The 105,551-nt window shown below is 57.8% G+C and carries 142 protein-coding genes, 3 tRNA genes and 3 pseudogenes (2 of these 148 cut by a window edge); 56 read left to right on the top strand and 92 right to left on the bottom strand.

Going from position 1 to position 105,551, the window contains the following annotated elements:
* The 5 genes from ycaC to JJD74_RS14505 form a co-directional block, all read right to left on the bottom strand.
* Positions 1-490 carry the 5' portion of an isochorismate family cysteine hydrolase YcaC gene (ycaC, locus tag JJD74_RS14525; protein ID WP_200614936.1) on the bottom strand. It extends 134 nt beyond the left edge of the window, so the window shows 490 of its 624 coding nt (coding positions 1-490); its start codon is at positions 488-490; its stop codon lies off the left edge, out of view.
* 71 nt (positions 491-561) lie between these two features.
* Entirely contained in the window at positions 562-2,400 is a 1,839-nt protein-coding gene (locus tag JJD74_RS14520) for an amidohydrolase (RefSeq protein ID WP_200614935.1), read from the bottom strand.
* 31 nt (positions 2,401-2,431) lie between these two features.
* Positions 2,432-3,058 (bottom strand): antibiotic biosynthesis monooxygenase, encoded by a 627-nt coding sequence (locus tag JJD74_RS14515; protein WP_200614932.1) that lies wholly within the window; start codon positions 3,056-3,058, stop codon positions 2,432-2,434.
* Positions 3,051-3,467: a DoxX family protein gene (locus JJD74_RS14510; RefSeq protein WP_200614929.1), complete on the bottom strand. Its 417-nt coding sequence runs from the start codon at positions 3,465-3,467 to the stop codon at positions 3,051-3,053. Before JJD74_RS14510 ends, JJD74_RS14515 begins: the two co-directional genes overlap by 8 nt.
* A gap of 223 nt (positions 3,468-3,690) precedes the next feature.
* On the bottom strand, positions 3,691-4,614 hold the full coding sequence (locus tag JJD74_RS14505) for a LysR family transcriptional regulator (RefSeq protein WP_047300519.1): 924 nt from the start codon (positions 4,612-4,614) through the stop codon (positions 3,691-3,693).
* 212 nt (positions 4,615-4,826) lie between these two features.
* On the opposite strand from JJD74_RS14505, the gene JJD74_RS14500 reads away from it, so the two are divergent.
* Together JJD74_RS14500 and JJD74_RS14495 are read left to right on the top strand one after the other, a co-directional pair.
* A complete protein-coding gene (locus JJD74_RS14500) occupies positions 4,827-5,258 on the top strand; it encodes a helix-turn-helix domain-containing protein (RefSeq protein ID WP_042558722.1) in 432 nt (143 codons plus the stop codon).
* A gap of 134 nt (positions 5,259-5,392) precedes the next feature.
* Complete coding sequence (locus tag JJD74_RS14495) at positions 5,393-8,317, top strand: ATP-binding protein (protein ID WP_200614927.1); 2,925 nt, start codon at positions 5,393-5,395, stop codon at positions 8,315-8,317.
* Here the strand turns inward: JJD74_RS14495 and JJD74_RS14490 are convergent.
* Positions 8,282-9,751, bottom strand: a complete 1,470-nt coding sequence (locus JJD74_RS14490) for an ATP-binding protein (protein ID WP_200614924.1) — start codon at positions 9,749-9,751, stop codon at positions 8,282-8,284. The two genes, JJD74_RS14495 and JJD74_RS14490, sit on opposite strands and share 36 nt — an antisense overlap.
* A gap of 90 nt (positions 9,752-9,841) precedes the next feature.
* Positions 9,842-10,792, bottom strand: coding sequence for a GlxA family transcriptional regulator (locus tag JJD74_RS14485; RefSeq protein WP_200614922.1), 951 nt, complete (start codon positions 10,790-10,792; stop codon positions 9,842-9,844).
* A gap of 220 nt (positions 10,793-11,012) precedes the next feature.
* Here JJD74_RS14485 and JJD74_RS14480 point away from each other — a divergent pair, with 220 nt between their 5' ends.
* A complete protein-coding gene (locus JJD74_RS14480; RefSeq protein ID WP_200614919.1) occupies positions 11,013-11,735 on the top strand; it encodes a pirin family protein in 723 nt (240 codons plus the stop codon).
* A 46-nt stretch (positions 11,736-11,781) separates the two neighbouring features.
* On the opposite strand, the gene JJD74_RS14475 is transcribed toward JJD74_RS14480, so the two are convergent.
* Positions 11,782-12,300, bottom strand: a complete 519-nt coding sequence (locus JJD74_RS14475; protein WP_234451746.1) for a hypothetical protein — start codon at positions 12,298-12,300, stop codon at positions 11,782-11,784.
* 182 nt (positions 12,301-12,482) lie between these two features.
* Entirely contained in the window at positions 12,483-13,358 is an 876-nt protein-coding gene (locus JJD74_RS14470; protein WP_200614917.1) for a LysR family transcriptional regulator, read from the bottom strand.
* Positions 13,359-13,468: 110 nt separating this feature from the next.
* On the opposite strand from JJD74_RS14470, the pseudogene JJD74_RS14465 reads away from it, so the two are divergent.
* From JJD74_RS14465 to JJD74_RS14455, 3 genes and pseudogenes are all read left to right on the top strand, one after another.
* Positions 13,469-14,659, top strand: a pseudogene (locus JJD74_RS14465) (YbfB/YjiJ family MFS transporter).
* Between the two features lie 61 nt (positions 14,660-14,720).
* Positions 14,721-15,719: an NAD(P)H-quinone oxidoreductase gene (locus JJD74_RS14460; protein WP_047300511.1), complete on the top strand. Its 999-nt coding sequence runs from the start codon at positions 14,721-14,723 to the stop codon at positions 15,717-15,719.
* A gap of 112 nt (positions 15,720-15,831) precedes the next feature.
* Positions 15,832-16,776, top strand: coding sequence for an alpha/beta hydrolase (locus JJD74_RS14455; protein WP_200614915.1), 945 nt, complete (start codon positions 15,832-15,834; stop codon positions 16,774-16,776).
* Here JJD74_RS14455 and JJD74_RS14450 read toward each other — a convergent pair.
* From JJD74_RS14450 to JJD74_RS14440, 3 genes are all read right to left on the bottom strand, one after another.
* Positions 16,773-18,584 carry an ABC transporter ATP-binding protein gene (locus JJD74_RS14450; RefSeq protein WP_047300509.1) on the bottom strand — a complete coding sequence of 604 codons (1,812 nt, stop codon included), beginning with the start codon at positions 18,582-18,584 and terminating at the stop codon, positions 16,773-16,775. The genes JJD74_RS14455 and JJD74_RS14450 overlap by 4 nt on opposite strands.
* A 118-nt stretch (positions 18,585-18,702) precedes the next feature.
* Positions 18,703-19,155 carry an anti-virulence regulator CigR family protein gene (locus JJD74_RS14445; RefSeq protein ID WP_042558711.1) on the bottom strand — a complete coding sequence of 151 codons (453 nt, stop codon included), beginning with the start codon at positions 19,153-19,155 and terminating at the stop codon, positions 18,703-18,705.
* 79 nt (positions 19,156-19,234) lie between these two features.
* Positions 19,235-19,564 carry a hypothetical protein gene (locus JJD74_RS14440; protein WP_042558710.1) on the bottom strand — a complete coding sequence of 110 codons (330 nt, stop codon included), beginning with the start codon at positions 19,562-19,564 and terminating at the stop codon, positions 19,235-19,237.
* Positions 19,565-19,717: 153 nt separating this feature from the next.
* On the opposite strand from JJD74_RS14440, the gene JJD74_RS14435 reads away from it, so the two are divergent.
* The 4 genes from JJD74_RS14435 to JJD74_RS14420 all read left to right on the top strand — a co-directional run bounded on the left by JJD74_RS14435 (position 19,718) and on the right by JJD74_RS14420 (position 22,001).
* On the top strand, positions 19,718-19,996 hold the full coding sequence (locus JJD74_RS14435) for a hypothetical protein (protein ID WP_200614913.1): 279 nt from the start codon (positions 19,718-19,720) through the stop codon (positions 19,994-19,996).
* A gap of 202 nt (positions 19,997-20,198) precedes the next feature.
* Positions 20,199-20,744, top strand: a complete 546-nt coding sequence (locus tag JJD74_RS14430; protein WP_234451745.1) for an NADAR family protein — start codon at positions 20,199-20,201, stop codon at positions 20,742-20,744.
* 220 nt (positions 20,745-20,964) lie between these two features.
* Positions 20,965-21,399, top strand: coding sequence for a hypothetical protein (locus JJD74_RS14425; RefSeq protein ID WP_200614909.1), 435 nt, complete (start codon positions 20,965-20,967; stop codon positions 21,397-21,399).
* Positions 21,400-21,653: 254 nt separating this feature from the next.
* Positions 21,654-22,001 (top strand): hypothetical protein, encoded by a 348-nt coding sequence (locus JJD74_RS14420; RefSeq protein WP_200614907.1) that lies wholly within the window; start codon positions 21,654-21,656, stop codon positions 21,999-22,001.
* A 31-nt stretch (positions 22,002-22,032) separates the two neighbouring features.
* Here JJD74_RS14420 and JJD74_RS30815 read toward each other — a convergent pair.
* Both JJD74_RS30815 and JJD74_RS31465 read right to left on the bottom strand, forming a co-directional pair.
* Positions 22,033-22,155: pseudogene (locus JJD74_RS30815) on the bottom strand (phage holin family protein); the annotation flags it as partial.
* 356 nt (positions 22,156-22,511) lie between these two features.
* A pseudogene (locus JJD74_RS31465) lies at positions 22,512-22,619 on the bottom strand (putative metallopeptidase); the annotation flags it as partial.
* A 116-nt stretch (positions 22,620-22,735) separates the two neighbouring features.
* Between JJD74_RS31465 and JJD74_RS14415 the strand changes: the two are divergent.
* Both JJD74_RS14415 and JJD74_RS14410 read left to right on the top strand, forming a co-directional pair.
* Positions 22,736-23,023: a hypothetical protein gene (locus JJD74_RS14415; protein WP_200614905.1), complete on the top strand. Its 288-nt coding sequence runs from the start codon at positions 22,736-22,738 to the stop codon at positions 23,021-23,023.
* Positions 23,024-23,172: 149 nt separating this feature from the next.
* The gene (locus JJD74_RS14410; protein ID WP_200614904.1) at positions 23,173-23,574 is read left to right on the top strand and encodes a hypothetical protein; all 402 of its coding nucleotides are present in this window, start codon (positions 23,173-23,175) and stop codon (positions 23,572-23,574) included.
* Positions 23,575-23,647: 73 nt separating this feature from the next.
* Here the strand turns inward: JJD74_RS14410 and JJD74_RS30810 are convergent, their stop codons facing one another.
* The 4 genes from JJD74_RS30810 to JJD74_RS14395 all read right to left on the bottom strand — a co-directional run bounded on the left by JJD74_RS30810 (position 23,648) and on the right by JJD74_RS14395 (position 25,627).
* Positions 23,648-23,830: a hypothetical protein gene (locus tag JJD74_RS30810; RefSeq protein ID WP_325166991.1), complete on the bottom strand. Its 183-nt coding sequence runs from the start codon at positions 23,828-23,830 to the stop codon at positions 23,648-23,650.
* Positions 23,790-24,176, bottom strand: a complete 387-nt coding sequence (locus tag JJD74_RS14405) for a hypothetical protein (RefSeq protein WP_200614903.1) — start codon at positions 24,174-24,176, stop codon at positions 23,790-23,792. Before JJD74_RS14405 ends, JJD74_RS30810 begins: the two co-directional genes overlap by 41 nt.
* Positions 24,173-24,496, bottom strand: a complete 324-nt coding sequence (locus JJD74_RS14400; RefSeq protein WP_122597479.1) for a phage holin, lambda family — start codon at positions 24,494-24,496, stop codon at positions 24,173-24,175. Before JJD74_RS14400 ends, JJD74_RS14405 begins: the two co-directional genes overlap by 4 nt.
* A 579-nt stretch (positions 24,497-25,075) precedes the next feature.
* Positions 25,076-25,627 (bottom strand): hypothetical protein, encoded by a 552-nt coding sequence (locus tag JJD74_RS14395; RefSeq protein ID WP_325166993.1) that lies wholly within the window; start codon positions 25,625-25,627, stop codon positions 25,076-25,078.
* Between the two features lie 17 nt (positions 25,628-25,644).
* Here JJD74_RS14395 and JJD74_RS14390 point away from each other — a divergent pair, with 17 nt between their 5' ends.
* The 3 genes from JJD74_RS14390 to JJD74_RS14385 are packed head-to-tail and all read left to right on the top strand — an operon-like array spanning position 25,645 to position 27,141.
* Positions 25,645-25,860: a hypothetical protein gene (locus tag JJD74_RS14390; RefSeq protein ID WP_200614902.1), complete on the top strand. Its 216-nt coding sequence runs from the start codon at positions 25,645-25,647 to the stop codon at positions 25,858-25,860.
* Complete coding sequence (locus tag JJD74_RS31460; protein ID WP_442793284.1) at positions 25,799-26,029, top strand: hypothetical protein; 231 nt, start codon at positions 25,799-25,801, stop codon at positions 26,027-26,029. Before JJD74_RS14390 ends, JJD74_RS31460 begins: the two co-directional genes overlap by 62 nt.
* Positions 26,029-27,141: a tyrosine-type recombinase/integrase gene (locus tag JJD74_RS14385; RefSeq protein ID WP_200614972.1), complete on the top strand. Its 1,113-nt coding sequence runs from the start codon at positions 26,029-26,031 to the stop codon at positions 27,139-27,141. Before JJD74_RS31460 ends, JJD74_RS14385 begins: the two co-directional genes overlap by 1 nt.
* 89 nt (positions 27,142-27,230) lie before the next feature.
* Here the strand turns inward: JJD74_RS14385 and JJD74_RS14380 are convergent.
* Positions 27,231-27,299, bottom strand: a tRNA-Pro gene (locus JJD74_RS14380).
* A 217-nt stretch (positions 27,300-27,516) separates the two neighbouring features.
* Here JJD74_RS14380 and JJD74_RS14375 point away from each other — a divergent pair.
* A complete protein-coding gene (locus JJD74_RS14375) occupies positions 27,517-27,861 on the top strand; it encodes a hypothetical protein (protein ID WP_234451743.1) in 345 nt (114 codons plus the stop codon).
* 6 nt (positions 27,862-27,867) lie between these two features.
* On the opposite strand, the gene JJD74_RS14370 is transcribed toward JJD74_RS14375, so the two are convergent.
* The 16 genes from JJD74_RS14370 to JJD74_RS14295 form a co-directional block, all read right to left on the bottom strand.
* Positions 27,868-28,290 carry a cell wall hydrolase gene (locus tag JJD74_RS14370; RefSeq protein WP_200614899.1) on the bottom strand — a complete coding sequence of 141 codons (423 nt, stop codon included), beginning with the start codon at positions 28,288-28,290 and terminating at the stop codon, positions 27,868-27,870.
* Positions 28,291-28,347: 57 nt separating this feature from the next.
* A complete protein-coding gene (locus tag JJD74_RS14365; RefSeq protein WP_200614896.1) occupies positions 28,348-28,773 on the bottom strand; it encodes a hypothetical protein in 426 nt (141 codons plus the stop codon).
* Positions 28,774-28,778: 5 nt separating this feature from the next.
* Positions 28,779-29,972 carry a hypothetical protein gene (locus tag JJD74_RS30805; RefSeq protein ID WP_234451742.1) on the bottom strand — a complete coding sequence of 398 codons (1,194 nt, stop codon included), beginning with the start codon at positions 29,970-29,972 and terminating at the stop codon, positions 28,779-28,781.
* Positions 29,973-29,996: 24 nt separating this feature from the next.
* A complete protein-coding gene (locus tag JJD74_RS14355; protein ID WP_200614894.1) occupies positions 29,997-30,659 on the bottom strand; it encodes a hypothetical protein in 663 nt (220 codons plus the stop codon).
* Positions 30,656-31,012, bottom strand: coding sequence for a hypothetical protein (locus JJD74_RS14350; RefSeq protein ID WP_200614891.1), 357 nt, complete (start codon positions 31,010-31,012; stop codon positions 30,656-30,658). Before JJD74_RS14350 ends, JJD74_RS14355 begins: the two co-directional genes overlap by 4 nt.
* Before the next feature lie 3 nt (positions 31,013-31,015).
* Entirely contained in the window at positions 31,016-34,057 is a 3,042-nt protein-coding gene (locus JJD74_RS14345) for a phage tail tip fiber protein (RefSeq protein ID WP_200614889.1), read from the bottom strand.
* Complete coding sequence (locus JJD74_RS14340; RefSeq protein WP_042559958.1) at positions 34,054-34,452, bottom strand: DUF6950 family protein; 399 nt, start codon at positions 34,450-34,452, stop codon at positions 34,054-34,056. The genes JJD74_RS14345 and JJD74_RS14340 overlap by 4 nt, the downstream gene beginning before the upstream one ends.
* A 57-nt stretch (positions 34,453-34,509) precedes the next feature.
* Entirely contained in the window at positions 34,510-35,430 is a 921-nt protein-coding gene (locus JJD74_RS14335; protein WP_200614887.1) for a GIY-YIG nuclease family protein, read from the bottom strand.
* Positions 35,431-35,432: 2 nt separating this feature from the next.
* Entirely contained in the window at positions 35,433-36,035 is a 603-nt protein-coding gene (locus JJD74_RS14330; RefSeq protein WP_200614876.1) for a hypothetical protein, read from the bottom strand.
* The gene (locus JJD74_RS14325) at positions 36,035-36,619 is read right to left on the bottom strand and encodes a hypothetical protein (protein WP_200614874.1); all 585 of its coding nucleotides are present in this window, start codon (positions 36,617-36,619) and stop codon (positions 36,035-36,037) included. Before JJD74_RS14325 ends, JJD74_RS14330 begins: the two co-directional genes overlap by 1 nt.
* Positions 36,620-36,642: 23 nt before the next feature.
* Positions 36,643-36,942, bottom strand: a complete 300-nt coding sequence (locus tag JJD74_RS14320; RefSeq protein ID WP_200614871.1) for a hypothetical protein — start codon at positions 36,940-36,942, stop codon at positions 36,643-36,645.
* Entirely contained in the window at positions 36,939-40,886 is a 3,948-nt protein-coding gene (locus JJD74_RS14315; RefSeq protein WP_200614869.1) for a phage tail tape measure protein, read from the bottom strand. Before JJD74_RS14315 ends, JJD74_RS14320 begins: the two co-directional genes overlap by 4 nt.
* 57 nt (positions 40,887-40,943) lie before the next feature.
* Positions 40,944-41,339, bottom strand: a complete 396-nt coding sequence (locus JJD74_RS14310; RefSeq protein WP_200614859.1) for a hypothetical protein — start codon at positions 41,337-41,339, stop codon at positions 40,944-40,946.
* Positions 41,340-41,449: 110 nt separating this feature from the next.
* Entirely contained in the window at positions 41,450-41,962 is a 513-nt protein-coding gene (locus JJD74_RS14305; protein ID WP_108183175.1) for a KilA-N domain-containing protein, read from the bottom strand.
* Positions 41,959-42,876, bottom strand: a complete 918-nt coding sequence (locus tag JJD74_RS14300) for a Rha family transcriptional regulator (RefSeq protein ID WP_200614857.1) — start codon at positions 42,874-42,876, stop codon at positions 41,959-41,961. Before JJD74_RS14300 ends, JJD74_RS14305 begins: the two co-directional genes overlap by 4 nt.
* A 65-nt stretch (positions 42,877-42,941) precedes the next feature.
* Positions 42,942-43,115 (bottom strand): hypothetical protein, encoded by a 174-nt coding sequence (locus JJD74_RS14295; protein WP_170042746.1) that lies wholly within the window; start codon positions 43,113-43,115, stop codon positions 42,942-42,944.
* 122 nt (positions 43,116-43,237) lie between these two features.
* On the opposite strand from JJD74_RS14295, the gene JJD74_RS14290 reads away from it, so the two are divergent.
* Positions 43,238-43,621 (top strand): Arc family DNA-binding protein, encoded by a 384-nt coding sequence (locus JJD74_RS14290; protein WP_108183177.1) that lies wholly within the window; start codon positions 43,238-43,240, stop codon positions 43,619-43,621.
* 449 nt (positions 43,622-44,070) lie between these two features.
* On the opposite strand, the gene JJD74_RS14285 is transcribed toward JJD74_RS14290, so the two are convergent.
* From JJD74_RS14285 to JJD74_RS14125, 33 genes are all read right to left on the bottom strand, one after another.
* On the bottom strand, positions 44,071-44,283 hold the full coding sequence (locus JJD74_RS14285) for a hypothetical protein (protein WP_200614854.1): 213 nt from the start codon (positions 44,281-44,283) through the stop codon (positions 44,071-44,073).
* A gap of 47 nt (positions 44,284-44,330) precedes the next feature.
* Positions 44,331-44,846: a hypothetical protein gene (locus JJD74_RS14280; protein WP_200614852.1), complete on the bottom strand. Its 516-nt coding sequence runs from the start codon at positions 44,844-44,846 to the stop codon at positions 44,331-44,333.
* Between the two features lie 48 nt (positions 44,847-44,894).
* Positions 44,895-45,824 (bottom strand): phage tail tube protein, encoded by a 930-nt coding sequence (locus tag JJD74_RS14275; RefSeq protein ID WP_200614849.1) that lies wholly within the window; start codon positions 45,822-45,824, stop codon positions 44,895-44,897.
* Between the two features lie 69 nt (positions 45,825-45,893).
* Positions 45,894-46,577, bottom strand: a complete 684-nt coding sequence (locus tag JJD74_RS14270) for a phage tail tip fiber protein (protein ID WP_234451741.1) — start codon at positions 46,575-46,577, stop codon at positions 45,894-45,896.
* 18 nt (positions 46,578-46,595) lie between these two features.
* A complete protein-coding gene (locus tag JJD74_RS14265) occupies positions 46,596-46,991 on the bottom strand; it encodes a phage tail terminator-like protein (protein WP_200614846.1) in 396 nt (131 codons plus the stop codon).
* Positions 46,988-47,368 carry a hypothetical protein gene (locus tag JJD74_RS14260; protein ID WP_108183182.1) on the bottom strand — a complete coding sequence of 127 codons (381 nt, stop codon included), beginning with the start codon at positions 47,366-47,368 and terminating at the stop codon, positions 46,988-46,990. The genes JJD74_RS14265 and JJD74_RS14260 overlap by 4 nt, the downstream gene beginning before the upstream one ends.
* Before the next feature lie 2 nt (positions 47,369-47,370).
* A complete protein-coding gene (locus JJD74_RS14255; RefSeq protein ID WP_054898879.1) occupies positions 47,371-47,736 on the bottom strand; it encodes a hypothetical protein in 366 nt (121 codons plus the stop codon).
* Between the two features lie 2 nt (positions 47,737-47,738).
* On the bottom strand, positions 47,739-48,116 hold the full coding sequence (locus tag JJD74_RS14250; protein ID WP_200614844.1) for a hypothetical protein: 378 nt from the start codon (positions 48,114-48,116) through the stop codon (positions 47,739-47,741).
* 3 nt (positions 48,117-48,119) lie between these two features.
* Positions 48,120-48,386, bottom strand: a complete 267-nt coding sequence (locus tag JJD74_RS14245; protein WP_200614842.1) for a hypothetical protein — start codon at positions 48,384-48,386, stop codon at positions 48,120-48,122.
* A gap of 49 nt (positions 48,387-48,435) precedes the next feature.
* The gene (locus JJD74_RS14240; protein WP_200614840.1) at positions 48,436-49,404 is read right to left on the bottom strand and encodes a major capsid protein; all 969 of its coding nucleotides are present in this window, start codon (positions 49,402-49,404) and stop codon (positions 48,436-48,438) included.
* Between the two features lie 9 nt (positions 49,405-49,413).
* Positions 49,414-50,160 (bottom strand): DUF6651 domain-containing protein, encoded by a 747-nt coding sequence (locus JJD74_RS14235; protein WP_200614838.1) that lies wholly within the window; start codon positions 50,158-50,160, stop codon positions 49,414-49,416.
* Positions 50,161-50,264: 104 nt separating this feature from the next.
* Positions 50,265-50,528 (bottom strand): hypothetical protein, encoded by a 264-nt coding sequence (locus tag JJD74_RS14230; RefSeq protein ID WP_200614836.1) that lies wholly within the window; start codon positions 50,526-50,528, stop codon positions 50,265-50,267.
* Between the two features lie 43 nt (positions 50,529-50,571).
* Entirely contained in the window at positions 50,572-51,630 is a 1,059-nt protein-coding gene (locus JJD74_RS14225; protein WP_200614833.1) for a phage minor head protein, read from the bottom strand.
* Between the two features lie 3 nt (positions 51,631-51,633).
* The gene (locus JJD74_RS14220; RefSeq protein WP_200614831.1) at positions 51,634-53,010 is read right to left on the bottom strand and encodes a DUF4055 domain-containing protein; all 1,377 of its coding nucleotides are present in this window, start codon (positions 53,008-53,010) and stop codon (positions 51,634-51,636) included.
* A 2-nt stretch (positions 53,011-53,012) separates the two neighbouring features.
* Positions 53,013-54,287 (bottom strand): terminase large subunit domain-containing protein, encoded by a 1,275-nt coding sequence (locus JJD74_RS14215; protein WP_325166990.1) that lies wholly within the window; start codon positions 54,285-54,287, stop codon positions 53,013-53,015.
* Complete coding sequence (locus tag JJD74_RS14210; protein ID WP_200614829.1) at positions 54,241-54,762, bottom strand: HGGxSTG domain-containing protein; 522 nt, start codon at positions 54,760-54,762, stop codon at positions 54,241-54,243. Before JJD74_RS14210 ends, JJD74_RS14215 begins: the two co-directional genes overlap by 47 nt.
* A gap of 120 nt (positions 54,763-54,882) precedes the next feature.
* Positions 54,883-55,131, bottom strand: a complete 249-nt coding sequence (locus JJD74_RS14205) for a hypothetical protein (protein WP_200614827.1) — start codon at positions 55,129-55,131, stop codon at positions 54,883-54,885.
* A complete protein-coding gene (locus JJD74_RS14200; protein ID WP_200614825.1) occupies positions 55,128-55,319 on the bottom strand; it encodes a hypothetical protein in 192 nt (63 codons plus the stop codon). The genes JJD74_RS14205 and JJD74_RS14200 overlap by 4 nt, the downstream gene beginning before the upstream one ends.
* Positions 55,320-55,372: 53 nt before the next feature.
* Positions 55,373-55,555, bottom strand: a complete 183-nt coding sequence (locus JJD74_RS14195; RefSeq protein ID WP_234451754.1) for a hypothetical protein — start codon at positions 55,553-55,555, stop codon at positions 55,373-55,375.
* Positions 55,515-55,901 (bottom strand): hypothetical protein, encoded by a 387-nt coding sequence (locus tag JJD74_RS14190; RefSeq protein ID WP_200614823.1) that lies wholly within the window; start codon positions 55,899-55,901, stop codon positions 55,515-55,517. Before JJD74_RS14190 ends, JJD74_RS14195 begins: the two co-directional genes overlap by 41 nt.
* A complete protein-coding gene (locus JJD74_RS14185) occupies positions 55,898-56,212 on the bottom strand; it encodes a phage holin, lambda family (RefSeq protein ID WP_200614821.1) in 315 nt (104 codons plus the stop codon). Before JJD74_RS14185 ends, JJD74_RS14190 begins: the two co-directional genes overlap by 4 nt.
* Before the next feature lie 335 nt (positions 56,213-56,547).
* Positions 56,548-56,712: a hypothetical protein gene (locus JJD74_RS14180; RefSeq protein ID WP_155418732.1), complete on the bottom strand. Its 165-nt coding sequence runs from the start codon at positions 56,710-56,712 to the stop codon at positions 56,548-56,550.
* Between the two features lie 134 nt (positions 56,713-56,846).
* Entirely contained in the window at positions 56,847-57,524 is a 678-nt protein-coding gene (locus JJD74_RS14175; protein ID WP_200614819.1) for a hypothetical protein, read from the bottom strand.
* Entirely contained in the window at positions 57,521-58,174 is a 654-nt protein-coding gene (locus tag JJD74_RS14170) for a recombination protein NinG (protein WP_200614817.1), read from the bottom strand. Before JJD74_RS14170 ends, JJD74_RS14175 begins: the two co-directional genes overlap by 4 nt.
* Positions 58,165-58,752, bottom strand: a complete 588-nt coding sequence (locus JJD74_RS14165; protein ID WP_200614808.1) for a hypothetical protein — start codon at positions 58,750-58,752, stop codon at positions 58,165-58,167. Before JJD74_RS14165 ends, JJD74_RS14170 begins: the two co-directional genes overlap by 10 nt.
* On the bottom strand, positions 58,745-59,146 hold the full coding sequence (locus JJD74_RS14160; RefSeq protein ID WP_200614805.1) for a recombination protein NinB: 402 nt from the start codon (positions 59,144-59,146) through the stop codon (positions 58,745-58,747). The genes JJD74_RS14165 and JJD74_RS14160 overlap by 8 nt, the downstream gene beginning before the upstream one ends.
* Complete coding sequence (locus JJD74_RS14155) at positions 59,143-59,574, bottom strand: hypothetical protein (protein ID WP_200614797.1); 432 nt, start codon at positions 59,572-59,574, stop codon at positions 59,143-59,145. Before JJD74_RS14155 ends, JJD74_RS14160 begins: the two co-directional genes overlap by 4 nt.
* Positions 59,574-59,792, bottom strand: coding sequence for a hypothetical protein (locus JJD74_RS14150; protein ID WP_200614794.1), 219 nt, complete (start codon positions 59,790-59,792; stop codon positions 59,574-59,576). The genes JJD74_RS14155 and JJD74_RS14150 overlap by 1 nt, the downstream gene beginning before the upstream one ends.
* Positions 59,789-60,292: a hypothetical protein gene (locus JJD74_RS14145; RefSeq protein ID WP_200614792.1), complete on the bottom strand. Its 504-nt coding sequence runs from the start codon at positions 60,290-60,292 to the stop codon at positions 59,789-59,791. The genes JJD74_RS14150 and JJD74_RS14145 overlap by 4 nt, the downstream gene beginning before the upstream one ends.
* Positions 60,289-61,074, bottom strand: a complete 786-nt coding sequence (locus JJD74_RS14140; RefSeq protein WP_200614790.1) for a hypothetical protein — start codon at positions 61,072-61,074, stop codon at positions 60,289-60,291. Before JJD74_RS14140 ends, JJD74_RS14145 begins: the two co-directional genes overlap by 4 nt.
* Positions 61,061-62,047, bottom strand: a complete 987-nt coding sequence (locus JJD74_RS14135) for a phage replication protein (RefSeq protein ID WP_115148355.1) — start codon at positions 62,045-62,047, stop codon at positions 61,061-61,063. Before JJD74_RS14135 ends, JJD74_RS14140 begins: the two co-directional genes overlap by 14 nt.
* Positions 62,047-62,355: a CII family transcriptional regulator gene (locus tag JJD74_RS14130; RefSeq protein ID WP_115148356.1), complete on the bottom strand. Its 309-nt coding sequence runs from the start codon at positions 62,353-62,355 to the stop codon at positions 62,047-62,049. Before JJD74_RS14130 ends, JJD74_RS14135 begins: the two co-directional genes overlap by 1 nt.
* Before the next feature lie 2 nt (positions 62,356-62,357).
* Positions 62,358-62,591 carry a hypothetical protein gene (locus JJD74_RS14125; protein WP_115148357.1) on the bottom strand — a complete coding sequence of 78 codons (234 nt, stop codon included), beginning with the start codon at positions 62,589-62,591 and terminating at the stop codon, positions 62,358-62,360.
* 103 nt (positions 62,592-62,694) lie between these two features.
* On the opposite strand from JJD74_RS14125, the gene JJD74_RS14120 reads away from it, so the two are divergent.
* The 31 genes from JJD74_RS14120 (at position 62,695) to JJD74_RS13980 (ending at position 80,414) form a co-directional block, all read left to right on the top strand.
* Positions 62,695-63,429, top strand: coding sequence for a S24 family peptidase (locus JJD74_RS14120; RefSeq protein WP_181818554.1), 735 nt, complete (start codon positions 62,695-62,697; stop codon positions 63,427-63,429).
* 2 nt (positions 63,430-63,431) lie between these two features.
* Positions 63,432-63,671: a hypothetical protein gene (locus JJD74_RS14115; RefSeq protein ID WP_200614787.1), complete on the top strand. Its 240-nt coding sequence runs from the start codon at positions 63,432-63,434 to the stop codon at positions 63,669-63,671.
* 72 nt (positions 63,672-63,743) lie between these two features.
* A complete protein-coding gene (locus JJD74_RS14110; RefSeq protein ID WP_200614777.1) occupies positions 63,744-64,259 on the top strand; it encodes a hypothetical protein in 516 nt (171 codons plus the stop codon).
* The gene (locus JJD74_RS14105) at positions 64,256-65,020 is read left to right on the top strand and encodes a DUF1828 domain-containing protein (RefSeq protein ID WP_093100268.1); all 765 of its coding nucleotides are present in this window, start codon (positions 64,256-64,258) and stop codon (positions 65,018-65,020) included. Before JJD74_RS14110 ends, JJD74_RS14105 begins: the two co-directional genes overlap by 4 nt.
* Before the next feature lie 96 nt (positions 65,021-65,116).
* On the top strand, positions 65,117-65,443 hold the full coding sequence (locus JJD74_RS14100; RefSeq protein WP_200614775.1) for a DUF2388 domain-containing protein: 327 nt from the start codon (positions 65,117-65,119) through the stop codon (positions 65,441-65,443).
* A 96-nt stretch (positions 65,444-65,539) separates the two neighbouring features.
* On the top strand, positions 65,540-65,836 hold the full coding sequence (locus tag JJD74_RS31455; protein ID WP_115148362.1) for a superinfection immunity protein: 297 nt from the start codon (positions 65,540-65,542) through the stop codon (positions 65,834-65,836).
* A gap of 493 nt (positions 65,837-66,329) precedes the next feature.
* Positions 66,330-66,686: a hypothetical protein gene (locus tag JJD74_RS14090; protein WP_200614772.1), complete on the top strand. Its 357-nt coding sequence runs from the start codon at positions 66,330-66,332 to the stop codon at positions 66,684-66,686.
* A 545-nt stretch (positions 66,687-67,231) separates the two neighbouring features.
* The gene (locus JJD74_RS14085; RefSeq protein ID WP_200614769.1) at positions 67,232-67,873 is read left to right on the top strand and encodes an HNH endonuclease; all 642 of its coding nucleotides are present in this window, start codon (positions 67,232-67,234) and stop codon (positions 67,871-67,873) included.
* 99 nt (positions 67,874-67,972) lie between these two features.
* On the top strand, positions 67,973-68,401 hold the full coding sequence (locus JJD74_RS14080; RefSeq protein WP_200614758.1) for a hypothetical protein: 429 nt from the start codon (positions 67,973-67,975) through the stop codon (positions 68,399-68,401).
* Positions 68,398-68,613, top strand: coding sequence for a hypothetical protein (locus tag JJD74_RS14075; RefSeq protein ID WP_115148368.1), 216 nt, complete (start codon positions 68,398-68,400; stop codon positions 68,611-68,613). Before JJD74_RS14080 ends, JJD74_RS14075 begins: the two co-directional genes overlap by 4 nt.
* Positions 68,610-68,780 carry a hypothetical protein gene (locus tag JJD74_RS14070; protein ID WP_200614737.1) on the top strand — a complete coding sequence of 57 codons (171 nt, stop codon included), beginning with the start codon at positions 68,610-68,612 and terminating at the stop codon, positions 68,778-68,780. The genes JJD74_RS14075 and JJD74_RS14070 overlap by 4 nt, the downstream gene beginning before the upstream one ends.
* Positions 68,777-68,902 (top strand): hypothetical protein, encoded by a 126-nt coding sequence (locus JJD74_RS31125; protein ID WP_267910636.1) that lies wholly within the window; start codon positions 68,777-68,779, stop codon positions 68,900-68,902. Before JJD74_RS14070 ends, JJD74_RS31125 begins: the two co-directional genes overlap by 4 nt.
* A gap of 156 nt (positions 68,903-69,058) precedes the next feature.
* Positions 69,059-69,796, top strand: a complete 738-nt coding sequence (locus JJD74_RS14065) for a hypothetical protein (protein WP_200614736.1) — start codon at positions 69,059-69,061, stop codon at positions 69,794-69,796.
* Complete coding sequence (locus JJD74_RS14060) at positions 69,793-70,356, top strand: siphovirus Gp157 family protein (RefSeq protein WP_200614733.1); 564 nt, start codon at positions 69,793-69,795, stop codon at positions 70,354-70,356. The genes JJD74_RS14065 and JJD74_RS14060 overlap by 4 nt, the downstream gene beginning before the upstream one ends.
* A gap of 7 nt (positions 70,357-70,363) precedes the next feature.
* The gene (locus JJD74_RS14055) at positions 70,364-70,606 is read left to right on the top strand and encodes a hypothetical protein (RefSeq protein ID WP_200614730.1); all 243 of its coding nucleotides are present in this window, start codon (positions 70,364-70,366) and stop codon (positions 70,604-70,606) included.
* Positions 70,603-71,067, top strand: coding sequence for a hypothetical protein (locus tag JJD74_RS14050; RefSeq protein ID WP_200614728.1), 465 nt, complete (start codon positions 70,603-70,605; stop codon positions 71,065-71,067). Before JJD74_RS14055 ends, JJD74_RS14050 begins: the two co-directional genes overlap by 4 nt.
* 75 nt (positions 71,068-71,142) lie before the next feature.
* Positions 71,143-71,457 (top strand): hypothetical protein, encoded by a 315-nt coding sequence (locus JJD74_RS14045; RefSeq protein WP_200614725.1) that lies wholly within the window; start codon positions 71,143-71,145, stop codon positions 71,455-71,457.
* A 56-nt stretch (positions 71,458-71,513) separates the two neighbouring features.
* On the top strand, positions 71,514-71,990 hold the full coding sequence (locus JJD74_RS14040; protein WP_200614723.1) for a hypothetical protein: 477 nt from the start codon (positions 71,514-71,516) through the stop codon (positions 71,988-71,990).
* 118 nt (positions 71,991-72,108) lie between these two features.
* Complete coding sequence (locus JJD74_RS14035; RefSeq protein ID WP_200614721.1) at positions 72,109-72,702, top strand: DUF1566 domain-containing protein; 594 nt, start codon at positions 72,109-72,111, stop codon at positions 72,700-72,702.
* A 57-nt stretch (positions 72,703-72,759) separates the two neighbouring features.
* Entirely contained in the window at positions 72,760-73,113 is a 354-nt protein-coding gene (locus JJD74_RS14030) for a four helix bundle protein (RefSeq protein WP_108183214.1), read from the top strand.
* 374 nt (positions 73,114-73,487) lie between these two features.
* The gene (locus JJD74_RS14025; RefSeq protein ID WP_234451740.1) at positions 73,488-74,483 is read left to right on the top strand and encodes an RNA-directed DNA polymerase; all 996 of its coding nucleotides are present in this window, start codon (positions 73,488-73,490) and stop codon (positions 74,481-74,483) included.
* Positions 74,484-74,489: 6 nt separating this feature from the next.
* Positions 74,490-75,413 (top strand): DNA cytosine methyltransferase, encoded by a 924-nt coding sequence (locus tag JJD74_RS14020; RefSeq protein WP_200614718.1) that lies wholly within the window; start codon positions 74,490-74,492, stop codon positions 75,411-75,413.
* Between the two features lie 43 nt (positions 75,414-75,456).
* Entirely contained in the window at positions 75,457-76,032 is a 576-nt protein-coding gene (locus tag JJD74_RS14015; RefSeq protein WP_200614715.1) for a hypothetical protein, read from the top strand.
* Positions 76,033-76,046: 14 nt separating this feature from the next.
* A complete protein-coding gene (locus JJD74_RS14010) occupies positions 76,047-76,382 on the top strand; it encodes a hypothetical protein (RefSeq protein WP_200614713.1) in 336 nt (111 codons plus the stop codon).
* Positions 76,383-76,429: 47 nt separating this feature from the next.
* Positions 76,430-76,852, top strand: a complete 423-nt coding sequence (locus JJD74_RS14005) for a hypothetical protein (protein ID WP_200614711.1) — start codon at positions 76,430-76,432, stop codon at positions 76,850-76,852.
* On the top strand, positions 76,852-77,508 hold the full coding sequence (locus JJD74_RS14000) for a hypothetical protein (RefSeq protein ID WP_200614709.1): 657 nt from the start codon (positions 76,852-76,854) through the stop codon (positions 77,506-77,508). The genes JJD74_RS14005 and JJD74_RS14000 overlap by 1 nt, the downstream gene beginning before the upstream one ends.
* Positions 77,509-77,578: 70 nt before the next feature.
* Positions 77,579-77,926 (top strand): ead/Ea22-like family protein, encoded by a 348-nt coding sequence (locus tag JJD74_RS13995; RefSeq protein WP_200614707.1) that lies wholly within the window; start codon positions 77,579-77,581, stop codon positions 77,924-77,926.
* Between the two features lie 61 nt (positions 77,927-77,987).
* Positions 77,988-78,443: a hypothetical protein gene (locus tag JJD74_RS13990; protein WP_200614705.1), complete on the top strand. Its 456-nt coding sequence runs from the start codon at positions 77,988-77,990 to the stop codon at positions 78,441-78,443.
* A 54-nt stretch (positions 78,444-78,497) separates the two neighbouring features.
* On the top strand, positions 78,498-78,899 hold the full coding sequence (locus JJD74_RS13985; protein ID WP_200614703.1) for a hypothetical protein: 402 nt from the start codon (positions 78,498-78,500) through the stop codon (positions 78,897-78,899).
* Between the two features lie 46 nt (positions 78,900-78,945).
* Entirely contained in the window at positions 78,946-79,362 is a 417-nt protein-coding gene (locus tag JJD74_RS30800; RefSeq protein WP_234451752.1) for a hypothetical protein, read from the top strand.
* Positions 79,263-80,414 (top strand): tyrosine-type recombinase/integrase, encoded by a 1,152-nt coding sequence (locus JJD74_RS13980; RefSeq protein WP_234451751.1) that lies wholly within the window; start codon positions 79,263-79,265, stop codon positions 80,412-80,414. Before JJD74_RS30800 ends, JJD74_RS13980 begins: the two co-directional genes overlap by 100 nt.
* A gap of 81 nt (positions 80,415-80,495) precedes the next feature.
* Here the strand turns inward: JJD74_RS13980 and JJD74_RS13975 are convergent.
* From JJD74_RS13975 to thrS, 9 genes are all read right to left on the bottom strand, one after another.
* A tRNA-Pro gene (locus JJD74_RS13975) sits at positions 80,496-80,572 on the bottom strand.
* Positions 80,573-80,661: 89 nt separating this feature from the next.
* Positions 80,662-81,018, bottom strand: a complete 357-nt coding sequence (locus tag JJD74_RS13970; protein WP_003179985.1) for a MerR family transcriptional regulator — start codon at positions 81,016-81,018, stop codon at positions 80,662-80,664.
* Entirely contained in the window at positions 80,999-81,301 is a 303-nt protein-coding gene (ihfA, locus tag JJD74_RS13965; RefSeq protein WP_002553164.1) for an integration host factor subunit alpha, read from the bottom strand. The genes JJD74_RS13970 and ihfA overlap by 20 nt, the downstream gene beginning before the upstream one ends.
* Before the next feature lie 3 nt (positions 81,302-81,304).
* Positions 81,305-83,683, bottom strand: coding sequence for a phenylalanine--tRNA ligase subunit beta (gene pheT / locus JJD74_RS13960; protein ID WP_047300474.1), 2,379 nt, complete (start codon positions 83,681-83,683; stop codon positions 81,305-81,307).
* A 26-nt stretch (positions 83,684-83,709) separates the two neighbouring features.
* Positions 83,710-84,726, bottom strand: coding sequence for a phenylalanine--tRNA ligase subunit alpha (gene pheS / locus JJD74_RS13955; protein WP_200614695.1), 1,017 nt, complete (start codon positions 84,724-84,726; stop codon positions 83,710-83,712).
* A gap of 109 nt (positions 84,727-84,835) precedes the next feature.
* A complete protein-coding gene (gene rplT, locus JJD74_RS13950) occupies positions 84,836-85,192 on the bottom strand; it encodes a 50S ribosomal protein L20 (protein WP_042558693.1) in 357 nt (118 codons plus the stop codon).
* 28 nt (positions 85,193-85,220) lie between these two features.
* The gene (gene rpmI, locus JJD74_RS13945; RefSeq protein ID WP_002553160.1) at positions 85,221-85,415 is read right to left on the bottom strand and encodes a 50S ribosomal protein L35; all 195 of its coding nucleotides are present in this window, start codon (positions 85,413-85,415) and stop codon (positions 85,221-85,223) included.
* Between the two features lie 59 nt (positions 85,416-85,474).
* Positions 85,475-86,026, bottom strand: coding sequence for a translation initiation factor IF-3 (infC, locus tag JJD74_RS13940; protein ID WP_176469887.1), 552 nt, complete (start codon positions 86,024-86,026; stop codon positions 85,475-85,477).
* Positions 86,026-87,948 (bottom strand): threonine--tRNA ligase, encoded by a 1,923-nt coding sequence (gene thrS, locus JJD74_RS13935; protein ID WP_042558692.1) that lies wholly within the window; start codon positions 87,946-87,948, stop codon positions 86,026-86,028. Before thrS ends, infC begins: the two co-directional genes overlap by 1 nt.
* 370 nt (positions 87,949-88,318) lie before the next feature.
* Here thrS and JJD74_RS13930 point away from each other — a divergent pair, with 370 nt between their 5' ends.
* Both JJD74_RS13930 and JJD74_RS13925 read left to right on the top strand, forming a co-directional pair.
* Complete coding sequence (locus JJD74_RS13930) at positions 88,319-88,621, top strand: hypothetical protein (RefSeq protein ID WP_042558691.1); 303 nt, start codon at positions 88,319-88,321, stop codon at positions 88,619-88,621.
* A gap of 287 nt (positions 88,622-88,908) precedes the next feature.
* Positions 88,909-89,121: a cold-shock protein gene (locus tag JJD74_RS13925; protein ID WP_003179963.1), complete on the top strand. Its 213-nt coding sequence runs from the start codon at positions 88,909-88,911 to the stop codon at positions 89,119-89,121.
* Between the two features lie 72 nt (positions 89,122-89,193).
* Here JJD74_RS13925 and JJD74_RS13920 read toward each other — a convergent pair whose 3' ends face one another.
* Both JJD74_RS13920 and JJD74_RS13915 read right to left on the bottom strand, forming a co-directional pair.
* Complete coding sequence (locus JJD74_RS13920; RefSeq protein WP_042558690.1) at positions 89,194-89,511, bottom strand: I78 family peptidase inhibitor; 318 nt, start codon at positions 89,509-89,511, stop codon at positions 89,194-89,196.
* Positions 89,512-89,676: 165 nt separating this feature from the next.
* Positions 89,677-89,982: a hypothetical protein gene (locus JJD74_RS13915; RefSeq protein ID WP_042562020.1), complete on the bottom strand. Its 306-nt coding sequence runs from the start codon at positions 89,980-89,982 to the stop codon at positions 89,677-89,679.
* Between the two features lie 132 nt (positions 89,983-90,114).
* Here JJD74_RS13915 and JJD74_RS13910 point away from each other — a divergent pair, with 132 nt between their 5' ends.
* Positions 90,115-90,321 carry a hypothetical protein gene (locus tag JJD74_RS13910; protein WP_047300630.1) on the top strand — a complete coding sequence of 69 codons (207 nt, stop codon included), beginning with the start codon at positions 90,115-90,117 and terminating at the stop codon, positions 90,319-90,321.
* A 31-nt stretch (positions 90,322-90,352) separates the two neighbouring features.
* On the opposite strand, the gene JJD74_RS13905 is transcribed toward JJD74_RS13910, so the two are convergent.
* From JJD74_RS13905 to JJD74_RS13870, 8 genes are all read right to left on the bottom strand, one after another.
* The gene (locus tag JJD74_RS13905) at positions 90,353-91,381 is read right to left on the bottom strand and encodes a nucleoside hydrolase (RefSeq protein ID WP_047300470.1); all 1,029 of its coding nucleotides are present in this window, start codon (positions 91,379-91,381) and stop codon (positions 90,353-90,355) included.
* A 31-nt stretch (positions 91,382-91,412) separates the two neighbouring features.
* Complete coding sequence (rbsD, locus tag JJD74_RS13900; protein ID WP_042558687.1) at positions 91,413-91,817, bottom strand: D-ribose pyranase; 405 nt, start codon at positions 91,815-91,817, stop codon at positions 91,413-91,415.
* Positions 91,814-92,731, bottom strand: a complete 918-nt coding sequence (rbsK, locus tag JJD74_RS13895; RefSeq protein WP_200614693.1) for a ribokinase — start codon at positions 92,729-92,731, stop codon at positions 91,814-91,816. The genes rbsD and rbsK overlap by 4 nt, the downstream gene beginning before the upstream one ends.
* 24 nt (positions 92,732-92,755) lie before the next feature.
* The gene (locus tag JJD74_RS13890) at positions 92,756-93,775 is read right to left on the bottom strand and encodes a LacI family DNA-binding transcriptional regulator (protein WP_042558685.1); all 1,020 of its coding nucleotides are present in this window, start codon (positions 93,773-93,775) and stop codon (positions 92,756-92,758) included.
* A gap of 3 nt (positions 93,776-93,778) precedes the next feature.
* Entirely contained in the window at positions 93,779-94,756 is a 978-nt protein-coding gene (locus tag JJD74_RS13885) for an ABC transporter permease (RefSeq protein ID WP_200614690.1), read from the bottom strand.
* On the bottom strand, positions 94,753-96,306 hold the full coding sequence (locus tag JJD74_RS13880) for a sugar ABC transporter ATP-binding protein (protein WP_042558683.1): 1,554 nt from the start codon (positions 96,304-96,306) through the stop codon (positions 94,753-94,755). Before JJD74_RS13880 ends, JJD74_RS13885 begins: the two co-directional genes overlap by 4 nt.
* A gap of 55 nt (positions 96,307-96,361) precedes the next feature.
* Positions 96,362-97,318 (bottom strand): sugar ABC transporter substrate-binding protein, encoded by a 957-nt coding sequence (locus JJD74_RS13875; protein ID WP_042558682.1) that lies wholly within the window; start codon positions 97,316-97,318, stop codon positions 96,362-96,364.
* A 201-nt stretch (positions 97,319-97,519) separates the two neighbouring features.
* Complete coding sequence (locus JJD74_RS13870) at positions 97,520-97,972, bottom strand: hypothetical protein (RefSeq protein WP_200614688.1); 453 nt, start codon at positions 97,970-97,972, stop codon at positions 97,520-97,522.
* Positions 97,973-98,320: 348 nt separating this feature from the next.
* Between JJD74_RS13870 and JJD74_RS13865 the strand changes: the two genes are divergently transcribed.
* From JJD74_RS13865 to JJD74_RS13855, 3 genes are all read left to right on the top strand, one after another.
* Complete coding sequence (locus tag JJD74_RS13865; protein ID WP_042558680.1) at positions 98,321-99,409, top strand: asparaginase; 1,089 nt, start codon at positions 98,321-98,323, stop codon at positions 99,407-99,409.
* Between the two features lie 199 nt (positions 99,410-99,608).
* Positions 99,609-99,878 carry a DUF1654 domain-containing protein gene (locus JJD74_RS13860; RefSeq protein WP_090282667.1) on the top strand — a complete coding sequence of 90 codons (270 nt, stop codon included), beginning with the start codon at positions 99,609-99,611 and terminating at the stop codon, positions 99,876-99,878.
* A gap of 4 nt (positions 99,879-99,882) precedes the next feature.
* On the top strand, positions 99,883-100,572 hold the full coding sequence (locus JJD74_RS13855) for an endonuclease (RefSeq protein WP_042558679.1): 690 nt from the start codon (positions 99,883-99,885) through the stop codon (positions 100,570-100,572).
* A gap of 51 nt (positions 100,573-100,623) precedes the next feature.
* Here the strand turns inward: JJD74_RS13855 and JJD74_RS13850 are convergent, their stop codons facing one another.
* Positions 100,624-101,535: a siderophore-interacting protein gene (locus JJD74_RS13850; protein ID WP_200614686.1), complete on the bottom strand. Its 912-nt coding sequence runs from the start codon at positions 101,533-101,535 to the stop codon at positions 100,624-100,626.
* An 85-nt stretch (positions 101,536-101,620) separates the two neighbouring features.
* A complete protein-coding gene (locus tag JJD74_RS13845; RefSeq protein WP_200614684.1) occupies positions 101,621-101,989 on the bottom strand; it encodes an SPOR domain-containing protein in 369 nt (122 codons plus the stop codon).
* 250 nt (positions 101,990-102,239) lie between these two features.
* Here JJD74_RS13845 and csrA point away from each other — a divergent pair, with 250 nt between their 5' ends.
* The gene (gene csrA / locus JJD74_RS13840) at positions 102,240-102,434 is read left to right on the top strand and encodes a carbon storage regulator CsrA (protein WP_003179932.1); all 195 of its coding nucleotides are present in this window, start codon (positions 102,240-102,242) and stop codon (positions 102,432-102,434) included.
* Positions 102,435-102,656: 222 nt separating this feature from the next.
* Here the strand turns inward: csrA and JJD74_RS13835 are convergent, their stop codons facing one another.
* A complete protein-coding gene (locus JJD74_RS13835; protein ID WP_200614682.1) occupies positions 102,657-103,112 on the bottom strand; it encodes a DUF2214 family protein in 456 nt (151 codons plus the stop codon).
* 537 nt (positions 103,113-103,649) lie between these two features.
* Positions 103,650-103,726 (bottom strand) — tRNA-Val (locus tag JJD74_RS13830).
* 182 nt (positions 103,727-103,908) lie between these two features.
* Between JJD74_RS13830 and JJD74_RS13825 the strand changes: the two genes are divergently transcribed.
* A complete protein-coding gene (locus JJD74_RS13825) occupies positions 103,909-105,192 on the top strand; it encodes an NAD(P)/FAD-dependent oxidoreductase (protein WP_200614680.1) in 1,284 nt (427 codons plus the stop codon).
* Between the two features lie 82 nt (positions 105,193-105,274).
* Here JJD74_RS13825 and JJD74_RS13820 read toward each other — a convergent pair whose 3' ends face one another.
* A protein-coding gene (locus JJD74_RS13820) for an XdhC family protein (protein WP_047300463.1) crosses the window boundary here: on the bottom strand, positions 105,275-105,551 show its 3' portion. It continues 695 nt past the right edge of the window; the window shows 277 of its 972 coding nt (coding positions 696-972); its start codon lies off the right edge, out of view; its stop codon occupies positions 105,275-105,277.

The following is a 105,551-nucleotide window of genomic DNA, read 5'->3' as shown; positions in this document are numbered from 1 at the left end:
TCATCAGTTGCGCACCGGCCGCCGACATCCGCGCCCAAGCCGCTTGCTGCACGGTGGTGTTGAAGGTGCCGGAAGAGTCAGTTACCACGAACACTTCAAAACCTTCAGCAATCGCCGACAGCGTCGGGAATGCCACGCACACGTCAGTCACCACACCGGCAATGATCAATTGCTTACGACCCGTTGCCTTGATCGCCTTGACGAAGTCTTCGTTGTCCCAGGCATTGATCTGGCCTGGACGCTGAATGAACGGCGCGTCCGGGAATTGCTCCAGCAGTTCCGGCACGATCGGGCCGTTGGGACCGGCGTCGAAACTGGTGGTGAGGATGGTCGGCAGTTTGAAGAACTTGGCGATGTCGCCCAGCGCCAGCACGTTGTTCTTGAACTCGTTCGGTGAGAAATCCTGCACCAACGAGATCAGGCCGGTCTGATGATCGACCAACAACACAACCGCATCGTCTTTGTTCAAACGTGTGTAAGGAACGCTCATGGGAAACTCCTTGCTGGACCGATGGATGTTGCGTGAAGCGCCGACCGCGTGGCCGACGCATTTAAAAGAGATCAGAAGGCGAAACAGGAACAACCGAACGCGCCCCAGAACCCGGCGAAGTCACTGACCGGCGCATTCGACAAACGCGCTTTTTCATGGCTGTGCGAGTGCACGCCACATGGGCCGCTGCACTGGTGCACTTGCGCCTGCAACGGCGAATTCGGCCGCCAGTGGCCCGGGACTTTGACCACGGGCGACCAGTCCGGCAGCACCGGCACGCTGGCCGGCCCGAGGTCCTGGAAGTCGCCGGCGGCGTAGACAATCTTGCCGCCGACCACGGTCAGTACCGATTCGATCCACTTGATCGCTTCTTCCTCGCCATGGAAGAAGTCCGCGCTCAGCGCCGCCAGATCCGCCAGTTGGCCGACCTTGATCTGGCCTTTCTTGCCCTGCTCCGAGGAGAACCAGGCGCTGCCGTGGGTGAACAATTCCAGCGCGGTGGTGCGTGGCAGACCTTCTTCGTACAAGGCCAGACCACCGACGGTGCGACCGCTGACCATCCAGTACAGCGAGGTCCAAGGGTTGTAGCTGGAAACGCGCGTGGCATCGGTACCGGCGCCGACCGGCACACCTTCGGCGAGCATGCGCTTGATCGGCGGAGTCGCCTCGGCGGCTTGCTTGCCGTAACGGTCGACAAAGTATTCGCCCTGGAACGCCATGCGATCCTGAATCGCGATGCCGCCGCCCAACGCTTTCACCCGTTCGATGTTCTGCGGGGTGATGGTTTCCGCATGGTCGAAGAACCACGGCAAGCCGTTGAACGGAATGTCGCGATTGACCTTCTCGAATACGTCGAGCATTCGGCTGATCGATTCGTTATAAGTGGCGTGCAAACGGAATGGCCAGCGCTGTTCGACGAGGTGGCGCACCACCGGCTCCAATTCCTGCTCCATGGTCTGCGGCAGGTCCGGGCGTGGTTCGAGGAAGTCTTCGAAATCCGCCGCCGAGAACACCAGCATCTCGCCGGCGCCGTTGTGTCGCAGGAAGTCATCGCCCTGATGCAATTTCACGCTGCCGGTCCAGTTCTGGAAATCGGTCAGTTCTTCTTTCGGTTTTTGGGTGAACAGGTTGTAGGCGATGCGCACGGTCAACTGGTCATCCTTGGCCAGTTGTTCGATCACCTGATAATCGTCGGGGTAGTTCTGGAAACCGCCGCCGGCATCGATCGCACTGGTCAGGCCGAGGCGATTGAGTTCGCGCATGAACTGGCGGGTCGAATTGACCTGATATTCCAGCGGCAACTTCGGCCCCTTGGCCAGCGTCGAGTAAAGGATCATCGCGTTGGGCCGTGCGACCAGCATGCCAGTCGGATTGCCGTTGGCATCGCGGACGATCTCACCGCCCGGCGGGTTCGGCGTGTCGCGGGTGTAGCCGGCCACGCGCAATGCGGCGCGGTTGAGCAGCGCGCGGTCGTACAAATGCAGAATGAACACCGGGGTGTCCGGCGCGGCCTGGTTGATTTCTTCGAGGGTCGGCATGCGTTTTTCGGCGAACTGGAATTCGTTCCAGCCCCCCACCACACGCACCCATTGCGGGGTCGGTGTGCGGTCGGCTTGCTCCTTGAGCATGCGCAACGCATCGGCCAGCGATGGCACGCCTTCCCAGCGCAGTTCGAGGTTGTAGTTCAGACCGCCACGGATCAGGTGCAAGTGCGAGTCGTTGAGGCCGGGAATGACGCAGCGGCCGTGCAGGTCGACGACTTGCGTGCCCGGACCGCGCAGGGCCATGGCCTGGGTGTCGTTGCCGACGACCACGAAGCGGCCGTCCTTGATCGCCACCGCGCTGGCCAGCGGCTTAGTGCGGTCTACGGTATGAAATTGGCCATTGAACAGAATCAGATCGGCGCTCATCGCAGTTCCTTCGACAAAAAGTGAATGGGCTTCAGCGTGACGGGTGTTCTGTGGGATCGACGTGGGCATGGGCCTGACCGGCTTCCAGCCAGGGCGCGAACAAACGGGTCACGCGGGGCATGAATACGTACACCACCGACAGCACGATGGTCAGGGTGATCAGGAACGTGGCGACCACGTAGTTGGCAAGTAAGGGATGCAGCTTGAGCAGCGGCCCCCAGATCAGTGGCACCAGCAAAGTGTGCGGCAGAATCACCAACAGCGTGATCACCGCCTGCTTCCAGCGCGGCGGCGGCGAGGCGGCATCGGCCAGCGGGGCGAACCAGAATTCGTTGATCGGGGCGACTTCGGTCTGGTCGCCATCGGCCAGCATTGGTGTGGCTTCGTCGATCAGCGCCTGGCGCTGCGGCGACTCCAGCCACAGCTGCATTGCCTGGGTCGAAGAGAACCGCAAAACGCAGGTATACGCGTCGAGTCCCGCAAGCTTGCCGCGCACAACGTCCACGCCCAGGTGCCCTTGCCGCTGCCCCGCCACACGAACGATATTGCGCAGCCAGGCTTCATAGGGCTGTTCAAACCCGGCCTTGACCCGGTGCTTGACGATCAGCGTGACGGTCTCACCGGTCCCCGGTGCTGTTGAACTCAGGACTTCAGGCATGACGCAGCACTCCGGGCAGACGCGTATTGAGCGCCAGCCGTCCGGGGCCGGCGATGAATACAGTGGCAAAGAGGATTAACAGCAGCCAGCCGAACTGCCCTTCGGCCACAGTCCATTGCGGATGCACGAGCAGTAACGCCACCAGCAGCACAAATAGAATAGGCAAGCAGGCCAATCGCGCCAGCACTCCGGCGACGACCAGTAGCGGACAGAGGACTTCGGCGAAGATCGCCAGGATCAGGGTAAGGTGGGATCCAAGGTGGAAAGGGTCTTCGATCAGCTGCAATTGCGCCGTGTAGTCCAGAAGCTTGGGCATGCCGTGCACGCAAAGAAGAAACAACCCGCCACTGACCCGCAGGAACAGCAAACCGACGTCGCCCGACCGTTCATCGCATTGTGAAGCGTTCATGACCCGACCCTTGAAATGTCATTGGCCTGAATGATGCCGATGCCGGGCGCGAGGAAATTGGATGGGTGTGCTCAGTTAGTCGTTCGAGCCAAATCTCAAGTGCACTAAAGATCTCTGTGGGAGCGAGCCTGCTCGCGAAAGCGGTGCGTCAGTCGGTCAATATGCCGCTTGGCACACCGCTTTCGCGAGCAGGCTCGCTCCCACAGTTCTCACGGTCGTTTCGTCACACCGGAGGGATATCCAGCGCTGCCGACATAAACTGGCTGATCTGCGCTCTGAGCCATCTCTCGGCAGGATCGTTGTCATGCACACCGCTCCAGGCCATCGACAATTGCGCGGCATCAATCGGGAACGGCGGGTCTTCGGCGCGCAGGCCACAGCCTTCAACCAGCGCACACGCGGCGTAATCCGGCACGGTGGCGATCATTTCGGTGCCGGCGAGCAAGGCGCGCAAGCCACTGAACTGCGGCACGCCAAGAACTACGCGGCGCGAGCGGCCAAGCTTGGCCAGGTCGAGGTCGATGTTGCCGCTCAAGTCGCCCGAGAACGACACCATTGCGTGGGGACGCTCGCAGTATTCGTCGAGTGTCAGCGGCCCCGGGCGATCATCGCCGCGCAGGACTTTGCAGGGAATGTCGCGCAGTTTCTTGCGTTTGGCGTTGGCAGGCAGATCCGTGGTGTAGCTGACGCCGACGGAGATTTCCCCGGAGGCCAGCAATGCCGGCATCAGCAAGTAGTTGGCACGGCGCACCACCACGACAATACCCGGCGCCTCTTGCTGCAAATGGCGCAACAGCGGTGGAAACAGACCGAACTCGGCATCGTCCGACAGGCCGATACGAAACACATCGCAACTGCTCGCCGGTTCAAACTCCTTGGCGCGACTGACGGCCCCGGAAATGACGTCCATCGCCGGTTGCAACTCCTTGAGGATCGCCAGGGCGCGGGCGGTCGGTTCCATGCCGCGACCGTTGCGCAGTAGCAACGGATCATCGAACAGGTCACGCAGACGCCCGAGCGCTGCACTCACCGCCGGTTGGCCCATGAACAGTTTTTCGGCGACGCGGGTCAGGTTCTTTTCGAACATCAGCGCTTCGAAAATCACCAGCAGGTTCATGTCGACGCGACGCAGATCATTACGGTTCATCGGCTCGGTTTCCTTCTATGGCCAGCCACACGCACGTGCTACGCACTTTAGCCGATCAATGACGCTGTAAACGCCGTGCCAGCGCGAAATTAACAACGATTAACTCGTCAGTCACAGCAGCGCATTCAACAATGAATGCCTCTGCGCAGCGTTGTTTTTTTGATTGAGGGAGAGCGCTGACCGTGCCTTCCCCACCGACACGGACATTGGCCATGGCTCAATTACACCCCACCGTCGCCCTCGCCCCTGCCTGCGAACCGCGCAAAAGCGGGATCGGCGGACTCAGCCCGCAACGCGAACGACGCGTCAAACAACTCATCCTCGAACGCCTCGGCGAAAGCCTGGAAGTCACCGAACTGGCCCACGCCTGTTCACTGTCACGCAGCCACTTCTCCCGGGCATTCAAGTGCAGCACCGGGCTCTCGCCGCAAGACTGGATCCGCACCCAACGCATCGCCCGCGCCAAACTGCTGATCCAGCACACCGACCTGAGCCTTACGCAAATCAGCCTGGAATGCGGTTTCTGCGATCAGGCGCATTTCTGCCACATGTTCACCCGCAGCGAAGGCATCAACCCGTTCGCCTGGCGCTGCCAGATCATGGGTGAACCCAAAAGACAACGCTCACCCTGCGCCGTGTTTTGACCGTTGCTCCTGCGTCACCCGTTGCACTGATCGCAAAACCTGAGGATTATGCCCGGACACCCCAGAATAGACGGCCTGCGCTTGCGCCCAGCGCTGCTTCGCTCTGTCCGCCGCAGCATCCCAGGAGTGAGCTGTTGAGTCTTCCCCCGAATCAGGCCCTCGGTTTCGGTCCCTATCGGATTCATCCCGGGCAACGGCTGGTGCTTGAGGGCGATCAGCCGTTGCGACTGGGGCGGCGAGCGATGGACATTCTCCTGACTCTGCTGGGCCACGCCGGCGAGGTGGTGAGCAAGCAGCAATTGATGGCCGCAGTCTGGCCGGACAGCGTCGTCGAAGACATCAACCTGCGGGTGCACATGGCAGCGCTGCGCAAGGCTTTGGGCGACGGTCAGGCTGGCCAGCGCTATATCGTCACCGTGGCGCAACGCGGTTACAGTTTTGTTGCGCCGATCCTGCACGAGACTATCGAACAGCGACCGGCGGGCGATGCCGACGGTCGGCACAATCTGCCCCTGCGGCGCACGCGGATGATTGGCCGTCAGCCCCTGGTCGACCGGTTGATGACGCAGCTGCCACGCCGGCGCTGCATTACCCTGGTCGGCCCCGGCGGCATCGGTAAAACCACTGTGGCTTTGCGCGTGGCTGAACAGTTGATCGGGCATTATCGCGACGGCATTCGACTGGTGGATCTGGCGCCGCTCAACGACCCACAACTGATTTGCTCGCACCTGGCGGCCCTGCTCGAGCTGTCGCTGCTCGACGGCGATCCGCTGGTGTGTCTGGTCAATGGTTTGCGCCAGCGCCAGATGCTGCTGGTACTCGACAACTGCGAGCACCTGATCGACGCCGTTGCAGCGCTCAGTGAAAGCATTCTGCGCGGCGCGGCGCAGGTGCATATTCTTGCCACCAGTCGCGAAAGCCTGCGAGCGGAAGGCGAATTTGTGCAACGTCTGGAAACCCTCGACTACCCACCATTGCCTGTCGAACTGGACCGGGCCCAGGCGCTGGGTTTTTCCGCGTTGCAGCTGTTTGTCGAACGGGCGACCGAGGCGCAGGAAAGCTTTGAATTGAGCGATGCCCAGTTGCCGCAAGCCATCGAGATTTGCCACCGACTGGACGGTATTCCACTGGCGCTGGAACTGGCGGCGGCACAAGTCGCCGAACTGGGGCTGGACGGCTTACTGAGGCACTTGCAGGGCCGTTTGCCACCCTTGACGGCGGGTGACCAGAGTAACGTCGAGCGCCACCTGACGTTGCGTGCCACGCTGGACTGGAGTTTCAACCTGCTCGATCGCTGCGAGCAAACCTGCTTGCGTCGACTCGGTGTGTTTCGCGGCGGGTTTACCCTGGAGTCAGCGGCGGCCGTCATCGTCGGGCAGCAGATCGACCCCGCTGCGGTGTTCGCCTCGATCACGCAATTGGTGGCCAAATCCTTGCTCAGTGTCGAGGTGGGTGATGAAGAGGTGTTCTATCGCCTGCTCGATACGACACGCCGCTATGCCCTGGAAAAACTCGATGTCGCGGCTGAACTCGATGAGACTCGTCAGCGCCACGCCGAACGCTGCCTGGCCCTGATGCATCAGGCGCAATCGCACTGGGAAAACACCCCCACGGCGTTGTGGATCGAGCGCTATGCCCGAGGTCTGGAGGATTTGCGCGCAGCGCTGGAGTGGAGCCTGAACAGAGCCGGGCCGGATAATCTGGCCATTGAGCTGACCGCAGCCTCGGCGCCGTTGTGGCAGGAGCTTTCGCTACTCAAGGAGTACGGCGATTACGTGCGGCGGGCGTTGCGCCTGCTGGATGAAATTGGTGCCCCCTGCCCGCATCTGAAAATCGCCCTGAAACTGGCCTTGGGCAGTGCCTGTTATCACACCTGGGGCGCCACCCCGGAGACTATCGGCGCTTTTGTCGACGCCCGCCAACTGGCCCACACACACGCTGATATCTCCGGCCAACTGCGCGCAATCTCCGGGCATCTGGCGGTCAACCTCAGTTGTGGGCGCTACCGGATGGCGCTGGAGCAGAGCGAACAATTCGACCGCCTAGGCCCGCAGGGCGACCCGCTGCTATCGCTTAGCACGCACCGTTTGCGGGTGCTGGCCCTGCATTACGCCGGCGACCAGCCACAGGCGCGCATTCATGCCGAGCAAGTGCTCGAACGCATGGCGCACAGCGGTCATCTCAACCGCTTTACCCACGGTTTTGGCGTGCAATACGACCAGAGTGTCGCCTCACTGACCGTGCTCGCCCGGGTGCTGTGGCTGCAAGGATTTCCCGAGCAAGCGTGGCGCACGGCGCGACAGGCATTGGACATTGCCCTGCAGATCAATCACGGCACCTCGATTTGCTACACCCTGGCACTGGCCAGTTGCGTGATCGCCCATTACAACGGTGACAAGCAGAACGCCCGGGCACTGTTGCATCTGTTGCTTGAGCAATCGCAGAAGCATTCGGTGCTGTTGTTTTATCGCTGGGCGCTGCACTACGCACAGGTGATCGACGCTGAAACCACTATGCCCTTGCCGGCGGATGGCAGCGGGCTGGTGCGGGAAATCATGGTGACGCTGGATGAGCGCTTTGTTGATGATGATTTGCTGACGCGGGCGCTGGCTGGTGATGCGGGTTGGAGTACGGCGGAGATTCTGCGGGCTCGGGCGAATGCGTTAATGGTTGATGACGCAGGGCGTCCGAGCGGACGGCTTCGCGAGCAGGCTCGCTCCCACAATGGTTTCATGTTAAACGCAAATTCTGCGTCCCCCCCAAATCCCTGTGGGAGCGAGCCTGCTCACGAAGAGGCCAGCTCAGTCACCGCAAATGTTCAGGAAGCAGAAGCCATCCTGAAACAAGCCCTGTCCATCGCCCGCACCCAAGGTGCCTTGGCCTGGGAATTGCGCAGCGCCACCTCGCTCGCCCAGCTCTGGCAACGTCAATCCCGTCATCGCGAAGCGCTGGATCTGCTGACGCCGATCCATCAACGTTTCACCGAAGGCTATGCCACGCCGGACCTGCGAAAAGTGCGCCAGTTACTCGACGAGTTGCGCGATCCCGTGCTCGCCTGACGCATGACGCACACGACTGATAAAGCGCGCATGTCGACGCTCCAGTTCAATGCCTTCACCACTGCGCTCAAGTTGCTCACGGGCATAACGCCGGGTGGTATTGAGCATCCGGTATCTGCCCGCGCCAGCGCCCTGCTCCACCGCCAACAATGACGTATGCACCAACCGTTCGATGATCGCCGCCAGCTGCGACGCAGACAGCATTGGGCAAATGATCACGCCCTGAGCGGCCTCCAAAGTGAAGGCCAGTTTGAACACCGACAAGCGTTGCAGCACGCGCTGTTCCTGCTCGCTCAAGCGTTGATAACTCCAGTCGAGTGCGGCCTGCATGGATTGATGACGAGGCACCGCCGTGCGCCGGCCATGGTTGAGCAATTGCAGGCTGTTGGCCAACTGCGCGTGCAATCCGACCAACGCCAGTGCGTCGATCTGCGCAGCCGCCAGTTCGATCGCCAACGGCAGGCCATCGAGCTGACGACAGATCTCGCGTACGGTCGGCAGATCCTGTTCGCGCAAACTGAAATCATGCTGTCGAGCCCGGGCGCGGCTGACAAATAGCTGCACCGCCGGATAGCCCATGGCCTGCGCAACACAATCGACTGCCGAACTGTTAGGAAAAGTCAGCGGTAATAACGGTTGAACGGTTTCCAGGCTGGCCTGCAAGATCTCACGACTGGTCGCGAGAATCGTCAGTTGCGGCGCGGCGTCCAGCAGCGTCTCGACCATTGCCTTACAGGCCTCGCGCCGGTGTTCGCAATTGTCCAGCACCAGCAATGCATGACGCACGCACAGCGTGGCGAAATCGCAATCGAGGGTGCGTAACAGGTGTTCCAGCAAGGGGATTTCGACATCGATCTGCGCCAGATCGACCAACCACACGCCATCACGAAAATGTTGCAGCAGTAACTCCGCCACGCGTAGCGCCACGGTGGTCTTGCCGACACCGGCAGGCCCGGTGACAGTCATCAGTCGACACAGCGGCAGGCGCCGCACCATGCCGCCAATCAGTGCATCGCGGCCGGTGACCGGGGTCAGCCGCGCGGGCAAGTTGTGCTGCGGTGATTGCAGCCCTTCGAAGACTGCTTGCGGCACGCTGTCGTAATGCACCGGGGCGATAAAGCTGTACCCGCGCTGCGGCACAGTGACGATATAAAGCTGACCATCCTGACCATCGCCCAACGCCCGCCGCAGTGCAGCAATGTGCACGCGTAAGTTGATCTCTTCGACTACCGACGTTGGCCAGATCCGAGCAATCAATTGCTCCTTGCTGACCACCTGCCCCGCCCGCTCGACCAGCAACTGAAGAATGTCCAGCGCGCGACCGCCCATGCGCAATTGCCGATCCCCGTCGAGGATCAGCCGCTGGCGTAAATGAAACGCGTAAGGGCCGAAACGCAGCACCGCCGCCGTGTTCACATCGTTGAAATTGTCCATGCCAACTATCTTGGCAGCCTCAGATGACGGCACAACCGCCACACAGGGCGTCGCACGGACATCCGGGTGCCCTGGACGGACAGAACCGCTCTAGCTGAACTGTTCGCGGTACTGCGCAGGGGTCAGGCCGAGCTTTTCAGCGAATAGCGAACGCATGCGCCGCACGCTGCCGAAACCGCTTTTATAGGCCACGGTTTTCAGCGGCAGATCGCTGGTTTCGAGCAAATGACGTGCACAGTCGATGCGCGCACTTTGCAGAAACTCCATCGGCGTCATGTTGACGTCACGGGCGAACACCCTGGCGAAATGCCGCGCACTCATGTTCGCCAGCCTCGCCATGCGCTCGACGGTAAACGCCTCGTCGAGGTGTTCCAGCACATAGTGCTGCACCCGGGTGACGGGGGTTTCCTGCGGAGCCACAGCAGCCATCAACGGGCTGAACTGCGCTTGGCCGCCTTGCCGCTTCATCACCACCAGTAAAACTTTGGCCACGTCCTGAGCGATTTTCTTGCCATGATCCCGGGCGACCACGGCCAACGCCAGATCGATACCCGCAGTGACGCCGCCCGAGGTAATCAGATTGCGGTCTTCGACGTAAATCTGATCGGTCGTCACATTGGCTTTCGGGAATCCCTTGATCAGGCGTTCGGTGTAGTTCCAGTGCGTGGTCACGCGATAACCGTCGAGCAATCCGGCATGGCCCAGCACGAAAGCGCCGGTGCAGATCGAGCCAAAACGCTCGGCACGCTGCACGGCCCCGGGTAACCAGGCGAACAGCGTCGGGAATTTTTCGTTATAGGCCCCCGGGCCACCCGGCACCAGCAGCAAGTCATAGCGCTCGTCGCTTTCACCGATAAGCAGGTCAGCGTGCACGCAAACGCCATTGGAGGCGCGCAGCGGGCCGCGTTCTGTCCCAAGTGTAATCAGTTGATAGTGTGATTCTGCTTCCAGAAAACGATTGGCAACCGAAAACACTTCCATCGGGCCGGCCATATCGAGCAGCAGAAAGTCGGGGAACAACACCATTGCCACGGTTTTCATGGTTTTACATCACTGATCGAAAAAGAATAAACGCGAAAGTCAGGGTGAGCATTATGGCCAAGCGCGCTCTGAACGTTGGAAAAGAATGCGTGAACTGGCGAGCAGAACTGTCAACCTGATCGCGACAGTCTTTCAATTTTCATCTACTTATTGCTTCAAACGGTTAACAGTAAGCTTCTCCTCACTCGGACGAATTCACGTCCCGCCAGGAGATTTCATTATGCTGACTCTTCGCAAAGCCTCCGATCGTGGCCTCGCCAATCATGGCTGGTTGAAGTCGTTCCACACCTTTTCCTTTGCCAGCTATCGCGATCCGCGTGAACAGGGCTTTTCCGACCTGCTGGTAATCAACGATGACCGCGTTGCCGCCGGTAAAGGTTTCGGCCAGCATCCGCATCGCGACATGGAGATCTTCTCCTACGTGCTCGAAGGCGCACTGGAACATAAAGACACTCTGGGCACCGGTTCCGTGATCCGCCCCGGCGACGTACAACTGATGAGCGCCGGCAGTGGCGTGGCGCACAGTGAGTTCAACCATTCGCCAACCAAACCTGTGCACTTCCTGCAAATCTGGATCGTGCCGGAAGTCAGCGGCGCCAAACCGCGTTATCAGCAGGAGCACTTCAGCACCCAGAAAAAACGCGGTCGGCTGCAATTGATCATTTCGCCTGACGGCAGCAACGGTTCGCTGAAAGTACGCCAGGATGCGCGAGTGCTTGCCGGACTATTCGATGGCAAAGAGAGCGCTACGCTGGAACTGCACGCCAATCGTTACGCCTACGTGCATGTGGCGCGCGGCAGTGTTGAACTGAACGGCCAGCGATTGCAGGAAGGTGACGGCGTGCGGGTTCGCGAAGAACAGGCGCTGACGTTGAGCAATGGCGTGGATGCCGAGGTGCTGGTGTTTGACTTGCGGCCGCAGGAGTTGCCGCAGATGCCATGAGGTTGCTTGACCACCACAAAAAACGGCCTTCTCATGAAGGCCGTTTTTATGGCGGTGGTGTAAGTGAGGGTAATGCCAGCGGTGACGGTGCGTGGATATCCTTGCCCGCTTGAACCGCTGCCAGGGTGGTTTGTATCGCGACATACATGTTGGCTTGGTTCGCGTAATAGGCACCTGCGACGATGGCAACGATTCCAAGCAACTGGACGACAGTGGCTGCCCAGACATTAGCCTTGACGGTAGCCCCTTGCCTCGCGGCTTCCTCAGCTCCCCGGGAAATTTTTCGCATATCCTGCGAAATCAGGTCGTAACGCTTGTCTCTTTCAACTTGAGTCTTGTCTCGTTCAATTTGAGTCTGATCTCGCGTCTTGTCCCGCTCGCTCTGAATCGCAAGGAACTCGCGGATTTCTGCGCGTACACCATCGATTCGAGCGTCCATTCTGGTTTCAATGGTCTCGATCCTCGCATTGAATTCTTCGCGGCTTACCGTGCTCATGACTTGAGTATTGCGACCTTTGCTCGATGTCTCACTGACTGGATATTGACGTAACTCACTGGCTTTCAATCCGATCCGCTTCCTTGGTTACCGATACCCGTCCCTGGTTGATCACTCACAAGCGTGATTTCTATCGCTACGAGTTGCAGCAACAATAGAGCCCATCAACCAAGCCCGCAAGCCAGCGGATTCTGCCTAAGTTGTAGGCCATTTCGTCGAGCAACGTAGCTTCTCCAAAACACGCCAGCCACTCACCCATTCTCCAGCGCAAACACTTCGACAATCTGCTCGATCACCGCCCGAACCCGTGCGGTGTGGCGTAAATCCGCATGGGTCACCAGCCATACTTCATACGGCTGCGGACGATTACGCTCTGGCCAGAGCCTGACCAAACCATCGTGTTCGCCCATGTACACCGGGATTTCTCCTACACCCAGACCCGCCGCAATCGAGCGGCGCACCAACAGGCTGGAACTGAGACTGGCGACGATACGCCCGCGATGCAGCGGCTCGGCAACCAGCGTCATGTCCTTGTTGCTCTGCAGATACGGCTGGTAAACCACCAGGTCATGCCCCTCGAAAGCCGCGCCCGGAACAGGAACGCCATGAGTGTCGATATAGGCCTGTGAAGCGAACAACCCCACCGGCCATCGGGCAATCCGCCGTGCGATCAGGTCCGGATTGTCAGGTCGGGTATTACGCACGGCGATGTCCGCCTCGCGCTTGGCCAGGCTGAGGATCTGCGTCGAGGCATCAAGTTGCACGCGCACGTCCGGATGCTGCTGGTGCAGACGGGCGATGGCCGGGATCAGAAAGTCGATGGCCAGCGAGTCGGTGGTGCTGACCCGCACGTTACCGGTCAGGCGATCATCCAGCCCCTGAATCTGCCGCTCCAGCTCCAGCGCCGAGTGCTCCATTTTCTCCACGTTCTTGAGCGCCGCCTCGCCGACAGCCGTCAGCGCGTAACCCTCAGAAGTACGCAAGAACAGCGTCGCGCTGAGGGACTTTTCCAGCGCCGTGATCCGCCGCCCGACGGTGGCCTGATCCACGCCCAGAACCCGCGCCGCGCCACGCAATGTCGATTCACGACAAACCGCGAGAAATACCCGTGCATCGTCCCAATTCATCCTGCCCCCTCGTGATGCAGATTTGCATCGCTGCGCAGCCAATTCGCTGCGCGAATGCAGCAAACATAGCCGATATGCTGGGCGCCATAAACCTTCTTGAGATCGCACTCATGCGCACGTCATCCTCAGCATCGGCAATCTTCGCCGGACTCTGCGCCAGTCTGGTCAGCATCGGCCTCGCACGCTTTGCTTACACCCCGCTGATTCCCGCGCTGATTCAGGCGCAGTGGTTTTCCGCCAACGATGTGGTCTATCTCGGCGCGGCCAATCTGGTCGGCTACCTGATCGGCGCCCTGCTCGGGCGGCCAATCGCACGCTACCTCGGCAATAAAAACGCGTTACGGCTGATGATGCTGTTGGTCACCGCTGCATTTTTTGCCTGTGCGTTTCCGTTGTCGGTGAGTTGGTTTTTTGGTTGGCGGTTGCTATCGGGAATTACCGGTGGCGCGATCATGGTGTTGGTGGCAGCGACGGTGTTGCCGCATGTACCGGCAGCCCGAAAAGGACTGGCCAGCGGCGCGATCTTCCTTGGCATCGGCCTGGGGATTGCCGGCTCCGGGACGATTGTCCCGCCACTGTTGAGCCTGGGCCTTCAATCAACCTGGCTAGGGCTCGGCGCATTGTCGTTGCTGTTGACCGTGGTGAGCTGGTTCGGCTGGCCTGCTGACTTGCCGCATCCGGTTGCAACCCAAGAGCGCGCGGCGGTTAAGCCAACCCCACCGGGCGTGTATTTGCTGTTCGCGCAATACGCCTTCATGGCCGCAGGTCTGGTGCCAGCCATGGTGTTTCTGGTGGATTACGTGGCGCGCGGGCTCGGAGCCGGAGCGCACGTCGGCGCGCTGATATGGGTGATGTGCGGGTTGGGCGCGATTGTCGGACCGGTGACTTATGGTTTTCTGGCGGACAAGTTGGGGGCGCGGACGAGCATTCGTGTGGTCCTGGTGGTGCAGGCGATTACGCTCGGGTTGCTGGCGACTTCCCACTCATTTGTAGCGCTGGCAGTGCTGGCGGTGATTCTCGGTTCATTCCCGCCCGGCATCGTGCCACTGGCTCTGGCCCGCGTGCACGAATTGATTCCTGAACATCATCGCCAGCAAATCGCCTAGAGCCGGGCCACCGTATCGTTTGCCACGTTCCAGGCACTGGCCGGGTTTGCCTATTCGGCGATGTTCAATGCCTCGGGTGGACATCACACGTTGTTGTTCGCGATTGCCGCAGGCGCGATTGCAGTGGCGTTGTTGCTGGAGCAGGCAATGAGGTGGCTGCCCTCTTCCATTGAATCGCGTGTTTGCACTCACTGAAGGGAATCATTGCCTTTAAACCACGCTCCCATCTACAGAACCTTTAATCACAGGAGTCGACATGACGTTACCCAATGAAATGACCCGAATCGAAATTACCCAGCCCGGTGGCCCTGAAGTCCTGCAACCCAAGCGCGTGCCGTTGCCGGTGGCTGCCGAAGGCGAGGTGCTGATCCGCGTGCACGCTGCCGGCATCAACCGGCCGGATGCCTTGCAGCGCGCCGGAAAGTACCCGATGAAGCCCGGAATGAACCCGATCCCAGGCCTGGAAGTGGCCGGCGAAGTCGTGGCACTCGGTGCTGGAGTCAACCAGTTTGCCCTCGGCGACCGCGTGTGTGCGCTGACTAATGGTGGCGGCTACGCAGAATATTGCTGCGTTCCGGCCGGCCAGACCCTGCCCATTCCCGACGGACTCGACTGGGTGCAGGCCGCCGCGATTCCGGAAACCTTCTTTACCGTGTGGGCCAACCTCTTCGGTCTCGGCGGCGCCAGCCGAGGGCAACGTGCGCTCATCCATGGCGGCACCAGCGGCATCGGCACCACGGCGCTGATGCTTTGTCGCGAATTCGCCATCGAAGCCTTCGCCACGGCCGGTAGTCCGGCAAAATGCGCAGCGATCAGCAAGTTCGGCGGCCAACCGATCAACTACCGCGAAGAGGATTTCGCTGCGGTAATCGCCGAGAAAACCGCTGGCCAGGGTGTGAATGTGATTCTCGACATCATGGGCGGCTCCTACTTCAACAGTAACGTCAGCGCTCTGGCGATGGATGGGCGATTGGTGATGCTGGGCTTCCTTGGTGGCGGCAAGGCAAACGACGTCGATCTGCTGGCGATCCTGGGAAAACGCGCAGTGGTCACCGGGTCGCTGTTGCGCGCGCGCACTGCGGCGGAGAAATCGGCCATTGCCGATCAGTTGCGCGAGCACGTTTGGCCGGTGCTGAGTGCCGGTCGCTGCCTGCCGATCATCGACAAGGTCTATGCACTTGAAGAGGCGGCACAGGCCCATGCGCACATGGAGGCCGGCGATCATATCGGCAAGATCGTGCTGAAGGTGAATTGAGCCGTTGCAGCATTTTGTAATTGTTGCGTACGGGCGGTGGTCGAAAATATCGCGCGCAGACCGAGGCATCTGGTAAAAAGCGTTCTTTGTCTGCGCCGTGGTGAAACGTTTAATGTTCCTGTCCTTCATGACTCGTCTGCGCCGTCGCCGCTTGGCGTTCGCCTGCATGGCCGCTTTGATTATCGGCGTGCCGACGAGTTGTGCCGTGCTGGAACATACCGAGCGCAAACTGCTGTTTCGCATCGAGCCGGGGACTGCCGGCTGGTATCGTGGTTTGCCGGGCAGCGTGCAGGAACTCGATCTGCAACCCAAGAGTTTCAAGGCCGGGGAAAACATTCATGCCTGGTGGTGGCCGGCGGAAAAAGCCAACGCCCCGGCGATCCTCTATCTGCATGGCGTGCGCTGGAACCTCACCGGGCAGTTGTTCCGCATCGAGCAATTGCGCGCGGCGGGCTACTCGGTACTGGCCATCGATTACCGCGGATTCGGCCAGAGCAAAGGGGATCTGCCGTCCGAAGGCAGCGTTTACGAAGATGCGCGGGTGGCGTGGGAGCGCTTCAAACTGCTGCAACCGGATCCGAACAAACGCCTGATCTACGGCCACTCCCTGGGTGGTGCGGTGGCGGTTGATCTGGCCGCCGAACTTGGCCAGGACGCCGCGCGCGACAAGACGCCGCTTCCGGTGCGCGGTTTGGTGATCGAATCCACCTTCACCTCGCTGGCGGATGTGGCTGCCGCCGTGGCCAACACCTCGCTGCCGGTGCGCTGGCTGCTGTCGCAGAAATTCGATTCCATCGACAAGATCGCTGACATTCACATGCCGTTGCTGGTGGTGCATGGCATGGCCGATGCTTTCGTGCCGCCGCGTTTCAGCGAGCAACTGTTCAACGCTGCTGAACAACCCAAACGCTTGTTGTTGGTACCTGGCGCTACGCACAACAACAGCATGGCGCTGGGCGGGCAGAATTATCGCAAGGCGCTCGACGCCTTGATGCAGACCAAACCTTTGCCACGTGTCGCGGGGCCAGCGCCGCTACGCAGCGCACGCGACTCCTAACGGTAACCGCGAGCCTGTAAATCGAAGAGCTGCGCGTAATGCCCGGCAGTTTCAATCAAATCATCGTGGTCGCCCTGCTCCAGAATCCGTCCCTGTTCCAGCACAATGATGTGATCAGCATTGCGCACACTGGAAAATCGGTGCGAGATCAGCAACGTCATGCGACCTTCGGTGTGCTGGCTGAAATGTTCAAACACCGCCGCCTCCGCTGCCGGATCGAGGGCCGAGGTCGGCTCGTCGAGGATCAGGATATCGGCCTCACGGCGCATATACGCCCGCGACAAGGCGATCTTTTGCCACTGCCCACCTGACAACTCCTGACCGCCGGCAAACCAGCGGCCGAGTTGTGTGGCGTAACCGCGCTCGAGCCCCTCAATGAAGCGCGCAGCCATGCCTTCGGCAGCAGCGTCTTTCCAGCGCTGTTCATCACTGAATGCCGAAGTGTCGCCAACCCCAATGTTTTCACCGACGGTGAACTGGTAACGAATGTAATCCTGGAAGATAACCCCGATGCGTCGACGTAACGTGGTCTCCTCCCAATCCTGCAAATCGCTGCCATCGAGCAGAATGCGCCCCTGATCAGGCCGATAGAGTCGCGTCAGCAATTTGATCAGTGTGGTCTTGCCTGAGCCATTTTCACCCACCAGCGCCATGCTTTTGCCGGGCACCAGATGCAGGTCGATGCCCTCCAGTGCCGCACGAGTAGCCCCTGGATAACGGAAGCCGACGTTTTCAAAACGCAGACCATCGCCCGGTCGCACGCCAGCGGTGAGATGACCACTGTCGGCCAACACCGGCTCAGCGAGATATTCGTAAAGGTTCGACAGGTAGAGGCCGTCTTCGTACAGCCCACTGATCGCACTCAAGCTGCTGCTGACCGCGCCCTGCCCCTGCTTGAACAGCACCAGATACATGGTCATCTGGCCCAGACTGATATTGCCGTGCACGGCATCGATCACAACCCAGGCGTACGCCACATAAAACGCCGCCGTGCCGAGCAATCCAAGACCAAAGCCCCAGCCATCGCGACGCAGCGTCAATTGCCGATCTTCGGCGTACAGTCTGGCGAACGTGTCTCGGTACCGTTGTAAAAGCAGCGGCGCGAACCCGAACAGTTTGACCTCTTTGATGTACGCCTCGTGGGACAGCAAGGTTTCGATGTAACTTTGCTGGCGGCTCTCCGGCGCCCGACGGGTGAACAGCCGAAAGGCATCGCCGGAAAAGTGCGCCTCCGCAAAGAACACCGGTAGCGCGCCAATCACCAGCAAGACCAGCGCCCACGGTGAAAAGTGCACCAGCAGCACACCGAAGCTGATCAACATGATCAGGTTCTGGACCAGCCCCAGTGACTTCATGACCAATGCCAGGGGCCGGGTCGAGGCTTCGCGGCGTACGCGCACCAGCTTGTCGTAGAACTCGGAGTTCTCGAACTGCACCAGTGACAGGGTCTGCGCCTTCTCCAAAATCAACGTATTGACCTTCTGTCCCAGTTGCACCCGCAACAACGACTGCTGCACGGACAGCGCCCGTTGCGTTGCGGACATCAACGCCAACACCCCGGCCTCCATCAGCACGTAACGCAACACCGGCCACAACGGCGCATCGCCCTGCTGCGCATGCAACTGCATCGCCGTCACCACCGCATCGACAATCCGTTGGCCCAGCCACGCCGCCAGCGCCGGCAACACACCCGCAACCAACGTCGCCAGCACCAGTCCCAGAAACAAACTGCGCGACGTGCCCCAAACCAGGCGCAAGGCACGCTGCGCCTGGTCGAGTAACGAAATGACGCGCGATAAAACAGGCATAGGGCATTGAGCTCGGCAAGGGATAAGAGTGCGTCATGGTACTCCAGCGCCGACGTTACAAATCTTCGAGGCAAGAAAAAGCCCGACCTGAAAAAGTCGGGCTCGATGCTGCAAGCGCTTACTCGAACGCGCCGTTGAGGACTTCATAGATGAGGCCAGTGGCGAGGGCAACCAGTATCAGATCCGTACCGGCTTGCTGCCATTGGTAACCGTCGTAGTGCGGAAGGTGGCCGAGCAGACGATTGTCGAGTTTTTTCGCAATACCCGGAGGCAGCGGTTTGCCACGCGCGAGATTTTTCTGGACTCCCGGGGGCAATGCAGGGCCGGGTTGCCAATAATCACGGTATCCACCGACCAAGCCGATGACCTGGCTGCGGTCGATGGCCGGGCCATGGCTGCGATCCCCATGGTCAGCGTTTTTGCCTTTGTTTCCTGCCCCTTGTGCACTGTGCGGGTTGCCTTTGCTATTGCCCTGCCCCTTACCGTTGCCGGGATCCGCGAGCGCGGCCATCGGGCCCGCGACCAGAACCAGCGACATCACACCTGCAATGCATCGAGTTGATCTAAACATATCCGTACTCTCAGACAATGGCGTGATTCACAGGATAGTAGATCGGGATCCCACAGTCGTTGGCAGTGCTGATTTGTCCCTAACGCTGAGCCAGTTCGTGGCGCACACATTGCTCGTAGTAGGTCTGCTTGACCGCCGCCGGCTTGAGTTTAGAGGTGCTGTTATAGGTTTGTTCGGTAATCCCCATCGCGGTCATGCGCATCCACGGCTGCTGGAATTTGCGCACCTGCAACTGCTTGCGCGCACCATACAAAGAGATGCCTGACAGCTTGGATTGCTGCGCACCTGCAGCGATATCCGCCCCCCAGTTACAGGCAAAACGATGGCCTTTGCTTAACTCTTTCGCTTGGAGTCCTGAAGCAAAGACAGCCAGGGAAAGCGTTGCAACGGTCATGACAATCGTCCGCATATAGCCAACCTAACCTTATGAAAAAAGGAGAGTTTGACGACGAAAATTGTACTCGGGGGCCAGCAATTTGCCCTACCACTCGTCCAGCACCCTGCACCTTTGCCTCTCTCGCACCTCCAAACCAGTACATCCCCTCGCGTGAAGGCTTAGATGATGAACAAGAAAATTGCGCTGCTATCGCTTGCCAGCCTGCTCATGATTGGTCCGATGAGCGCCTCGGCAACAGAGAAAAACACTGCTGAATCTGCCGCCCCACCGAATGCCCTGCCGGGCGTCAATCACTCGAAAAGTTCGAGCGCACATGATGATAAGGCGAACAAAAAGGGCGAGGAGTCTTCAGGAGGTAATGCCGGCGCGCAGGCGTATGAAACGGAAAAGGATGCTGCGACTTCAAGTGATTCAGAGGACATGAAGAAAGAGCCGAAACAGTAGCGTCTGTTGAATGGGCTGTTCGCGATTGCCCACCCAAGGCTCGACGATCCTTGCATCAAGCTTCACCTAAGCTTGAAGAGCAGCTGTCTGCTGTTATTAAATCCGCCTCTGATGTCATCAGAGGGGCCTATTGATGCGCCCTGCAGGGCTACGCATACAACTTAAATGCTCATCTCGACGCCCCTTCACCAAGGAAGACCCATTGCACGACTCTAAATATCTCGAAGACCTGCGCTCCCGATTCAACTGCGCAGAGAAAATGCAGTTTACTTTTTTCTGGGGGCACCAACCCGGCAAGAACGGCGTTACCGCTTCATGCTTCAGCCAATGGTATATCGCCGAATTCATTGTTGATGGGCAACGCTACCCAACTGCCGAACACTACATGATGGTCGAGAAGGCAGTTTTGTTTGGTGATCAGGAAACTCGCGCCCAAATACTTCAGGCCCCCACCCCCAATGCAGCCAAAGCACTGGGCCGCAAGATCTCCGGATTTAACGAGCAGGATTGGCTGCAACATCGATATGAGATTGTTGTGCGCGCGAACAAAGCCAAGTTTTCGCAAAACCCGGAGTTGAACAATTTCCTCAAGGACACCGGTTCTTGCATCATCGTTGAAGCGAGCCCGGTTGATAACATTTGGGGCATTGGACTCGCCCAGGATCACGCGGACGCTAATAATCCAAACCTGTGGCAGGGCTTGAATCTCTTGGGGTTTGCGTTAATGCAGGTACGCGATGGGCAATGATTCCACCCTGCCAGAACTCATCTGGAGGCGGACGAGTCAGGCAGCTCACAGGTTGCAGCTGTATTGATATTCGAAGGGGAAAAATTCCGTATCCCGAAATCGGCCAGATGAACCAGTGAAGGCGGGGGGCATGGCCTGTCCATTATTCACCTCTTAAACTTGAAATAGTGGCCCATAGCCGGTATTTGTGTGCGCCTCGAAAAGTAAGGACGCCCAACGAATGCGCTTTGAACAAATTTCCCTCGTCGCCGCTGCTCTCGCCGCTATCTCCCTTTCTGGCTGTGTGACCACTCCAACATGGACAAACAGAGGGCCGTCGACGATCGTTACTGCCAAAGGAATGATCTCTTGCTACGAAGACGCAAACATCATCGATGGGGAGCGGATGCAAGGCACTATTTGCGCCACTCCTGAATCTGGCTTCTTCGGCGGCGGCGAACCAGAGATCTACTTTGGTCCATGGAATCGAAAATTCATGAAGGAACCGGCAAGTACAACAACGGCAGGCGTGACACGAGATTATCAAGGGAAGAAGGTGTTTCTGCAGTGTGATCCGGTTCTTGCTCCTGGCACTAAGACTGAAACCGGGCGAGCGTGCAAAGTCACCGTCAACGGCCAGCTCCTAGTCACAGCCAATGTTGAATTCAAAAAATAGAACGTTCTGTGCCGCACTCTGCGGCACATCTACCCCTCCCCTCCATCGAGTGCTCGCCAGGGCGCATCGCACCCAGGCACTGCCGGTCGTCGCACGTTGGCCCCAGCCCGAATACCGTCACCTCGCCTTACGTTGGTCACGATTCACTCCACTCGGCGAGTTGGCTTTTTTGGGAAAGTGCATTACGCGAGTCGGGTATCATCGGTTCTCCTAGAATTTTCGAGAAAGCAACGCTCATGCATGGAAGCCTTTTGTTGGCCGCGCTGGTTATGTCCCCTTCTCTCGCTACCGCAGCCCCCTCTTACTACGCCTACGACGAAGCCCCTACAGATGGCTTCATGTATGCCATGAGGTATCAACAGGCGAAATTGGCTTGTGGCTCGCTTCCTGACGACCTTGAAACCGACTATGCGAAGGCGATGCGATTGACCGCAGAAGCCAGCTCTGAATTTGAGAAGACCTACACGAAAGGTCTGGCAGCAAACCCGCGGTGGCGTAAACCTGCAACGGCTGAAGAACAGGAGGCAGAGTGCAATCAAGGGCAGGTGGCGCTTCGTGTGACGGTCAGACTTGCACGCCAATGGTTTCCTGGCGGTTGGTAAATTCGGCAGCGTTCGTAAAGTGCGATCGGACTTAGTCGACCTTCCGGCCCGGTAACCTGATGTCAATCACTCGGTCGGCGATGTTCCGGATCTTCTCTACTCCCAGGAAGCCAACTCAGCCACTGGCGAAGGTGGCTATGCTCTGTGGAAAACCTTTATCAGCCGGTGCCGGGACGACATCGTGTCGCCTTACCTGATCCATCGCCGGCCAGCCATCACTCTGCCGAACGCCGCATATCCTCCCGAGTAGGCATGGTCCAGTCCGAGGCGCGTCTTTCATAAATAGAGTCGGGCTTTTGGCTCTCATAGCAAAACATCAATAAGTAAAGCCCCAGCGCCACTGCAGCCAATAGTGCTCTGTCGATAGGGTTCGCATCCTTCGATAAACCACCGGGCCCGATAGCTACCCAGCCACCCCTAAGGTAAGCAAAGACGGCTTGTGTAAACCATGCTTGCGCGCCTACAGATATCCAAAACTGACTCCAATCCCCTGTAAAGCGCCAAAAAGCGCTCACCAGTGAGCCATACCCACACCTCAGGAGCAGGGAACAGTCGAATACCGAGCGCGGAGAGGTCCGACAACTCAAGCACTGATGCTGGAGGCATTGGCCGATACATGTCGAGTACGTCCTGTTGTGGTCAAGCCATACAACTGATGGAAATTACACGCTGTTGAGTGGCAGCGCATTTATAGGAGTGCTTCAATCGAATCTCACTTTTAAAGGAGATGTGCAATGGAGTTCCTTAAACCGCTCAGTATCTTTTCACTGGGCCTTTACTCAGCAATTGGCATCGCTGCAATGATTGCCCTGTACTTTCTATTCTACGGCGCCCGATGTGCCGATTCGTGGATGAAGAAGCAGCCAATGCCAACGGATCGCGTATGGGCTTATGTTGTCGTTGCCGCGCTTTTGGGGTTGTGCGTGGGAAGCTTTGCCCAGGGGCTAACCGAGATCCATGCAGGGTGCGCAGCGTACGGTCAACCGGTTGGTCCGTGCATCTTCAGCCACCTGACTTCGTAAACTTTTGATCGCGACTCGACTGACTGGCTCGTTCGATCGCCTCCCAGTCGGGTTGCTTGGTTGTCATAGCGCTACTCGGAGGCTTGTAATGATGGCTGGATGCCGGTATTAAGTCCGCGCAAACATCGGTGCAGAACTAAAGGTAGGAAATGGAAAACCTGACAAAATTGCGAGTCGCGCTGACAATCGGAGCACTTGTCGGGCTTCTGCCAATCACCCTCCTCTTCGCAGCTGGCATCGTGGCTTTGTTCATTCCACTCTTTTTCGTCATCCCAGAGCCCCCTCTAGTACTACTCGGAGGTATAGGCGCATTTACCATCTCGTTGCTTGGGATATGGTCCGCCTGGAAAATTTACGCTCTTGCGATGGCGGCCTCACCAAACGTGCGCAACCCCCGATCACTTGCATTGGCTGCTGTGGTAGCCATGATCTGGGGCATGTTTCTCGCCTACTACCTGCGCGGTCTTCCCGAACTCACCTGCATATTCCTAATGCCTGGAATAGTCTCGACAGCCATGCTCGCCGTTACGTTGAAAAGACAAAGAGCCTGACGCAGGTGGCACACCGGCTAACGTCTTTCACTTGACGCGACACAATTTGCGGATTCGCGAAACGTGTCGCGACCTACTTGCTCTGACTGCGCTTGATCTGCGCGTCCACCTGATCTGCACAGGTGTCGAGCAGGTTGATGGCTTGGTTCTTCAGTTCCCACAGCTGGCCGTTGTCGTCGAGGTCTTCATCAGCTACCCGCTCACAAGGAACCAGCTCAGGGGGCTCGACTCTTACTGCCGTTGTCTTTGTTACCACCGCCGGCTTTCCCGCGCAGGCCGTCAGGCAGAGGCTGAGCAGCCCAATCACGAACAGGTTTGCTGTTGCGCTTGAGTTCTTCAAAGTTCTTCTCCGCCTTTCTGGCTTTGGCCTGACTGGCCTGTAACCGCTTGTTCAGGTCTTTCTGGTAATCGGCGTTGCGCTGGGCTTCGGCGCGAAGGGTGGTGATCGTGGCCTGGCTTTCGAGGTTGGCGTCGACCGCCTTCTTCTTCTCGCTGGCTTCGAATGCCACCTCACCGCGAAGGGCGATGACGCGCGACTGCTGAATCCCAATGATAAGCAGGCCGACCAGGGCGATGATGATTGCAGCAGCGAAGGCCTTCATGCGGCATCCGCCTTGCGACCGAGGAAGCGGGTCACCAGCTCGCGAATGGCTGTCACACCGAGGAACCCAATAGTCCCTCCAGCAGCAACCGACAGACTGGGCGGCCAGGTCATCCACTCGATCACGCTGGACGCAACAAGGCTCAGCGATCCACAGATCAGCGATTCGAAAAGGATCCGACGCTTACTGGTTTCCTTCGCGTCGTACATCACGCGAAGCAACGATACGGTGATGGCCATGATTGCGCCCTGCCAGAGCGGATTGCTCAACGCCAGCCAGATCTTGGCCCAGGTGTCTGGCTTATCAGGCATGGTAGGCATCCGAGTTGCCTCCCCCATGGGGAGATTGATAAATCCGGCGTCCGCTGCACTCCGAGCTCGGAGCTATGGGTGTGGGGAGCCGAAAACGAAAAAGCCCCGGCAAATGCCGAGGCTCATGAATATGTGGAGATATCTTTAAGCTGAGGCCACGACCCCCGCAGTGAGCAAAACAATTCCCAAATACCAACCCCAGAGGAACACCTTCGCTTGTGAGTCTTTCTTCGCATAGACGTACACATAAAAAGGTATGACTAAGCAGAGCATGGCTTGGGGTAACGAATTTTTTATGGCAACGCAGAATATGACCAGTTGCATAGCAACCATTAAGCAGAGCCCCGACAGGAGCAAGTACATGACCATCCGATTACATCCATTTGAAATGAGTGGTGAATGTATCGGCGGCCCAATCAGAAACTAAAAGCCCGATAATGCCGGCTCTTTCTCTTTCCATATACGCATAAAAAAGCCCAGCGCAATGGCGGGGCTTCCTCTAATCACTCCTACACACGCAGAAATGACAGAATAGGTGAATAATGCGACATGGCGACATGACATTGCAAGCCCTTTTGAGGCCCTTTTTTATGCCGCCTCGCTTTCCAGCACCCCGACTGCTTCAAGCATGTGTTGCGCCTCGACCAGAGCCTCGTTCACAAGCGACTCCAGCCCGTCCTTGATGGCCTTGTTCCAGCGCTGGTAAGTGCGCTCTGTAAGTCCCTGGGAATCCCAGTTCGTCATGTCGTAGTTCGAATCGGCCAGTACGATCATTTCACCGGGCTTGTCCTCTGCTACTGCGCGCGCATGCTTGTTTGCCCGGGCGACGTCAGCGTCTGCCGCCGCGTTGCGCCAATCCCACTGCCCCTTCTCCTTGTTCTCCCGGTGCTTCGGCGCCTTGATCTGGGTTACCGCTCGCTGAATGCCCTTCACCTGCTGCGGTACCGCCCAAACGAGAACGGCCTGTTGCGTGAAGCGCTGCGGTGCCGGGGTCTTGCCGCGCACCGAGTACACCGGCGAAACCGAATACGCCCAAAAGATTGCCGATCTGGCCGCCAAAAAAGGCAAGCCATTCGACCCTGCCTGGCTGCTCGCCGAGGCCCACCCAAAGAAATCCGCCGCATAACCAATTTCAACCACCAAGGAGCAATCCCCGTATGGGCTTCAAAGACCCCCTCAACCAGCGCCGAGACATCGCCAGGAAGATCCGTCTGTATCCATTGCTCGACCGACAGCTGCAGCGTGCCGCCGACAAAAGTCGTCGGGAGTACGCGACCTACCTGTTCGAGATGTTGGAGTGGGCAGCAGCCAATGGCGCAATCGAAGCACTCATGCCCGAGGACCTTAAGGACCTCAAGAATATCGCGGGCTAGAGGCCCTCAGGAGGGCACGAATGCAGTTCACAGAAGAAAACGTGCCGCCATCCGAAATGGACAGGTGCCCGGCGAGCAGATCGGGAAACTCTGGTACGTTGATTGGACGGCGTTCAGCAGGTCAGACGGCAATGACCTGGTCGCGATGGTATTGAAAGGAGCTGCATGATGGTCCCACGGCCGCGCAACAAGGCGAACAAGAGCCTCCCGCAGAACCTGTACTTCGACTCGCGGCGCTCGACCTATCGCTACCGCCGGCCTACCGACGGTAAGTGGTTCCAGTTCGGCTCGGACCGAATCAAAGCGATCGATGCGGCGAAGCAGTTGAATCTGGAGTTCATGCGCGGCGCCGACCTGATTGGCGCAGTGATGGGCAGCACTTCCGAATCGTTCGCCGGCTTCCTGGACGCATACGAACGCGACGTGCTGCCACCGAGGGAACTGGCAAAAGGAACCTTGGGCCTGTACGCCGTGCACTTCCGCCGCTTCCGAAAACAGTTCGAAGGCAAAGCGGTCGACCAGATCACGATCCGCATGATCGCGGAGATGCTGGACGCCCTCACGCCGCGCACTGCCAACCAGTGCCGCGCGCTGCTGATCGACATCTTCAACCACGCAGCGGCCAAAGGCCTGTGCCCGGACAACCCGGCGGCCAGCACCATCAATCGAATCGAGAAGAAGCAACGCAAGCGACACACCGTCGAAGGCCTGAAAGCCATCCGGGAGAAGTCACCGTTCTGGCTTCAGAACGCAATCGACCTCGCGCTCATTACTGCGCAGCGCCGGACGGACATCTTGAATATGCGGTTCGGCGGTGTTCGGGAAGGGTTTTTGTATGTGGTTCAGCAGAAGACGGCCAAGGCCAGTGACGCAGCGTGGATCCGGTTCAAAGTGACCGAAGAACTCCAGGCCGTTATCAGCCGGTGCCGGGATGACATCGTTTCCCCTTACCTGATCCATCGCCGGCCAGACCGTAAAAAGCAGAAGCAGGCTCAGACGAAGGACCACTGGACTCAGGTCGAAGAGCGATATTTGACGCGAGCCTTCAAGGAGGCGCGGGAAGTGGCGGGTTGTTACAAGGGATGGAAGGAAGAGGAAATGCCTGGCTTCCATGAAGTGCGAGCGCTGTCACTGCACCTGTACCAGAAAGCCGGAAAGGACGGCCAGAAGATCGCCGGACACGCAAGCGAAACCATGACCAAGAACTACCAGAAGGACCACGCCGAGATCGTCTGGTCGGAGGCAATCCCTGACCTGAATATCAGTGAAATCACCGGATAGTTTTGCGCAAGTTTTGCGCGGGTTTTGCGCAGGCACAAAAAAGCCGATCTTGCTGATCGGCTTAAGTGTCTGATTTTACTCAAGAATAATGGTCGGGACGGAGTGATTCGAACACTCGACCCCTAGCACCCCATGCAAGCGGACTGCTCTACAGCCCGCCAAACCAGAGGCTTCGCGCCGGGCGCTCGCTGCAACGATGCCTAACTGTGCGCAACCGCGTTTTACAAAGTCACTCGGAAAGTCACTGAGCCTTTTTGGCACCCTCCCGGCGTCCTGCCGACTGAACACCAATCCAAAACCTTACAGCTCGTCGCTTCACGCTCGCCCGTTCTGCCCGCCTCGATTACTGTATATGCAACCAGTATCAAGCAAGGCATGCCCGTGGATCCCCTCTATATAGAAGACACCGACGATTGGCTCGGTACCCCGACTTCGCTCGAAACCTGCCGGCACCAGCTCAGGATGTACGAGAACGAATTCGAGGCGCTCACCCTTCAATTGAAGCGAGCTCTCGAGAACGTGCAGGGATTGGTGCAGGAAAACGACCTGCTCAAGGCTGAATTGAAGAAAGCCCAATCCGACGTTGCCCGGCTCCACTGCCAAACAAGTGAGCAAGCTGGCCAGCTCAGTAGATTTGCCAACATCGCCCATCAGGCCGACGTCTTGTTTCAGGAAAATCAACGCCTGCTCAGGGAAAGGCGCGATAGCGAGGAAGAATGATCGCCCTTACGGGACATCCTTGAAGAAGATGTGGTGCCCGAGTTTCAAGGTCTGCTTGGCCTTCGCCGACCAGGCCGGGGCCTTGATGCTGGTGGCGTAGTAATGCGTGGCACCGCCGGTTGGATCTGCCACCTTTCCATCAATCACCTGATCAGCCGCGATCCGACACTGCGCCAGTTCGCGGGACGGGATCTGTTTCACGCCGATCAGGAACTGATAGTTCGGGTCGGTCTTGTTCCAGCAGCTGAACTGGTACTTCGCCTGGCACACGCCCGCATAGCCCTCACCCCACCACGACTTTTCCTTGCCGTCGAACACGCGATTGCGGATCGTCCAGGCCACGGCCACTTGGCCGGCTGCCCCTTCTCCGCGCGCCTCGCCCCACAAGGTGCGGGCGAGGATGTCTCGGTCTTTCTCGGTTACAGACATCACTTTTCTCCAAGCAAAAAAATACCCGCTCAAGGCGGGCGCTATTCATTGGCGCAATCAAACCGAAGGGGATGTGACCCGCGCTACGGTCGTTTCTTCGTTGTACGGATCAGGCTGTTCTGGCCATGCCGGATCAGTTGGCCAGATCGGCTGGCCCGTCACGCGCCCCAGCAGCACACGGTATTTCTTCCATTCAGCCAGCGCCGAAACTCGGGTTGGCTTTTCTTCTACTTCCTCCGGAAGTGCGTAATCGCCATCAATGGCGTCGTTGATGGCGTCGATCCGGCCTTGCAGCGCGGTGACTTGTGCGGTCGCGAGACGGGTTCTTGAGTTGAGAATGGCGGACGTTTCGCGCAGAAGATCCTGCGCGGCGATTGCATCGATCAACGATTGGGGGATTTCGTCGACGTAGGTCTCGCCTTCCATCAAATCCATTTCGGGACTGACGGAGCGCCAGCCGGTCGCAGTGATTGCGTAGGGCATTTTGATCACCTGTCGAAGTAATAGCCGAGGGCGTAGCAGTTGGCGCTGCCGCCACCAGTGGCGCTGTATGTAATGGTGCCGTCGGCAGCAATCGGGCATCGGCCGTTGAAAATTGCAGTAGGCGGAACAAACACCATCCAGCCCGCAGCAATCGATGTGCCCGCGTCAGAAGGCGTGAACTTTACAGACACGGTACCAACATTCTGCCAAGCACCTTCCAGTGTGTGCGCTGTGACCGGCGCAACAGTTCGGGTGTTGAATGCTCCGGCCGTGGTGCCGCTGCTGAGCAGCCGGAAAGTGGTGCTCTCAGGGTTGGCCACCGTGTACATGATCGAACTGTCGCCCAGGCGATGAACGAACTGATAGGCGCCTGCCGCGTTGGTGTTGATCAGAATCGAACCGATGTATCTGCGCGAAGGGTCGTTGTTTTTCTGGTGTGCCTGGTTGTAGTACCGCGTAGGCGCTGCCGTTGTGGACTGCTCAATTACACCGGCATCCGTCAGATACAGGTGAATGAACGTGTTGACCACGCCGACAGCCATCGGGGTGATCGAGCCGCCTGCGTAAGTCGCCACTTTTCCGGCCGACGGCACATAGGCGCTACCGGGTCGAATTGCGATACTGGTTCCGGTAGCCCAGATCAGGTTGAGCCCTTCGATGAATCCTGGCGCCCCCTTCCCCACCTGAGCATTCGCTTGCGACTGCAATTTCCCAATGGCAGCGAGCACGCTATCGGCGGCAACCACAGCGGCCGGAGTTCCAGGTATTGAGAGCCCAGTAAGCGCGACCGCACGGACACGGGCGTCGGTAAAATACTTGTTCGTCGCCCCCTCAGGTAGCCCGTCCGCATTCGTGAGAACCAAAGCGGTACGGACTCCAGCCAAGGTTGGATCTGAGCCAAGAACTGCGAGCACGCCGCCGAATTGATTTACCAAAGCCCGCAGCGCGTCCGCCGAATCCTTCACGTAGCCCTGCATCGGAGCGATCGCGTAAACCCCGGCAGCGTTGGTCGCGCCCTGATAGTTCGGCGCAATCGACATAGCGGTATTGCTGGCGATGTTTGTGATCTCATACCAGCCACCATCCGGCGCTCGAAAAGCATCACCAACGCGGCCATTTGAGAGGAACGAAGTCCCGGTGCCGATCACGGCGTTGGAATTTTGGACGACAGAAACCGTCCCGGATTTGTACCAGGGCATTGTGTATCTCCAGAAATGAAAGACTCAGGCCAGCAATTTGGCGCATAAAAACGGGCGGTGGCCTTGATCAATCCAGGCTGTAAACGCGAGGCTGTACATTATGATTCGACCATTTGCGTAATCGACCCCAAGAGCGCATCCGCCACCAGTGCCGTCGTTGTGACAGTTCATCGTGAATGGGTTTAGGGAAACGTACTCCCCTACTCCAAGGCTTTTATTTATGCCCCAGAAGTACCGGCGGCCTACGCTCAGCTGCTCGGTTCCAAGATACGTCCAGTTCCCGGCGGCAAACGTAACAACCACCGCGGGCGCTCCGCTGTCGTAAACGAGCGATCCAGAGCCGTCCCACAGCCTCATACCGTACGCAGCGGTGCCCATAGAAGACCAAGCAGCCACGAAGTATTGACCGCTAAGGACTTCATTGACTCTCGAGGCATTCATCGCGAAACCAGTCCAGTTACCAGGACCTCCGGTGAACCAGACTGAAATGGGAACTTGAATCGCTCCGCCCTGATCAGGCCGAATGAAAACCATTGGAGGGTCTTGGCTTGTCACAGCGCGAGCAAATGTTCCTGATGCGCTTGCCACACCTGAATAGGTGCCCTTGGTGAGTACGCAAAGCCTTGGCGCCTCTGAATCAATCTGGACAAATGAATTATCATTAGTGCTTTGAAATCCATAACTCATACGGCGTACCTGATTGCGTAACCCTTCGCGACAACCCTTGATCCGATTGTCGAAGCTGTAGCCGATGGATTTCGGAATCTAACAACAACCTGGCCGACCGATACCGTCACGAACGGATAGGACTTAATGTTGCCTGATCCGTCCGTTTCCGACGATTGCACGTCTTGCGCTCTTGTTGGGATGATCATGAACACGCAGTTGGCTGGGTTGAAGCCGGCGATATTTAGCGTGTAGCTGGGCACGGTTCCACTGAAATCGATCACGCCCTGCCAGATCACCTGATAGGTGAAGCTGTTGGTGTCCATAGCGAGCTGGCCGCTCTCGTTGAAAACACGAAGGCCAAATTGAGACATTGATTACCCCAGATATCCGAGACGGACACGCAGCACATTGTTAGCGTCGTAGACCGATACGTTCAGTGAATTGATCACCAAGCGCCCTTGGCCGGGAACGATGCCGTTTATTTCAAGCGTGCCGTCTTTGTTCAGGATCCAGCCTTGCTGGCCGGCGATGTAGTTGGAAGAACTGATGTAGTTGCCGATCTTTGCGTTGGTGATCGATCCGTCCATGATGAAGGTCGAACCCAAGAACACCTGCCCCCCTTGAACCGCAAAGGGCACAGAAATGGCGCCACCGGCAATTGTGTTGACGATGGCGAACCGATCAGCACTCACCAGAAACTGGCTTTGCAATCCGGCTGGTCCGTTTTCGATGCCAAGACCAACGCCCGCCGCGATGTACTGACCCGTCCCTGAGTTGTACTGCATCTTCACCGACCAGCTCGCAGAGACCTTGCCGTTCACGTCATTGACGATCGACGTGTTTTGCTCAATCGCTGTTTGCTGCGTTCCGACTGTGGTGCTGAGCTGAGTGATTTGCTGCGCAGTGGCCTGCTGATTGTTCGCAACTACTTGCTCTAGGGTTGTGAGATTCGCCGAGTTGTCCCCAACCTTGGCGTCGAGCGTGGTGGTTCTCTGGGCCAATGCCTCGTTCTCGGAAGCTCGGACCTTCTGCTCCTGAGCAATGCTGGCAGCGCTTTTCCATGAGCCCAGCGCGTCAGCAAGATCTCCCTCCCCGTCGTCATCCCGGTACGCAGCGCGCAGAGCCTCAAACGCTGTCGCCTGCGCTGTGACAACGCCGTCGAGCTCGGTAATCTCGGCGGTGTTTGTGGCCACCTGCTGGGCAAGGCCGTTCGCGCTCTCCACCGTCTGCCCAACGTCGAGCCAGTACAGCGGGTTCGGAGGTGGCGTTTCGATTGGTACCGGGCCAGTGGCTTGATAGATCCGCTTGCCCTGCACGACCAGTTCGTATTCCTCGTAGGTCTCGTCAGGTTTGTAGCCCTCCAACCCATCCAGCGCATCGATCTGATCCTGCAGGCCCGGGATTTTCTCGATCTCCTCAGCGAGCTCCTGCCCCAGTTCTGTCTGAGTAATTTTCCCTGCGAGCGCAGCCAGGTAGGCCGAAACATCGTTTGATGTCTGAGCTGGCACGTAGAGGAACGAGCTTTTCCCATAGGCGTTCGACGAGCGGACGAAATAGTAGTAGTTCGTCCAGAAGCCCAGCCCAGTGTGAGTGAAGGATAGCCCCTGCCCCAGATACTCGGCATCAGCAGAGGTGGCTGTCGGTGACGTGCTGAAGAAGTATTCATAAGTACCGCCGTTCAGCCCGTTTTGCGCGTTGCCCGGTATCAGAACGATGTTGTCGATCGAGGACTGCACCACGCAGCTTTCCGGGATGAGTGGGCCATTGATGCTGATGCTGATCGTCACCTCGCCCGATCGGGCCATGGGCCCTACGGCGGCCACGCTCATCGTGTAGTTACCCGACGGCAATCCATTGATTGCACACTCTGTCGAGGTCGACGGCACGTTGTGCGACTGAATCGCTGTCGTGCCCTGGCGCACGATCACGATGTATTCCTTCACGATGCCGCTCGGCGGCAGCCAGGACAGAACGCCCTGAATTACCTCGGCGGTGGTGTCCTGTGTCCACGTGAGATTGGTAGGGCTGCCAAGCCCGCCGGAAGGCAGGTTGATAAACCCGATCGGGTTATACGGCTGCCCCACCGCATCATCAAAGATTGCCGGCTCGTATTGCTTGACCTGGACCGTGCACCCCTCACGATCGCCCATCGACCAATCGGAAACGATGAACTCGCCAAGGATGTTCAGTGACGGGAGGTTCACCCGAACGACACGGCCCGGCCGGCAGTTGTAGCCGGCGAAATTCATCGGGATGCTGATTGCGCCACCGGCTCGGCGTCGACGCAGCTCCATATTCGCCAGACGCTGCGCTTGGTAAGGATCGGTGACATAGGAGTAGGTCAGCGTCTCCGCCGCCTCACCGCCGTCCTCAACGATCCACTCGGCTACGCTGACCTCGGGGTAATCGGTCTCTGTCCACGATTGGGATGGGTCGATGAACGTACCGCGAACGGTGTTGATTGCTGAGTCGTTGGTTGGCTCGGTGCTACCCGTGACGGTGCCGATCACCATATCTTCGGTGATTTCGAAGTCGTACGGCCCGTAGTAGGCCCCGGCCTGGAACATCCAGCGACCGCCCACGCGTATCAGATGGCCGCCGGCAGCAGCCTCAAGCTTCTGCAGTACGCCGGTTCTCTGCTCGTCGGCACCAATGACGCAACCGCTGCGGTAGCGCTGGCTGGTAGAGCCGTCCGCATTGGTGACGGCCTCGTCGCACACGTTCGCGGCACTCGCGAAAGTTTCGAAAACGATTTCATCGTCAGGCACGCCGCACCGGGCGCGGAGGTACCACAGCAGATGCAGCGCAGTGTTTGCGCTGTAGCCCGCCGTGTTGCTACGCGGGTCGTAAATATCGTTGCGACCGCGCACGACGAATCGAGTGTCAGGGATACCGGACGGGAATTTTTCGGCGCTGTAAAAAAGAGAGATGCGGACAAAGGACAAACCACGACCTATCTGTGAGTCCTTCCAGTCCGGACAGTTGGCCTTGAGGAATGCATTCACCTGCGTCGGCTCGACGACGAGCTCGTAGGTGGCGAAAGGACCGAACGAACCAATTTCCTCTTCGCCAAGGTAGATGTTTTCGAGGGCATCGATCGCCCCTTCGCAAAGCACGTACACCAGGTGCAGCCATTCACCTTCCCCCTGAGCGCCTGCCTGCTCCTGCGCCCAAACCAGCACACCACCGGTGGAAACGCGTCCAAGGATGTAGCGCACCGGCGCCTTCGAGGAGCGTACGGTCTGGGCGGACGGCTCGTTGTCGCGCAGCGGCGACTTGGTGTTGAGCTTTTCCTGTTGCTCCGCCGCGTAAAAGGCAAGCGCTGCGCCAGCCACGGCACCCCACGGGCCGCCCTGAGCGAAACCAACCACCGCGCCGATGACGACTGAAGCGAGTTTCTTAACGCCGCCGCTCATTCAATTCTCCACGCGGCCAATGGCTCGCACTCAACCCGGGCCGCGCCGTCATCGGTCGCCGCCCAGTAATCTCCTGCCCAGAACACGGCCATGCTTCGGCCGCCGGGCGCGTCGTACAGCACGACGTCGCCGCGCTGGATGAAGCCCAGTGGCACCCGAGCGAAGTGGACATCCCAGGCGGCCTCAAGGCTGCCGTGCTGCTTCTTCAGTTGCCGCTTCGCACCGGTTTCCGTCGTGTACTTGCCGCGGTAGTTCTCCGCAGGATCGACACCGCACACCGAGGCCGTGCAATCGGCGGCGAACAGGCAGCAGTCAAATTCGCCCCATGAAAAAGGCCGCTCTTGGGCGGCCTTGATCGTTTCGTTCAGACGGGTTGTCCAGTCTCGGTAGCGCATGGCGATCCTTAAAAATGAAAAAACCCGCCGAGGCGGGTTATGTGAGATTTGGGGAAGTCATTTGTCAGCAGGCATGAGAACCCAGTGATATTGACGACCAGTGCATATGGCACTGACCTGAGGGACGCTTATCCCGTATTCAGAAGCAAGCTCCTTGAGCTTTGCCCCTGAACGCTTGGCGAGCCGCATCGCAGTTATCTGCTCATCTGTGAATTTGCAGTTCTTTGCCCGGTATTCAGGATCGGACCAGAGAGCCTTTGCATTCACCTTCAACTTGGCTTTGTGCGACTCAGAAGCCAGCGTCTCTAGGCGCTTCTTCTGAACCTCTGGGTCGGATCGCGCGGCATCGAAAGCGCTCTCAACCTTTTCTCGATAAGCTCGGACTTCCCAAAGGCTTCGGCTCAGCACAGAGCGAAACTCGCTTAGCTCTGGACTACCATTTCGCCTGCTGGCCACCTTTGATTTGCGCCTGGATTTCATCGCCAATCGCCGAGCATCACCATGATCCTGCCAATGCTGCCGCAACCCTTCGCTAACCTTGGTTCGATATTCGTCAGTAACTACCGGAGAGCGGTACTTCGCCCTTACTTTTTCCCGAAAAACTGGGTCGGACCACAATTTCAGCATTCGATTGGAATGCGCCTTGGCGTGCTCGGTAGTTGGCGACCATCCAGTCTGGCTGCCGGCGTTCGGAGAAATGTTGTACTCAGGGCGAAAGGCGTTGAAGCACTGCTGCTCATAACTGACGCAATGCTCAGGAAGGCAATAAACCAGCACCTCAACAGAGAACGCTTCAGGACCGTGCGAATCCCAATCAGCCTGAAGATATCTGTTCTTGCTTACGCCATTCCTCATCCTAGATGCGTGCGACTTAATGCGGCTAGCCAAGTTAACTGAGCTGCCGATATAGGTCTTACCGTTTCTGGTGTTCCTGATTGCGTACACGCCAGACTTAAATTCAAGGCTCTCGATGCGCATGGTTAGTCGCCATAGGAGAAGGACGGTGCGTCCTTTTTACTCCCGAAGTATATAGGCCAATTAGACATCTGCGCTACCGCGTAGAAAAATCTATCACCCTCATGCCGCGCCCGGTGATTCTCATCCGTCCAGCGCTCGGTGCCGGTGCGGCTCCACTCGGCCATGCGGTCGATGACCGGGACAGTGATGCTGTTGCCGTCCTCGCCATTGCCGGCAAAGGAGAACTTCGCCGCGTCCATGCGACCAGAGAACAGAATGTCCGCCGCGTAGTTGCCGGCCTCGTCGAACACGACGAACATGACTTTGGCCATTCGCCCACGGCAGCCTCGGACGTTGGTTTCGGAAAGGATGTAGGCATCCAGGCCGCTGAGTGTCAGCTCGACCGACATTGGCGACCCGGAGTTGTCGCTTTCCTGCGACTGGCTTACCTGGCCGAAATTGCCCACGCCGAGGTAGGTAATACCGTCGATCACCAGATCACCGGTACCGGTGTGCGCGAAGACCATACCGTCGACGAAGTCGAGCTGCACGGCGTAGACAGGCATGAAGCGGCCCGTGGCGATGATGTTCACAACGCTCTGGCTGAACGGGAATGCTGATGGCATCAGAAAGCCTCCCTGAATTGGTAGCTGCCGTTCGCGATCACCGGCTTGATGGACATTGCCCAAGTGTCGGTGGTCATGCGCATTTCCGAATACGGATTGAGGTATTCGACAGCGGTGCCGGCGGTGAGCGTCTTGCGGATGCGCTTGTTGAGCGACACCGTCACGCTGCCCTGCGCGTTCGCCGATGCCGCATCGGTAACCTCGAACATTTCGCCCGCGATGGTGATGTAGTCGCCGGCGCTGAAGGCTGGTGCGTTCGCTGTTGCGCCGCTGATGACCATCGATCGCGCCTGCGCGTTTCCGGTGACCACTGAGAGCGCGCCGACACTGTTGGTGCGCCGGCGGGTAAAGGCCGGAAGGTTGAAGGTGCCGAACATCCCATCCAGTCGCCCGAGAAACGCTGAAAGCTCGCGCTCCTGCTCTCTGGTCAGCACCCCAAAGGTCAAGGTGCATTGCCAGTAAGCGCCCGGGTAGCCGACGATCTGCTGGGCATTTGACAGCGTCGATGTGAACGCCCTGCTGTTGTTGACGATGCCCCACGTCATTTCTGACGGGCGCAGCGAAGCCGGCCACGTGAGAGCCATGCGGTACTCCTTGGAGAAACGGGTTAAGGCTTGCGGATCTTGCTTAAGGAGCCGCCCGGTCCCAGCACCTCAGAAAATGATTGCTCGTAACCGGCGCGCATATTGCGAGTGCAAATTTCAATGATCTCACCGATATCTGGGCCGACCTCATCGCCGCAGTGCAGAACGGCCGTGATTCGGCCCACGATCTCAGCGTGCAGTTTCATGCGCTCACGCCAAAGGTGAGGAGACGAGTCTTGGTCTATCCCCTTGAATATCACCGGTGATATAGCCTTGGTGATCACATCCAGCAGCTCGGGGACATCCAGATCGGAAACTTTCATCGATTTCTCCTTATCAGTTGCATTGCCGGCCCGTTCTGTTTGAGGTCACGCAGCATCATTTCGTACGCCCCTTTCATGCCGCGATTCGCGCCATCATCTGCAGCCTGCTTCAGCTGCTCGGCGGTGTTTGAATCGGGGTTTCCTTGGAAATAGAAGTTCTGCTCAATGGGTGGAAGGCTCATCGACGCAGAAGACGTAGCTGCTCTTGAAGTAGATGCCCCGCCACCAACGTAGCCACCGTCAGCATAGCCCTTGGTGTTCGCGTTCATGCGTTCGAGGAACTCCCGAGCACCTGGCTGGCTCACCGCCTCCTTGCGGACAACGAACTCGCCACCGTGCACGACGCCTTTCGGTTCGAACTTGCCGCCGTCACCGGTATAGCCGCCGTCGGAGAAACCGAACTTCGAGCTGTATCCGGCTGCCGATGCACCGAGAGTGGAGGACGTTGCGCCAGCCGAACCAGCGGCGAGACCATTGCCGGCAGCAGCGCCACCGGCGGTCAGCCCGCTGAAGATCGTTCCGAAGATGCCCACCGCCGCCTGCCTCACCTGGATCCGGATCAGGTCGGCGATGATGCCGTCGGCCAGATCCTTGAACGACAGCTTCCCGGTTTTCACGAAATTTACGATCGAGTCTTCCATGTTGCTGAAGGCATTGGTGAATAGCGATTTGCTTTGGCCGGCCACATCAGCAGCTTGCTCGGCATAGTTCTGAAATGCCGACCTTGCACCGTTCGACCAGTCGGCTTGAGCCTTATCCACTTTGGCCCAGCCATTCACCATGATTGCGACCTGCTGCGGGAATAGCTCCTCGGTGATATTGATCTGATCCTGTAAATCCTTGCGCTGCTGGTCAGTTGACGCCCTGGCAAGCTTGGTACGCAGATCAAGGATTCGGTCGTTGTGATCGCTTTCAAGCTTCAATCGCTCCGAGGCTCGTTGTGCCTCCTCGGTTCCCTGCCCAATAGCAGCAGCTGCCTGGTTGGCAGCTTCCTGCTGGGTTTGGAGTTGCTTCTGAATCTGCAATCGATACTGTTCGGCCTGACTCAGCTCGCCACTTTTTTCAATAACTGCGGCGTAATCCTTTGATGCCTGGCCCAGGGCAACACCATACTGCTCCTGCGTGATCTTCCCTTTCGAAAGGGCAAGCTGCAGTTTCTCCTGTGCCTCGGTCAGATCTCGAACAGCCTGTGCTGCCGGGTCTGCCTTTTTGTAGAGGGCATCGAAGGCGGTCAATGCGGCGTTCAGCTCACCTTTTTCGCTAGGACCCTTGGGGGTTTTTGTTGCCTTGTTTGGCGTGGTGCCGGCCAAAATTTGCGCCATTTGCTCTTCGGCAAGTTGCTGAGGCGTTTTCCGCGGGGTAGCCGGTGCGGCTGGAGCGGTACCGCCATTTGTCAGCAGCCCATAGCCACTGAGCCCTTGCTTTTGCTGATCAACCAGCAGCAGATTGCGACCTGCAGTCAGGTTAATCGACTTGTCGATGATCCGCTGCATTGCGTTGACTTGCCGGGCCGAACTTTCTTCGGCCGCTTTGGCGGTATCGCTCAGGGCTTTCTTTTGCGCGGCAGCCGTATCCTCAGCGGCCTGCATGGCGGTGTAGCTCGCCACCAGCAGAACCTTCAGTCGCTCCTGCTCGACTTTGTTGTTCTCCTTGACCGCGTCCTGATACTTATTGAGCAGGTCGGTCTGCGCTGCGATGGCCTTGGCTTGCTCTTGCTGCGACGAATTGGCACCCATCTTGATTGCGGTGTATGCGGCCTCAGCCGCTGCGTTTGCTCCAACCAGGTCGCGCGTCTTGGTCAGTTGCTCAATGTACTTGTCCCACGCCTGTGCGCTAGCGCCATTAGCCTTGCTGGTAGCATCTTGCGATACGGCCATTTTGCCATTGTTGGCTGACACGTCCTGCGTGAGCTTGTTTACGGTTTGCAGTCGCTCGGCATAACCATTTGCCGATTGAATGTTGGTGTCGTAGATGGCTGCGATCCCTTCCAGGGAAGACTTAAATCCTCCTGAGATGCCCTGCGTCGCCTGAAGCCATACGGTCACGTCGTCCAGGGTTTTCTGCCCAGACTTCACTTGCGCAATCATGCTCGACAAGGTTGCCAGGTCGGACACTCGCGCCGAGCCGACGGAGGTGATCGCGTTCTCGGCGATATTTGCGTACTTGCTGGCAGCAGCCGAAGCATCATCCAATGCCGCCTGCTGTGCCTCTGCCCACTTTGAAACCTGATTTCGCTGCTGGGCAGCGGTCAGGCTGTCGAACTTCTTGACCGTCTCGTCAATCGCAAGATGCTGATCAATAAGTGACTCGGTCGCCTTATCTGTTCCTGACGCTAGATAAATCATTCCGCCAGCTACTGCGGCCAATCCAAGCGTAACCGCCCCAATTGGCCCACCCAGCGCCGACAAAGCAAGCGATCCTGCGGTGCGAGCTACAACACCCCGCTGCTCTGCCGCATTCAGCGCATTCTGCGCGCTAGCCTGGGCAGTCAGAATAGCTGCGCCCTCAGTCCGCGCAGCATTGAGCGCCACAGTTTGCTGACCAACAACAGCGCCAGTCGCAAGCTCTGCCTGTCGAGCTACCGACAGCCGCGCCTCTGCAGCTGTTAGCTGAGTGGTAATCGCGGCTTCGGCGGCACGTATCTCGGCGAGACGGGTATGTGATGCGGCAAGCCCTGTGTTGTTAATTTGTGCCTGCATCCGCTGGACTTCAAGCTGTCGATCAGCCGCTAGCTGCGCTGCTACCGCCCTCAGCCGCTTAACGCTTGAAATTTCAGATTGCGTAGCCGCCATTGCCTCGCTTCGGGCGTAGATGGCTCTAGCCAGCCCGGCCTCACTAGAGGCCACAACTACGCTTTGAATGGCAACAGCTTCGGAGGCAGCCGCCATCTCTGAGCGTTTCGCCGTGACAATCTGCTGATTGGCTGCCGACACGTCGCTATACCGAGCCTTAACCGCCAGATAAAGCGAGCTGACAAGGCCTGCACCTACCTTCGCTGCATATGCGCCAGTGATGACCATTAGCGCATCGGTATTGGAAACCACCGTTTTCAGCCCATCACCGCCGACAGCAACGACATTGCCGAGGCCGGTCGCGATGGACTGAATGCCATCGATGACTTCTGGTTTCGACAGAGAGTCGGCCAACGCATCAACCGAACTGATAAGCGGATTTATGTCGATCTGCCCGACAGCAGCAAGGAAGTTGTTTTTCAGTGCGGTCGATGCCTGCTCAAACCGGCGCGGCATGCGATCAAGCTCCGAGTTCAGCGACGTCAGAGACTTGAGAAGCGCATTGGTAACAACCTCAGCAGTGATCTTGCCGTCGGCAGCCATCTGGCGAATCTGGCCGTTGGTGACGCCCAGGTACTCGGCCAGCGCACGGGTGATGCGCGGCCCCTGCTCCATAACTGAGTTCAGTTCCTCGCCGCGAAGCGTGCCAGAAGCCAAGCCCTGGGACAGCTGAATCGCAGCGTTCGACGCTTCCTGCATGGTAGCGCCGGAAATTACGAACGCCTTGTTGATAGCATCGGTTACGCCAAGCAACTGCTCCGTGGTGTAGCCAGCACCTCGAGTCGCGTTAGCTAAGCGGGTGTATAGCGAAACAGTCGACTCCAGCGAGCTGCCGGTGTTGTTCGCCATCGTCAGCAGCTTTTGGAAAGAATCGCTCGCTACCGAAGTCGACGAACTTACTAGGGCCAAGGAGCCCTGCATGGATTTGAAAGCATCGGTCAGGCGGATGATTTCGCCGACAACTCGGCCGGCTCCAAGAGCAGCAAAGGCAGCACCGGCTGCGCGAGCTGCCGAGCCAGCCCCAGACATGGAGTTGGCAGCCTGATCACCAACCACAACAAGGTTGTTCAGGGTAATACGAAGCTGTTCACCATTACGCTGTGCCTGCCGCGAATCGATGATGATATCCAGGCGGCTGGATTGCTGGGTCATGGCCTTTCTCCGGGCGTAAAAAAACCCGCACTTGGCGGGCTTTGAAATATTTGGCTGTTACTTGAAAAGTACGATCATCATTATGAATATAAACACTAAGCCTATTACCAAGCTGTAAACCTGCGTACTGGTAAATTCATTTTGAAGGGCTTGCTGATTGATTTCCGCAGTTTTTCTAATAGTTTCTGCGGTGTTTCTGTTGATTTCAGCTACGTTGTCCATGGTTTTCTGAATGCATGCGTTGACCTCCTCGGCATGCATCGATAGGAATCTATTCTGACTCTCAATATCCCAGTTGGAGATCATGCTGCTTATGGCGTCCTTCTGATCAATTTCAAGCTGATATCCATTTGCTCCGTCTCTCACAGCATTGCCTATTTCCTCGTAATTACGCTCCGCCAGCCCCCTAACATCGGATCGAGTAAAGTCAACCGTTAAAAACTCCGTTCTCATCTTGCCGGCGCTCCCTGAATTTTTTATCAGATTACCAACACACCAACTCTGAGTCCAAAACTCTTGAAGCACCAAAACCCCGAAGGTGCGGGGCAATTCAGTTAAGGGGGTCAGGCTACATCGAGGCCAAGCGTGAGCTGCAATTGGTCTCGCCAGTAATCAACGTCATGTACGAGCTTCGGCTTTTTCCAGCGAAACCTTGAAAGCTCTTTCCCGCTGAGGCTGGCAATGCTCTGCGCGTCATTTAAGGCTTTGCATGCACGGTCAAATTGTTGCTTCTCGTTGAGCTCGCCACGAAGAAGCGCATCGATATGCAGGTCTGCCCAGACAGCGAAGTCATCATCCAGCCAACGGGCAAATGCCACCGCGAGCTTTGGATGCAGCCAAGTACCGGCACGACCGCGAACCCGTGACGCCTCGACCATTTTGAAGTCCGAATTGCGGACATCAAACCCGAGGTGGCGAGAAAGCGCCGCCATGTAGTTTTTCGTACTGGCAAGCTCTAGCCACTTGATTGGCTTCTTCCCGTAACGCGCTGCCACTTCAGTGGCATTGATCCAGCCGTCACTGTTAAAGCTGACGGCCTGCCCCTCGTAATGAAATGGGATAATTGCTGAATTCACGCCGCCGCCCTCCCTTTAGGGGTATCCACCGCGTAACGCTGCGGCTCCTCAACCACTCGCGCCATGCCTGTTACGAATGAGGCGAACTCGCGTAGCTTGTTGCGATACGTCCGGAGCTCCCACCATGCACCCTGGATATCAAATCCAGCCTCTCCCAGATCCCATAGAAGCCTTTCAAGCGGCGTGGCGTCCCCGTGAATATCACGTAAGTCATGCATCGTCACATCCAGCCACGCTTGCTCGCTGTTGCGGATCGTCAGCATCCCCTCGCGGCGCGCAGCTAGTGCTTCAATTGGATAGTGGATTTTCAAATCCGGCTTGGCCTCTTCCTTGCCGATGTACTCGCCCTCAATGGCATAGCTCGCAACAAAATTGCAGGCCGCGTCCATTTGGTCGGAGGGGATCAGCTCCATGCGCGGAACATCGAAGCGAGCATGAAGTGCTGAAGCGAGTTTGGCTGTGGCGCTGCGCTGATGCTCGGCATGCAGCTTGGCTACACGGCAGCGCATGACGTTGCTGAGCGTCCTCGCGCCTTCTGCACCCAGCGCCTCGGAAACAGCTTTGGCAACGAGACTCTTGCTCGACAGCCCCAGTTGGGCCGCCATCCAGTTGAAAGCAGCAATGTAACCCTCCTTGATAGCGGCTGCTTTCTTGCCGGTGAAACTCATCACCAGGAACATGAAACCGTCCTTGGTCATTTCGAAGGCTTCATAGGTGTTGCTGCGATGCTCAAACTGAACCGACGAAAAGTTGTCGGTTAAAAATTGAGCAGAACACTCAAGCGCTCGGACCTTGGCAATAACGTGGTTGTGGAGCTTTTCAAATGCTTCAGCGACCTGCCGAGTTGAGGTGAATACCTCGCCATTGCGGGCTTCCACAAATTTGCGCATGTCAACTACTGTGTTAGTATTCATCTCGTGAACTCCGTCGAAAGTTTTCACACTTGAAGCCCTGGCCTGTACGCCGGGGCTTCTTCGTTTTAGGCTACCGCCTGCTTGCTCTGCTGTTCCCGCCACTTGAAACCCTCCTCAATCAAAAGCCCGAGCTCAGCATTGAGGCTTCGGCGATTCGTGTGCGCCTCCTGCTTTGCCTTCCCCTTGAGTTGTTCTGCGATCCGTAGGCTGTACGGTGCAACCTGGTGCGCGTCTTTCATGATTGCCTCCTTAGTTTGTGGACTCATATTAACTCAGATAAAAATAGAGTCAAGTAGGATCATTGAGCCTAATTGAGTCATTGCGCATACTGCCCGCATTGCAAAACCACCCCGAGCAATTCATGACTGACCGCCACCAGATTTCCCCGTACCCAATTCGGATGCCTGCCGAGTTGAGAGATCAGCTTGAGGAGAGCGCACGCAAAGGCTCGCGCTCACTGCATGCCGAGATCATCTCCAGACTCACCACCAGCTTCTCGCCTCGAACTCTAGATGAGGTTGAAGTGGCAAAGGCTGATGAACTGGACAGGGAAATAGCCAGGCTTAGCATGGAAAGCTCGAAATACAGTCGCGCGCTGGATTTACTCATGACCAAGGCCAAGGCAGCCGCCGGCACCGAAGACGAAGACAGTTTCGGCCCTCAGATACTTGAAGTGGCGGAGGCTCTCGGCAGAACCGAGCGCGAGAAGTTCCAGGCCATGATGCGCCGGGAAATGCTCGACTAAAGGATTCCCCAGTCCTTTGCCTGCAAGCCCAAGGACTGGGAGAGCGCCAATCTCGGCGCGTTTATGACCTGGAGGTCGGTATGAGCAGCTTTGAGGGAGCCCTGATTAACCATAGGGGCGTCACGTTTGCAGTCGTTATCGTAAAGCACCACTACACATCGTCATCTAGCGCAGCGCAGCCGGTCCGCGAATCGTTCCAGCCGCACTTTCCAGGAGTGCCCGTTGTTCTGGCGTCACAAGATTCGCGGGGAACCTTCCGGTATCACGGTCGGCAAGATCTGGCCAAACTCCTTGCAGGACTTCAGCCTTCGCAGATTCCATGGCGCAAATACCACACGTAACTGAGACCATTTCGAACTCGGCTCCCGTAGGCGTGAATATGTTCATTTTTGCTCCTGCGGGATGTCCCGCGCTGTGGTTAATCTTCATCACAAGCCGAGCACCCGCGATCACTTGGGCATTGAGCTTTCCTGCTGCTCTGCCCATCTTTTGCGGAAATCGTCATCAAGGGCGAATATCACTGCGTCAAACTCTTCGCGGGAATATCGCTCACCGTAGGCTGCCAGGTAATCACTCAGATCCCGAACAGAGAGAGGTGCCGGAACACCGCTCATGCCGACATACTGCCGGCCCCGACTGATCACGTAATAGGCTTCCAGCATATCGGTGGTTGGACCGTCCAGCTCTGGCGGCTCAGGGATGTAAACCCTCAGCTTTTCGTGGACTTCTCTTTTGCGCTCGTTTTCCGGGCCCGCCCACTCGGCTGCCCAGCGGTAGGCGGCAAGGGCTTTTCCACTGTTTCGGCAACCTGCTCCTTGTGACGTAGGGCGATGTCATTGGCAGCATTCAGCGCGAGGAAGTAAACCTCTGGCATCTGCTCGATCAAAACAACGCCGCGCTCCGGGGTATACGGCGCAGGTGCGTCTGGATCTTCTGCCTCTGCAACACCCTCCCAGTCGAGGATCAGGTGCTTGCATGCCAGCTCAACGAAAAGAATATCTGGATCTGGTATTTCAACCGATGACTTCTTGAGGATGTCGAACTCTTCAGTTCCTACGCCCATCTGGCGCGAGGCGAATTCAAGGTGTCGCTGAATCTGGCGGTAGTCGCTGGTGTAGCCTGGTCGAGCGGACGATCCGATCTGCAGGCGCAGGCCGGGGGCCGGCTCGATCCATCGCGTAGACACCGCATCGAGCGGATCTTTCTTTTTCAAAATAAAGGACATTCTGTACCCCAGCAACGAGGCCCTTTCAGGCCTCTGCATTATTAGCGGTTAAGGCGTAACAGCAGGCACGCGAGTAATCGTTGGCGGGATGCGTCGGGCCGAAACAGCCAGCTCCACCTCAATGATGTCGGTCGCACCACCGTCCGGCCAACTGCCTACCGCTTCCATTTCTGGCAGCAGCACCGTGTAAGCACCGTCAGCATTCTCGAGCGTGAAGCTCATGGCTACCGATTCGCCGGTACGCTGTTTGCGGTACAGGGCGTAGGAAGCGGCAGACCAGGCCACGGTGACGCTACCGGAGGCGCTGAAGGTTGTCGGGATAATGCTGCCGGCGAACGCATCACCCGAGCCCAAGCAGCGCTGCGTCTGGACTGCGTTATCGAAGGTCAGCGACATTGCGCTGATGCAGGTACCGTTAGCTGCCGAGGCGGCGACACCATCCAGGGTCAATGCGGTGAAGTTCTTGAAGTTGAATCGAGGGCCGTCCGGCTCCGCAGCGGCAGCACTGAAGAAGCTGGTGCCATCGGCCTTGTCTTCCCAGTCAGTCGCCGAAAACGTGGTGTCAATGGTGACATCGTTGTCGGTGCCGAAGGTGAAGGCCATCGATGCCACTTGTGCGCCGCGAGCAACTGACGCAACGGTCACATCGCTCGCGTAGGAGGCGATCGAGTAGCTGATGCGCTGATTACCCATGGTCAGAGAGTCAGCGGTCCAGCGCGCGCCGAAGCACGACTCCAGGAAATCATCGACTGCGCCGCCGTAGCGCCACTTCATACCGATCGCGCCAGCCACATCAACCGTGGTCGGCGTGGTGCCCTGACTCATTCGAGTCGAGCCAATTTCGTTGTTTTCTGCGGTGTTCTGGGTTGGGCCGATACCGAACGAGGTACGGATCAGCTCTTTCCAGCCAGTTGCGGGCGTGATGCCCTGGGTTACTTCTTCAACATAGGCCGTGGCGACCTTTGCTCCTGACGACATGGGTATGTCTCCTTTCTGCGGGCATAAAAAAACCCGCGCTTGGCGGGATTGGCTGGATCGAAGGGGAGTTTATTTCTTGCCGAACCCGGCAGGTCCGCCGCCGCACATGCAATTGATGCTGAATCTGTCAGCGCTTACCAAAAACTGCGAACCGATACCCAGTCCGACACCGGCGGCAACGTATTGCCCTTGCTCATTGACCTGCATCTTCAAAGACCACTGGGGGGCGAGCTTGGCCTTGATCGTGGAATCCTTGATTGACGTCTCGCTCACGAAAACAACGCCATCAACTACCACGAAGGGCTCTGGCTTCTCTGGCTTTTCCTGATTGCCGATGCGGCAGCGAACTGCGCCATCGGTAGTGATAGTCAGGACGCCATTGACCACCGAGGCTCGCGTACCGGAAGACTTCGCCTTCTCTGCACGATCCTGCGCCTCTTCCGAGGTCTCTCGCCGAACATAGGTTAGCGTGGTGCGGTAGTCCGATCCGTCGCGATCAAACGAGAAGTCTTCGGTCGTAAACTCTGCGCTTTCTCGGTACTTGACCGGGATCTTCGACAACTCGGCGCCGATGAAGGCATAACGCTCCATCGCATTGGCTGGAAGTTCACGATCAGGCCACTGACCGGCAGTTATCGTGACCAGTTTTGGTTGCGGCGACTCGATTCCGGGACCAGCGATATTCAGCTCAAACGATCCTTCATTTTCATACTTCCAACCGGATACGCCCGGCACGTAATCATGGCTTTGCATTGATGCTCTCCAGCGACCTCAGTAGGCGCGATAGGGAATTTTAACGTTGACCTGATACCAACCGTTGCCGTCATCGCCAAGGGTTGCGGCCGAGGCAGCGAAACACTCGAAACCGCTCTCGCTGAAGAATTCGAAGTGCTGCACCAGCGTATCGGCAGCCCGAGTGATGGCGAGCGTACCCTTGTAGCTGGGTACAAACAGTTGAATGATGATGATCCCGGTTCGCTGCACGCATGGCGACAGGCCGACTTCTGGCGTAGAGGACAGGCCAGGAACGTCGGCCAGCCTTGCCCAAATCGGCTTCCCGGACGGGTCGAATATCGCGTTGTTCGGGAAGTCGACGCTCGCCGCCGGGATGCCGGTCCATTGCGTCATGCGCGTGGTGACGATGTTCCGGATCTGCTCGAAGGTCATTGGTTGGCCCTCGCCACGCTGTTGAATGCCGCGCCGAACATGCCGACCGGTGCCTGTTTCGAGTGGCCATCTTCAAGGCGCTCGATATATGGCAAATTGTTCTGCAAATAAACAACCGTATACGGCTCAAGGCCACTCAGGCGCGTCACGCCCTCCAGGATCGTCGCTCCTCCGTCCTTATCAAAACGATCCAAGACCTGATAGACAGGAGAGCCAATGCTGATCTGGTTATTCGCTCTTGCGCGACCATAATCAACCGGCGTCCTCATAACCACCTCGTTCAGGCACTGAATCGCGATGGTCCTGACCTTCTTCGACAAGTCCTTCTCTACCACCCCCATAAACAGGCTCGGCGGGATGCTCCAGCCTCTTGCCATGCTCAAGCCCTCCGCAGGTGAAGCTGGTACGTCGCGCCAGTTGGATCGGGAAGAACCAGGTGGACGAGAAAGTTTTCAGTGCCGGCGCTGATGGTGTGGCCTACGTCCGGCACGGCGTCTATCTCGTTGCTGAGGATGACGCACTTCGCATCACCCACCTTGATGTTGATCCCGTCGATGCGCTCGACCTTGAAGCCGGTGATAACGCCCCGACCTGTGTAGGTGATCGTTTCAGCCGTGGTTTCTTCGGTGACCGGGTCAAAGACGCCGGGGCCGTTGTAGCTGCCGACGATCTGGCTCACTGCATCTTCCAGCTTTCCGTCAAACGCCTTGGACAGTTTGGTCTGAAGCTTGTCCTTCATGCCCATGCTCAGCCCCTCACCATCGGGATGGAGTTGGTGCCATTGACCCATGGATAGATAAGCGCCATGGCGAAGCTCTCCCCGGAAGACAGCGCGACAGATCCCTGAATGTAGGTTTCGCTTACAGAGACGCCGCCACCAGCCGATACCGTCTCGCTGATGGTCTCGCGCTCGACAGCCTTATATAGGGAGCCCGTCGCGGCGATTTTCGCAACTTGGGCGCCGGCCTGCTTGATCTCGGCCGGTACTTCGGCGGGAACAGGACGCTTAATCTTGCTGGTCAGCCAGGCATTGGCCTGCATCACAGACAGAACCGGATCACCGGCACCCGCCCAGCCCGACCCCAGCAATGTGTCAACGTCTGCAACAGTGATGAAGTCGGTCATGGGTTATTCCTGGACGGCCTTGTCGAGCAGTTCAGCAAGAGACTGCTTGTTGGACGAGGCTTCGAACTCAATGCCCTTTTCGGTCAGCGCAGCTTTGATCTGGTCGACGTTCAGGCCTTTTGAAGGGCGGTCGACCTTTTTGATCGGCTCGGGATGCTCGTACTCATCCGGTGCGAACTTGGCGTCGATGATCTTGTAGCCCTTCTGACGCAGCTCAGCCTTGCGCTCAGCGGTGACCGGGTGTTTCTCGTAAATGACTTTTTCGTCCATGGTGGACTCCTGACATGTAGGTCAGGCGACCCGAAGGCCGCCGTCCCGATTACTGAGCGGCATCGCCGATGGTGATAACGCCAGCCGAGGCCTTGATGCTGTTCGCAACCAGATCCCAGTTGGTGCCAGTGGCCAGTTCGGCGCTGGTTGGCGACTTGCCGCCGTTGGCGGTGTCCCAGGTGTAGCCCTTGAGGCCCATGCCGAAGGTGTAATCCGCCTGCATGGTGGTCTCGATGCGCTCCTTGCCGTTGGAGGTCTCGATGTTGGTGATCAGGTCAGAGCCATCCATCACCATCGCAGCGCCGTCAGCCAGGCTCAGCACCTTTTGCTTGTTCGGGGTGCCCGCCTCGTACAGAGCTGCGGCGTCGGTAATGATCACCGCCTTACCCAGGATGTCGACCACCTGCACGCCGCTGAAGGTGAACAGCTTCTCGGCGTTAACCAGGTTCTTTCCGATCAGCTTGTGGTACATGGCGCCGGTCATTACCTGGGCAATGAGACGCTGCGAAGCATCACCGAACAGCGCATGGGCGTTGTTGATGGCGACGTAGTCCACGCCGAGAGTGGCGGAAACGTCGTTGGTGGCGGTTGGCTGGTTGCCAATGGCGGCGACCAGGGCGGCGATGGCGGTGTTCAGCTGGTCCGACATGATAGCTTCGGACAGGTTGCGGCTGATCACTTCCAGGGCTTCTTCAGGGTTTTTCTGAACCCACGACAGCTGCGAAGGCTCCCACAGGATCGGACCGAAGCCGCCTGCGATCTTCACCGAGTCGTACTGCTTCTGGGTCAGCGGGGTTGCAGCCTGCGCGCCGTTGGCGGCATAGCGGTCAACACGGCGCTGAGCGCTGTGCAGGCCAGCCCAGAACGACTCTTGCAGGAAGTCTCCGTCGATACCTTGAGTGGTCAGGCGGATGGAGCCAGCGGAGGCGGCGTTGAATTTCTCAACGTCCTGCGCCAGGGTTTCGATGGTGGTTTTCTTGAGGTACTCGTTGAATACCTTCATGTTCGACAGGGACATAGTTGCTCCTTAACTTGTTGCGGTCATGGCCTTAATGGCTGCTACGCGATCTGCTTTGCTGCCGCCAAAGTCGCCCTTGGCGCCGGAATTTCCGCCATCACCGCCCTGAGCGCCGCCGCCGTTGGCGTTGGAACTCTTCAGGATGTGGTCGCGGTGCGGGTACTGCGAAACAAGTGTCTCGATGGCTTCGTCGAAGTCGGCCAGTTCGCCCGGACGGGAGCGGCTGAAAATCTTCTGGCCCTGACCGTCATAAGCGACGACCTTGCCTTCCTCGATCTTCAGGTTCTTGCCGAAAGTGGCTTGAACCATATCCACTGGCACGGCCAGCTTGTCGGCGATGTACTTCGAGCGGGCGAAACTGCCTCCGATCTTCTCGGCATACAGCTGCTGCTCAAAGGTCTGCACCTTGCCGTTGGCTTCATCCAGCTGGGTTTGGAAGGCCTTGCTGATTTCGCCCTTCACCTTCTCGATCTCACCGGCATCCACCAGTTTTTTAGCATCGAGATTGGAGACAGTCTCCAGCGCCTTGCGGGCTGCAGCTGGGTCGTCGATACCTTCGAAGGTCTTTACCAGCCCCTCGGCAGTCTCGGCGCGAGTGCGGTGCGATTTGGCCTCGGCGTTCAGCCGGGTGATGGTGTCGCGGGTGCCCACGGCATCGAACGCAATGTCCTTGCCGTCGTCACCAGTGAATACGGGCTTCCCATCCAGGACTTCCGCGTATTGCTTGCCATCCACTTCAACGATCTTGAGCTTCATTGTTTCTCCTAGCAGGCCATCCGGCCCAGTGCGCCCCGCTCATCCGAACAGACAGGCAATAAAAAGCCCCGGCGTGTGCCAGGGCTGAATGATTTGGTTTGTGGTTACTTGATACGCTTGCCGCTGATCACTTCACCGAGCGACAGGCCCCCGCGAACCCGGATAGAGTCGATTCCGTTAGCCTTGTCGCGGGCAACTAGAGCATCAGCAACTAAGTCAGCCTGATCGCCATTTGGGTACTCGCCGATCTGCGCGCACGATTGCCCGCAACCTCGAGGGCCGTCGCCGACGACGTCGTCCGTCTCGCTGACGAACATGGTCACGATGTGGCGTGTAACCGGGAGAACTTTGTATTCAATGGTCTTCATGGAGCCTCCAGCCTGCGCACAGGCCAAGTTGTGGGGTTGTTCGTTACAGTCCTGCTCGGCCGAATGCCTCTGGCACCATCTGCCGAAGCTGATCCAGCGTGCGCGGCTTGAAGTTGTTGCCGATCTGCAGTTCAGAGAACTGCTCAGGCGTCATACCGCCATCGCGGAACAGCTTCGCCCTGGACTTGCCGATGACCGCATCCTGGAAGGCGGCCGGCTGCGTCTTGATCCACTCGTAATAGGTGGTGTCGGCCTTGACCTGGCCGTTCATGCTCGATCGGTCAGCCAGCGCGCCAAGCGACGGCGCATCCTTGAGCAGCAGAATGAAGCTAGTCCGGCAGCGAACATGGAACGGAGGCCGCGGACCTTCATCCAGTGCGTATTCGGTGCCATCTGCAGCCCGGCAATAAGCGGTCGTGCGGCCGTCCAGTGTGGCGATGATCTTCACGCCCTGCAGGATGTCGCTGTTCTGTTTGGCGAACTGATTGCGCGCTTGGCTGGCGACGTGCTGAACCGCGGTGCGTGTTACGGCATCGGCGTTGCGGCTGGTGATGGCCAGCAGGCCGTCCGCATACTTCATATCCTTGGTGCCGCGCAGCGTGCGGATGATCTCGGAGTTAGTCTTGCCCTCGAACCATCCTTGCCGGATCGCCCCAGTGACGCGGGATCGCTCCGATTTGCTCCAGTCTTCAATGAAGGGAGCCAGCAGCTTGCCGCCGTCTGCACCCTTTACCCCAAGCGGCGACTTGAAGGCCGCTGTCTTGAGCGTTGAGAGCGCAGGAATAGTCGCGGTATAGCTTGGCGCCAGCGCGCCAATCACGGCCGCCTCAGCGCTCGCCTGCCAGGTCGCAACATCCATCAGATCAAGCTGCATCTGATCGGTGTATTCAGTCAGGATCCCACCCAGGGCGTCATCGACCTGCTTGAGCATTTCCTCGAGGCGGGCACGCTTGAACTCGGTCAGCTCCGACCCACCCAACTGCTCGCGCAATGAACGATCGATCTGTCGCAGGAACGGGGCGAACTTCTCGACCTCGCTGGACTTGAGGCTTTCCAGCAGCACCGCATTGCGGATCGTGTCGCTGATCTGATCGATACCCATGGGTTAATCGTCCAGGCTCACGCCTTTGCTTGGTTGAGTTTGTATGCGGGCGAACTCCTTCGGCCAGTCCAGTTCGTCGCTGATGGCGCCACGGCGCTGCATTTCGGAGTAGAGCGTTTCGTCGCTGAGCTTTCCGGAGTTGGCCATGCTGATCAGGTTGGGCAGGGACACTTCGGGCGCGAAGTCGCTGTCGAAGTTGCCGCGCATTTCGACGTGGCCACCGTCACCCAGGCTGCCGTAATCGGCCAGGATCTGGAGCAGCTGCGCGACACAGTCAGCGAACTGACCAGCCAGGCGAGCCAGCGGGGACAATTCCTGCGCTGCCTCCTCGTTGGCCTGTGCCGCCGTCTTCACGGCCTGTTTGTCCTTCTGGAGCAGCTTGGCCCCGGCCATACGCATGTCATCGACCAGATCGTTCAGCGAGTCTCGCCCGGCAGTGATCGCGGCACCGGTATGCTCGACGTACTTGGCGTTGCCGTCCTTCGGCATGCGGGTTGCACTGGCCGAACTGATGGTCAGCTGGAATTCTTCGTTGTCGGTGAACACGAAAAGCAGCGGGACGCGGGCAACGTGCAGCAAGTTGTCCTGGTCGCTCTGTGACTGCCAGTGCTTGACGTTCAGGTGAGCCAGTTCGAGCAGTGGCGGCTTGGCCGTCATCGGCCCGGTGCGGCCCGTGTAGAACGTCACCCATGGAATGTAGGTGAGGCTGGTCGAGCCCTGATCGTTTTGCTCCCATGCGCCGCCATTCTCGGCCTTTCGATAGGTGCGCCAGCTACCAGGCTCCAGCACGCGGACCTGATCCACGCACTTGACGCCGAAGTCACCGTCTGCAACCTCGACCGACTCCATGTATCGAACCTGCATCAGCTTGCCGCCGTCGAAGCGCCAGCCGAGCACCTGGCCCGGCTTGATGATGACAGCATAAGGGCGAACCCCTGCGGCTTGCTCCTCTGCGATGGTCTTGTACAGCTTGTTACCCTCAGCATCGAGGGTGGGCTGATGCTCGATCATTGCGTGACACAGGCCCTTAGCCAGAGACTCGCGGAACCACTCGACCGACCACGAATTGAGGTCATTGCCGCCAAGGTCGATGTCGGCCGAAAGCAGCTTGATCGGCTCAGGAATATCCTCGCCCAGCTGAAGGGGCTCAGCGAATACGCGGGAAGTGCTGCTGGCCACCGTCTCGGCGTAGGCCGGGAGCAGTGTGGATAGCGCCAGGCGATCCTTGTAGGTGTCGTCGGCTTCAGCTGGGTATTGCGGTAGCAGTTTGGTGCCGGCCGCACGCATTGCCTGGGTTCCACCCATCAGCGGGTCAACAATGTCCCAATAGCCTTGCATGCGGTCGACCGCCGGCAATTTTGCACTTGGGTCACTGCTCATATTCAAATTCTCAGGGATGTAGTGGTGGTTGGTGCGGGCTTGACGATCGGATACAGGAAGGCAAGCGGGTAACCGGCTGCGTCGTTCAAGTGGTCAATGCCGCTCGACTTGTCCGGCATGCCGTTCTTGTCGTAGGACTGCTGTTCAAGCCCGTCAGTCAGGTGCGGACAGCGATTCGTGTTGACCTTCAGCCGACGCTCGCCCTTTCCATTCAGGATCAGCGCATTCACGGCGTTCACGCGGTCTGCGATGGCCGGGTTTGTCGAGTTGACGCGAATAGAAAATCCGGCCGACCTGAGAATGCTCAAGTCAGACTCGCTGGCGTTCTTGCTACTGGAGTTTTGGCCCGAGGCATCGGGGAATATTTGGATCGGGTGGCCTTTGTCCTTGTACTGAGCCTTTATCAGCTCAGCCATGTAGGGCGTATCCCGACCATCGGTGATCTCGGCCACCGCCACGGGATGACCGTCACGCTGGACATAGACCACGCCGCTCATCTTCAAACGGTTAAAGTCCATGCCGATCAGCAGCGGCTCTCGGTCGCGCTCGACCTCATCCGTGTGATTCAGCTTTCGGCAGAAGTCCGGGTAGACACTGCCGCTGTTCAAGTTGGTGAACTTGCCCTCGATGTAAGCGGCAATCAGTGCCGGCGGATAGCTGTCTCTCAGGGAGTCGACGTAGTCCTCGGGCAGGAATGGATTCGTGTAGGTGGCTGCCTGAACCATCCGGTAGCCCGGCTTCGGGTTGCGCCCCCAGGTATCGAACACGAACCGGAAGCCTTCAGGAGTGGTGTAGGCCGACACCCGATTGAGCGGGTCAGCTCCTTCAGGCTGCTGACGATTCCGCGCAATGATCTTCTGCCAGGCCAGTCGCGCCTGATCCTTTTTGAGCGTGTCGATCTCATCGACGTGCGCCCGGTAGGACTGATAGCCGACGATACGGGCCGGATTCTCCAGGGTACGAAGCACGAAGTCACCACACTGGCCGGAGCTGGTGTAGATGATGTTCTCTTGCTTGTTGTACTTGTACCGGATACCCATGTCGGAGAGCTTCTCTTCCATGCGCGGGGCAAGGATGAGGCGCACCAAGTCATAGGTCGGCTCGTACAGCGCGATAAGGGCGCTAGACGACTCCAGGGCGTCACGAATGGCGCAGTTTGCTAGCGTTTCGGTCTTGCCCGTGCCGAAGCCACCAACGAACGCCGGGTACTTGTCTCTCAGCTCGTAGAACTCAAGCTGAGGCTCCGTCATCTGGAGCTTTAGGGTTCTGCCTGCCACGGACCACCTCAATTTCAATTCGGGCCACAGGCAGTTGCTCGGGCGGATTCGCCTTGAGCAGTTCGGCGCGGGTACGCTCCAGGCTCTCGATGCGAGCAGTCAGACGATCAATCAGACTGGAATAGTCCCGAACCTTGCTGGTCGTTGTTGTTCCGCCGTGCTCGCCCGTCTCCAGCTTCTCGCTGTCGATCTCCAGCTCATTGCCGAACTCGCTCTCGCGGCCCAAGGCACGCATAAGCCGAATGCGCGTCAGGCGCAGCTCATCGTCGACCTTGCCCAGCTCAATGCTGGCCAGCATGTCGTTCTCGGCATCAGTCAGGAACTGGCTGTAGATCGATCCAGGCTTGGCGGCGTGCTTGTTGCCCTTGTTGGCTTTGGCCGAACCGCCACCGTGTAACTTGCACCGCGAGGAACCCGGAACAGCGTGTCTCTTGCATGGTTCCCCGCCGCGCGTCTTAGCGCCGCACTGGGCCATGGGCGGACCTCATTCATGGGGTGTTTTCGCAGAACGATTCATTGAACGTCGTTCGAACGTCATTCAACGGTCATTCGGTATCTCGTCAGCGCACTCAGCGAATGCGCTCAGGGGATACGGTCAGTCGCTATCCAGCAACACATCAATCAGCTTCTGCTCACCCAGGCGCATTGCACCCAGGCATTGCAGGTCGTCGCACTTAGGGCCGAGCCCGAACACAGTCACCTGACCTTTCGGGCCGATCAGAGTCAAGGCGCCTACAGTGCATTCCGGATGGACACCAGCATCGAGGTCGTCAGCGATCTTGCGCAGGGTCTTGGCAGCGTCGCGCCATCCCTCGCGCTTGAAGTCGATCAGCTTGGCGGTCATGCCTTCACCATTTCGTGCGTCTGGGCGTGAGCCTTTCCGTGGAGGATTGCTACCACCAGACCTTGGGGCAAGCCGGCAGATTTGGCAGCATCGATTGCCTTGGCGACGGCAGTGTCCAGATCGACCACAGCCTTGTTGATGTCCGCGCTCAGCGGCAGCGCATGGTGCAGCCTGGTCACATTCGTCATTGATCACTCCGGTGTCGCGACACAATTTGCACTATCGCGAAACGTGTCGCGACCTACTTGCTCTGACTGCGCTTGATCTGCGCGTCCACCTGATCTGCGCAGGTGTCGAGCAGGTTGATGGCTTGGTTCTTCAATTCCCACAGCTGACCGTTGTCGGCGAGGTCTTCATCAGCTACCCGCTCACATGACACCAGCTCAGGGGGTTCGACTCTTACTGCCGTTGTCTTTGTTACCAGTGGCGGCTTTCCCGCGCAGGCCGTCAGGCAGAGGCTGAGCAGCCCAATCACGAACAGGCTTGCTGTTGCGTTTGAGTTCTTCAAAGTTCTTCTCCGCCTTTCTGGCTTTGGCCTGGCTGGCCTGTAACCGCTTGTTCAGGTCTTTCTGGTAATCGGCGTTGCGCTGGGCTTCGGCGCGGAGTGTGGTGATCGTGGCCTGGCTTTCGAGGTTGGCGTCGACCGCCTTCTTCTTCTCGCTGGCTTCGAATGCCACCTCCCCGCGTAGAGCGACGACGCGCGACTGCTGGATCCCGATGAGGAGCAGGCCGACCAGGGCGATGATGATTGCAGCAGCGAAGGCCTTCATGGGGCATCCGCCTTGCGACCGAGGAAGCGGGTCACCAGCTCGCGAATGGCTGTCACGCCGAGGAACCCAATAGTCCCTCCAGCAGCAACCGACAAACTGGAAGGCCAGGCCATCCACTCGATAATGCTGGACGCGACCAAGCTCAGCGAACCACAGATCAGCGCCTCGAACACAATCCGGCGCTTACTGGTTTCCTTCGCGTCGTACATGACTCGAAGCAACGATACGGTGATGGACATGATCACGCCCTGCCAGAGCGGATTGCTCAACGCCAGCCAGATCTTGGCCCATGTGTCTGGCTTGTCAGGCATGTTTGGCATCCGGGTTGCCTCCCTCTCGGGGAGATTGATAAATCCGGCGTCCGCTGCACTCCCAGCTCGGAGCAATGGGTGTGGGGAGCCGAAAACGAAAAAAGCCCCTGCGAATGCAGAGGCCCTGAATAGGTGCGCTCGTCTTTCCGAGCTGTCGGCCAAAGGCCTTCTCAACGTCGACGCCCCTTTGCATCGATCTCGCTGATCCAGTCTCGCGCCACCTCGCAGCATTGTGAGGTCAGGGTGCGCGGGCTGCCGGCGCTGATTCCGTACGTCGCACTATCCGGCTATCGACGTCCAGGCCTTCCCGAGGGCTGTCCTGGCTACAGGTGAAACTACAGATTCTTTTTGTGGATGCGCCAACCTATGGCGACACCGGGATGCAGATACTCGCCGGTGCGAGGATGGCGCGAGAAGTCAGTCTCGCCAACTTGGCGTGCGACCGCCTCCCAAGCCGTTCTGGCGCGATCTAGCAGATTGCTTTTGGCTTTCAGCTTCATGCGCTTCTCCAGAAGTTTGAATTCGAGGCAATAAAAAACCCGGCGCGGTGGCCGGGTTTCGAAGTTGTCGTGCGCTGGAGGTAAGTTGCGCAGTGTGGGAAAAGTACATCAAATTCCCCACCATAGCAACAACTTTATGCCGCATCCTCTGAATTTTCTGCGTGAATAACCTGCCAAACTGGCTCTTGAGCTTGGATATCCACTTCCTCGATGGCTTTTCGCAGGAAATTCCAGATATCGAGCCAATCGCGATCCCAGTGCTTGGGCTGGATAGCGATCCCGTACAGCTTCAACATGGCGTCAGACACTCGAGCCGGCCCCCACGCATCACCGCCGTTTGCCTCGGCCTTGTAGGACTGCAGGGCACAGGTGATCAGGCAATGCACCTTTGCCGCCTTGGAATCAGTCAGCGCACTGAAGTCAGTATCCGACCAGATCAGCTTCTCGGCGTTGAGCATGTGAACGACGGTCATGCACGGGTGGTAGAGGTAGTGTCCCAACTGCTGCACCTGAAATGGCAGCGACTCGATTGCCTTCTGCACTTTCCCCATGGTCACCAGGTGGGCAGCTCGATGTGTCGAACGGCCAATAGGCGTGCGGCGCGTTTCGGCAATGTGGATCTTCTGGCGCACAGCCATGATGCGTTCTTCCTTGTCCTCTCCCTGGGCGGCAAAGATGACCTCTCGAAGCGCAGCCTTTTCCTTCCGGACGACAGACGCGGATTTTGCCCGGTCAGCCGCGGCAGCACTGATTGAGGCGTTGGATTCATGCTGTGCGTCTGTCCACGCTTGACGTGCGTTGATCAATTTCATGCTGCCTGCCCCTTTTTCAGTTCTCGGGTCTTGGCCCGGTATTCAGCGGTGATCGCCTTGAGTTCTTCTACGGTGTGCTTGCGTGGTTCGTGATCGGCTTCAAGCGCTTCGACTTCCGCAAGGCCGATGCGGGCGATCAGCCCAGCGCGGAAGCTTTCAGAAACTGTCAGGCCCTTTCGGGCGTACTTGGACGATCCGGCATTGCAGCTTTTGCACTGCAACCAGATATTGTTTGGCATCAGCCTCAGCTCGGGACGTGCGCCCTTGCCGAGAAAGTGGCCGGCGTCGAACGCGCCGCCAGTCTTCCAGCCTTGAGCCGCAAGAATCGATTCCTGCGACTCGCCGCAACTGATGCAGCCGCTGCCGATGCTCAGCTCGTAGGTGCGCCGGTAGTCGCGCACAGCCTTTTCCGCGTCCTTGAGGTGATCCGACCGAGTCTTCAGCGCCTCCTTGCGGACCTGAATCTCGGCGCGTCCGATCTGGTCTAGCGCCTTCCGGGCTTTCGCCTGATTCACGTCCTTAATGGCCAGACCGCACTTGTATCCGCACACCGCCTGCCCGAGCCGCTGCGGGACGAATGAGTCCCCGCACGCTGGGTTCTTGCACTTCTTCGGCTTGGGCGCCTTCGATTCCTTGAGGGCTACGCGCATGGTTGCGGCTCCATGGTTTCCAGCCCTTGAGCGCGATCACTGTCGATGCCTTCCGCCCGCTTCAGCAGCGCATCGACAACCCGCGCGTCTACTCCCGGGGACGACTCGTAACTTGCGACCGCATTGCGTATTTCCTGGGCTTTTGCATCCTGCCAAGCTGCATGAGCCTGTAATGGATCATCGAAATACCCTAGGTAGCGACGAACTCCGTTGATGCGAATTTTTGATGCGAATTTTCTGTCCCGAATGTTCCAGCTGACTCCAACCGGCCAAGCTCCGCGCGCGCCGATACATGACGTGAGGATGGTGTTGATTCTCGCAGGCACAAAACAGCAAGCCTCTCTCGAATAGGCTTTGTTTCCTGCGATGATGATGTCCTTATCAAGCTGGTAGCTGTTTCCGTCGCCGTCGCGCATGTGGAAGCCGGGCTGCACATTTGCCCAGTCCGCAAAATCAGCAAGATCCTCAAAATCGCATGTAGATGATTTGTAGGTCGGCCATTTTTTAGATCGATCACCATCGGACTTACACCGTCGATTAATGTCCTTCCAAATTGTACGAATCCGTTTATCAATCATATCGGCCGCCCCATTTGTCGGACTCAGTCCAGCGAACGTCATGCTCGGCGCCGAAGGCATGCATCAGCTCGAACAGATCGCTGAACCACTTCTGGGATTGCTTGCGGGTCGATACGGCCATCACAACGAAGCCTCCGTCGAGGCCAGGCTCCGCGCGCTGTTTCTCCAGCGAGGCACTGAAAAGGCACTTCCAGTCTTCACTGGTCAGCTTCTTGCCGTGCCAGATGACCTGCTCAGATACATCCTTGAGCATTGCCCACATCTTCCGGTTGCAGACGTCGGGGCGCTTCTCGTCCTTGATGACCACGACCTTGGGTTTGGTGAAGTCGGTTGCGTGCAGGACACCCATCAGACGGCTGATGTCGCGCTGGCTACGGATTTGGAACTCGTTCATGACTGCACCGCCTTGCGCCGGGCGTCGTGAAACGCGAAGACTTCGTCCATGCCGTTGTTGACCGCGACTATCTCCCGATCGAAGTAGGCCTGGCTGTCCACCTCATCTTCCGGCGGAAGCTGGCCCGGGCCGACGAGCGAGTTATAAATCCATTCCATGCCAGCCGCCGGCCCTTTGCCGTGTTCCTCCTCGATCAACGCTGAACGCATGGCGAGGATGTAGCGCCCGAAAAGCAGATCCATTTCCTTGATCCGCATGCGGGCGACTTCGTTCTCCTCCAGCAGCTCCAGCGCCACCTCCTCCACGGTCTTCTCCCCGAGGAATTCGCCGAGCGCTTCAGCGTTCTGCTTCCACTCCCCGCAATCATCCTTCCAGGAGGCGACTTCACTCCACACCAGCTTCTGGAGTTTTTGGTTGTCGATGGTCATCACTTGCGCTCCCGTGCTGCCAGCATCTGATCGGCGAACTCGTAGGCTGCCCACGAGTAATCCCGCATGTTCACGCAAAGCTTGTGTGTGCCATCCACGGCCGTGAAACTCCAGCTGCCCTTAATGACCATTGCGTTCAAAGCCTGCATGGCGATCTCATCACGCAGACGAACAAGGTCTTCTGAGGCCGGCGTCAGTTTCTTCAGAGGGGTTGTCATTGCGAAATACCCTTCAGCAGTTCCTGCAGCTGTTTCAACTTGCCCACGGCAGCAGCATTAGTCTCGCGCTCAGACTCAACCGAAAGAGCTACCTCTTCGATACGGGTGGCCAGCGCCTTCATGCGCTTACTGAAGTCATCGGCAAGGCTCACAACTTCGCCGGAAAGGCTCGCCAGAACATCCAGTGCACCTTCGGGCTTCTTGATCGAAACTACGGTTTGCTTGGCTACCTGGCTCACGGCTTGCTCCTTTTGAGGTTTTTTGGTTGCTGCGTCACGCTGAAATTTGCCGCCTACAGGCTCGCGGATCAGGCCAGCCTCTTTGAGTTCGCCCAAGGCGCGGCGAATTGCGTAGGGCGATGCGCCGGTCGCCTTGGCATTGGATACGGCGCCATGGATTTCGTGATTGCTCCAACTCGTCTGGATCGGGACGTAGGCGAAAATCTTTTGTGCTATCGAGGACTGGCCAGCGAGGATTTGCTGCTGCCTGGACTCGTTCATTGCGCCGACCTCTTCACTTCCAATTCCTGAGCCTGCTTGATCAGCATCGCCCGGCGATCCGCCAGCTCATTGGCTGCCAGAATTCGCAATTCTGTTTTTTCCTCGGCCGACGCCTGGCGCATGGCGAGCATCGAATCCTTCACCGCGGCGAGCTTCTCGCGCAGCTTTGGCGAAGGCCGTGCAACCTCGCCGGTGAGCAGCGCAACGACGGCCCGACCGTCTTCGGTGACCGGAGCGATACTCAAGTCGGTCAGGTACTGCTGAGCGCGCTCCTGAGGGATTCGCTGCATCTGCACGGCTTTGGTAATCGCCTGTGTGCGGCGGTTGGCATCGAAGCCGACGGAAACATGCCAATTGACGTGTTTTTTGTCTTCCCGAGCCTGCCCCACCAGACGTTCGTAGGCGCTGATGAACGCCATACGCGCGCCGACCTTGTCGCCAGCATCGAGGACAGGTTTCGCGGCAGCCAAGGCCAGTTGGATTTCATCGGTCAGCACCACCGTTTCAAACTCGTCGTTCGTAGTCATGGCAATAGCCCATGCTTCATCCTTGCCGGGGCGGCCGTCCTCGGCGTCGATCCGTTGCAGCACGGCGGCCAAAGTTAGCTTGCCTGTCAGTTCGCGGCGGCACGCTTGCAGAGCCTTGCGAATGTCTGCGGGCGGATACACGGACAGGTCTTCGGCCATTAATTTGGCGGCGGTCGCACTGATGGTCTGGCCCAGCGTTTCAGCAGTGGCGCAGATCGCCCCCGCCAGTTCCGCGATGTCGTCAGAGGAAAGCATTGCGTTCACCCCCTTCACGAATGATCCGCCCAGCTTCCTGAGCGGCGTTGATGTTGGCTTGGGTGTCTTCGATCTGGCGGGCTGTTCTGCCATTCATCTGGCGACCGGTTGCCCATTGGGTGTGGAACGCTTCGGCTTTGGCGAGCAGGTCGCCAATGCTGTGCATGTTCGCCAAGATCCGGGAATCGTTGATGGTCAGGAAGTAGGCCGCTACGTGGTGGGCAACATCGATGCCGAGGCGGTCGATTAGTTGGCCAAGCTGGCCACCAACCTTGGCGTTCCACACCGGCCAGGCGCCGTGACGCTTTCGGTAGGCCATTGCGTAGTTCGCCCAGGTCTTGAAGGTTTTGCATGACTGGTCTTTCGGGCCCGGCATATCGGCAGGGATTTCACACCGCGGGGCGGCGTCCGAAACCAGCACCAACGCAGTAGGTTGCGACGGCTTTGCCGGGGCGTCCTGCAAACTCTGACTGGTGCCCTGATTGGTACCCTGATTACTGGTACCCTGATTTGTCGGAGATTTATCCGACCTTGGCTCGGATTTTTTTCCGACCTTGCTCGGATTTTTATCCGAGGTAGATCGGATATTTTTCCGAGGTGGCTCGGATTTTTTTCCGACCTTAGAACTGGCCTTCAAGGTCGGATATTTTTCCGACCCATCAAGTTTCCTGTTCCACTCCCTGCCTTTGTCGGTCAACTGAATCAGGGTGATGCTTGATGTGCTGGAAAGGTTGATCAGTCCAGCCGCAGACAGCGCCTTAAGCATCCGGTAAGCGGTATCCGGCTTATCTGTCAGTAACGGCAGCTCTTCGACGATCTTCGCCTTGCTCAGGGCGTAAAAATCCCCCCCTTCGGTCTTAATCAACTTCGCCCAGCTCGGGCATTCGTAGACAAACGCGAACAGCAATGCCTGCTGGCAATTCAAACCCCAGTCGAGAGCCTTAACCTGATTGATGGTGACTGTGAACTGCATCAGTCCTCCTCCAACTGGTCGACGTGCTGCACATGCTCCATCCAGCGCTTGGCCTGATGAAAGATCGCCTCGATATCCCGCTGGTTGAAACAGCGCATGTCGTTTGGAACAACCTTTAGCCCAAGCACCGCGAGGATCTGACAGAACTGCTCGAACTTCTCCGGCTTCATGCGGCTAATTGTTGCCTCGTCGACACCGACTGCAAGCGCAACAGGGGCGTTGCCGATAGATGCAAGGTGCTGCATGAGAACGCAGTAGTTCTTGCGGGCCCTTACGGTCTGCTCTTGGTTCAATGGGCTCGTCGACATGGTTAGGCCGCCGACGCGAGTTCTGGCCAAATCACGGTCCAGTCATTTGGGCGGAGCGATTTGCGAGTCAGTAGGCCGCAAGTTTCCCGCTCAAGAGACGAGGCCACGCTGGCGGACGCTTGTTTGTTGCCGTAGGCAATTTGTTTCAGGTAGCCGCGAGTGGTCCCGGTTCTTTCTACAACCTCATCCGAGGCTGTCTTGAGCCACTCCAATAACTGCGTGTTTTTGGTTCGCATCACGATATCTCCTAAGTGATGCGCAATTATTACCGCTTGGTAACCAACTAATCAATACCGAATGGTCATTTACCTAGAAGTAATGGCCGTAGAGAATCGTCGAATGGACTTACGTGACGTGCGCAGGCACAACCTGCAAAAACTGATGGACAAAGAATTTGGCGTGGGAACGCGCGGTGCACAGTCTCGGCTGGCGGAAAAGCTCGGCAAGCCGCAGAACTATATTTCCCGCTGCCTCTCTTCTCCCGATAAAGACGGGTCGAAAAGCATTGGCGAAGACATGGCACGAGAGGTTGAGTCTGCTTTCGGCTTACCTCGCTATGCCTTAGATAGCATCCAGCTAGATACGAACGAGACCATCAACGTCGAAGGCTTGCCATCGGGATTAGCGCAGAAAATAAAAAGCTACCGCTCCGTTGTCGCGGTAAAACGTTTTGATATTGCAGCATCAATGGGCCCAGGAACGGAGCCACCAGAAATGAACATGGTCGTTGAGAACATGAGTCTCGATGCGAACTGGGTGCGCCAGAATCTGACCTACACCAAGATCGATAACCTAAAACTCATTTCTGGGCGCGGCGACAGCATGGCCCCCACTATAAGGAGCGGAGATGCTGTTTTGGTTGACTCGGGTGTTACGTCGGTTGAGTCAGACGCGATTTATTTCTTTCTTATGCGCGGTCAGCTTCAGATCAAGCGCATTCAGCGTGGACTTGATGGTTTGACGATCATCTCCGATAACGGGCAGTACCCGCCTCTGGAGATACCAGGCGACCGAGAGGGCGACATCCAGGTGCTGGCACAGATCATCTATTGGTGGACAGGCCGGAGCTTCTAGTTATGACCCTCACCAATCCTAACCAAGAACTTAAGCGCGACCTTCAAGGCACCAGCTCAGACCTCAAGTGGTCAGCGGTCGAGCTTATGCGCATTGCCGAGCGTCTGAGCCTGGCCGGGAATGAGGCGGACGCCCAGGCAGTGATCAGGATCTGCGTAGTAATGCAGGCGGGGGAAGATCGGCTGGCGGGTTATGCGGATGAGGTTAGGGATCAGCGCATCACCAGGGCGAAACCGGAGTAGTCGGTTTTTTATAACGTATGCGAGCAGCCCAATGAGGGCGCCAAGGGAATGCAGATGCGGAGCATTGCGTGAATGGCAAAGCCGTCAAAAATCTCCTATGAAGAAGCAATGGCTGGACTTGAGGTAGAAAAGCATTGGGTTGCCGGCGACTCCATTGAATGGGTTCAAACATCGGTCAAGCAGTGGCCTTCAAGCTTCAAGTTCCGGACGGCACTTCAAGTGGGCAATGTGCGCCCAGAGGGCCTATTCCTACAACTCGACTACAAGCCAAGTCTAATCCAGGATGTGCCGGACAAGCTTTATATGACCCTGCTGGTCAATAATGCCCGCGTCTTCGGAATAGATGAGAACGGTTCCGCGAATCATGTGAACAAGGTCGGCATTGGGAGGGAGTTCTTCATGCGGAAGATTTCTCACCCCCACATCCATTTGCCAGTCCCTGAGGCATCGTACGGGTACATCGAGCCTCTCAATGCACAGCCCGTCTCAAGCCTGTGGCAGGTATTCCTAAGTCGTGCCAATATCATCGGCGCACCACCATTAAATCTACCAACGGAAAACGATGAGCCACAAATGAGGTTGATATGAATTGCACACATATTACCGAGGCCTTCGGTCTAGCGTGTACGCATATCAATAGCGGCCTCGTTTACCTGGAAAGCCCAATCTCCCTATCCTTCGACGGCACCCTTATCGGTGCTTATGTGCAGGATATTGGGCAAGGCCGGGTTCGGATCACCGATAACGCGGACACTTTATTTCACGCCATGACTATGGGTGTCAGCCCAAATGCGAACAAGGCCGCGAAACTGGCTGCCATCGCCGCGGATTGCCACATTGCCTTATCCGAAAGCGGTGAGTTGCATGCGTCGTGTGCCGAAAAAGATGTACCGTACTACATGGCTAGATTTATCGAAGCGGCGAGCCAAATCAGCCAAGCTTGCGATGCTTGGCGACCTGCGCCCATATCCAAATTTGAGAAGATTGTTTCGAAGGCTCTTCGCGCCGGGTTCCCCAAGCGAGTGAAAAGGGACTATGAGGTTCAGGGCGCGAGCGGCCACAACCTTAAGTTCCAGTTCGCGCTTGACGTTGAGTCTGGCAATCCGCAGATCATTCAGACCGTAAGTGCTCAGGATGACAAGCCGCACTGGCTGTCCGTCTACAGCACCTTAGGTAAAATGGTTGATCTGAAGAATGCCGCACCACAAGCAAGACGCCTGGTGATTTTAGAGTCGGCCAACCCTCAGGACGTTGGTAAGGCAGCTTCTGCGCTGGCAGAAAGCGCAAGCGTTCTGGTTTTCAAGACCGCGTCTCAGCTTATAGAAGACATAAGGTCGCTCGCGGCCTAAATTCGAAAGCCCGGCCCAGCGCCGGGCTTCTTGTTTCTGGCAAGCGCCCTGCTCTGCTATGGTGGCGCCCTCAGATCGCAATGGAAGCATCGAAGAGTGGACACACTGAAGATCCTGGCGGCCGCCATGCTGTTGTCAGTTAGCACTCAGGCCGTATCGGGTGATGGGGCCAACCCTATCGCTGCCGCGATATTTCTCACAATCTCCGCGCCAACCATTTTAATTGGAGCGACCACATCCCTCACGACTGAGCCGCCTGAGATTTTCAAGTCGGCCAAGACCGACGCTCTGGCGTTCATTGGTTCGGACGGCGATATCCGTGGTGCGGAGTTTGAGCAGGCCTCCAGGTACTACCGCTCGGCCTACCCTGCACCGCTGATGTCAGACATGCAGCTCGCACAGGCGATCGCGACTACCTTCTGAGCGCCGCGTGGCAGTCACCCTGAAAGCGCCAGCTATCCAAAGTACGTGTTGCGTGGTATCAAATAGCTACCAACGAGCTTTCATGAGGAAAATGAGATGGGAGTCTTCGGATTGGCGTTGCTAGCACCTACCTGCTTAGTCAGCTACTTCATCAGTAATGGAAATAACGGGGTCGCCATTGCGGCCAATATCACCTTCTACGTCAGCGCGATACTCATTTACCTGTTCCCCTCAATTTGTGTTGCCTTATCTGAGTCAAGTCAGCCGCGAAAGCTTTTCCTAATCAATCTGTTCCTTGGGTGGACATTGATCGGCTGGTGCTGGGCTTACTACTTGGCCTTATCTGTTCCGAATGACCAGGACGCTGAAGAGGAGCTCCAACGCCAGCCATAACCCAGATCGAAAGATCGTAGCCCCAGCCTTTCTTGTATAGCCCGCCACTGAGCGGGCTTTTTTGTGCCCGCGCGAAAATTTATTACCAAACGGTATTGACTGGTTTTATTACCGTACGGTAATGTTCACCCATCGCAGCGACACACAGCCACTGCGAAGGGCCTCAACAGACCCGCCGCTCTTTCACAATTTGGAATCTTCGCGGATCGATCCCCGGAAACGGGCATAGCGCGAAACACAAACTTCGATCTCCATGCAGGCTCTGGAACCTGCCGGACTCCCCATATGGGAGGACGCCAAACCATGCAAGCCAGCCGGCGAATAACACCGAACACGAAATGTGTGACGCCGGCCAGGTGGGGAAACCGCGGCGCCGAGCATGGGATGGAAATCGAACTCTGGCAATTTTTGCCATGGTTCAAAAACAGATTTCACTGGCTGGCCTTGGCGACAGGGCCAGACGGGAAATCAACGAACAACGGAGCAAGACGAGATGGCATTCCGCGAAGACACTAAAGTTACTCCAGCTGAGGCCCTGTCTTTCGACCTGGTGCCCGAGACATGCCCAGTGATCGAAGCGGCTTTCGACAAGCTGTCGCACGCTCCGTCTCAGGAGCTTGTCGAGCAGGTGCTTGCGTTCAACGGCATCGAGTGGAACAGGAAGCTTCACTTTGCGATTGCCGAGATCTACGGCAAGCACACCAGCACGGCACGCTGCGAGATCCGCGATACGGTTCTGTTCAAGGGGACGTTCCCCCTGCGGCTCGCCCTAGTAAGCCTCATCGAGAAGACCATGCCAGGAGTTCAGCCAGAAAGCCGGTACGCGCGCTGGCTGCGCTCAGGGTCATAACCAACCATCGCCCACCTCAAGCCCCTTAACTGTGGCTTTATATTTCCAATCCTCTCTATGAGAGCGCATCGGGGTGTGATCGGAGCGTGCCCAAGTGGGCTGCAGCGCTAGGATCGCAAAGACCCGTGAATGTCCTGAGCCGGTATAAGCGAGACGGCCAATACTACAAACGCGGCGGGAACCAAGTGGGGGTAGCGCCCCGGTGTTCCGATCACACCCCGATGCGGACGAAAACGCGGCCTGTAACCGCCCACCTGCATCTCCACCAACTACCGAGGAATGCTCGGCAGTTGCCTTCAATCAGAGGAATGGCAGCCATGTAAACGTGAGCGATTCACCTGCGCGGCGCGGCAAGCCTGAAGGCCGGCGCCCATCACCCATACAGGCAGCGGACAGTAGGCCGTCGATGTCACCGCGCATCGGCCGAACGCGGTAGGCCACCCCAGCGCTCGAAGACAACTTGATGCTGCAAACCCGGTCTGTCGCCAGCAGCGAGACCGGGCCACCCTCCCCCGACACCAAAACGCTTCCGAAAGGAGGTGGCGATGATTGTGCAAACAAAAAACTGCGGAAAATGCTTTCGAGACCTACCAACTGAGAAATTTTACAAAGACCGGTCTCGAAAAAGCGGATACGGATCGTATTGCAAATCATGCGATCAGGCTCGCAGCAGAAGAAAAAGAGACCTCCCTTCAATAGATCTCTGTGCATTCGAATTACGCCAGATTTACGAGTATCGCGCTGACGATGGAAGTCTTGTCCGAGCATCAGGAGTAGCTGCTGGCACCCGCGTCGGCTCTTTACGATATGACGGATATCTCACCACCCGGTCAGGCAGAAAATCACTGTACGTGCACAGGGTAATCTGGCAGATCCATCACGGCGAGATCCCGCCAGGCCTTCAGATTGACCACATCAACGGCAATCGGACGGATAACCGGATTGAGAATCTACGCACCGTCTCAATCACGGACAACAACCGTAACGCCAAGCTTCAGCACCTCAACAGAAGCGGCATTCACGGCGTGTACTTCCTTAAAAAATCATCGTCGTTTCGAGTGACGATCGGCGTTGACGGCAAGTGTCTGACTCTCGGGCACTTCAAATGCTTTCTTGATGCTGCGGCAGCGAGAAAATCTGCAGAGCTGCGTTATGGGTTTCACCCAAACCACGGTCGCTCTGCATAACCCCAGTTTGCACTCCCCTCCGCGCCCAACGGCAACCAGCGGAGCGGATGAGTGCATCCGAGTTTTGTTGGATCAACACCCGCCGCTCTGGAGGCAACCATGAACGCAGCAATGAATATCTGTCAGTCCATGCACGATGCGAAGTTGCCTCCGGCGGTGAGCGAACCGGACGATCAGCGCGAATGGCTGGAAAGCGCCGCTGAACAGCTGGTGTGCGGCTCGGATGTGGAATGGAAGCGCCGGTTTGGCCCGGCGCAGAAAGTGACCTCAGCGCAGTATGCCGAACACCTGCAACTACACCTGAATCAGCGCCAGATCGACGGGCTGGATGATCGCGATTCGTTCGCCAACCTAGTGCTGGCTGTCGTGGTCGGCAGTCCGGCCGAGGCGCTGACACACGCCAGGCACCTGCTGGGCACCGACAGCCCAGTCACGGAGTTGGAAACGATCGCAACCGGCCTCCTCCGTCCGCACGCCGCCGAAGCAGTAGCAGCTGAGCGAGAGGCTGTCGAGGACGACAAGTTATGAGCAATCAGGTAGCACTGGCCCGGCTGGGCCTTGAGATCGCGAAGATGCGCAAGTCCTACACACCAGTGCCGGATCGCACCTTCGTCATGGGCATGATCGAAATGGCGGAGTTCGCCGAGATCATCGACACCCGCACCGCCAACCGTTATCGGGATGCGCTGGACGCCAAGTTCGTCGAGCGCAACGCGCATCTGAAAGGAGTTTCGGCATGACCACTGCACCGGTTAAAACGCTTCTCGATGAGCAGCTGGAGGAGATTAAACGAAGCCTCGCAGTTATCGGTGCGGGCATCCCCCGCGAACTTCCTGTTTCGGCGCTCCCTCCTCCGCTGGTGGCGGCCATCAAACAAGGCCGCATCGCCGTGAGGGCTCGACCATGAATCTCGTCTACTGGGTTCTCGTTGCAGTTCTGGTAGCCGGTGCAGGGGCTTACGGCATCGTTCGCGATGGCCAGGGTACGTGCCAGGTGCCGCGCTCCACCACCTACCACGTGTTCCGATGACCAGCCTTCAGCGTGCACGCCGCATCCTGATTCGGCGCGGTTCGTTTCGAGTCCTCTCGATTTACACCTTCCTGATGCTGCTCAGCGCCCTCGCCGATCGCATCACCTCATAACGCACTAAACCAGCGCCCCTCTCCGGTGGCGCGGAGAACAGTCATGTCCGATAAAAACATGCAGATCTGGGACAAGGTCAGCACGACCGATACCCGATACACCAAAGCGGCAGAGGTTGGCGGGCAGAAGATCACCAGCCTCAACGGCACCGCGATGATCATGAAAGCGACTGAGGTTTTCGGCCCGGTCGGCATTGGTTTCGGTTGGTTGATCGTTGAAGAGCGCTTCGATGAGGGCTCCGAGATGGTCAGCGGCGAAGGCGACAAGCGCCTGGTGCTGGGCCGCGAGCTGAACCACACCATCAAGATTCGTTTCTGGTTCGAGCTGGACGGGAAGCGCGGCGAGATCGAGCAGTACGGCTGCACGCGCTACCTCTACAAATCGAAGTACGGCACCACCACAGACGGGGAAGCGCCGAAGAAGTCGCTGACCGACGCCATCAAGAAATCGCTGTCGATGCTCGGCTTCAGTGCCGACGTGTTCCTCGGCATGTTCGATGACCACACCTACGTCGAGCAGCTCAAGGAAGAACAAGCAATCGAACTGGCAGTGGACAAGGACGCCGAGATCCTGCGCCAGAAGCAGGAGCGACTGGAGTGGCTGAACTCGGCCGTGGAAACGATGGGCAAGGCCGTCACCGCCCACGAACTGAAGATGCTGAACGTCAAATACATCCGCGAGGCGACCCGCCGCAACGAGCCGACGTTTATCGCCCGCATCACTCGCGCCTTTGAAGAACGCAAAGCGGCTTTTGAGCCCGGCAAGGAGAATGCAGCATGACCCAGCTCTACGCACTGACCGGCAAGCTTGCCGAACTTCAAGGGATGGCCGACACCGACGACGAGGGCCTGAAAGAGGCCCTGCAGCACGCGATGGACGAGATCCAAGGCGAGTTTGAGGTGAAGGCCGACAACATCGTCATGCTGCGCCGCAACATTGAAAGCGACGTGACGGCCATCGACACGGAGATTGAGCGCCTGAAAGAGCTTAAGCGCATCAAATCCAACAGCGTTTCGCAGATCAGCGATTACCTGCGTCGGAACATGGAAGCCGCCAACCTCAAGTCGATCAAGCGCCCGCTGTTCACCATCACGCTGGCCTTGGGCAAGGAGAAGGTCATCGTCGACAACGAGGACGCAGTGCCGGACGAGCTCACGGCGGTGAGTACCAGTATCACCCCTGACAAGAACGCGATCGCCGCCAAGCTCAAGGAGATTCGCGAGCACAACGAAGCCGTGCGCAAGCGCATGGCCGCCGGCGAAGACGCGGAACACGAACTGCTCGAAGAACCTGCCTACGCGCATTTGGAGCGCGGCGACAGCTCGATCCGGATTAAGTGAGGCCAGCATGATCAGCAACCACCTCAACCTCGTCGAGCAGCACCGCCCGGACGCCGAGTCGATCGCTGACCGAATCGCGCAGTACCTGGCCGCCGGCGGGCGGATCGACCAACTGAAAAGCCCGCCGCGCAATCCGCTGCCACCGCCCCGCTCGAACAAAATAGACCCTGAAACGGTCCTCAAGCGGCGCCCGAAGCCGATATCGGCAGCCGCCCGCAAGGCTCTGCGCAGAATGGCGGACTCGGTATGAAGTCGAAACGAAAACCCAACAACGGTTTCGTCCGGGCTGAGCGCAGTTGCCGGGCGCTGCTGCGCACCAATCACGTCGCGGTAGTGAACATCGACCCCAGCGGCAGCCAGATCATGGCGAACTGGAAGAACTGCAAGCAGATCCGAAGTCTGGCGATCGCCAACGCGATCTTCGACTTCTCCTACCACTGGACGATCTATATCGGCGCCATGTGTCGAGACGAGCGCGGCGCCGAGTACATCAAGTCGGTGGAGATCTCGCCGGAGGGCATCTACAAGGTCGAGCGCCTGACCGATGCCATCGAGCATTACTACCTGGAGCTGCGCAACAGCGCGAACCCGACTCATCTGGTCGCGTCAGGCTGGATCGCCATTCCCGACGAGATATCGATGGACGAAGCCCAAGCTGCGAAGCTGTTCTACGCCGCCGGCGCCTGGCATCAGGTGAAGGTAGCGGCGTGAGACATCTTCGCACCCAACAACGCAAACGACAGACCTGGCTGGACTTGCCGGCCAGCGGAATTGAAGAGGTAGGCCATGGCCAAGAGCAACGCGGAACGTTCAGAGAAAGCCGCGGCGAAGAGGAAGAGCCGCGGCGAAGAAGAGATTCGGCTGCACTGCCTGCGCGGCACGCGCCAAGCACTTGCTGAGCTGATGGCCTGGAGCGGCATCGAGGAGCAGGGCGAGGCGATAACGCTGATGATTCATCACCTGCACGGGCTTGGCCCGGGCGGCGCTCTTCCTCTGCTTGAGCCACCTCAGCGACACAAATACGAAATACCTGAAAACGTGTCGCGGAAATTGAAACTCGCCCACGACCGCGAAGCCCTTCGCATCACTCACGACGAATAACCCCTACCCACGCTGCGCATCCGGTCACGGAGGGCGGCGCATACCCGGAGAAAACCATGACTCAACATGCACAACAATCCGTAGCCGCCGCCGACCTGCCAGAACGCGGTCAGCCTCTCGCCGGCGGCACCTTCGTCAATCGCTACTGGCTGAACGGCGAAGAGCGCGCCTTGGTGTTGCTCGACAACGAACTGATCGGCACCTGGGGCAAGTATGGCGAGGACATCGCCGGCGCGAAAAGCCTCAGTGACGGCGCCGCCAATACCCGCGCCATGGCCGAAGCTGGCAGCGATATCGCCGCCCAGGCGCTGGAGCTGGATGCGCACATCCCGTCCTACCTCGAAGGCGCTCTGCTGATGGCGGCGAAGTCCGAAGGCTTGGTCACCCTGCGCGAAGATCGTTGGCACTGGCTGAGTTCGCAGTTCTCCGCCGACTGCGCCTACAGCATGGACTTTGAAGATGTCTGGCTCGACTACTTCGGCAAGAGCACCGAGCGCGTCGCGCGCCCGGTCCGCAGCCTTCCTATTCAGTAATTCATTCCTTCATTGCTTTTATGCAGGCGATTCCCGGGAGTGTCAGGACGACGCTCAGACCAGAAGCTTGCCGGGTAGCGCCGGCGGCCTGCGCCCAATTCGCTCACAGGAGCATCCAATGCAAACGAATCAACTGACCACCTACACCCGGGGCGATCTGATGATCAGTAGCCCAGATGAATCGGTGGTGCTCAAGCTGGCTTCTCTGGCGATTGGCGTCACTCCGACCGCTGCCGCAAGCGACATCCCTGCTGTAGGTGAAATCTGGCCTGGCGAAGGTGGTGTGAATGGCGGTTTGTTCCCGGGCGACGGCAAACCCTATTACCTGATCGTGCCGACCGGTGCGGATGCTGAAGGCGAGTTTGAATGGGGCGGCTACGGCAACGAACTCAATGGCGCCAAGAGTGCCTGGGATGGTCGAGCCAACACGGACGATCTGATCGGCGCCGATGACTCCTACCCAGCCGCCCAGTTCTGCGCGGCCTTTGAGCGCGAGGGTCACAAGGACTTCCATCTGATGTCCCATCGCGAGGCTACGTTTCTTGAAATCACACTGGGCGATAAGGGTGTATTTAGTAAGCGCTATCACTGGACCAGCTCGCAGTTCTCCGCCACCGGCGCCTACGCCATGGCCTTTGAAGATGTCTGGCTCACCAGCCTCGGCAAGAGCGTCGAGCGCGTCGCGCGCCCGGTCCGCAGACGATTTATTTGATACTTCAATCCTTCATTCATGGGCGCGATAGCGCCCTCGCTTTTCAAGGAGGCCAGGATGGCCCTTCACATGGATCTGGAGATCCACAAGGTTGCAGAAGAACTGCTCGGCATGTCACTCGATCTGGTGCGAAACATTCCCCGCGATCTGAAGCAGGTCGTCGGAGCAAAGATTCGAGATGAGTGCCTGCAGGTTTTGGTGTTGATTGGTCGGGCCAACATGTCGAGAGACAAGCTGCCCCACCTCAACCTTCTGCTGGAAAGCATTTGGATGCTGAATTACTTACTGCGAGCGCTCACCAATAAGGCGCTCATCAGCAAGGGGCAGCACGCCAAAGCAATGAAGTTAACGGCCTCTGTAGGCCGACAGGCAAATGCCTGGAAGAAGTCCGCAACCGCGCCCGCTGCGTGAGGGCCAAGGCTCTCGCGTCTGTGCGCAAAATCTGGTCGAGCCGCTGATCTCTGGGTCACCGCCATGCACATAAAAGATACCGCCGGTCTAAAGCGTCCGCGCAGGTCTTGTGCAGTTGCCTTGCTGATCGGTTCCGCCTTCGGCAAGGCGATGTAGATAGCTCGATAGGTCGCAGTTCTCCGCCAACAACGCCTACAACATGGACTTTGAAGATGTCTGGCTCAACAACAACGACAAGAACAACGAGCGCGTCGCGCGCCCGGTCCGCAGATTTAAGTGTTGCACCCTTCCATTTCGAGGATCTTGTCCAAGCGTATTACGACTGTCGCCGGAACAAGCGGAACACCGCGAGCGCCCGGCACTTCGAGAAGGACATGGAGATCAACTTGCTGGAGCTCCACGACGACCTGATCGCCGGCACCTACCGGCCAGGCCGTTCCATCTGTTTCGTGGTTACCCGACCGAAAGCCCGCGAAGTTTGGGCGGCAGCATTTCGGGACCGCGTCGTCCACCACCTGATGTACAACCATGTGGCACCGCGCTTCTACGACAGCTTCATAGCGGACAGTTGCGCATGCATCCCAGGGCGCGGCACGTTGTACGCCGCGAAGCGCCTTGAATCGAAGATCCGCAGCGCCAGCCAAAACTGGTCGAAGCCGATGTTCTACCTAAAGTGCGACCTGGCCAACTTCTTCGTCGCGATCGATAAGCAGGTGCTGCGCCAGCAACTGGCGAAGAAGATCAACGAACCTTGGTGGCTGGCACTGACTGAAACGATCCTGATGCACGACCCGCGCGAAGACTACTTACTGCGCAGCCCGCCACATCTGTTCAATCGAGTGCCTCAGCACAAGCGTCTGACCGCACAGCCAGCGCACCTCGGCCTACCGATCGGGAACCTGTCATCGCAGTTCTTCGCGAACGTGTACCTCGATGCGCTCGACAAGTTCGCAAAGCACCAGCTCGGCGCCGATCACTACATCCGCTACGTCGATGATTTCGTGTTTCTGCATGAGTCGCCGCAGCAGTTGAATGAGTGGCGCGAGCAGGTCGAAGCGTTCCTGCCGAGGCTCGGCGCTAAGCTGAACCCCAAGAAGACCATCATGCAACCGGTGGATCGCGGCGTCGACTTCGTCGGTCATGTAATCAAGCCGTGGCGCCGGACAACTCGGAAGCGGTCGATGGCCCAGGCACTGAAGCGAGTCGCCACAGCATCCGCCGAGGATCTGCGCGAGACCGCAAACAGCTACTTCGGCCTACTTGGCCAAGCCAGTCACAGCCAGAAAGATCGAGCGGCCATCGCTCGCGTGGTTCTGCTGCGAGGTAACAGCGTCAACGCGGCACTGACCAAAACCTTCAAGAAGCGATAAATCACCATGACAACAGCAATTGATTTGTTCGCCGGGCTTGGCGGATGGACGGAGGGCGCCGAAGCGGCCGGCGTCGATGTGCTTTGGGCTGCGAACCACTGGCCAGTAGCGGTTGAGTGGCACAGCGCCAACCACCCGGGAGCCATCCACGTCTGCCAGGACTTGCACCAGGCAAACTGGGCGGCGGTACCTCGGACTGATATCGGTATAGCATCTCCATGCTGCCAAGGCCACGCAAAGGCCCGAGGCAAGAAAAAGGGGAACCCCGAGCACGATGCATCAAGGTCAACCGCCTGGGCTGTGCCGTCCGCTGCCGAGGTGCTTGAGCAGGACGCCTGGGTAGTGGAAAACGTGCCTGAATTCGTCGACTGGGTGCTTTACCCGAGCTGGGTCGACGCCATGCAGCGCCTCGGATATCAGGTCGCTCCGCACATCGTGGATTGCGCAGACCTTGGAGTACCGCAGCACCGAGTGCGCTTGTTCCTGATCTGCACGAAGAGCAAGGCACCTATTCAACTGCAGCTCCAGCAATGCGAACACGTTCCTGCCAGTAGCTTCCTCGATTTCGACTCAGGGAAATGGTCGAAAATCGAAAAGCCTGGTCGAGCACAGGCAACACTCGACCGGGTACGCAACGGACGCCAGCGCTTCGGAGAGCGTTTCATCATGCCTTATTACGGTAAAGGTTCAGGGCTGACCGGTCGCGATATCAACCGGCCGATCGGCACCATTACTACGCTCGACCGTTGGGCCTTGGTGCGCGGCGATGAGATGCGGATGCTCAGTGCAAACGAAGCACTTGCCGCAATGTCATTCCCAGCCGACACGCTGCGCCCTGATAACCACCGACTGACCATGCACATGGCCGGCAACGCCGTTCCGCCGCTCGCCGGCCAGAGAATCATCGAAGCGCTAAAGGCCGCCGCATAACCCACCCTCCACCGCCCGGGCATGCCCCGGCATAGGACGCCCCATGCTGAACATCTTCTGGCGAATCATCGCCAAGGTACTCGCGCGCCCGGCAATCGCCGACTGGCTTATCGCCCGCGCCAAGCTCACCCCGTACCAGCACATCATGTCCGCCGACGGCACCGAGATGTACATGGGCCGCTGGTGGCTGTTCAACCCGTACAGCCGGGAGACGCATAAGGCTGCGCTCTGGTGGTGCCCGTGGTCGTTACGAATTCACCACATCATGCGGCCAGATGAAGACCGGGATCTGCATGACCATCCATGGAACGCCCGGACGATCATCCTGCGCGGCTGTTACACGGAAGAGCGTCTCGAGCCTGCGAGCCACGTCGACATGCTGAAACCGGGCCCTCTTCTGTGGTTGGAAGAGCCGGATGATCTATTCAAGCTGTCAATGAGCACTCGAAGCCCAGGCGACACCGCCCGCCTCAACCACGGCGAATATCACCGCATCGACCAGGTATCACCCGGCGGCGTCATCACCCTCTTCATCACCAGCAAGTGGCGCGGTGACTGGGGATTCCTCGTAAACGGCGTGAAGGTGCCTTGGCGCACCTACACCGGTACCGACAATTGAACGGAGCCTTCGAAGTGAGCGAACTCAAAGTTATCTACCTCGGCCCGGCCTGCCAGGAGCAGGGCAAAATCGACGGCCGCGAATGGTGCCAGGACGATGTGTGGGACGCGTGCGAATGCGGGCATGAATCGGTGCGGTATGTGCTGGCCTCCGAATTCGACCGGGTCACCGCCGAGCGTGACGCCCTGCAGCAGCGCCTGAACGCAGCGGATCAGCGGATTGATGAGCTGACCGCCAAGCCATCCGGTGCCGAGCGCGACCGCCTGCGGGCAATCATCGAGAAATATCCGAACGGCGATCCGCTCGAATATGACGCCGCCGTGCGCACCATCCGCGAAACATCGAAGTAACTCCCTCCCCCTTCAAAGTCAGCCGCTATAGCGGCAAGGACGAAGTCATGTCTGAAGAAAAGAAACACACAGGGCCGGACCACTTTCGCTACATCGACCACATCGGCCCGGAAGGCGTAACTATCGTCTGCCGAAAATTCGTTGTGATCCGGGAAAGCGAATACTGCTACTGGATCGTTCCGGAAGGATCGGAAGGCTGGGCTCGAGCGAGGCAGGCGGCTACAGGTAAGACCTTCAAGGATGCAAAACGGGTGTCGAAGGATTCGTGGCGGCGATTCGCGTACCCAGATAAAGAAAAAGCGCTCTCCTCCTACAAGGCGCGCAAGAGGCACCAGCTTGGGCACGCCGAACTCGCCCTTGAGCGTGCGAAAGCAGTTCTCGCCGACATCAAGGAAATTGAGGCAATCAACGACGAGCATCTGTGCTCAGGCGGCGATTACATCAAACAGCTCAACTGGACGGACTGCTGATGGCTACCTCACCACAATCGAAAGATCGGCCGATCCTGTTCTCGGCGCCGATGGTGCGCGCCATTCTGGATGGCCGGAAGACAGTCACTCGCCGGCCGGTGAAAGGACTGAAGACCAACTTCCCGGTGGTCGCAGCAGCCGACGGCACTCCGCTCAGAACAGGCGCTTGCTGGGATATCGGCGGGCCAATACTCCACTGTCCATTTGGAAAGCCCGGCGAACGGCTGTGGGTGCGCGAGACCTGGTACTGCGATCACGACGAAGTCATGCGCGGCCCTTACCTCAAACCGGATGACTTGAATGTCAGCGAGGCACGCGACGACGGCACCCTGGTTTACGCCGCCGACGGGCTGACGCCGTACGAAGCCGATCAGCCAGTTTGGAAACCGAGCATCCACATGCCGCGCTGGGCCTGCCGCATCCTGCTGGAGATCACCGACGTGCGCGTCGAGCGGTTGCAGGACATCACCTGCGAGCAGGCGGTAGCAGAGGGGGTTCACCGAGGTCCGCTGCGTGAATGGTGCGCGAGCGACGAAGGCGGTGCCTGCCACAAATACCCGGTTCCAGCATTCCGCGACTTGTGGCAATCCGTCGGCGGCGACTGGGAAGCCAACCCGTGGGTCTGGGTCGTCGAGTTCAAGCAGGTGACGCCATGATGCTCAAAGCAGCAGCCATAAGCGCCTGCCTCTGGGGCTTGATCTTCCTCTCTGTTGCAGCGGTGACCTCATGAGCGACCATTCAAAACTCAAAGAGCTGGCCGAGGCCGCAACGCAGGGCGGCTGGCAGGTAATCGAAACCGAACTTCCGTGTCGCCTCGGCCGGCCGCACGTCGAGCGCCGGATATTCACCACCAAAGATCACCCGCAACTCAAGGCGCCCTACCCGGTAGTCAACGGTTCCGTAGCACTCGGCAACGACGAAACGCCAGTTCACCACATGGTGAGCATGACTGCTGAAGACGCGGCATTCATTGCGGCCGCCAACCCCGCCGCAGTCCTGGCTTTGATCGCCGAGAACAAGAGCCTGCGCGAAGACCGAGACGGCCTACTTGAAGCAGGAGCGCACCTACTATGATCTTGATTCCAATAGCCGCCCCGCTCTACATGGCCTACCTCATCTACAAGGGGCCGTGGCGATGAGTGCACCGATTGAACCGCAGGATTACCTGTACGGCGTCAAGGTCGTGCAGATCGAGGATATCCGGGTTGCCCGCGGCCTCACTCGCCGACCTTCATCTTCATGTACCCACAGGAAGATGGTCTACGACCACAACGAGCGCCGCATCTGGTGCAGCGACTGCGAAAGTGAGGTCGAAGCGTTCGATGCCTTTCTCCACCTGGTGGAGAAGTTCAGCGCCGCAGCGGGCCGGATCAATCGCCGCGCCGCAGAACTGGCCGAGGCGGAAAAATTCCAGATCCGCAGTCGCGCCGCCAAGGTGATGGACGAAGCCTGGCGCAGCACGAAGATGGCGCCGCTCTGCCCTCACTGCAATACCGCGATCCTCCCCGAGGACGTTGCCGGCGGCGTGGCAAGTACCTCGAAAGCCTTGGTTGCCGCTGCGCGTAAACGCCAGCAGCCGAACAAGCCTTAACCCCTCCCCCAACTCAACAGCCTGCCGGTGTACGGCGGGCGGAGCTATGCCCGTATGGCCAAGCAAGCAGCGAAAGACATTCTCGACGAAATGACGAAGGAAGATCTGGTGGCCTGGATCAAAAGCCACCACTTCTCGCGCCCCAAACGAAGCGATGTGCTGTATCTGCGCTGGGAGCGACAGTCGGCAGAGGTGCTTGAGGAAATGCAGAAAGAGAACCGCGCACTTGATGGAGTGGATTTTGGGGAACGCGACCGACTGGCTGTGAGGTTCAACGAGTCGAAGGATCCAGAAGAGAAGCTGCGGCTGATCAAGCTGATTGAGCCTTATGACAAAGCCATGTCAGACCACATCAAGCGGTCTCAGGGCATCGACAGAAAAAGCAAAAGAGTCGATGCCCTTTATGAACAGATCGACATCGAGCGCCAGAAAGAAAACGGGCGCCGATCCGCATAACCCATCCCCACCTTCTGCCGCCACGCGCGGCATGGAGCAATACCTCATGACAAATCGAAGCGCGGCCCAGGTCGCGCCCATCCTCCCGCGCTTCATTCGCGCCGGGGAAGCATACGGCTACCTCGGCATGTGCCGGGAGGAATTCAACAAAACAGTCCGGCCCAACGTCCGGGAATTCCCGATCGGGAAACAAGGCGTCGGCTTCGACCGAATCGAGCTTGATGAGTGGGCTGATCGCTATATCGAGACCATGGCAATTGAAAAGGCCGCGAATCAGGACAACAATCGCCCTCGCAGCGAGCGCCAGGGCAAGAAGAAAGGAGCAACGCCGTGGCCCAAAAAGCAATCACCGGCCTCCAGCAAATGCCGAACGGCATCTGGAAGATCGACAAAAAGTACAGAGGAGAACGAATTCAAGAGAGTACTGGCACTTGTAACCGCGCCGAAGCAGAGCAGTACCTGATTCACAAGCTGGAGCAGTTGCGCCAGCAGAAGGTGTACGGCGTCCGGCGGGTCAGGAGGTGGCGGGAGGCGGCAACTCGCTTCCTGCTGGAAGTGAAGGATCAGGCTTCAATTCACATCTCGGCCACCTATATGGAGCAGCTCGACCCGTTCATTGGCGATATGCCGCTGACCCACATCGATGACGATGCCCTCGCGCCTTACATCCAGTCGAAGCTGAATCCAGCGGTAGGGAAACCGGTGACGAACCGGACAGTGAATATCGCGCTTCAACGGGTCATCCGCGTGTTGAACCTTTGCGCGCGAAAGTGGCGTGACGAGGAACGGCGACCGCTGCTGGACGTGGTGCCGATGATTTCCCTGCTGGACGAGAAGACGAACAGCCGAAAGCCCTACCCGCTTTCATGGGAAGAGCAGTCGATCCTGTTCACCGAACTCCCGGCGCACCTTCAGACCATGGCTATGTTCAAGGTCAATACAGGTTGCCGGGAGCAGGAAGTTTGCAAGCTTCAGTGGAATTGGGAGATTGCGGTACCTGAGCTAGGAACGAGCGTGTTCCTGATACCTGCGGGATTTGGGGGTAGAAGTGCCAGGTCTGGCGTGAAGAACCGAGACGAGCGTCTGGTCGTGATGAATGACGTTGCCAAGTCAGTGATCGAGAAGCAGCGCGGCAAGCATCCGCTCTACGTGTTCCCGTTTGGCAAGCGAGATGGTGATGGGAATGAAACGACGGTTCACCGCATGAATGACTCGGCCTGGAAGAAGGCGCGGATTCGAGCGGCGAAGAAGTGGCAGGAGAAATTCTTGCGGCCGGCACATGACGGCTTTGCCAGAATCCGAATTCACGACTTGAAGCACACCTTTGGGAGAAGGCTGCGTGCGGCTGGCGTGACTGAGGAGGATCGGAAAGCGCTGCTCGGCCACAAGAACGGAAGCATCACCAGTCACTACTCGGCGGCGGAATTGGATCAGCTCATTGCGGCGGCAAATAAGGTATCAGCAACCGACTCACGCGCACCAGCGTTGACGATTCTGAAAAGGAGGGAGGCATGAAGAAAAGGCCAGGGTCACTTGAAAAGTCACTATGGCAAAAACAACAAAGCCGCTCGAAAGCGGCTAAGTCATTGAATTATATGGTCGGGACGGAGTGATTCGAACACTCGACCCCTAGCACCCCATGCTAGTGCGCTACCGGACTGCGCTACGCCCCGACTGATTCTGCATCTCGTTCTTCAACTCGAAGAACGCTCAAGAATATATCGCAAGCATTTGAAAACTGGAAGTATTCAAACGCAGCTTTTTATTTCTTGAGTACCACCAGCACATCTTCGAGTTCGGCGATCATCTGGCGGATCATTTGCTTGTATTGGGTGGTGTCATCTTTGGCTTCATCGCCGGACAGACGCAAGCGTGCGCCGCCGATGGTGAACCCCTGATCGTAAAGGAGCGCGCGGATCTGCCGGATCATCAGCACGTCTTGTCGCTGATAATACCGGCGGTTCCCGCGGCGTTTGACGGGGTTGAGCTGAGGAAACTCCTGCTCCCAGTAGCGCAGCACGTGTGGCTTTACGGCACACAGCTCGCTGACTTCACCGATGGTGAAGTAGCGTTTGCCCGGGATGACGGGTAGTTCGTCGTTATGACTTGGTTCCAGCATAAGCCTCAACTCGGGCCTTCAACTTCTGCCCTGGACGAAAGGTGACCACACGGCGAGCCGTGATCGGGATTTCTTCCCCCGTTTTCGGGTTGCGGCCAGGCCGCTGGCGTTTGTCCCGAAGGTCGAAATTGCCGAAACCGGACAATTTGACCTGCTCGTTGTCTTCAAGAGCGTGCCTGATTTCCTCGAAAAACAGTTCCACCAATTCCTTGGCTTCCCGCTTGTTCAGGCCCAGCTCTTCATATAGACGTTCCGCCATCTCAGCTTTCGTCAAAGCCCCCATACGTCACTTCCTTAACGTGGCGTTCAACCTTTGTTCGAGCGAGGTGAGGATATTTTGCGTCGTCGAATTCACCTCATCGTCATTAAGAGTGCGCGATGGATGCTGCCAGGTCAAGCCAACTGCAAGGCTTTTTCTATCAGGATCAATACCTTTACCCTGATATACGTCAAACAGCCTGAGATCTGTGAGCCATTCGCCTGCATTTTCACGGATTACGTCCAGTACAGCCGAGGCTGCAACGTCTTTGTGCGCGATCAGTGCAAGGTCACGACGCACTTCAGGAAAGCGCGACAACTCGTGGAATTTCGGCATTTTACCGAGTGCCACTTCAGCCAGAACCAGCTCGAAAACGAAGACCGGACGGTCCAGACCCAACGCTTTAGACAATTCCGGGTGGATGGCGCCGATGAAACCGACTTCACGCCCTTCCCGCTCAATGCGCGCGGTTTGACCCGGGTGCAGCGCCGGGTGTTTGCCCGGAGCGAAAGTGAACGAATCCAGTGCACCGGCGAAGCCCAGCACTGCTTCCACGTCAGCCTTGACGTCGAAGAAGTCGATGGTGTCGCGACCTTGCGCCCAGCCTTCCGGCAGACGGCTACCGCAGACAACACCGGACAGCATCGGCTCTTGCTTCAGACCTTCGAGCTGACCGACGAAGCGCAGGCCGCTTTCGAACAGCCGCACGCGATCTTGCTGGCGGTTCAGGTTGTGCTGCAGGGCCTTGACCAGACCTGGCCACAACGAAGAACGCATGGCAGCCATGTCGTTGGAGATCGGATTGGCCAGCAACAGCGGCTCGACGCCCGGGTTGAACAGTTCGAACTGCCTTGGATCGATGAAGCTGTAAGTGATTGCTTCCTGATAACCACGTGCGACCAGCAAGCGTCGCAGTTCCGGCAGATCGCTACGCGCTTCAGCCTTGGCTTGTGGCGCCAGACGTGCTTGCGGGTAACGAACCGGCAAACGGTTGTAGCCGTACAGACGGGCCAGCTCTTCGATGAGATCAACTTCCAGGCTGATGTCGAAGCGATGGCTTGGCACTTCTACGCGCCACTGCCCTGCTCCATCAGCAGTAATGTTCAGCCCCAAGGCGCTGAGCAGACGTTCGACCTGTGCCGAATCCATTTCCATGCCGAGCATCTGGGTGATGCGCTGCGCACGCAAGGTGATCGGCGCGATCGACGGCAGATGCTGGTCGCTAACGGTCTCGATGATCGGGCCGGCTTCACCGCCAGTGATTTCCAGCAGCAGGCCAGTGGCACGCTCCATGGCTTCACGGGCCAGCTGCCAGTCGACGCCACGCTCGTAGCGATGCGACGCGTCGGTGTGCAGGCCGTATGAACGAGCCTTGCCAGCGACGGCGATCTGATCAAAGAACGCGGATTCAAGGAATACATCGCGAGTGGTCGAAGAGACACCGCTGTGTTCGCCACCCATCACACCGGCAATTGCCAGAGCACGCGTGTGGTCGGCGATCACCAGCGTATCGCTACGCAGGCTGACTTCCTGACCATCGAGCAGCACCAGCTTCTCGCCCTCTTCGGCCATGCGCACGCGGATGCCGCCATTGATCTCGGCGAGATCGAATGCGTGCAGCGGCTGGCCCAGCTCGAGCATTACGTAGTTGGTGATATCGACGGCGGCGTCGATGCTGCGCACGTCAGCGCGACGCAGACGTTCAACCATCCACAGCGGCGTTGGCTTGGACAGGTCGACGTTACGGATCACACGCCCCAGATAACGCGGGCATGCGGCCGGCGCAAGCACTTCTACCGAACGCACTTCGTCGTGCACGGCAGGAACAGCAAGCACCGCTGGACGGGTGACCGGAGCGGCATACAGCGCGCCAACTTCACGGGCCAGACCAGCCAGGGACAGGCAGTCGCCACGGTTCGGGGTCAGATCGACCTCGATGCTGGCGTCTTCCAGATCCAGATACACACGAAAATCTTCACCCACCGGGGCATCAGCCGGCAGTTCCATCAGGCCGTCGTTGCCTTCACCGACTTGCAATTCGGCTTGCGAGCACAGCATGCCGTTGGACTCGACGCCACGCAGCTTGGCCTTCTTGATCTTGAAGTCGCCCGGCAGCTCGGCACCAATCATGGCGAACGGAATCTTCAGGCCTGGGCGCACGTTTGGCGCACCGCAAACAACCTGAAAGGTTTCCGCGCCATTGCTGACCTGGCAAACGCGCAATTTGTCGGCATCAGGGTGTTGCTCGGTGCTCAACACCTCGCCCACGACCACGCCACTGAATACGCCGGCGGCCGGCGTAACGCTATCGACCTCAAGACCGGCCATCGACAGACGAGCAACCAGCTCGTCACGATCTACCTGCGGGCTAACCCAGCCACGCAGCCATTGTTCACTGAATTTCATCCTGCTCTCCTAAGAATTCGTTACGACTAGCGAAATTGCGCGAGGAACCGCAAGTCGTTGTCGAAGAACAGACGCAAGTCGTTCACGCCGTAACGGAGCATGGCCAGACGCTCAACGCCCATGCCGAAGGCAAAGCCGGAGAACTCTTCCGGGTCGATGCCGGACATACGCAACACGTTCGGATGAACCATGCCGCAGCCCATCACTTCCAGCCAGCCAGTCTGCTTGCAGACACGGCAGCCTTTACCGCTGCACATCACGCATTCCATGTCGACTTCAGCGGATGGCTCGGTGAACGGGAAGTACGAAGGACGGAAACGTACGGCCAGCGCTTTCTCGAAAAACACCCTCAGGAATTCTTCGATGGTGCCTTTGAGATCGGCAAAATTGATGTCGCGATCGACCAGCAGGCCTTCGACCTGGTGGAACATCGGCGAGTGGGTGATATCGGAGTCGCTGCGGTACACACGGCCTGGGCAGACAATGCGGATCGGCGGCTGCTTCGATTCCATGGTGCGGACCTGTACCGGCGAGGTATGGGTGCGCAGCAACATGTTGGCGTTGAAATAGAAGGTGTCATGCATCGACCGGGCCGGGTGATGGCCTGGGATGTTGAGCGCTTCAAAGTTGTGGTAATCGTCTTCGACCTCAGGGCCTTCGGCAATGCCGTAGCCGATGCGAGTGAAGAACTGTTCAACACGTTCCAGAGTCCGGGTAACCGGATGCAGACCACCAGAGGTCTGGCCTCGGCCCGGCAGCGTCACGTCAATGGACTCGGCAGACAGCTTGGCAGCCAGTTCGGCTTCTTCAAACAGGGCCATGCGCGCATTGAGAACGCCTGTAACACGTTCCTTGGCAACGTTGATCAGGGCGCCGACTTGCGGACGCTCTTCTGCCGGCAAATTCCCCAGGGTCTTCATCACCTGAGTCAATTCACCCTTTTTGCCAAGGTATTGAACCCGGATTTGCTCCAGGGCATTGATATCTTCAGCGCTTTGCACAGCCTCTAGTGCTTGAGAGACCAGCGCATCCAGGTTTTCCATGTACAGACTCCAGATACAAAATAGGGGAAGAGCTTGAAGGCTCTTCCCCTATTTAAGACGTTTACCACCTGACCCCACGAAAGTGAGGCCGGGTGATTGTCGGGGGTACTTAAGCCAAGGTGGCTTTAGCTTTCTCGACAATCGCAGCAAACACCGCTTTTTCGTTCACTGCCAGATCAGCCAGAACCTTACGGTCGATCTCGATGGACGCTTTTTTCAGGCCAGCGATGAAACGGCTGTAGGACAGACCGTTAACACGAGCACCAGCATTGATACGAGCGATCCACAGAGCGCGGAACTGACGTTTTTTCTGACGACGGTCACGGTAGGCGTATTGGCCAGCCTTGATAACCGCTTGCTTGGCAACACGGAATACGCGCGAACGTGCACCGTAGTAGCCTTTAGCAAGTTTCAGAATTTTCTTGTGGCGCTTACGCGCCATGACGCCACGCTTTACACGAGCCATGAGTTACTTCCTCTATTCTTGACTAAAATTAACGAAGGCGCAGCATGCGCTCGACTTTTGCAACGTCCGACGGATGCAGCAAGCTGCTACCGCGCAGTTGACGCTTACGCTTGGTCGACATTTTAGTCAGGATGTGGCTCTTGAAAGCGTGCTTGTGCTTGATACCGTTAGCAGTTTTCAGAAACCGCTTAGCAGCACCACTTTTAGTTTTCATCTTTGGCATGTTCGGTACTCCGCATTCAGTTGATAAACATAATCAGAAGGCCTGCCGTGCCCTATTGATTACTTCTTCTTTTTCGGGGCGATGACCATGATCAGCTGGCGTCCTTCCATCTTAGGATGCTGTTCGACCGAACCGTACTCGAGCAAGTCACCTTCAACTCGCTTGAGGAGTTCCATCCCCAGCTCCTGGTGGGCCATCTCACGGCCGCGGAATCGCAAGGATACCTTGGCCCTGTCCCCATCACTCAGGAAACGTACCAGGTTGCGCAGTTTTACCTGGTAATCCCCTTCCTCCGTCCCTGGACGAAACTTGATTTCTTTAACCTGAATCTGCTTCTGGTTTTTCTTGGCTGCGGCAACCTGCTTCTTCTTCTCGAAGATCGATTTGCCGTAGTCCATCAGTTTGCAAACAGGGGGTACTGCATCGGCGGAAATTTCCACCAAATCCAGTTTGGCCTCTTCAGCCTTAAGAAGCGCGTCTTCAATTGACACAATCCCAAGCTGTTCACCTTCAGCCCCAATTAACCGAACCTCGCGTGCCGAGATATTCTCGTTGATCGGGGCTTTCGGTGCAGCTCGTTTATCTTGTCTCATTTCACGCTTAATAGTAATTACTCCGAATCTGGGCGACCACGCCGGGAAACCGCTTGCGCGAGAAACTCAGCGAACTGGGCGACGGGCATCGAGCCCAGGTCAGCACCTTCACGAGTACGCACAGCGACAGTCTGCATCTCGACTTCCCGATCCCCGATAACCAAGAGATAGGGAACCTTGAGCAAAGTATGCTCACGGATTTTAAAGCCGATCTTTTCATTTCTCAAGTCAGACTTGGCACGAAAACCGCTTTCGTTGAGAGTTTTTTCAACCTCGGCGGCAAAATCGGCCTGTTTGTCAGTGATGTTCATGATCACTGCCTGGGTCGGAGCCAGCCACGCAGGGAATGCACCCTCGTAGTGCTCGATCAGGATGCCGACGAATCGTTCGAAGGATCCAAGGATCGCCCGGTGCAACATTACCGGGTGCTTGCGACTGTTGTCTTCGGAGACGTATTCGGCTCCCAGACGGATAGGCAGGTTAAAATCGAGCTGCAGAGTACCACACTGCCAGACACGGCCAAGGCAATCTTTGAGCGAGAACTCGATCTTCGGACCGTAGAACGCGCCCTCACCCGGCTGCAGATCGTACGCAAGACCCGCACTGTCAAGGGCTGCGGCCAATGCGGCTTCTGCGCGATCCCACAATTCGTCGGAGCCAACGCGTTTTTCCGGACGAGTGGACAGCTTCATTTCGACATCGGTGAAGCCGAAGTCGCGATAAACGTCCATGGTCAGCTTGATAAACGCAGCAGACTCGGCCTGCATCTGCTCTTCGGTGCAGAAGATGTGGGCATCGTCCTGAGTAAACGCACGCACGCGCATGATGCCGTGCAGCGCACCCGATGGCTCGTTACGGTGGCAAGCACCGAATTCGGCCAGACGCATCGGCAGTTCGCGGTAGCTTTTCAGGCCTTGATTGAACACCTGCACGTGGCACGGGCAGTTCATCGGCTTGATGGCGTAGTCACGGTTTTCCGACTGAGTGGTGAACATGTTGTCGGCGTAGTTGGCCCAATGCCCGGATTTCTCCCACAGGCTGCGGTCAACGACTTGTGGCGTCTTGATCTCAAGGTAGCCGTTGTCACGCTGCACCTTGCGCATGTATTGCTCGAGCACCTGGTACAGAGTCCAGCCGTTCGGGTGCCAGAACACCATGCCAGGGGACTCTTCCTGAGTGTGGAAAAGGCCCAGGCGCTTGCCGATCTTGCGGTGATCGCGCTTTTCAGCTTCTTCGATACGCTGGATGTAGGCTGCCAACTGTTTCTTGTCAGCCCAAGCAGTGCCGTAAACGCGCTGCAACTGCTCGTTTTTGGCATCGCCGCGCCAGTAAGCGCCGGACAGCTTGGTCAGTTTGAAGGACTTCAGAAAACGTGTGTTCGGCACGTGAGGGCCGCGACACATGTCGACGTACTCTTCGTGATAGTACAAACCCATGGCCTGCTCGTTCGGCATGTCTTCGACCAGGCGCAGCTTGTAGTCTTCGCCCCGAGCCTTGAACACTTCGATCACTTCAGCGCGCGGAGTGACTTTCTTGATGACGTCGTAATCTTTCTCGATCAACTGCTGCATGCGCTGCTCGATGGCAGCCATGTCGTCCGGAGTAAAAGGACGTTCGAAGGCGATGTCGTAATAGAAGCCTTCGTCAATAACCGGGCCAATGACCATTTTAGCCGTCGGATACAGCTGCTTGACCGCATGGCCTACCAGGTGGGCGCAAGAGTGGCGAATAATCTCCAGCCCCTCTTCATCCTTTGGCGTGATGATTTGCAGCGTCGAATCGCTGTCGATGATGTCACTGGCGTCGACCAGTTGGCCATTGACCTTGCCGGCCACAGTGGCCTTGGCCAGACCAGCACCAATGGATGCGGCGACCTCGGCTACGGAAACCGGGTGATCGAATGAACGTTGACTGCCGTCGGGAAGAGTAATAGTTGGCATGGCGCCTCCTCTCCTAGTGGTGACCCCTACCAAAGGTCACGTGGGTTGGGATGAGCCAGTACAAGATCCGATCCAGGCCATTCAATGACGAACGCCTGCCTTACAGCGGCAGGAGCCTTGCGGCCAACCGGAAACCGAACCAGAGTGACTGGGATTCAAATCGGGATTTTCGTACGCTGCCGCTGCCGGGACTAGAGGTCATCCGGAGCCTGCAAACGCCCGAGTCGGGCATGCTAGCACAGATGAACGGTCGCCGATGTACTCTTGCCTTGCCGTGAGGCAAATCGTCCGTTTTATGCCAGAGTGCTGAACTTGATTGGCCATTCAGCCATCAGATAACAAGACATTGACCCACAAGGAGCATCCTCACATGCGTCTGAATACCCTGTTCGCGGTAGTCGCCCCTATTGTTCTGCTGCTGCCGCTGAGTGCTCACGCAGACTGGCCAAAGGGCGAACGTGATAAATACATGGCGCAATGCTCGCAGGCCGCAACGCCTCAGATCGGCGCTGCAGCGGCGAAGGCTCACTGCGCGTGCGGCGCTGATGCAATCAAGTCTTATCCCGCTAGCGACATTCAGGCTTTGATGGACAACAAGGCAACGCCTGAATTGCAACAGAAAGCACTGGGCCAGATTGCCAAATGCAAGGCCAACACTCCGGCGAAAAAGTGACAAAAAATTCATATTGAGCAGGCTGAAACCTGAGAAATGGCTCTGGTTTTGAGCTTTTCTGACCGATTTATGCAGGTTTTACAGGTTTTTTTATAGTCTTTACTTTCGACTAAAAGCCTTTAAATCCGGGGCTTTGAGCCGAAACAGGCAGCAAAGAAAACGCGACTGGTAGGCAAACAGCACGTCCGGGGGGTTACAAAGCGAACATTTCGACTATGATATCCCGGTGTGCCCAGTTGGCCTGAGCAGCACAGTACTGAAAAATATATGTTTCTTGGAGATACACCATGTCTAATCGCCAAACCGGCACCGTTAAGTGGTTCAACGATGAAAAAGGCTTCGGCTTCATCACTCCTCAAGGTGGCGGTGACGACCTGTTCGTACACTTCAAAGCTATCGAAAGCGACGGTTTCAAAAGCCTGAAAGAAGGCCAGACCGTTTCCTTCGTGGCTGAGAAAGGCCAAAAGGGTATGCAAGCTGCACAGGTTCGCCCAGAGTAATTTCTCGGCGCACTAAAAAAACCCCGTCCATGTGACGGGGTTTTTTATGCCTGAAACAAAAGCTGCCGGCTATCAGCCGCAGTTGACGCGATTAACCACCAGACTGTTGTCGGTATTCAGGTTCAAGCGATCAGAGCGGTATTCCAGAGTGATCATGTCGTCTGGCTTGAGGAAGCGGGCGTTTTGCGCACCAGCCTTTGCACGAGCCTGCTCCAACAGGGCGGGCGAAGCTTTCTTGCCAATGGCGAACTCCGCTGCCGTTGCTTCACAGCGGCTATGACCGGCTTCGGTCGCCACAGGATCCTTTGCCGACTCGCTGGAGGTTGTGCTGCAACCGGCCAACATGGCAACGGCCATTAGTGCACCCAGTGATGCGAACTTCAAAGGCATGAAGCCTCCTTGTTTTCAAATAGTTAGCTGAGATCGTGCGACCGCCGATCCGGCGTTTGGTTTCATGACAAATGCCATCACCCGGCCACACAATCGGAAAAACGCCGAGTGTGCCTGAGCGGCGCGGGCCACTCATCAATCAATCGTGACTGAATATTAACGAGCTCAGTAAACGTCGATGTAGTCATATGGCGGATTCGGCCAGTTGTCCTTGAGCGCGTTGAAAATCTGCATCACCCACACCTCGTCACTGGCCGCGACATTGCCAACGTAACCCGACCCCTTGGCCCAGGTTTCTAGGCGAAACAACAAGCCATCGATGTCCTGCCCGCCCGTCACACCAGAAGAGATGTAAGCCATACCGCCCTTGGTCACTCGCAACTGCGTGTGTTCATCATCGCTGGCCGAAGCCAGTAATCGACGCACAGCATCAAGCGTAAGGCCATCAGGGGTATTCAAATCGATCTGCACAGCACTGTCCTTGGATTCGCCGGAAAAGACCAAGTGTCGCATAGCACTCCACTCATGCCTAAGTCGCAGTGCCAAATGTCCGACAAAATGGTTAACTCGGCACACAGACTTCCCGACTTTTCGAGCCTCATCATGACCAGTGTAAGCATAGACGCCGACATCAAAGCCAAATGGGCAGACGGACACAGCTCCTACAGCCCGGGGTCCACTGAAGAGTTGGCGCTTATTGGTATCGATCTATTGGTCAAAGAGCTGGGCACCGAAGCGGCCCAGCAATTCATCAAGCAGATTTTCGAACGGTACCCGATCGAACAGACCGAGCACGCGCTGGGGGAATAAACCCGCAGGCTGGCACCTGCGGGCGGGGTTATTACTTCAGGCGTTTCAGGCGTTCGGTCAGCAGATCGAAGAACCCTTGAGCGTCGCCATTTTCCACCCAGAATGCATTCTTCGGTGCCTTGAGACCGTCATACCAATCGACGACGGTCTGACCGAAAGTCGGCCCCTCACGACTATCAACCACGACGTTTACCGAGCGACCGGTGAACAGTTCTGGCTTGAGCAGATAAGCCACGACAGTAGCGTCATGCACCGGGCCACCCGGAATGCCGTAATGCTCCATATCCCCTTTGATGTACTCGTTGAGGATGTCGCCGACAATTTTGCTCGCGTTGTTGTTGAGCGCAGCAATCTGCTTCAAACGCGCATCGCTGGTAAGAATCTTGTGGGTGACGTCCAGTGGCAGATAGGTCAGCTTCACGCCACTCTTGAGTACCACTTCAGCAGCTTGCGGATCGGCAAACAGGTTGAATTCCGCCACCGGGGTAATGTTGCCACCGTTGAAGTGCGCGCCACCCATGATCACCACTTCCTTGATGCCCTGCACAATCTCGGGCTCCTGGATCAACGCCAGCGCAAGGTTGGTTTGCGGGCCAAGCATGGCGATCGTGATGCTGTGTGGCTTGGCCTGTTTGAGGGTATCGATCAGGTAATTGACCGCACTGCCTTCAGCCAGACCTTTTTTCGGTTCGTGCACAGTGACACCCGACAGGCCTTCCTTGCCATGGATGTTCTCGGCGTAGATCGGCGTGCGCATCAGCGGCTTCGGCGCGCCGGCGTAGACGGGTACATCCTCGCGCCCCGCCCATTCGCGAGCCAGGCGTGCGTTACGCGAAGTCTTGTCGAGGCGCACGTTGCCGGCCACGGTGGTCAGCGCACGGATGTTCAGCTCGTCTGGCGAGGCCAGCGCGAACAGCAAGGCGACCACATCGTCGGCACCCGGATCGGTGTCGATAATCAGGTCGATTTTTTCCGCCGCGTGAGCGCCGGTTGCAGATATCAGGGACAAAAGCAGCAGACTCCGGAGCAGTTGGTGCATTTTTTGAGCATAGCGTTGCATGGCGCATTCCTTGTGCATGTGAAATCGAAAGTTAGAACGTTACACCAGCCACCAGAACGATGTTGCAGTACGGCTGACATTCGCCTGTACGAACAATCGCCCGTGCCTGTCGGCTAAGAACCTTGAATTGCTCATGACTGAGCAGATCGCGACGACCCAGTGCACCTTCTTCATTCAACTCGTCCAGCGCAGTCAACGCAGTCGGTTGCTTGTCGAAGATTTCCTTGGCCAACGCATGGCTTTCTACCTGCATCTCGCTCAGCACGACTTTCAGGGTGCTGACAAAGTCCGGAACACCATGGGTCAGCGCCAGGTCGATCAGCTCGACACCCGGCGGCACCGGCAAGCCGGCATCACCAATCACCACCATGTCGCCATGGCCCAGAGATGCGATCAGTCGCGACAGCGCGACGTTCAGCAAAGGAGTCTTTTTCATGCGGGTTTAAAGGCCTGTACGTCGGACATGGTTGGAATGGAAGGCTGCGCGCCAGCGCGAGTAACCGAAAGAGCGGCGGCAATCTGCCCATAGCGAATCGCTTCGGCCTCGGACTTGCCAGCGGCCAGGGCAGCGGCAAAACCACCGACGAAAGTGTCCCCCGCTGCCGTGGTATCGACCGCCTTCACTTTCGGCGCCGGGAAATGCTCGAAACCTTTGCCGTTGGCGAACAACGAGCCCTCAGCACCAAGGGTGATAATGACCTTTCCTGCGCCCATCGCGATCAGGTGACTTGCCGCGCTTTCTGCAGTTTCCAGCGAATCAACCGGCAGCCCGCTCAAGGCAGCAGCTTCACTTTCGTTGGGAATCAGGTAGTCGATGGCTGCGAACCAGTCTGCCGGCAATGGACGGCTGGCAGGGGCAGGATTGAGGATAACGGTCTTGCCCAGCGCACGCGCACGCTTGAGCGCATGGCCCACGGTTGCATCCGGAATCTCAAGCTGGCAGATGATAACGTCGGCGGCCTGCAACACGGCATCGAAGCGGTCGATCACCGCCGGCGTCATGGCGCCGTTGGCACCGGCGACAATCACGATCGCGTTCTGACTGTTGTCATCGACCACGATCAGCGCCACGCCACTGGAGTCCTCGACAACGCTGACCGCCTGACAGTCAATCTGCTCGGCCAGCAACGCTTCGCGCAACTGCACGCCATAGTCATCGCTGCCTACACAGCCGACCATCGCCACTTGCGCACCAAGGCGCGCGGCAGCCACGGCCTGGTTGGCGCCCTTGCCACCAGAGACGGTGGCAAAGGAATGTCCGATCAGCGTTTCACCGCCACGGGGCAGCCGTGGCGCACGGGTGACCAGATCCATGTTCAGGCTGCCTATTACCACTACATTTGCTGGCATACATCACTACTCGTCAATTCGGTTTCAGCGGTACTCGGTGAACACGCCGGACAGCGGCGCAGTCGATTCGCGCAAGACAATACTCGGGGTCACGATCCGTTGATCAGTGACCAGGCCTGGGGTAGCAATCCTTCGCAACAGTACTTCAGCCGCCATCTCGCCCAGCTGCAGGATCGACTGGCCGACGGTGGTCAGGGCCGGATACACATAGCGGCTCATCTGGATATCGTCGAAGCCGATCACCGACAGCTCGCTCGGCACTCGCACCTTGCGTTCAGCCGCCGCTCGCAGCACCCCGATGCCAATCATGTCGTTCCCGGCAAAAATCGCGCTCGGCGGGTCGCTCGCAAGCAGCGTCGTCGCTGCGTTATAACCGCCGGTGCTGGTGAAATCGCTCTCGAGCATGCGCGCTGGCGACACTTCGATGCCCGCCTCTTTCAGCGCCCGGCAAAAACCGGCCTGACGCATTTGCGCCACGCTGGTGCTCGCAGGGCCGCCAATGGTCGCGATATCGCGGTGGCCAAGCTCCAACAGATGACGGGTGGCGAGGTAAGCGCCGTACTCATGATCGATACGCACCAGATCGGCATCCACGCCATCCAGTCCACGGTCGACAATCACCATTGGCGTCTTTACCCCGGCCAGCCCCTGCGCCAGACCACTGTCACCGCCGGCCGACGCGACGATCAAGCCGTCGACGCGCTTTTCCAACAGGACACGCAAGTAGCTGCGCTGCTTTTGCGGGTTGTCATCGGAGTTACAGAGGATCACGCAGTAGCCATTACGCTCGCAGTAATCCTCGATGCCCCGTGCCAACTCGGCGAAGTACGGGTTGAGACTGTTGGGCACCAGCAAGCCAATGGTTGCAGTGGTTTTGGCCTTCAGCGAGCGCGCCACCGCACTCGGCACGTAATCGAGGCTTTTGATGGCCGCCTCGACTTTCAACCGGACCTCCTTACTGACCGGTCGTGTGTTGTTCACCACGTGAGACACGGTCGTGTAGGAAATCCCGGCGAGCGCCGCCACATCCTTGATTGTCGCCATGTTTCAAGCCCGCCGACTGGCGCGTTGGCTGCGATAGGTATCGAGCACGATCGCGATCACAATCACCGCACCGGTGATGATGCGCTTGGTAGGCTCGCTGGCACCGATCTGCGCCAGACCGGCCGCCAGTACGGAAATGATCAGGACGCCAAAGAAAGTGCTGATGACCGAACCGCGCCCACCCATCAGGCTGGTGCCGCCGATCACCACCGCGGCAATCACTTGCAGTTCCAGACCGGAGCCAGCATTCGGGTCCGCTGCTTCCAGTCGAGAAATCTGAAACAGCGCGGCGACACCGGCCAGCAGGCCCATCAGGCTGAACACCAGAATTTTGTAAGGTTTTGGATTGATCCCCGCCAGCCGCACCGCTTCCTCGTTGGTACCGATACCGATCAGGTAACGACCGAACACCGTGCGCGTCAAAACCGCCTGCGCAATAAAAATCACCAGCAAGGCAATGATAAACGACGGTGAAATACCGAAAGCAATCGGGTTCGACAACCAGGCGAACGAATCCCCAATATAAGCCGTGCGCGAGCCGGTCATCTGGTAAGCCAGGCCTCGGGCCATTTCCAGCACACCGAGAGAAACGATGAACGAAGGGATCCGCCAGGCCACGGTAATCGAACCCGTGACGGTGCCCGCCAATGCCGCGACCGCCATACCGAGCAACGCCGCCGGCAACACGCTCCAACCCCAACCGAGCATGGCCACGCTGACCGTTGATGCCGCGAGCGCCAGCACCGAGCCCGCCGACAGATCGATACCGCCAATGATCAACACGAAGGTCATGCCGACGGCCAGCACCATCAGGTCGGGAATCTGGTTGGCCAACGTACTGAAAGTGTTATAGGACAGAAAGTGGCTGCTCAAGACCGAGAACAGCGCAATCATCGCCAGCAGTGCACCGGCCAGCCCCAGATAGGTGCCCAGTCCGTAAAAGTTGCCACTACGCTTGCTGGCAGGAGATGCAGTTTTCATGGGAGATCCCTAGGCGCCGCTTCGTTGAGCAACGCATCACGTTTTTGGTAGCCGGCGAACGCGGCAGCAAGCAAATCATCCTGGGTCCAGCTGTCGCGCTCAAAGGTGTCGATCAGACGCCCCGCCGACAACACACCGATCCGGTCGCAGATCAGCATCAATTCACGCAGGTCACTGGATACCACCACAAGCGCTTTGCCCTGGCGCGTCAGCTCACCGAGCAAGGCATAGATGTCGAACTTGGCACCGACGTCGATGCCACGGGTCGGTTCATCGAACAGCAGCACCGAACAATCACGCTCCAGCCAGCGACCGATCACGACCTTTTGCTGGTTACCACCGGACAGTTCCGAAACCAACTGTGTCGGGCTCGAGCTGCGGATGCGCATCGCGTCGATCTGTCGTTGCGCCAGTGAGATCTCGTCGCCGTTGTTGACGAAACCGCCACTGGAAATTTCCGGCATGTTGCCCAAGGCAATGTTGGCGCTGATCGATTGGCTCAGCAGCAAGCCTTCGCCTTTGCGATCTTCGGTGATCAACGCAATGCCATTGCGCACGGCATCGACCGGCGAACGTACGCTCACCACTCGCGCTGGCGAGCCCAGTGCAATCGTGCCGCTGTCAGCGACGTCGGCCCCAAAAATCAGCCGCAGCAGTTCGGTGCGCCCTGCTCCGATCAGACCGGAAATCCCGTAGATCTCCCCGGCACGCACTTCGAACGAGACGTCGCGCACCTTGTCGGAACGAGTCAGACCTGTGACCGTCAACGCCGGGGCGCCGATGTTGCGCGGGCCCATGTCGATGTGCTCGCCCAGTTCGCGCCCGACCATCAGCGTGACCAGTTGCTCGCTGTTGTAATTGGCCATTGGCTCGACGCACACCAGGTTGCCATCACGCAGCACAGCAATGCGTTGCGCCACGCGGGCCAACTCTTCGAGGCGGTGGGATATGTAGATGATCGAGACGCCGCGCGCCTGTAGGCGAGTGATCTGCTCGAAAAGCATTTCGACTTCACGCGCCGTGAGCATCGCGGTCGGCTCGTCGAGAATCAGCACATGGCAATCGCCGATCAGGTTGCGGGCGATTTCGACCATCTGCTGATGCCCGATGCCCAATTCGCCGACCAGGGTGTCCGGATCGATCGCATCAAGCCCAACCTGCGCCATGGCTTCGATGGCTGCCTTACGCAATTGCTTGCGGCTGATCCAGCCGCCGTTGCTCGGCAGGTTGTCGAGAAACAGGTTTTCCGCCACCGACAATGTCGGCAAAAGATTGAGTTCTTGCATGACCATGCGCACGCCAAGATCTTCAGCCTGGGTACGGCTGCCCGGGCGATAGTCCTTGCCCTGGAACTGCATCTGGCCAGTGGTCGGGGTAACCAGACCACCAATGATCTTCGACAGGGTGCTTTTACCGGCGCCATTCTCGCCGGTCAGCGCCAGTACTTCACCGCGCATCAGCGTCAAATCGATGCCCGTGAGCACCGGTTGCGCATAGGTCTTACCGATACCGCTGACCGAGAGGACAGCGTTCGGAGCGGAAACTGACATAAAAATCTCCATGCGCTCACCCGGTCGGGCGAGCGCCGTTGTATCGCCAGAGGACTTACTTGGTGACCAGTTCGACCGGCGTTTCAATCACGCCATTGGTACCGCTGTCGACCTTCTCGCCTTTGATGATTTTCAGCGCGGTCTCGATACCGAACACCGCTTGTTTGGCGGCATACTGATCCGCAGTCGCCAGTACACGACCGTCCTTCAACATTGGCTTGATGGCATTGATGTTGTCGTAGCCGACAACCTGCACCTTGCCTGCCTTGCCCGCAGCACGCACGGCGGAAACGGCACCGACGGCCATGCTGTCATTACCAGCCAGCAACGCTTTGACATCCGGGTACTCACTGAGAATCGACGCGGCAACCTTGTTGCCTTTATCGATCTCCCAGTCACCGGACTGCAGGGAAACCACCTTGATCTGCGCCGCCTCCATCGCATCCTTGAAGCCAGCGGTACGCTGCTGAGCATTGGTCGTCGTGGACACGCCTTCAATGATGCCCACTTCGTCACCGGCCTTCAGCTGTTTGGCCAGATATTCGCCTACCAGACGCGCACCTTTGCGGTTGTCCGGGCCTACGAATGGCACGCTGATGTTTTTGCTTTTGACAATTTGCGGATCGAGCTGGTTATCGATGTTGATCACGGTAATACCGGCATCGACGGCTTTCTTGATCACCGGCACCATGGCCTTGGAGTCAGAAGGCGCGATGACCAGGGCATTGACCTTGGCCAGAATCATTTGCTCGACGATGCGCGTCTGGCCTGCGGTGTCGGTCTCGTCCTTGATGCCATTGGAGATCAGGTCGAAATCGGCGGAGTGTTCTTTTTGGTAGGCTTTGGCGCCATCTTCCATGGTCAGGAAGAATTCGTTGGCCAGGGATTTCATGACCAGTGCGACTTTGGGTTTTTCCGGGGATTCGGCGAACGCCGAAGAGACGGGTAATGCAGCGGCTGTGGCAGCCAGCATAGCGACAGCAAGAAGACGTCCAGCAAATGGCAGCTTCATGGGTTCACTCCGATCTTATGATTATTTTGAGCAACGTTTGCGCTGGCGTAAGCTACAGCGCTTCCACCGATGGAGCTGTACCTAGGGGAAGACGCGCAAACGTTTGCGTAGATCGAACTATGCGAACCTGGCCGCGATTTGTCAACAATCGGAAATCACCATTTATCGTAGGACGAATCATTCGACTCGCCCCTTTGCTATCTATGCTGTGGTGCTGACCAGATTGCCACTGGTGGAACTCTTGGACATTTCCTTGACCAGCGCGCCCGCTACTTCCGCCATCGCGCCGCTGGTTTGCGCGATCTGCCCCTGAATGGACATGACAGCCTGCGATTTGGCCTCCGGAGTCGGATAGCTCTGAGCTTGTGCCGCAGCCAATTGCTGTTGCTGTTCCTGGAGTTGCTTCTGCAATTCCTGCATCCGCTTCAGCAGCATTTTGACTGTGATGCTCAGGTTGTCGCCGCTTTCAGCCTTGCTGTCTTCTTGCGCGGGACCACCGGTTCTGACCTGATTGCTCTCTTCTTTCTCGATGCCCAGCGCCTCGGCAGAAGCGTCCGCGTCCGCTTCCGCTTGACTCAATGCATTGATCGTCGCAGCGGTTTTGCCGCCGATGGTGACAGCAGCGGGATTTGATAAACCGATCGTCAGTGACATGAGAACTCCCTAAATTTTAGTTTCCCTGAACACGCATCGGCCAGCGCAAAGGTTTCTTTAGCACCTATTCCAGATACGGCAACCCGATTCGTTCGACAGAACCAGTAGTCCTTTTCGGAGAGCCGAACATTAAGGCCCGCATTGTTCGGAAACCCGGATACCCGATGCCAGACGCTCTTTCTAAAATCAAAAAATACTGATGTAAATCATCAGGTTAAACATTTCTCTAACGCAAAGTACGGCTGGTACAGATCCTGCTCCCTACACCGCACCCCGGCATCCAGATCGGCTCGGGGCGCATCTAGATGAACCTGCATCAGCACCGTCTCACTACTAGAGAGAAAAATAATGAAATCTGCTTTCAAAACCTTCGTTCCGGGCGCTTTGGCCCTCCTCCTGCTCCTGCCTACTGCCCTACAGGCAAAAGAAGCCGAAACACAGACCAAACTCGCCAACGTCGTAGTACTCGCCACTGGCGGCACTATTGCCGGGGCTGGTGCCAGCGCCGCCAACAGCGCCACTTACCAGGCAGCCAAAGTCGGCGTCGAGCAACTGATTGCCGGCATTCCTGAATTGAGCAAACTGGCCAATGTGCGTGGCGAACAAGTCATGCAGATCGCCTCGGAAAGCATCACTAACGACAACTTGCTGCAATTGGGGCGTCGCGTCGCCGAGCTGGCTGACAGCAAAGATGTCGACGGCATCGTCATCACCCACGGCACCGATACGCTGGAAGAAACCGCTTACTTTCTTAACCTGGTAGAGAAGACAGACAAGCCGATTATCGTCGTCGGCTCGATGCGTCCGGGTACCGCCATGTCCGCTGATGGCATGCTCAACCTGTACAACGCCGTCGCGGTGGCCAGCAGCAAAGAAGCTCGCGGCAAAGGCGTACTGGTGACCATGAACGATGAAATCCAGTCCGGTCGTGACGTGAGCAAAACGATCAACATCAAGACCGAGGCCTTTAAAAGTGCCTGGGGCCCAATGGGCATGGTCGTTGAAGGCAAATCCTACTGGTTCCGCTTGCCAGCCAAGCGTCACACCATGGATTCCGAGTTCGACATCAAAAACATCAAGAGCCTGCCTGACGTAGAAATCGCCTATTCCTACGGCAATGTGAGCGATACCGCCTACAAGGCACTCGCCCAATCCGGCGCCAAAGCCATCATCCACGCTGGCACTGGTAACGGCTCGGTGTCCTCGCGCGTAGTCCCTTCATTGCAAGCCCTGCGCAAAGATGGCGTGCAGATCATCCGTTCGTCCCACGTCAACGCTGGCGGCTTCGTTCTGCGCAATGCCGAACAACCTGACGACAAGTACGACTGGGTCGTCGCTCACGACCTGAACCCGCAAAAAGCCCGCATCCTGGCGATGGTCGCACTGACCAAAACCAATGACAGCAAAGAGCTGCAACGGATGTTCTGGGAATACTGATTGACCTTCGCCCGATCAACTCTTGATGGGGCAATCTTCTCACCACTCGCCGGATTGGCGGGTGGTGCGTCGCCTACGACCCCGCGTGCATCTTCCCCACAAAAAATTCGACTCGCCCTACACCAAAATCGGAAAAGCGCTGTCAGAGGATTTTCTTGAATTTTAAGCAGTTGCGAAAATGCTTACAGTTAAATACTGTATGCACGTACAGCTTAATAAGGATAACCTCGTGGCCACCTCCCCTGATGCTCCTGACGCTTATGAACGCATGGGTATGCGCGTTCAAAAAATCATCAATTCCCCCACCGCACAGAAAGCCAAAGCCGCACTGATCTTCCGCCTGCCGGACGAGCCGATGGATGACTGGGAGCGCCTGCTCGAGGAAATCGACGAGAACGACAACGTCACCCTCGCCTACCGCGACGATGGCGGCGTGCAGATTTTTTGGGTTGTGCCGAAGGAAGATTGATTCAATGATTGTCCGCTGTTTTGCTTTGTTCTTGCTGTTCATCGCCATGGGCGCCCAGGCGGGCGCACCTCGCACATTTTCCGAAGCCAAGAAGGTCGCCTGGAAGTTGTACGCACCGCAGTCCACCGAGTTCTATTGCGGCTGCAAATACACCGGCAACCGGGTTGATTTGAAAGCCTGTGGTTACGTACCGCGCAAAAATGCCAAGCGCGCGTCACGTATCGAATGGGAGCACATTGTGCCCGCCTGGCAGTTTGGCCATCAGCGCCAATGCTGGCAGGAAGGCGGACGCAAGAACTGCACACGCTACGACCCGATCTACCAGAAGGCCGAAGCCGACCTGCATAACCTGGTACCGAGCATTGGCGAGGTGAATGGTGATCGCAGCAATTTCAGCTATGGCTGGCTGCCAGTGCAATCCGGTCAGTACGGCTCTTGCCTGACCCAGGTCGACTTCAAGGCCAAGAAGGTCATGCCCCGCCCTTCAATTCGCGGCATGATTGCCCGCACTTATTTCTACATGAGCAAGCAATACGGCTTGCGTCTGTCGAAACAGGATCGGCAGTTATATGAGGCGTGGGACAAGACCTACCCGGTGCAAGACTGGGAACGCCAGCGCAATCAGAGCGTGGCGTGCGTGATGGGGCGCGGCAACGAATTTGTCGGCCCGGTGAGCATGAAAGCCTGCAGCTGATGGAAGCACAAAAAAGGCCTCGAACGTTATGTTCGAGGCCTTTTTTTGTGGCTAGCCGCCAGGCTTGTTGTGGCGCCAATATCCCATCAGGTTGAGCGATTCACGAGGGATCCCGCAGTCCTTGACAAGGTATTTGCGCAAACTCATGACGGCCGCACTTTCGCCAGCGACCCAGCCGTAAAATCCTTCTTCCGACGTATTGGCAATTTCCCAAAGAATATCTTTATCAACATCGACCTCAGCGAGTTCGATGGCCTGGCTCGCTGACGAAGCATGAATGGGCAAGGTCGCCTGCCGCACCGCCTCAACCATCAACATCCCGGCGACTGTCGCATCTGCCTGCTCACGGATCAGCCATTGAACTGTAAGCCCCGGCCAGTCAGGTACTGAAAGCATGTCTTGTGCACTGTCGACTTCGAAGAAAGCTTGCGTCTGGGGTGGATCGGCAAGGGCAGCCAACTCATCAAGAATGCCCATGGCTGCCGGCAACGCCGTCGAGTCGGCAACCAGCAATACTTGCTTGAGAGCCTGCGGCGGCCGCCATTCGAACCCTCCGGCCTCCTTCGCAGAGAAACGGTTGTCAGGCGCAAGGATTTGCATCGACTCGCCCGACTGCGCTCGCAACGCCCAGCGCGAAGCAGGCCCCGTCTCACCGTGCAAAACGAAATCGATGTCGACCTCACCTTGCTCGGTACGCAGATGACGAATCGTGTAAGTACGCATCGCCGGACGGCGGCTCGCCAACATCGAACGGAAACGCGCATACCAACCTTCCTCCTGCGCAAGATTTGCAGGAGAACCATCTGTGGAAGGGAAAAAAAGTTTGACCCGCTGATCGGGCGCCCAGGTGGCCATGCTGGCAATTTCAGGACCGGCAAAGGTGATCCGCATCAAGTGCGGGCTCAACCGGGTTTTACGCTGCAGCACAGCACTGAAGAGCTTGTAGGGATTGGCGGAGGCCATGCGGAGCTCCTTGAAGAAATCGTAAGTGACTCGTATAAGACGAATCGCATCCGACACCCTTTAAGCTGCTCCGCTGAAAACAATGTTACGGCTGGATAGGATGCTCGATCACCACCGATTCGATATTCCGTTTTTTGGCCTTTGCCAATGCCGCATCGACCTGCACCTGCCGAGCTTCGGCCTCAGCCTTGGAGTTGAAAGGGCCAATCAGAATTCGCACTTTGCCGCTGCTGTCCTTGATTACCGTCGGAACAAACGCATGCTCGATCAGCCAGCCGCTCAGATCACTGACAGCCTGAGGCGTTTCGCCGCGCACCTCGAGATCCCACTGTGGAGCAGAGGCGACCGCAGGAGCAGTCGCGACCGCCGTTTTCGGCTCTTGCGCGTCTACACTCTTGCCTTCACCACATCCTGCCAATGCCAGTGCCACGACTATCCAGACCAATTTGCGCACAACGGTTTCCTCGGAAATCTCAAAGCGACGATCTTACCATTCATAAATACTTCGCGAGCCCCGCAAAATGGGCACGAAACAACGAGATTGATGATTGCAGCCTCTGTATAGTTACGCCCTGGGAATTAATGCCGCATCTGCGCGTCAGAAAGAGGCACCCAAACTGTGAGACTTCGCACTAATCTATACGTACCACCGACCTCTGCACTGTCTGAATCAGGTGCCCTACAAAGCAATCAAGGAGAAGACCATGCTGATACTCACCCGCAAAGTCGGTGAAAGCATAAACATTGGTGATGACATCACCATCACCATCCTGGGCGTTAGCGGCCAGCAAGTACGAATTGGCATCAACGCTCCGAAGAACGTTGCGGTGCACCGTGAAGAGATCTACCAGCGCATTCAGGCTGGCCTGACCGCTCCGGACAAACCACAAACACCCTGAGCCGCATCGCAGTCAGTAGCCAGTTCGTTTGCCCAGCACAATGACTGGCTAGAGATACACGCGCCGTATTGCCACCCGCTCCCCACTCTGTTGGGCACGGCGCCTGACACACCACCCCCCTTCCGATTCATTCTCCCTATCCCCTGTTACCGCTCGATCTTACCGGCCATTCCAAAGGCTGGCTGTCGGACGATTCCGATAGAGCACAGGGAATTCGCCCTCCTAAGCGAATGTCACGCCACGCGCCATGCCAGTGGCGGCAACCACCATCAGCATCAGCAACAACGCTTCGACATGACTGATTCGCGCGTACAACTTCGCACGCCCGGTATCGAGTGCCGCACCGCGCGCTGACGCAATGCGCCATTTGACCAACGTGATCATCGGCGCGAGCTCCATCAGCAGAATGAGCACGAACAGTGTCATCTTCAGATGGAACAGTGGCTGATTAAGGTAATAGTCAGTGCCTTTCTCATACCCGCCAAAGGCACGCATCCCGCCCGTCACCAACAGAATCAACGCAGAGATGCCCCACAGATTATCGGCGAGCAACACGCGCCTGACCTCCCCCGTGCCGGACGCCAAGCGACTGAACGCCGCTCCACGCGTCAGCACTGCCCAAAAGCCCAAGGCAAAAGCCAGTAAATGAATAGCCGCTAGAAACCAGTGAGCCAGCACAGACACACTCCTTTATAAAAGAGTTGAAAATCGGCCAGTCAGTAGTAGTTCAAAAAGTGGGGATTTGCCCGGACCACATCGCCGGTGTGCAACTGAGGAACGCGATAGAGAAGTGCTGCAAAAGCCAAATCGCAGGCAAAAAAAATCCCAAGCAGCTGATGGAAGCTTGGGATTAAAAATGCATAAACCGTGGTGGTGAACGCGGAGCGGATATTACTGATTAATCGCTTCAGCGACAATATTTTTTCGATAACCGGTCGGTTAAAAAAGCTCGTAACTCATTCAATATCCACACTATTTTTATGGAATGAGAATTTGACCCGGAGGATTGGCTGTCGTTATGCACCAGCTCTGAAGCCGTCTCATCAATGTGGAAAGAGAAGGTAATCATGAGGAAGGGAAGCGCACGTCGAGGTGAGTGCCGAATTGATGTTCTGAAGCGAGGATTTCGCAAGAGGTCTGCAACCCCCCAGACAACAAAAAAGGGCCCACCTTTCGGTGAGCCCTTCTAGACCGCCCAGCAGAGCGGATTTTGTTTGGTAGGCGCGATTGGACTCGAACCAACGACCCCCACCATGTCAAGGTGGTGCTCTAACCAACTGAGCTACGTGCCTGCTGTGAGGCGGCATTCTACGGAATTCCGGAGGGGTGTCAACACCTTTTTTTCACCTAACCCTATGAATATGCAAAATATTTAATTTTCGCTCAGCAACGGAGATTTTCAGTGGCTGGCGGAGGTTTTTCAACTCGGGTAGGATCGGCGCACTCGTAAAATATATTAAACAGAGGCTGCAGGATGGCGAACACCCTTTACCCAGAGTCTTATTACGCTGCGTCGGCCAATGCCGTACCGGCTCGTCCGGCCTTGCAGGATGATGTGGAGACGGATGTCTGTGTGATTGGTGCCGGGTATACCGGGTTGTCCTCCGCCCTGTTTCTGCTGGAGAGCGGTTTTCGCGTGACCGTGCTGGAAGCAGCCAAGGTCGGTTTCGGCGCATCGGGACGCAACGGCGGCCAGATTGTTAACAGCTATAGCCGCGACATCGACGTGATCGAACGCACCGTCGGCCCGAAGCAAGCGCAGCTGCTCGGCCACATGGCCTTCGAAGGCAGCCGGATCATTCGCGAGCGCGTCGCCAAGTACAACATACAGTGCGATCTGAAGGACGGCGGCGTGTTCGCGGCGCTGTCGGCCAAGCAGATGGGCCACCTGGAGTCGCAAAAGCGTCTGTGGGAACGCTTCGGCCATACGCAGCTTGAATTGCTTGATCAACGTCGTATTCGTGAGGTCGTGGCCTGCGATCAGTACGTCGGCGGCATGCTCGACATGAGTGGCGGCCACATTCACCCGCTAAACCTGGCGCTAGGCGAAGCCGCGGCAGTCGAATCGCTTGGCGGCGCTATCTATGAGCAATCGCCCGCTGTGCGTATCGAGCGCGGCGCCAATCCAGTGGTTCATACACCGCAGGGCAAGGTCAGGGCCAAGTTCATCATCGTCGCCGGTAACGCCTACCTCGGCAATCTGGTGCCGGAACTGGCGGCCAAATCGATGCCGTGCGGCACTCAGGTGATCACCACTGAACCGTTGGGCGATGAACTGGCGAAAAGCCTGCTGCCACAGGATTACTGTGTCGAAGACTGCAATTACCTTCTCGACTACTACCGCCTGACGGGCGACAAGCGCCTGATTTTCGGCGGCGGCGTGGTGTATGGCGCACGGGATCCGGCAAACATCGAAGCGATCATCCGCCCGAAAATGCTCAAGGCTTTCCCGCAGCTCAAGGACGTGAAGATTGATTACGCCTGGACCGGAAACTTCCTGCTGACCCTGTCGCGCCTGCCGCAGGTTGGACGCCTGGGCGACAACATCTATTACTCGCAGGGTTGCAGTGGTCATGGTGTGACGTACACGCATCTGGCCGGCAAAGTGTTGGCCGAGGCGTTGCGTGGTCAGGCGGAGCGTTTTGATGCGTTTGCTGATCTGCCGCACTATCCGTTCCCGGGCGGGCAACTGCTGCGCACGCCGTTTGCGGCGCTAGGGGCTTGGTATTACGGGTTGCGCGACAAATACGGTTTCTGATCAAACGCCCCGTTTCATTCTTCAGAAGCAACTGTGGCGAGGGAGCACACTCTCTCGCCACAATGACATCTGTCACTCAGTATCAGAGCTGATCCCGAGCAATCCCACTGCGTATGCGCAAGATATCCGCCAGCACCGCCAACGCAATTTCCGCCGGCGTCTTGCTGCCCAGGTTAAGGCCGATCGGTGCATGTATCCGCGCCAACTCGCCCTCCCCCAGCCCGCCAATCCGACGTAAACGCTCGAAGCGTTTCTGCGAAGTCTGCAGCGAGCCCATCACGCCAATGTAGAACGCTTCGGTACGCACCGCTTCCATCATCGCCAGATCGTCGATGCGCGGGTCATGGGTCAGCGCCACG

Source organism: Pseudomonas sp. MF6776 (assembly GCF_016613125.1).
GTDB classification, from domain to species: Bacteria; Pseudomonadota; Gammaproteobacteria; order Pseudomonadales; family Pseudomonadaceae; genus Aquipseudomonas; species Aquipseudomonas iridis.
This window is presented reverse-complemented; position numbering and strand designations above follow the sequence as displayed.

What these genes read in the sequence shown, in the direction of transcription:
- JJD74_RS14240 (WP_200614840.1), bottom strand. Translation starts at nt 49,404, where the DNA reads ATGTCCCTGTCGAACATGAAGGTATTCAACGAGTACCTCAAGAAAACC.
- JJD74_RS14200 (WP_200614825.1), bottom strand. Translation starts at nt 55,319, where the DNA reads ATGACGAATGTGACCAGGCTGCACCATGCGCTGCCGCTGAGCGCGGAC.
- JJD74_RS14145 (WP_200614792.1), bottom strand. Translation starts at nt 60,292, where the DNA reads ATGAACGAGTCCAGGCAGCAGCAAATCCTCGCTGGCCAGTCCTCGATA.
- JJD74_RS14075 (WP_115148368.1), top strand. Translation starts at nt 68,398, where the DNA reads ATGAGCAATCAGGTAGCACTGGCCCGGCTGGGCCTTGAGATCGCGAAG.
- JJD74_RS14515 (WP_200614932.1), bottom strand. Translation starts at nt 3,058, where the DNA reads ATGCCTGAAGTCCTGAGTTCAACAGCACCGGGGACCGGTGAGACCGTC.
- JJD74_RS31455 (WP_115148362.1), top strand. Translation starts at nt 65,540, where the DNA reads ATGGGAGTCTTCGGATTGGCGTTGCTAGCACCTACCTGCTTAGTCAGC.
- JJD74_RS13890 (WP_042558685.1), bottom strand. Translation starts at nt 93,775, where the DNA reads ATGGCGACAATCAAGGATGTGGCGGCGCTCGCCGGGATTTCCTACACG.
- JJD74_RS14425 (WP_200614909.1), top strand. Translation starts at nt 20,965, where the DNA reads ATGCGCTTTGAACAAATTTCCCTCGTCGCCGCTGCTCTCGCCGCTATC.
- ihfA (WP_002553164.1), bottom strand. Translation starts at nt 81,301, where the DNA reads ATGGGGGCTTTGACGAAAGCTGAGATGGCGGAACGTCTATATGAAGAG.
- JJD74_RS14110 (WP_200614777.1), top strand. Translation starts at nt 63,744, where the DNA reads ATGGCAAAGCCGTCAAAAATCTCCTATGAAGAAGCAATGGCTGGACTT.
- JJD74_RS14325 (WP_200614874.1), bottom strand. Translation starts at nt 36,619, where the DNA reads ATGGCTCTCACGTGGCCGGCTTCGCTGCGCCCGTCAGAAATGACGTGG.
- JJD74_RS13860 (WP_090282667.1), top strand. Translation starts at nt 99,609, where the DNA reads ATGCACGTACAGCTTAATAAGGATAACCTCGTGGCCACCTCCCCTGAT.
- JJD74_RS14130 (WP_115148356.1), bottom strand. Translation starts at nt 62,355, where the DNA reads ATGTCGACGAGCCCATTGAACCAAGAGCAGACCGTAAGGGCCCGCAAG.
- JJD74_RS13910 (WP_047300630.1), top strand. Translation starts at nt 90,115, where the DNA reads ATGACCAGTGTAAGCATAGACGCCGACATCAAAGCCAAATGGGCAGAC.
- JJD74_RS13970 (WP_003179985.1), bottom strand. Translation starts at nt 81,018, where the DNA reads ATGCTGGAACCAAGTCATAACGACGAACTACCCGTCATCCCGGGCAAA.
- JJD74_RS14355 (WP_200614894.1), bottom strand. Translation starts at nt 30,659, where the DNA reads ATGAGTTATGGATTTCAAAGCACTAATGATAATTCATTTGTCCAGATT.
- JJD74_RS14490 (WP_200614924.1), bottom strand. Translation starts at nt 9,751, where the DNA reads ATGGACAATTTCAACGATGTGAACACGGCGGCGGTGCTGCGTTTCGGC.
- JJD74_RS30805 (WP_234451742.1), bottom strand. Translation starts at nt 29,972, where the DNA reads ATGCCCTGGTACAAATCCGGGACGGTTTCTGTCGTCCAAAATTCCAAC.
- JJD74_RS14440 (WP_042558710.1), bottom strand. Translation starts at nt 19,564, where the DNA reads ATGCGGACGATTGTCATGACCGTTGCAACGCTTTCCCTGGCTGTCTTT.
- rbsK (WP_200614693.1), bottom strand. Translation starts at nt 92,731, where the DNA reads ATGCCAGCAAATGTAGTGGTAATAGGCAGCCTGAACATGGATCTGGTC.
- JJD74_RS14035 (WP_200614721.1), top strand. Translation starts at nt 72,109, where the DNA reads ATGCAAACGAATCAACTGACCACCTACACCCGGGGCGATCTGATGATC.
- rpmI (WP_002553160.1), bottom strand. Translation starts at nt 85,415, where the DNA reads ATGCCAAAGATGAAAACTAAAAGTGGTGCTGCTAAGCGGTTTCTGAAA.
- JJD74_RS14455 (WP_200614915.1), top strand. Translation starts at nt 15,832, where the DNA reads ATGTTCCTGTCCTTCATGACTCGTCTGCGCCGTCGCCGCTTGGCGTTC.
- JJD74_RS13980 (WP_234451751.1), top strand. Translation starts at nt 79,263, where the DNA reads ATGCCGAACGGCATCTGGAAGATCGACAAAAAGTACAGAGGAGAACGA.
- JJD74_RS14295 (WP_170042746.1), bottom strand. Translation starts at nt 43,115, where the DNA reads ATGAAAGACGCGCACCAGGTTGCACCGTACAGCCTACGGATCGCAGAA.
- JJD74_RS14385 (WP_200614972.1), top strand. Translation starts at nt 26,029, where the DNA reads ATGGTCCCACGGCCGCGCAACAAGGCGAACAAGAGCCTCCCGCAGAAC.
- JJD74_RS14185 (WP_200614821.1), bottom strand. Translation starts at nt 56,212, where the DNA reads ATGCCTGACAAGCCAGACACATGGGCCAAGATCTGGCTGGCGTTGAGC.
- JJD74_RS14245 (WP_200614842.1), bottom strand. Translation starts at nt 48,386, where the DNA reads ATGGACGAAAAAGTCATTTACGAGAAACACCCGGTCACCGCTGAGCGC.
- JJD74_RS13870 (WP_200614688.1), bottom strand. Translation starts at nt 97,972, where the DNA reads ATGTCACTGACGATCGGTTTATCAAATCCCGCTGCTGTCACCATCGGC.
- JJD74_RS13985 (WP_200614703.1), top strand. Translation starts at nt 78,498, where the DNA reads ATGGCCAAGCAAGCAGCGAAAGACATTCTCGACGAAATGACGAAGGAA.
- JJD74_RS13855 (WP_042558679.1), top strand. Translation starts at nt 99,883, where the DNA reads ATGATTGTCCGCTGTTTTGCTTTGTTCTTGCTGTTCATCGCCATGGGC.
- JJD74_RS14175 (WP_200614819.1), bottom strand. Translation starts at nt 57,524, where the DNA reads ATGAAATTGATCAACGCACGTCAAGCGTGGACAGACGCACAGCATGAA.
- JJD74_RS14000 (WP_200614709.1), top strand. Translation starts at nt 76,852, where the DNA reads ATGGCTACCTCACCACAATCGAAAGATCGGCCGATCCTGTTCTCGGCG.
- JJD74_RS13990 (WP_200614705.1), top strand. Translation starts at nt 77,988, where the DNA reads ATGAGTGCACCGATTGAACCGCAGGATTACCTGTACGGCGTCAAGGTC.
- JJD74_RS14020 (WP_200614718.1), top strand. Translation starts at nt 74,490, where the DNA reads ATGACAACAGCAATTGATTTGTTCGCCGGGCTTGGCGGATGGACGGAG.
- JJD74_RS14090 (WP_200614772.1), top strand. Translation starts at nt 66,330, where the DNA reads ATGGCATTCCGCGAAGACACTAAAGTTACTCCAGCTGAGGCCCTGTCT.
- JJD74_RS13865 (WP_042558680.1), top strand. Translation starts at nt 98,321, where the DNA reads ATGAAATCTGCTTTCAAAACCTTCGTTCCGGGCGCTTTGGCCCTCCTC.
- JJD74_RS14070 (WP_200614737.1), top strand. Translation starts at nt 68,610, where the DNA reads ATGACCACTGCACCGGTTAAAACGCTTCTCGATGAGCAGCTGGAGGAG.
- thrS (WP_042558692.1), bottom strand. Translation starts at nt 87,948, where the DNA reads ATGCCAACTATTACTCTTCCCGACGGCAGTCAACGTTCATTCGATCAC.
- JJD74_RS14270 (WP_234451741.1), bottom strand. Translation starts at nt 46,577, where the DNA reads ATGCAAAGCCATGATTACGTGCCGGGCGTATCCGGTTGGAAGTATGAA.
- JJD74_RS14055 (WP_200614730.1), top strand. Translation starts at nt 70,364, where the DNA reads ATGATCAGCAACCACCTCAACCTCGTCGAGCAGCACCGCCCGGACGCC.
- JJD74_RS14470 (WP_200614917.1), bottom strand. Translation starts at nt 13,358, where the DNA reads ATGAATTGGGACGATGCACGGGTATTTCTCGCGGTTTGTCGTGAATCG.
- JJD74_RS14390 (WP_200614902.1), top strand. Translation starts at nt 25,645, where the DNA reads ATGGGCTTCAAAGACCCCCTCAACCAGCGCCGAGACATCGCCAGGAAG.
- JJD74_RS13880 (WP_042558683.1), bottom strand. Translation starts at nt 96,306, where the DNA reads ATGTCAGTTTCCGCTCCGAACGCTGTCCTCTCGGTCAGCGGTATCGGT.
- JJD74_RS14290 (WP_108183177.1), top strand. Translation starts at nt 43,238, where the DNA reads ATGACTGACCGCCACCAGATTTCCCCGTACCCAATTCGGATGCCTGCC.
- JJD74_RS13905 (WP_047300470.1), bottom strand. Translation starts at nt 91,381, where the DNA reads ATGCAACGCTATGCTCAAAAAATGCACCAACTGCTCCGGAGTCTGCTG.
- JJD74_RS13925 (WP_003179963.1), top strand. Translation starts at nt 88,909, where the DNA reads ATGTCTAATCGCCAAACCGGCACCGTTAAGTGGTTCAACGATGAAAAA.
- JJD74_RS14340 (WP_042559958.1), bottom strand. Translation starts at nt 34,452, where the DNA reads ATGCGCTACCGAGACTGGACAACCCGTCTGAACGAAACGATCAAGGCC.
- JJD74_RS14065 (WP_200614736.1), top strand. Translation starts at nt 69,059, where the DNA reads ATGTCCGATAAAAACATGCAGATCTGGGACAAGGTCAGCACGACCGAT.
- JJD74_RS13825 (WP_200614680.1), top strand. Translation starts at nt 103,909, where the DNA reads ATGGCGAACACCCTTTACCCAGAGTCTTATTACGCTGCGTCGGCCAAT.
- JJD74_RS14225 (WP_200614833.1), bottom strand. Translation starts at nt 51,630, where the DNA reads ATGGGTATCGATCAGATCAGCGACACGATCCGCAATGCGGTGCTGCTG.
- JJD74_RS14060 (WP_200614733.1), top strand. Translation starts at nt 69,793, where the DNA reads ATGACCCAGCTCTACGCACTGACCGGCAAGCTTGCCGAACTTCAAGGG.
- JJD74_RS14255 (WP_054898879.1), bottom strand. Translation starts at nt 47,736, where the DNA reads ATGGGCATGAAGGACAAGCTTCAGACCAAACTGTCCAAGGCGTTTGAC.
- JJD74_RS14125 (WP_115148357.1), bottom strand. Translation starts at nt 62,591, where the DNA reads ATGCGAACCAAAAACACGCAGTTATTGGAGTGGCTCAAGACAGCCTCG.
- JJD74_RS14165 (WP_200614808.1), bottom strand. Translation starts at nt 58,752, where the DNA reads ATGATTGATAAACGGATTCGTACAATTTGGAAGGACATTAATCGACGG.
- rplT (WP_042558693.1), bottom strand. Translation starts at nt 85,192, where the DNA reads ATGGCTCGTGTAAAGCGTGGCGTCATGGCGCGTAAGCGCCACAAGAAA.
- JJD74_RS14335 (WP_200614887.1), bottom strand. Translation starts at nt 35,430, where the DNA reads ATGCGCATCGAGAGCCTTGAATTTAAGTCTGGCGTGTACGCAATCAGG.
- JJD74_RS14025 (WP_234451740.1), top strand. Translation starts at nt 73,488, where the DNA reads ATGGAGATCAACTTGCTGGAGCTCCACGACGACCTGATCGCCGGCACC.
- JJD74_RS14435 (WP_200614913.1), top strand. Translation starts at nt 19,718, where the DNA reads ATGAACAAGAAAATTGCGCTGCTATCGCTTGCCAGCCTGCTCATGATT.
- JJD74_RS13875 (WP_042558682.1), bottom strand. Translation starts at nt 97,318, where the DNA reads ATGAAGCTGCCATTTGCTGGACGTCTTCTTGCTGTCGCTATGCTGGCT.
- JJD74_RS14040 (WP_200614723.1), top strand. Translation starts at nt 71,514, where the DNA reads ATGACTCAACATGCACAACAATCCGTAGCCGCCGCCGACCTGCCAGAA.
- csrA (WP_003179932.1), top strand. Translation starts at nt 102,240, where the DNA reads ATGCTGATACTCACCCGCAAAGTCGGTGAAAGCATAAACATTGGTGAT.
- JJD74_RS14500 (WP_042558722.1), top strand. Translation starts at nt 4,827, where the DNA reads ATGGCTCAATTACACCCCACCGTCGCCCTCGCCCCTGCCTGCGAACCG.
- JJD74_RS14170 (WP_200614817.1), bottom strand. Translation starts at nt 58,174, where the DNA reads ATGCGCGTAGCCCTCAAGGAATCGAAGGCGCCCAAGCCGAAGAAGTGC.
- JJD74_RS14150 (WP_200614794.1), bottom strand. Translation starts at nt 59,792, where the DNA reads ATGACAACCCCTCTGAAGAAACTGACGCCGGCCTCAGAAGACCTTGTT.
- JJD74_RS14265 (WP_200614846.1), bottom strand. Translation starts at nt 46,991, where the DNA reads ATGACCTTCGAGCAGATCCGGAACATCGTCACCACGCGCATGACGCAA.
- JJD74_RS13920 (WP_042558690.1), bottom strand. Translation starts at nt 89,511, where the DNA reads ATGCCTTTGAAGTTCGCATCACTGGGTGCACTAATGGCCGTTGCCATG.
- JJD74_RS14085 (WP_200614769.1), top strand. Translation starts at nt 67,232, where the DNA reads ATGATTGTGCAAACAAAAAACTGCGGAAAATGCTTTCGAGACCTACCA.
- JJD74_RS14135 (WP_115148355.1), bottom strand. Translation starts at nt 62,047, where the DNA reads ATGCAGTTCACAGTCACCATCAATCAGGTTAAGGCTCTCGACTGGGGT.
- JJD74_RS14275 (WP_200614849.1), bottom strand. Translation starts at nt 45,824, where the DNA reads ATGTCGTCAGGAGCAAAGGTCGCCACGGCCTATGTTGAAGAAGTAACC.
- JJD74_RS14015 (WP_200614715.1), top strand. Translation starts at nt 75,457, where the DNA reads ATGCTGAACATCTTCTGGCGAATCATCGCCAAGGTACTCGCGCGCCCG.
- JJD74_RS14510 (WP_200614929.1), bottom strand. Translation starts at nt 3,467, where the DNA reads ATGAACGCTTCACAATGCGATGAACGGTCGGGCGACGTCGGTTTGCTG.
- JJD74_RS13885 (WP_200614690.1), bottom strand. Translation starts at nt 94,756, where the DNA reads ATGAAAACTGCATCTCCTGCCAGCAAGCGTAGTGGCAACTTTTACGGA.
- JJD74_RS14415 (WP_200614905.1), top strand. Translation starts at nt 22,736, where the DNA reads ATGGAGTTCCTTAAACCGCTCAGTATCTTTTCACTGGGCCTTTACTCA.
- JJD74_RS14345 (WP_200614889.1), bottom strand. Translation starts at nt 34,057, where the DNA reads ATGAGCGGCGGCGTTAAGAAACTCGCTTCAGTCGTCATCGGCGCGGTG.
- JJD74_RS14180 (WP_155418732.1), bottom strand. Translation starts at nt 56,712, where the DNA reads ATGAAGCTGAAAGCCAAAAGCAATCTGCTAGATCGCGCCAGAACGGCT.
- JJD74_RS14320 (WP_200614871.1), bottom strand. Translation starts at nt 36,942, where the DNA reads ATGAAAGTTTCCGATCTGGATGTCCCCGAGCTGCTGGATGTGATCACC.
- pheS (WP_200614695.1), bottom strand. Translation starts at nt 84,726, where the DNA reads ATGGAAAACCTGGATGCGCTGGTCTCTCAAGCACTAGAGGCTGTGCAA.
- JJD74_RS14485 (WP_200614922.1), bottom strand. Translation starts at nt 10,792, where the DNA reads ATGAAAACCGTGGCAATGGTGTTGTTCCCCGACTTTCTGCTGCTCGAT.
- JJD74_RS31125 (WP_267910636.1), top strand. Translation starts at nt 68,777, where the DNA reads ATGAATCTCGTCTACTGGGTTCTCGTTGCAGTTCTGGTAGCCGGTGCA.
- pheT (WP_047300474.1), bottom strand. Translation starts at nt 83,683, where the DNA reads ATGAAATTCAGTGAACAATGGCTGCGTGGCTGGGTTAGCCCGCAGGTA.
- JJD74_RS14220 (WP_200614831.1), bottom strand. Translation starts at nt 53,010, where the DNA reads ATGAGCAGTGACCCAAGTGCAAAATTGCCGGCGGTCGACCGCATGCAA.
- JJD74_RS14520 (WP_200614935.1), bottom strand. Translation starts at nt 2,400, where the DNA reads ATGAGCGCCGATCTGATTCTGTTCAATGGCCAATTTCATACCGTAGAC.
- JJD74_RS14460 (WP_047300511.1), top strand. Translation starts at nt 14,721, where the DNA reads ATGACGTTACCCAATGAAATGACCCGAATCGAAATTACCCAGCCCGGT.
- JJD74_RS14205 (WP_200614827.1), bottom strand. Translation starts at nt 55,131, where the DNA reads ATGACCGCCAAGCTGATCGACTTCAAGCGCGAGGGATGGCGCGACGCT.
- JJD74_RS14005 (WP_200614711.1), top strand. Translation starts at nt 76,430, where the DNA reads ATGTCTGAAGAAAAGAAACACACAGGGCCGGACCACTTTCGCTACATC.
- JJD74_RS14285 (WP_200614854.1), bottom strand. Translation starts at nt 44,283, where the DNA reads ATGCTGGAAGCCTATTACGTGATCAGTCGGGGCCGGCAGTATGTCGGC.
- JJD74_RS14445 (WP_042558711.1), bottom strand. Translation starts at nt 19,155, where the DNA reads ATGTTTAGATCAACTCGATGCATTGCAGGTGTGATGTCGCTGGTTCTG.
- JJD74_RS14330 (WP_200614876.1), bottom strand. Translation starts at nt 36,035, where the DNA reads ATGCCATCAGCATTCCCGTTCAGCCAGAGCGTTGTGAACATCATCGCC.
- JJD74_RS14160 (WP_200614805.1), bottom strand. Translation starts at nt 59,146, where the DNA reads ATGAACGAGTTCCAAATCCGTAGCCAGCGCGACATCAGCCGTCTGATG.
- JJD74_RS14120 (WP_181818554.1), top strand. Translation starts at nt 62,695, where the DNA reads ATGGACTTACGTGACGTGCGCAGGCACAACCTGCAAAAACTGATGGAC.
- JJD74_RS14155 (WP_200614797.1), bottom strand. Translation starts at nt 59,574, where the DNA reads ATGACCATCGACAACCAAAAACTCCAGAAGCTGGTGTGGAGTGAAGTC.
- JJD74_RS14365 (WP_200614896.1), bottom strand. Translation starts at nt 28,773, where the DNA reads ATGCCCTACGCAATCACTGCGACCGGCTGGCGCTCCGTCAGTCCCGAA.
- JJD74_RS14280 (WP_200614852.1), bottom strand. Translation starts at nt 44,846, where the DNA reads ATGTCCTTTATTTTGAAAAAGAAAGATCCGCTCGATGCGGTGTCTACG.
- JJD74_RS14050 (WP_200614728.1), top strand. Translation starts at nt 70,603, where the DNA reads ATGAAGTCGAAACGAAAACCCAACAACGGTTTCGTCCGGGCTGAGCGC.
- JJD74_RS14115 (WP_200614787.1), top strand. Translation starts at nt 63,432, where the DNA reads ATGACCCTCACCAATCCTAACCAAGAACTTAAGCGCGACCTTCAAGGC.
- JJD74_RS13850 (WP_200614686.1), bottom strand. Translation starts at nt 101,535, where the DNA reads ATGGCCTCCGCCAATCCCTACAAGCTCTTCAGTGCTGTGCTGCAGCGT.
- JJD74_RS14450 (WP_047300509.1), bottom strand. Translation starts at nt 18,584, where the DNA reads ATGCCTGTTTTATCGCGCGTCATTTCGTTACTCGACCAGGCGCAGCGT.
- JJD74_RS14315 (WP_200614869.1), bottom strand. Translation starts at nt 40,886, where the DNA reads ATGACCCAGCAATCCAGCCGCCTGGATATCATCATCGATTCGCGGCAG.
- JJD74_RS14235 (WP_200614838.1), bottom strand. Translation starts at nt 50,160, where the DNA reads ATGAAGCTCAAGATCGTTGAAGTGGATGGCAAGCAATACGCGGAAGTC.
- JJD74_RS14310 (WP_200614859.1), bottom strand. Translation starts at nt 41,339, where the DNA reads ATGAGAACGGAGTTTTTAACGGTTGACTTTACTCGATCCGATGTTAGG.
- JJD74_RS14410 (WP_200614904.1), top strand. Translation starts at nt 23,173, where the DNA reads ATGGAAAACCTGACAAAATTGCGAGTCGCGCTGACAATCGGAGCACTT.
- JJD74_RS14350 (WP_200614891.1), bottom strand. Translation starts at nt 31,012, where the DNA reads ATGTCTCAATTTGGCCTTCGTGTTTTCAACGAGAGCGGCCAGCTCGCT.
- JJD74_RS14250 (WP_200614844.1), bottom strand. Translation starts at nt 48,116, where the DNA reads ATGACCGACTTCATCACTGTTGCAGACGTTGACACATTGCTGGGGTCG.
- JJD74_RS14370 (WP_200614899.1), bottom strand. Translation starts at nt 28,290, where the DNA reads ATGTCTGTAACCGAGAAAGACCGAGACATCCTCGCCCGCACCTTGTGG.
- JJD74_RS30800 (WP_234451752.1), top strand. Translation starts at nt 78,946, where the DNA reads ATGACAAATCGAAGCGCGGCCCAGGTCGCGCCCATCCTCCCGCGCTTC.
- rbsD (WP_042558687.1), bottom strand. Translation starts at nt 91,817, where the DNA reads ATGAAAAAGACTCCTTTGCTGAACGTCGCGCTGTCGCGACTGATCGCA.
- JJD74_RS14400 (WP_122597479.1), bottom strand. Translation starts at nt 24,496, where the DNA reads ATGCCTACCATGCCTGATAAGCCAGACACCTGGGCCAAGATCTGGCTG.
- JJD74_RS14030 (WP_108183214.1), top strand. Translation starts at nt 72,760, where the DNA reads ATGGCCCTTCACATGGATCTGGAGATCCACAAGGTTGCAGAAGAACTG.
- JJD74_RS14260 (WP_108183182.1), bottom strand. Translation starts at nt 47,368, where the DNA reads ATGGCAAGAGGCTGGAGCATCCCGCCGAGCCTGTTTATGGGGGTGGTA.
- JJD74_RS14230 (WP_200614836.1), bottom strand. Translation starts at nt 50,528, where the DNA reads ATGAAGACCATTGAATACAAAGTTCTCCCGGTTACACGCCACATCGTG.
- JJD74_RS14480 (WP_200614919.1), top strand. Translation starts at nt 11,013, where the DNA reads ATGCTGACTCTTCGCAAAGCCTCCGATCGTGGCCTCGCCAATCATGGC.
- JJD74_RS14140 (WP_200614790.1), bottom strand. Translation starts at nt 61,074, where the DNA reads ATGCTTTCCTCTGACGACATCGCGGAACTGGCGGGGGCGATCTGCGCC.
- JJD74_RS14190 (WP_200614823.1), bottom strand. Translation starts at nt 55,901, where the DNA reads ATGAAGGCCTTCGCTGCTGCAATCATCATCGCCCTGGTCGGCCTGCTC.
- JJD74_RS14505 (WP_047300519.1), bottom strand. Translation starts at nt 4,614, where the DNA reads ATGAACCGTAATGATCTGCGTCGCGTCGACATGAACCTGCTGGTGATT.
- JJD74_RS14375 (WP_234451743.1), top strand. Translation starts at nt 27,517, where the DNA reads ATGCCCGTGGATCCCCTCTATATAGAAGACACCGACGATTGGCTCGGT.
- JJD74_RS14105 (WP_093100268.1), top strand. Translation starts at nt 64,256, where the DNA reads ATGAATTGCACACATATTACCGAGGCCTTCGGTCTAGCGTGTACGCAT.
- JJD74_RS31460 (WP_442793284.1), top strand. Translation starts at nt 25,799, where the DNA reads ATGGCGCAATCGAAGCACTCATGCCCGAGGACCTTAAGGACCTCAAGA.
- JJD74_RS14300 (WP_200614857.1), bottom strand. Translation starts at nt 42,876, where the DNA reads ATGAATACTAACACAGTAGTTGACATGCGCAAATTTGTGGAAGCCCGC.
- JJD74_RS13930 (WP_042558691.1), top strand. Translation starts at nt 88,319, where the DNA reads ATGCGTCTGAATACCCTGTTCGCGGTAGTCGCCCCTATTGTTCTGCTG.
- JJD74_RS13995 (WP_200614707.1), top strand. Translation starts at nt 77,579, where the DNA reads ATGAGCGACCATTCAAAACTCAAAGAGCTGGCCGAGGCCGCAACGCAG.
- JJD74_RS14080 (WP_200614758.1), top strand. Translation starts at nt 67,973, where the DNA reads ATGAACGCAGCAATGAATATCTGTCAGTCCATGCACGATGCGAAGTTG.
- JJD74_RS14045 (WP_200614725.1), top strand. Translation starts at nt 71,143, where the DNA reads ATGGCCAAGAGCAACGCGGAACGTTCAGAGAAAGCCGCGGCGAAGAGG.
- JJD74_RS14210 (WP_200614829.1), bottom strand. Translation starts at nt 54,762, where the DNA reads ATGGCCCAGTGCGGCGCTAAGACGCGCGGCGGGGAACCATGCAAGAGA.
- JJD74_RS14405 (WP_200614903.1), bottom strand. Translation starts at nt 24,176, where the DNA reads ATGAAGGCCTTCGCTGCTGCAATCATCATCGCCCTGGTCGGCCTGCTT.